83 protein-coding genes, 2 tRNA genes, 1 other RNA gene and 5 pseudogenes (1 of these 91 cut by a window edge) are annotated in these 99528 nt (G+C 58.4%); 33 read left to right on the forward strand and 58 right to left on the reverse strand.

Translation table 11 applies throughout. The features are described from left to right. The 11 genes from infB to rlmE form a co-directional block, all read right to left on the reverse strand. A protein-coding gene (gene infB, locus L6D63_RS14820; protein ID WP_131671427.1) for a translation initiation factor IF-2 crosses the window boundary here: on the reverse strand, nucleotides 1-666 show its 5' end (the start). The gene continues 1854 nt to the left of window position 1, outside the view; the window shows 666 of its 2520 coding nt (coding positions 1-666); its start codon is at nucleotides 664-666; the stop codon falls past the left edge of the window. A gap of 27 nt (nucleotides 667-693) precedes the next feature. Further along, on the reverse strand, nucleotides 694-2175 hold the full coding sequence (nusA, locus tag L6D63_RS14825; RefSeq protein WP_003221546.1) for a transcription termination factor NusA: 1482 nt from the start codon (nucleotides 2173-2175) through the stop codon (nucleotides 694-696). A 47-nt stretch (nucleotides 2176-2222) separates the two neighbouring features. Continuing rightward, nucleotides 2223-2681, reverse strand: a complete 459-nt coding sequence (rimP, locus tag L6D63_RS14830) for a ribosome maturation factor RimP (RefSeq protein WP_007973115.1) — start codon at nucleotides 2679-2681, stop codon at nucleotides 2223-2225. A 138-nt stretch (nucleotides 2682-2819) separates the two neighbouring features. Beyond that, a tRNA-Met gene (locus L6D63_RS14835) sits at nucleotides 2820-2896 on the reverse strand. Nucleotides 2897-2993: 97 nt separating this feature from the next. Continuing rightward, a tRNA-Leu gene (locus tag L6D63_RS14840) sits at nucleotides 2994-3079 on the reverse strand. Between the two features lie 22 nt (nucleotides 3080-3101). Next, nucleotides 3102-3488 (reverse strand): preprotein translocase subunit SecG, encoded by a 387-nt coding sequence (gene secG, locus L6D63_RS14845; protein ID WP_027610782.1) that lies wholly within the window; start codon nucleotides 3486-3488, stop codon nucleotides 3102-3104. Between the two features lie 4 nt (nucleotides 3489-3492). Further along, nucleotides 3493-4248, reverse strand: a complete 756-nt coding sequence (gene tpiA, locus L6D63_RS14850; protein WP_236170345.1) for a triose-phosphate isomerase — start codon at nucleotides 4246-4248, stop codon at nucleotides 3493-3495. Nucleotides 4249-4313: 65 nt separating this feature from the next. After that, nucleotides 4314-5651: a phosphoglucosamine mutase gene (gene glmM, locus L6D63_RS14855; RefSeq protein ID WP_121183654.1), complete on the reverse strand. Its 1338-nt coding sequence runs from the start codon at nucleotides 5649-5651 to the stop codon at nucleotides 4314-4316. A gap of 16 nt (nucleotides 5652-5667) precedes the next feature. After that, nucleotides 5668-6519 (reverse strand): dihydropteroate synthase, encoded by an 852-nt coding sequence (gene folP / locus L6D63_RS14860; RefSeq protein WP_131671426.1) that lies wholly within the window; start codon nucleotides 6517-6519, stop codon nucleotides 5668-5670. 8 nt (nucleotides 6520-6527) lie between these two features. Continuing rightward, nucleotides 6528-8435, reverse strand: a complete 1908-nt coding sequence (gene ftsH, locus L6D63_RS14865) for an ATP-dependent zinc metalloprotease FtsH (protein ID WP_027610779.1) — start codon at nucleotides 8433-8435, stop codon at nucleotides 6528-6530. Nucleotides 8436-8637: 202 nt separating this feature from the next. Then, nucleotides 8638-9267, reverse strand: coding sequence for a 23S rRNA (uridine(2552)-2'-O)-methyltransferase RlmE (gene rlmE, locus L6D63_RS14870; RefSeq protein WP_003221536.1), 630 nt, complete (start codon nucleotides 9265-9267; stop codon nucleotides 8638-8640). A gap of 101 nt (nucleotides 9268-9368) precedes the next feature. On the opposite strand from rlmE, the gene L6D63_RS14875 reads away from it, so the two are divergent. Continuing rightward, nucleotides 9369-9677 (forward strand): YhbY family RNA-binding protein, encoded by a 309-nt coding sequence (locus L6D63_RS14875; protein ID WP_003221534.1) that lies wholly within the window; start codon nucleotides 9369-9371, stop codon nucleotides 9675-9677. Nucleotides 9678-9686: 9 nt separating this feature from the next. Here the strand turns inward: L6D63_RS14875 and L6D63_RS14880 are convergent, their stop codons facing one another. From L6D63_RS14880 to grpE, 8 genes are all read right to left on the reverse strand, one after another. Further along, complete coding sequence (locus L6D63_RS14880) at nucleotides 9687-10091, reverse strand: MFS transporter (protein WP_131671425.1); 405 nt, start codon at nucleotides 10089-10091, stop codon at nucleotides 9687-9689. A 28-nt stretch (nucleotides 10092-10119) separates the two neighbouring features. Further along, a complete protein-coding gene (gene greA, locus L6D63_RS14885; RefSeq protein WP_041066788.1) occupies nucleotides 10120-10596 on the reverse strand; it encodes a transcription elongation factor GreA in 477 nt (158 codons plus the stop codon). Continuing rightward, the gene (gene carB / locus L6D63_RS14890) at nucleotides 10593-13814 is read right to left on the reverse strand and encodes a carbamoyl-phosphate synthase large subunit (protein ID WP_131671424.1); all 3222 of its coding nucleotides are present in this window, start codon (nucleotides 13812-13814) and stop codon (nucleotides 10593-10595) included. The genes greA and carB overlap by 4 nt, the downstream gene beginning before the upstream one ends. A 126-nt stretch (nucleotides 13815-13940) precedes the next feature. After that, complete coding sequence (gene carA / locus L6D63_RS14895) at nucleotides 13941-15077, reverse strand: glutamine-hydrolyzing carbamoyl-phosphate synthase small subunit (RefSeq protein ID WP_047291163.1); 1137 nt, start codon at nucleotides 15075-15077, stop codon at nucleotides 13941-13943. 257 nt (nucleotides 15078-15334) lie between these two features. Next, nucleotides 15335-16141 carry a 4-hydroxy-tetrahydrodipicolinate reductase gene (gene dapB / locus L6D63_RS14900; protein ID WP_003221523.1) on the reverse strand — a complete coding sequence of 269 codons (807 nt, stop codon included), beginning with the start codon at nucleotides 16139-16141 and terminating at the stop codon, nucleotides 15335-15337. 9 nt (nucleotides 16142-16150) lie between these two features. Next, nucleotides 16151-17275: a molecular chaperone DnaJ gene (gene dnaJ, locus L6D63_RS14905; protein ID WP_003221522.1), complete on the reverse strand. Its 1125-nt coding sequence runs from the start codon at nucleotides 17273-17275 to the stop codon at nucleotides 16151-16153. 296 nt (nucleotides 17276-17571) lie between these two features. Continuing rightward, the gene (gene dnaK, locus L6D63_RS14910) at nucleotides 17572-19488 is read right to left on the reverse strand and encodes a molecular chaperone DnaK (RefSeq protein WP_003221521.1); all 1917 of its coding nucleotides are present in this window, start codon (nucleotides 19486-19488) and stop codon (nucleotides 17572-17574) included. 102 nt (nucleotides 19489-19590) lie between these two features. Next, entirely contained in the window at nucleotides 19591-20157 is a 567-nt protein-coding gene (grpE, locus tag L6D63_RS14915) for a nucleotide exchange factor GrpE (RefSeq protein WP_007961425.1), read from the reverse strand. Between the two features lie 240 nt (nucleotides 20158-20397). Here grpE and recN point away from each other — a divergent pair, with 240 nt between their 5' ends. Continuing rightward, entirely contained in the window at nucleotides 20398-22071 is a 1674-nt protein-coding gene (recN, locus tag L6D63_RS14920; protein ID WP_047291160.1) for a DNA repair protein RecN, read from the forward strand. Nucleotides 22072-22146: 75 nt separating this feature from the next. Here the strand turns inward: recN and fur are convergent, their stop codons facing one another. Beyond that, nucleotides 22147-22551 carry a ferric iron uptake transcriptional regulator gene (gene fur, locus L6D63_RS14925; RefSeq protein WP_003221515.1) on the reverse strand — a complete coding sequence of 135 codons (405 nt, stop codon included), beginning with the start codon at nucleotides 22549-22551 and terminating at the stop codon, nucleotides 22147-22149. A 97-nt stretch (nucleotides 22552-22648) separates the two neighbouring features. Here fur and L6D63_RS14930 point away from each other — a divergent pair, with 97 nt between their 5' ends. After that, nucleotides 22649-23176, forward strand: coding sequence for an outer membrane protein assembly factor BamE (locus L6D63_RS14930; RefSeq protein ID WP_027610774.1), 528 nt, complete (start codon nucleotides 22649-22651; stop codon nucleotides 23174-23176). Nucleotides 23177-23237: 61 nt separating this feature from the next. On the opposite strand, the gene L6D63_RS14935 is transcribed toward L6D63_RS14930, so the two are convergent. The 3 genes from L6D63_RS14935 to L6D63_RS14945 are packed head-to-tail and all read right to left on the reverse strand — an operon-like array spanning nucleotide 23238 to nucleotide 25390. After that, on the reverse strand, nucleotides 23238-23552 hold the full coding sequence (locus tag L6D63_RS14935) for an RnfH family protein (RefSeq protein WP_047291158.1): 315 nt from the start codon (nucleotides 23550-23552) through the stop codon (nucleotides 23238-23240). Next, nucleotides 23545-23979, reverse strand: coding sequence for a type II toxin-antitoxin system RatA family toxin (locus L6D63_RS14940; protein ID WP_003221509.1), 435 nt, complete (start codon nucleotides 23977-23979; stop codon nucleotides 23545-23547). The genes L6D63_RS14935 and L6D63_RS14940 overlap by 8 nt, the downstream gene beginning before the upstream one ends. Before the next feature lie 7 nt (nucleotides 23980-23986). Beyond that, entirely contained in the window at nucleotides 23987-25390 is a 1404-nt protein-coding gene (locus L6D63_RS14945) for a sodium-dependent transporter (RefSeq protein WP_047291154.1), read from the reverse strand. Between the two features lie 119 nt (nucleotides 25391-25509). On the opposite strand from L6D63_RS14945, the gene smpB reads away from it, so the two are divergent. After that, nucleotides 25510-25992 (forward strand): SsrA-binding protein SmpB, encoded by a 483-nt coding sequence (gene smpB, locus L6D63_RS14950; RefSeq protein ID WP_003221505.1) that lies wholly within the window; start codon nucleotides 25510-25512, stop codon nucleotides 25990-25992. A 102-nt stretch (nucleotides 25993-26094) separates the two neighbouring features. On the opposite strand, the gene L6D63_RS14955 is transcribed toward smpB, so the two are convergent. Beyond that, nucleotides 26095-26862: an FCD domain-containing protein gene (locus L6D63_RS14955; RefSeq protein ID WP_041066759.1), complete on the reverse strand. Its 768-nt coding sequence runs from the start codon at nucleotides 26860-26862 to the stop codon at nucleotides 26095-26097. Nucleotides 26863-27123: 261 nt separating this feature from the next. Here L6D63_RS14955 and L6D63_RS14960 point away from each other — a divergent pair, with 261 nt between their 5' ends. From L6D63_RS14960 to ssrA, 8 genes are all read left to right on the forward strand, one after another. After that, entirely contained in the window at nucleotides 27124-28818 is a 1695-nt protein-coding gene (locus L6D63_RS14960; protein ID WP_131671423.1) for a lactate permease LctP family transporter, read from the forward strand. 150 nt (nucleotides 28819-28968) lie between these two features. Then, complete coding sequence (locus L6D63_RS14965; RefSeq protein ID WP_047291147.1) at nucleotides 28969-29793, forward strand: (Fe-S)-binding protein; 825 nt, start codon at nucleotides 28969-28971, stop codon at nucleotides 29791-29793. After that, a complete protein-coding gene (locus L6D63_RS14970; RefSeq protein WP_095667570.1) occupies nucleotides 29790-31244 on the forward strand; it encodes a LutB/LldF family L-lactate oxidation iron-sulfur protein in 1455 nt (484 codons plus the stop codon). Before L6D63_RS14965 ends, L6D63_RS14970 begins: the two co-directional genes overlap by 4 nt. Beyond that, nucleotides 31244-31915 (forward strand): LutC/YkgG family protein, encoded by a 672-nt coding sequence (locus tag L6D63_RS14975; protein WP_131671422.1) that lies wholly within the window; start codon nucleotides 31244-31246, stop codon nucleotides 31913-31915. Before L6D63_RS14970 ends, L6D63_RS14975 begins: the two co-directional genes overlap by 1 nt. Continuing rightward, nucleotides 31912-34722, forward strand: a complete 2811-nt coding sequence (locus tag L6D63_RS14980; protein WP_131671421.1) for an FAD-binding and (Fe-S)-binding domain-containing protein — start codon at nucleotides 31912-31914, stop codon at nucleotides 34720-34722. Before L6D63_RS14975 ends, L6D63_RS14980 begins: the two co-directional genes overlap by 4 nt. Nucleotides 34723-34854: 132 nt before the next feature. After that, nucleotides 34855-35136, forward strand: a complete 282-nt coding sequence (locus L6D63_RS14985) for a hypothetical protein (RefSeq protein WP_027610766.1) — start codon at nucleotides 34855-34857, stop codon at nucleotides 35134-35136. Between the two features lie 197 nt (nucleotides 35137-35333). Next, the gene (locus tag L6D63_RS14990; protein WP_027610765.1) at nucleotides 35334-35609 is read left to right on the forward strand and encodes a hypothetical protein; all 276 of its coding nucleotides are present in this window, start codon (nucleotides 35334-35336) and stop codon (nucleotides 35607-35609) included. Between the two features lie 96 nt (nucleotides 35610-35705). Further along, nucleotides 35706-36095: a transfer-messenger RNA gene (gene ssrA / locus L6D63_RS14995) on the forward strand. A 177-nt stretch (nucleotides 36096-36272) separates the two neighbouring features. Here ssrA and L6D63_RS15000 read toward each other — a convergent pair. Beyond that, the gene (locus L6D63_RS15000) at nucleotides 36273-36902 is read right to left on the reverse strand and encodes a hypothetical protein (protein WP_131671420.1); all 630 of its coding nucleotides are present in this window, start codon (nucleotides 36900-36902) and stop codon (nucleotides 36273-36275) included. Nucleotides 36903-36983: 81 nt separating this feature from the next. Further along, nucleotides 36984-38024 carry a DMT family transporter gene (locus L6D63_RS15005; protein WP_131671419.1) on the reverse strand — a complete coding sequence of 347 codons (1041 nt, stop codon included), beginning with the start codon at nucleotides 38022-38024 and terminating at the stop codon, nucleotides 36984-36986. A gap of 205 nt (nucleotides 38025-38229) precedes the next feature. Here L6D63_RS15005 and L6D63_RS15010 point away from each other — a divergent pair, with 205 nt between their 5' ends. From L6D63_RS15010 to L6D63_RS15025, 4 genes are all read left to right on the forward strand, one after another. Further along, the gene (locus L6D63_RS15010; protein WP_131671418.1) at nucleotides 38230-39153 is read left to right on the forward strand and encodes a PliI family lysozyme inhibitor of I-type lysozyme; all 924 of its coding nucleotides are present in this window, start codon (nucleotides 38230-38232) and stop codon (nucleotides 39151-39153) included. An 84-nt stretch (nucleotides 39154-39237) separates the two neighbouring features. Next, entirely contained in the window at nucleotides 39238-40644 is a 1407-nt protein-coding gene (locus L6D63_RS15015; RefSeq protein WP_131671417.1) for a DUF2252 domain-containing protein, read from the forward strand. Nucleotides 40645-40864: 220 nt separating this feature from the next. Next, nucleotides 40865-41452: a ribosomal protein S5-alanine N-acetyltransferase gene (rimJ, locus tag L6D63_RS15020; protein ID WP_131671416.1), complete on the forward strand. Its 588-nt coding sequence runs from the start codon at nucleotides 40865-40867 to the stop codon at nucleotides 41450-41452. A gap of 30 nt (nucleotides 41453-41482) precedes the next feature. Beyond that, entirely contained in the window at nucleotides 41483-42961 is a 1479-nt protein-coding gene (locus tag L6D63_RS15025) for an ArnT family glycosyltransferase (protein WP_131671415.1), read from the forward strand. Nucleotides 42962-43038: 77 nt separating this feature from the next. Here the strand turns inward: L6D63_RS15025 and pmrG are convergent, their stop codons facing one another. Beyond that, entirely contained in the window at nucleotides 43039-43710 is a 672-nt protein-coding gene (gene pmrG / locus L6D63_RS15030; RefSeq protein ID WP_131671414.1) for a lipopolysaccharide core heptose(II)-phosphate phosphatase PmrG, read from the reverse strand. A gap of 288 nt (nucleotides 43711-43998) precedes the next feature. Here pmrG and L6D63_RS28815 point away from each other — a divergent pair. Both L6D63_RS28815 and L6D63_RS28820 read left to right on the forward strand, forming a co-directional pair. After that, nucleotides 43999-44979: pseudogene (locus L6D63_RS28815) on the forward strand (methyl-accepting chemotaxis protein); the annotation flags it as partial. Nucleotides 44980-45288: 309 nt separating this feature from the next. Continuing rightward, a pseudogene (locus L6D63_RS28820) lies at nucleotides 45289-45885 on the forward strand (methyl-accepting chemotaxis protein); the annotation flags it as partial. A gap of 158 nt (nucleotides 45886-46043) precedes the next feature. Here L6D63_RS28820 and L6D63_RS15040 read toward each other — a convergent pair. The 8 genes from L6D63_RS15040 to L6D63_RS15075 form a co-directional block, all read right to left on the reverse strand. Continuing rightward, nucleotides 46044-46463 (reverse strand): type II toxin-antitoxin system VapC family toxin, encoded by a 420-nt coding sequence (locus L6D63_RS15040; protein ID WP_131671412.1) that lies wholly within the window; start codon nucleotides 46461-46463, stop codon nucleotides 46044-46046. After that, nucleotides 46460-46705, reverse strand: coding sequence for a FitA-like ribbon-helix-helix domain-containing protein (locus L6D63_RS15045; RefSeq protein ID WP_027614126.1), 246 nt, complete (start codon nucleotides 46703-46705; stop codon nucleotides 46460-46462). Before L6D63_RS15045 ends, L6D63_RS15040 begins: the two co-directional genes overlap by 4 nt. Nucleotides 46706-47108: 403 nt before the next feature. Continuing rightward, nucleotides 47109-48482, reverse strand: coding sequence for a DUF1329 domain-containing protein (locus L6D63_RS15050; RefSeq protein WP_131671411.1), 1374 nt, complete (start codon nucleotides 48480-48482; stop codon nucleotides 47109-47111). Between the two features lie 148 nt (nucleotides 48483-48630). Beyond that, complete coding sequence (locus L6D63_RS15055) at nucleotides 48631-50589, reverse strand: DUF1302 domain-containing protein (RefSeq protein ID WP_131671410.1); 1959 nt, start codon at nucleotides 50587-50589, stop codon at nucleotides 48631-48633. Between the two features lie 43 nt (nucleotides 50590-50632). Continuing rightward, nucleotides 50633-51922, reverse strand: a complete 1290-nt coding sequence (locus L6D63_RS15060; protein ID WP_131671409.1) for a phospholipase C/P1 nuclease family protein — start codon at nucleotides 51920-51922, stop codon at nucleotides 50633-50635. A 229-nt stretch (nucleotides 51923-52151) separates the two neighbouring features. After that, complete coding sequence (locus tag L6D63_RS15065) at nucleotides 52152-53720, reverse strand: FGGY-family carbohydrate kinase (RefSeq protein WP_131671408.1); 1569 nt, start codon at nucleotides 53718-53720, stop codon at nucleotides 52152-52154. 20 nt (nucleotides 53721-53740) lie between these two features. Beyond that, nucleotides 53741-55336 carry a glycerol-3-phosphate dehydrogenase/oxidase gene (locus L6D63_RS15070; RefSeq protein ID WP_131671407.1) on the reverse strand — a complete coding sequence of 532 codons (1596 nt, stop codon included), beginning with the start codon at nucleotides 55334-55336 and terminating at the stop codon, nucleotides 53741-53743. Between the two features lie 5 nt (nucleotides 55337-55341). Then, nucleotides 55342-56937, reverse strand: a complete 1596-nt coding sequence (locus L6D63_RS15075; protein ID WP_131671406.1) for an FAD-binding oxidoreductase — start codon at nucleotides 56935-56937, stop codon at nucleotides 55342-55344. A 211-nt stretch (nucleotides 56938-57148) separates the two neighbouring features. Here L6D63_RS15075 and gliR point away from each other — a divergent pair, with 211 nt between their 5' ends. Then, nucleotides 57149-58165: an AraC family transcriptional regulator GliR gene (gene gliR, locus L6D63_RS15080; RefSeq protein WP_131671405.1), complete on the forward strand. Its 1017-nt coding sequence runs from the start codon at nucleotides 57149-57151 to the stop codon at nucleotides 58163-58165. A gap of 156 nt (nucleotides 58166-58321) precedes the next feature. On the opposite strand, the gene L6D63_RS15085 is transcribed toward gliR, so the two are convergent. From L6D63_RS15085 to mdaB, 7 genes are all read right to left on the reverse strand, one after another. Beyond that, nucleotides 58322-58690, reverse strand: coding sequence for a glyoxalase superfamily protein (locus L6D63_RS15085; RefSeq protein WP_131671404.1), 369 nt, complete (start codon nucleotides 58688-58690; stop codon nucleotides 58322-58324). A 151-nt stretch (nucleotides 58691-58841) separates the two neighbouring features. Then, nucleotides 58842-60299, reverse strand: a complete 1458-nt coding sequence (locus tag L6D63_RS15090; RefSeq protein ID WP_131671403.1) for an N-acyl-D-amino-acid deacylase family protein — start codon at nucleotides 60297-60299, stop codon at nucleotides 58842-58844. Nucleotide 60300: 1 nt separating this feature from the next. Further along, nucleotides 60301-61161 (reverse strand): MurR/RpiR family transcriptional regulator, encoded by an 861-nt coding sequence (locus tag L6D63_RS15095; protein ID WP_047291119.1) that lies wholly within the window; start codon nucleotides 61159-61161, stop codon nucleotides 60301-60303. Nucleotides 61162-61176: 15 nt separating this feature from the next. Next, entirely contained in the window at nucleotides 61177-62526 is a 1350-nt protein-coding gene (locus L6D63_RS15100) for a GntP family permease (protein ID WP_047291229.1), read from the reverse strand. Between the two features lie 314 nt (nucleotides 62527-62840). Beyond that, on the reverse strand, nucleotides 62841-63734 hold the full coding sequence (locus tag L6D63_RS15105) for an NAD-dependent epimerase/dehydratase family protein (protein ID WP_131671402.1): 894 nt from the start codon (nucleotides 63732-63734) through the stop codon (nucleotides 62841-62843). Nucleotides 63735-63837: 103 nt separating this feature from the next. Beyond that, nucleotides 63838-64749, reverse strand: a complete 912-nt coding sequence (locus L6D63_RS15110) for a LysR family transcriptional regulator (protein WP_086793667.1) — start codon at nucleotides 64747-64749, stop codon at nucleotides 63838-63840. Nucleotides 64750-64938: 189 nt separating this feature from the next. After that, nucleotides 64939-65529 carry an NADPH:quinone oxidoreductase MdaB gene (mdaB, locus tag L6D63_RS15115; RefSeq protein ID WP_131671401.1) on the reverse strand — a complete coding sequence of 197 codons (591 nt, stop codon included), beginning with the start codon at nucleotides 65527-65529 and terminating at the stop codon, nucleotides 64939-64941. A gap of 182 nt (nucleotides 65530-65711) precedes the next feature. Here mdaB and L6D63_RS15120 point away from each other — a divergent pair, with 182 nt between their 5' ends. Beyond that, nucleotides 65712-66026: a putative quinol monooxygenase gene (locus tag L6D63_RS15120; RefSeq protein WP_047291115.1), complete on the forward strand. Its 315-nt coding sequence runs from the start codon at nucleotides 65712-65714 to the stop codon at nucleotides 66024-66026. Here L6D63_RS15120 and L6D63_RS15125 read toward each other — a convergent pair. Beyond that, the gene (locus tag L6D63_RS15125) at nucleotides 66016-66780 is read right to left on the reverse strand and encodes a sulfite exporter TauE/SafE family protein (RefSeq protein WP_131671400.1); all 765 of its coding nucleotides are present in this window, start codon (nucleotides 66778-66780) and stop codon (nucleotides 66016-66018) included. The genes L6D63_RS15120 and L6D63_RS15125 overlap by 11 nt on opposite strands. Nucleotides 66781-67013: 233 nt before the next feature. On the opposite strand from L6D63_RS15125, the gene L6D63_RS15130 reads away from it, so the two are divergent. From L6D63_RS15130 to L6D63_RS15160, 7 genes and pseudogenes are all read left to right on the forward strand, one after another. After that, nucleotides 67014-67952: a LysR family transcriptional regulator gene (locus L6D63_RS15130; RefSeq protein WP_131671399.1), complete on the forward strand. Its 939-nt coding sequence runs from the start codon at nucleotides 67014-67016 to the stop codon at nucleotides 67950-67952. A gap of 34 nt (nucleotides 67953-67986) precedes the next feature. Beyond that, a pseudogene (locus L6D63_RS15135) lies at nucleotides 67987-68172 on the forward strand (cupin domain-containing protein); the annotation flags it as partial. Between the two features lie 188 nt (nucleotides 68173-68360). Then, entirely contained in the window at nucleotides 68361-69497 is a 1137-nt protein-coding gene (locus L6D63_RS15140) for a tyrosine-type recombinase/integrase (protein ID WP_131671398.1), read from the forward strand. Next, nucleotides 69494-71101, forward strand: coding sequence for a hypothetical protein (locus L6D63_RS15145; protein WP_131671397.1), 1608 nt, complete (start codon nucleotides 69494-69496; stop codon nucleotides 71099-71101). The genes L6D63_RS15140 and L6D63_RS15145 overlap by 4 nt, the downstream gene beginning before the upstream one ends. Then, nucleotides 71101-72939: a site-specific integrase gene (locus L6D63_RS15150; RefSeq protein ID WP_131671396.1), complete on the forward strand. Its 1839-nt coding sequence runs from the start codon at nucleotides 71101-71103 to the stop codon at nucleotides 72937-72939. Before L6D63_RS15145 ends, L6D63_RS15150 begins: the two co-directional genes overlap by 1 nt. 1 nt (nucleotide 72940) lies before the next feature. Then, the gene (locus L6D63_RS15155; protein ID WP_236170346.1) at nucleotides 72941-73348 is read left to right on the forward strand and encodes a TetR family transcriptional regulator; all 408 of its coding nucleotides are present in this window, start codon (nucleotides 72941-72943) and stop codon (nucleotides 73346-73348) included. Between the two features lie 81 nt (nucleotides 73349-73429). Then, a pseudogene (locus tag L6D63_RS15160) lies at nucleotides 73430-73594 on the forward strand (cupin domain-containing protein); the annotation flags it as partial. A gap of 247 nt (nucleotides 73595-73841) precedes the next feature. Here the strand turns inward: L6D63_RS15160 and mmsB are convergent. Together mmsB and L6D63_RS15170 are read right to left on the reverse strand one after the other, a co-directional pair. Beyond that, the gene (mmsB, locus tag L6D63_RS15165) at nucleotides 73842-74729 is read right to left on the reverse strand and encodes a 3-hydroxyisobutyrate dehydrogenase (protein ID WP_041066652.1); all 888 of its coding nucleotides are present in this window, start codon (nucleotides 74727-74729) and stop codon (nucleotides 73842-73844) included. A gap of 9 nt (nucleotides 74730-74738) precedes the next feature. Continuing rightward, nucleotides 74739-76265, reverse strand: coding sequence for a CoA-acylating methylmalonate-semialdehyde dehydrogenase (locus tag L6D63_RS15170; RefSeq protein ID WP_131671395.1), 1527 nt, complete (start codon nucleotides 76263-76265; stop codon nucleotides 74739-74741). A 150-nt stretch (nucleotides 76266-76415) separates the two neighbouring features. Here L6D63_RS15170 and L6D63_RS15175 point away from each other — a divergent pair, with 150 nt between their 5' ends. From L6D63_RS15175 to L6D63_RS15185, 3 genes are all read left to right on the forward strand, one after another. After that, complete coding sequence (locus L6D63_RS15175; RefSeq protein ID WP_047291110.1) at nucleotides 76416-77363, forward strand: LysR family transcriptional regulator; 948 nt, start codon at nucleotides 76416-76418, stop codon at nucleotides 77361-77363. A 372-nt stretch (nucleotides 77364-77735) separates the two neighbouring features. Next, on the forward strand, nucleotides 77736-78932 hold the full coding sequence (locus L6D63_RS15180; RefSeq protein ID WP_131671394.1) for an S-type pyocin domain-containing protein: 1197 nt from the start codon (nucleotides 77736-77738) through the stop codon (nucleotides 78930-78932). 10 nt (nucleotides 78933-78942) lie between these two features. Next, complete coding sequence (locus L6D63_RS15185; RefSeq protein WP_131671393.1) at nucleotides 78943-79299, forward strand: DUF6572 domain-containing protein; 357 nt, start codon at nucleotides 78943-78945, stop codon at nucleotides 79297-79299. Nucleotides 79300-79711: 412 nt separating this feature from the next. Here the strand turns inward: L6D63_RS15185 and L6D63_RS15190 are convergent, their stop codons facing one another. The 5 genes from L6D63_RS15190 to L6D63_RS15210 all read right to left on the reverse strand — a co-directional run bounded on the left by L6D63_RS15190 (nucleotide 79712) and on the right by L6D63_RS15210 (nucleotide 83442). After that, nucleotides 79712-80338, reverse strand: coding sequence for a recombinase family protein (locus tag L6D63_RS15190; protein WP_131671392.1), 627 nt, complete (start codon nucleotides 80336-80338; stop codon nucleotides 79712-79714). Nucleotides 80339-80517: 179 nt separating this feature from the next. After that, nucleotides 80518-80742, reverse strand: a complete 225-nt coding sequence (locus tag L6D63_RS15195) for a hypothetical protein (RefSeq protein WP_131671391.1) — start codon at nucleotides 80740-80742, stop codon at nucleotides 80518-80520. After that, a complete protein-coding gene (locus tag L6D63_RS15200; RefSeq protein WP_236170347.1) occupies nucleotides 80735-81568 on the reverse strand; it encodes an HNH endonuclease in 834 nt (277 codons plus the stop codon). Before L6D63_RS15200 ends, L6D63_RS15195 begins: the two co-directional genes overlap by 8 nt. A gap of 229 nt (nucleotides 81569-81797) precedes the next feature. Next, a complete protein-coding gene (locus tag L6D63_RS15205; RefSeq protein WP_236170348.1) occupies nucleotides 81798-82949 on the reverse strand; it encodes a DNA cytosine methyltransferase in 1152 nt (383 codons plus the stop codon). A 235-nt stretch (nucleotides 82950-83184) separates the two neighbouring features. Beyond that, entirely contained in the window at nucleotides 83185-83442 is a 258-nt protein-coding gene (locus L6D63_RS15210; RefSeq protein ID WP_131671389.1) for a helix-turn-helix domain-containing protein, read from the reverse strand. A 104-nt stretch (nucleotides 83443-83546) separates the two neighbouring features. On the opposite strand from L6D63_RS15210, the gene L6D63_RS15215 reads away from it, so the two are divergent. Further along, complete coding sequence (locus tag L6D63_RS15215) at nucleotides 83547-83867, forward strand: hypothetical protein (protein ID WP_131671504.1); 321 nt, start codon at nucleotides 83547-83549, stop codon at nucleotides 83865-83867. A 56-nt stretch (nucleotides 83868-83923) separates the two neighbouring features. Continuing rightward, the gene (locus L6D63_RS15220; RefSeq protein WP_115148474.1) at nucleotides 83924-84232 is read left to right on the forward strand and encodes a hypothetical protein; all 309 of its coding nucleotides are present in this window, start codon (nucleotides 83924-83926) and stop codon (nucleotides 84230-84232) included. Nucleotides 84233-84729: 497 nt separating this feature from the next. Here the strand turns inward: L6D63_RS15220 and L6D63_RS15225 are convergent, their stop codons facing one another. Both L6D63_RS15225 and L6D63_RS15230 read right to left on the reverse strand, forming a co-directional pair. Then, on the reverse strand, nucleotides 84730-85695 hold the full coding sequence (locus L6D63_RS15225; RefSeq protein ID WP_131671386.1) for a hypothetical protein: 966 nt from the start codon (nucleotides 85693-85695) through the stop codon (nucleotides 84730-84732). Nucleotides 85696-86085: 390 nt separating this feature from the next. After that, nucleotides 86086-87435 carry a tyrosine-type recombinase/integrase gene (locus L6D63_RS15230; RefSeq protein WP_236170349.1) on the reverse strand — a complete coding sequence of 450 codons (1350 nt, stop codon included), beginning with the start codon at nucleotides 87433-87435 and terminating at the stop codon, nucleotides 86086-86088. A gap of 43 nt (nucleotides 87436-87478) precedes the next feature. On the opposite strand from L6D63_RS15230, the pseudogene L6D63_RS15235 reads away from it, so the two are divergent. Next, a pseudogene (locus tag L6D63_RS15235) lies at nucleotides 87479-87616 on the forward strand (LysR family transcriptional regulator); the annotation flags it as partial. On the opposite strand, the gene yfiB reads toward L6D63_RS15235, so the two are convergent. From yfiB to recC, 6 genes are all read right to left on the reverse strand, one after another. Further along, nucleotides 87613-88107, reverse strand: coding sequence for an outer membrane lipoprotein YfiB (yfiB, locus tag L6D63_RS15240; RefSeq protein WP_047291109.1), 495 nt, complete (start codon nucleotides 88105-88107; stop codon nucleotides 87613-87615). The pseudogene L6D63_RS15235 and the gene yfiB sit on opposite strands and share 4 nt — an antisense overlap. Nucleotides 88108-88112: 5 nt before the next feature. Next, nucleotides 88113-89381 (reverse strand): diguanylate cyclase DgcN/YfiN, encoded by a 1269-nt coding sequence (gene dgcN / locus L6D63_RS15245; RefSeq protein ID WP_047291108.1) that lies wholly within the window; start codon nucleotides 89379-89381, stop codon nucleotides 88113-88115. Further along, complete coding sequence (yfiR, locus tag L6D63_RS15250; protein WP_047291107.1) at nucleotides 89378-89953, reverse strand: regulatory sequestration protein YfiR; 576 nt, start codon at nucleotides 89951-89953, stop codon at nucleotides 89378-89380. Before yfiR ends, dgcN begins: the two co-directional genes overlap by 4 nt. Nucleotides 89954-90073: 120 nt before the next feature. Beyond that, the gene (recD, locus tag L6D63_RS15255; protein WP_131671385.1) at nucleotides 90074-92173 is read right to left on the reverse strand and encodes an exodeoxyribonuclease V subunit alpha; all 2100 of its coding nucleotides are present in this window, start codon (nucleotides 92171-92173) and stop codon (nucleotides 90074-90076) included. After that, a complete protein-coding gene (gene recB / locus L6D63_RS15260) occupies nucleotides 92170-95859 on the reverse strand; it encodes an exodeoxyribonuclease V subunit beta (RefSeq protein WP_047291105.1) in 3690 nt (1229 codons plus the stop codon). The genes recD and recB overlap by 4 nt, the downstream gene beginning before the upstream one ends. After that, a complete protein-coding gene (recC, locus tag L6D63_RS15265; RefSeq protein ID WP_131671384.1) occupies nucleotides 95856-99308 on the reverse strand; it encodes an exodeoxyribonuclease V subunit gamma in 3453 nt (1150 codons plus the stop codon). Before recC ends, recB begins: the two co-directional genes overlap by 4 nt. Between the last annotated feature and the right edge of the window lie 220 nt (nucleotides 99309-99528).

The raw sequence follows: 99528 nt of genomic DNA on the forward strand, positions 1-99528 counted from the left end.
GCGTGGCGCCACACGTGGCGCCGGCGCTTTTTCTTTGACCGATGCGCGATGCGGAGCGTTTTTGCGCTCGCCGTCGCCGCCGCCACGACGATTGTTATCGTCGGCACGTGGTTTGTCCGGACGGCGCTGTTCGTCACGCTTGCGCGTGTCGGCAGCTGGCGCAGCAGCGACAACCGGTGCGGCTTCGCGCACAGGTTCAGCGACTGGCGCAGGTGCTGCAACAGCTTCGGCAGGAGCGCTCGGCGCAGTAGCAGGCTGGCGACGCGCTTCTTCTTCAGCGCGCTGCTTGGCTTCTTCTTCAGCCTTCTGACGGGCAGCATTTTCTACTGCGCGACGCTCTTCCAGTTCACGCTGGCGCTCGGCTTCGATTTCTTCCGGGCTACGCTGTACGAAAACCTTCTTCTTGCGAACTTCTACGCTGATGCTCTTGCTACCAGCCACACGCAGGGTGCTGGTGGTTTTACGCTGCAGCGTGATTTTGCGTGGTTCTTCCACTTTCGCCTTGTGGCTGCTTTTCAAGTGAGTCAGCAGGGATTGCTTCTCACTGTCAGTCACATGTTCTTCGGCGGCGGTGTGCGGCAGACCTGCCTCACGCATCTGCTGCAACAGGCGCTCTACCGGTGTTTTGACCTCATCGGCCAGTTGTTTCACCGTGACTTGCGTCATGCACTTCTCTCCTCAGGCCGCGCCTAATTACTCGAACCAGTGGGCTCGGGCGGCCATGATCAACTTGCCGGCACGATCATCGTCAATGCCGTCGATGTCGAGCAGGTCGTCAATAGACTGCTCGGCCAGGTCTTCGCGGGTAATTACGCCGCGCACCGCCAGTTCCATCGCCAAATCCTTGTCCATACCCTCAAGCGAGAGCAGGTCTTCGGCCGGATGGGCGTCTGCCAGCTTTTCCTCAGTAGCGATGGCTTTGGTCAACAAACGATCCTTGGCACGAGCGCGAAGCTCGTTGACGATGTCTTCGTCAAAGCCGTCGATGTTGAGCATTTCTTCCAACGGTACGTAGGCAATCTCTTCCAGGCTGGTGAAGCCTTCATCTACCAGCACCTGAGCCAGCTCTTCGTCGACTTCCAGCTCGTCGATGAAGTTGCGCAGGATGTCGCCGGTTTCTGCTTGTTGCTTAGCCTGGATGTCCGATTCGGTCATCACGTTCAGGGTCCAGCCTGTCAACTGGCTCGCCAGACGCACGTTCTGACCACCACGACCGATGGCCTGAGCCAGATTGTCTGCGCCAACGGCGATGTCCATGGCATGAGCATCTTCGTCAACAATAATGGCCGCCACTTCTGCCGGCGACATCGCATTGATCACGAACTGCGCCGGGTTATCGTCCCACAGGACGATATCGACACGCTCGCCACCCAACTCGCCCGACACGGCCTGGACGCGCGAACCGCGCATACCGATGCACGCGCCCTGCGGGTCGATGCGTTTGTCCTTGGAACGGACAGCGATCTTGGCACGCGAACCCGGATCACGGGACGCCGCCATGACCTCGATCAGGCCTTCAGCAATTTCCGGCACTTCGATGCGGAACAACTCGATCAGCATTTCCGGCGCGGTACGCGACAGGATCAACTGCGGGCCGCGGTTCTCGGTGCGGATTTCCTTGAGCAGTGCACGCAGGCGCACACCGACACGGAAGGTTTCGCGAGAAATGATGTCTTCACGAGCCAGCAACGCTTCGGCGTTGTTGCCCAGATCGACGATCACGTTGTCGCGGGTGACTTTCTTCACGGTGCCGGAGATGATTTCTCCCAGGCGCTCGCGATAGGCGTCGACCACTTGAGCGCGCTCGGCTTCACGGACTTTCTGCACGATGACCTGTTTGGCGGTCTGTGCAGCAATGCGGCCGAACTCGATGGATTCGATCTTTTCTTCGACGACGTCGCCGACCTTGGCGCCCGGATGCGTTTCGGCAACCTTGCTTGGCCAGGTTTCGATCGCAGGATCGTCGAGATCATTCTCTTCGACGACCGTCCAGCGACGGAAAGTCTCGTAGGAACCGGTGTGGCGGTTAATTTCCACACGCAGGTCAACTTCGTCTTCAAAACGCTTTTTGGTAGCAGTGGCCAGAGCCAGCTCCAGCGCTTCAAAAATCACGCTTGCCGGTACACCCTTTTCATTGGATACCGACTCAACAACCAGCAGTACTTCTTTGCTCATCGTACGCCTCGCCTTTCGCAAGCCATTGGATCCGCGGGATCCGCGTCTCAGTCAAAACTGGGAATAATGTTGGCCTTGTCGATCATATCGATCGGCAACAGGAACTCATGGTCTTCTACCTGCACCACGACGTCCTGTTCTTCTACACCGCGCAGAAGGCCCTGAAAGTTGCGTCGACCTTCAAAAGGCGAGCGCAGCTTGATCTTCACTTGTTCACCGGCAAATTTTGCAAACTGCTCAAGAGTGAACAGTGGGCGTTCCATGCCAGGCGAGGAAACTTCGAGGGTGTACTCAACGGAGATCGGATCTTCAACATCCAGGACACCGCTGATCTGACGGCTGACAATGGCGCAATCGTCCACCAGCACGCCACCCTCTTTATCGATATAAACACGCAACATCGAGTGACGACCCTGAGCCGAAAACTCGATACCCCAGCATTCATAGCCTAGGGCCACGACCACCGGGGCCAACAAGGCCTGCAACTCTTCTAGCTTGCTCGACACCTGAACCCCCTCGTGCATGTAAATGCATGCGCTGCAAAATAAAAAAATGGGCGAAACGCCCATCCTTGAAACGCCGTCGAACAGCGGCGCAGAAAGTGTCCAGCTAACAAAAAGCCCCTGAAAAGGGGCTCCTTAAACTGGTTGCGGGGGCCGGATTTGAACCGACGACCTTCGGGTTATGAGCCCGACGAGCTACCAGACTGCTCCACCCCGCGACAAAGCTGGGGCGGAAGTATACGACCGATCCCTTATAGGGTCAATGTAACCTTCCACCTGCAAGAAAGCCCGCAACAGCGGGCTCTCCTGACTAATTGGTACCGAGAAGGGGACTCGAACCCCTACACCCTATGGGCACAACCACCTCAAGGTTGCGTGTCTACCAATTCCACCACCTCGGCAAAACTACGTTTGAAACCCTTCTTACTTCTGCTCTTGAGCTGGAGGTACGTCAGTCGCTGGAGTAGCCGACTTTTGCTCTTGAAGCACCGGGACATCATCAGAAGCCGGTTGTTGTTGCTTTGGTACTTCCAACACTGCTGGATCTGGCAAACCTGCTTGAGTCAGCTGATGAGCCTTCTCTTTAGCAAAGTAACCTAACCCCAAGCTGGTTATGAAGAAACCGGCGGCAAGTATAGCAGTAAACTTACTAAGAAAGGTAGAGGAACCTTGGCTTCCGAACACAGTATTTGAAGCACCTGCTCCGAAAGACGCGCCAGCGTCCGCACCTTTACCCTGCTGCAGCAAAACCAGAGCAACTACGCCCAATGCACCCAGCAGATGAAAAACGACTACGACTGTTTCCAGCATTTTTTCAGTTTCCCGCGGCGCGACAAATCGCACCGAACTCATCTGCATTCAGGGAAGCTCCACCAATGAGCCCCCCATCGATATCCGGCATGCCGAACAGTTCGACCGCATTGGCCGCCTTCACGCTGCCGCCGTATAGAAGCCGCACACCTCGCGCGACTTCAGAATTCTCTGCCGCCAACTGCTCGCGAATGGCTTTATGCACATCCTGAGCCTGTTGCGGCGTTGCAGTCAGTCCGGTACCAATGGCCCAGACAGGCTCGTAAGCAATGACTGCCTTGGCAAAGGCACCAACACCCAGCTCCTCGATGATGCTGCCCAGCTGACGCCCGACAACCTCAAGAGTTTTTCCGGCTTCGCGCTGCTCGAGGGTCTCCCCTACACACAACACCGGAATCAAGCCACATGCCTGTGCCGCTGCGACCTTGCGATTCAGCATCCCGTCTCGCTCGCCCATTATCTGGCGGCGTTCGGAGTGCCCGACAAGCACCAGGGAACAACCTGCATCCACCAACTGACTCGGCGCAATTTCACCGGTCAATGCACCTTGCATGGATTCCACCGCAGAATTCTGCGCACCGACCGAAATCGATTTGCCTTTCAAGCCATCAATCACTTGATTGATATGCAAGCAAGGCGGGAATACCGCGACATCAACACCGCTTGGCAAGGCCAGATGACGAAGGCCGTTGATCAGCTCAGCGACGCTGGCGCGGGTACCGTGCATCTTCCAGTTACCAGCTACCATAGGGCGACGCATGCTGTACCTCGTCGGTCAAAGTGGGCGCAGATGTTACCCAACACAATCATGGCTGGCAAGCCGAATCAGGCAGAAACTTCAGTTACCAGTTTTGCCAGTTCTTCGGCGTAGCTGCGAACCTGAGTTTCATCCTCGCCTTCGACCATCACACGCACCAATGGCTCTGTGCCGGACTTGCGTAGAAGCACGCGACCACGACCCGCCATTGCCTGGGTTACACGCGCACTGGCCTCCTTGACCGCCGGGTGCTCGAGCGGACTTTCGCCACCACCGAAACGCACATTGATCAGTACCTGAGGGCACTTGCGCAACGCCTGACGCGTTTGGGCAAGGCCTTCATTGCGGGTTTTCAGTGCCATCAGCACCTGCAACGCAGCAATGATTGCATCACCGGTGGTGGTGTGATTGAAGCAGACGATATGCCCAGAGTTCTCACCACCTACCAGCCAGTTGCGCTCCAGTAGTTCGGCGATCACATAACGGTCACCGACATTGGCACGAATGAATGGAATCGAGAGTTCTGCCAGAGCGAGCTCCAGACCGAGGTTACTCATCAGCGTGCCGACTACGCCGCCCTGCAATTTGCCACGCCCGTGCAGATCACGCGCGATGATGAACAGCAACTCGTCACCATCAACGATGGCGCCAGTGTGATCCACCATCAGCACCCGATCACCGTCACCGTCAAAGGCGATGCCCAGATCAGCGTGCTCGGCGAGAACAGCGGCTTGCAGCGGCCCCATATGAGTCGAACCGCAATTATCGTTAATGTTCAGACCATTGGGCTGAGCCGACAGCACGACCACTTCGGCGCCCAACTCACGAAAGACACTCGGAGCAACTTTGTAGGTCGCTCCGTGTGCGCAGTCGATCACGATTTTCAAACCGGAAAAGCTGGTACCGGTAGGCACGCTGCTTTTACAGAATTCGATGTAGCGACCCGAAGCGTCGTTGATACGCGACACCTTGCCAATCTTGCTCGACTCAACCACGGTCATCGGGGTATCGAGCAATTCTTCGATCATCAGCTCCAACTCGTCAGGCAGCTTGGTGCCTTTACCCGAGAAGAACTTGATGCCGTTATCGTCATGCGGGTTATGTGAAGCACTGATCACGATCCCGGCTTCGGCTTGAAACGTGCGCGACAGATAGGCAATGGCGGGCGTCGGCATCGGGCCGAGCAGCATCACATCGGCGCCCGCCGACGTCAGACCTGCCTCAAGCGCCGATTCGAACATGTAGCCGGAGATTCGCGTGTCCTTGCCAACCAGCACCTTGCACGCGCCCATCTTGCGAAAGGCCATACCGGCCGCCCAGCCGAGCTTGAGCATGAAATCCGGAGTTATCGGATATTCACCGACACGACCACGAATACCGTCAGTTCCAAAGTATTTCTTGCTCATAAGTGCTCCATCATTCTTATTCGGCTGATTCCACGGCCGCGAGCATACGCACCACGTCTACCGTTTCCGCCACATCATGGACGCGCAATATACGCGCTCCTTTAACCGAAGCGAGTGCTGCGAGAGCCAGACCACCATACAGGCGCTCACCCACGGGGCGGTTCAATGCGTGGCCGATCATGCTTTTGCGTGAGACACCGACCAATAGCGGACGCCCCAGCGCATGCAGGGCTTCCATATGCTTGAACAAGCTTAGATTGTGCTGCAGGGTTTTCGCGAAACCGAAACCAGGATCAAGAATGATCCGCTCTGCCGGAATGCCTGCCGCCGCACATTGAGCCATGCGCTCTGCCAGAAACTCACCGACTTCCCGGGTAACGTCCTGATAGCGCGGATTGTCCTGCATGTCACCCGGCTCGCCGAGCATATGCATCAGACAGACCGGCAACCCGGTCGCGGCTGCGGCATCCAGCGCACCATCGCGGCGCAACGAGCGCACATCATTGATCAACCCGGCACCCAGGCGCGCTGTTTCACGCATCACCGCAGGTGTCGAAGTATCGACCGAGATGACCACATCCAGCTCGCGATTGATCAGCTCCACAATCGGAGCTACGCGTTCCAATTCCTCGAGCGGTGAAACCGCGCGCGCACCAGGCCGGGTCGACTCACCGCCGACATCGATCAGCGTCGCCCCAGCAGCCACCATGGCTGCGGCGTGACGCAAGGCCACGTCGAGCTGGTTGTACCGGCCACCATCGGAGAAGGAATCGGGAGTGATATTGAGAATGCCCATGACATGCGTCCGGGCCAAATCAAGAACCCGGTTGCCGCAAGGCAACCGGGTCAGGGACTGTGCAGAAGTCATTTCAAACCTTAAACATCAGCAGCCGGACCGCCGATCGGTGTTTCCGGACGCTCATCCTGAATCACCGGAGGCGGAGGCGTACCCGTGCCACCTGTCCAGTCACGCGGCTCACGTGGCGTACGACCCGCCATGATGTCGTCGATCTGCTCGGCATCAATGGTTTCGTACTTCATCAGCGCATCAGCCATGGCATCCAGCTTGTCACGGTTGTCCGTGAGGATCTGCTTGGCCGTGCCGTAACACTGGTCGATGATGCTGCGCACTTCGGAGTCGATAAGTTTGGCTGTCTCACCGGAGAAGCTGGCATTCTGACCACCACCACCGCGACCGAGGAACACTTCGCCCTCTTCTTCGGCGTACATCAGAGGACCGAGTTTTTCCGACAGGCCCCACTTGGTCACCATGTTCCGCGCAATCTGACTGGCACGCATGATGTCGTTGGAAGCGCCGGTGGTCACACCATCGAAACCAAGGGTCATCTCTTCGGCGATACGGCCACCGTACAGCGAGCAGATCTGGCTGATCAGCGCACGCTTGGACAGACTGTAACGATCCTCTTCAGGCAGGAACATGGTCACGCCCAGCGCACGGCCACGCGGAATGATCGAAACCTTGTAGACCGGATCATGCTCAGGCACAACGCGCCCAACGATCGCATGGCCCGCTTCGTGATAAGCAGTGTTCTGTTTCTCTTTCTCGGACATGACCATGGATTTGCGCTCGGCGCCCATCATGATCTTGTCTTTGGCCAATTCGAACTCTTTCATTTCAACGATGCGCTTTCCGCTACGTGCCGCGAACAGCGACGCTTCGTTGACCAGGTTGGCCAGATCGGCACCGGAAAAGCCTGGGGTACCACGGGCGATAACGGCTGGAGCCACGTCATCACCCATTGGCACTTTCCGCATGTGAACCTTGAGAATCTGCTCGCGACCGCGGATATCCGGCAAACCTACAACGACCTGACGGTCGAAACGGCCCGGACGCAGCAGCGCAGGGTCAAGTACGTCAGGACGGTTGGTGGCAGCGATCACAATGATGCCGTCATTCATTTCGAAGCCGTCCATCTCTACCAGCAACTGGTTGAGGGTCTGCTCACGCTCGTCGTGACCGCCGCCCATGCCGGCGCCACGGTGGCGACCGACGGCGTCGATTTCGTCAATGAAGATGATGCACGGCGCGTGCTTCTTGGCCTGCTCGAACATGTCGCGAACGCGGCTTGCACCAACACCCACAAACATTTCAACAAAGTCGGAACCGGAGATGGTGAAGAACGGCACTTTCGCTTCGCCGGCAATCGCCTTGGCCAGCAAGGTTTTACCGGTACCCGGAGGGCCGACCATCAATACGCCGCGAGGAATACGACCGCCGAGGCGCTGGAACTTGCCCGGATCACGCAGGAACTCAACCAGCTCACCAACTTCTTCCTTAGCTTCGTCGCAACCAGCAACGTCAGCCAGCGTGGTCTTCACCTGGTCTTCGGAGAGCAGGCGTGCCTTGCTCTTGCCAAAGCTCATCGGTCCGCCCTTGCCGCCGGCACCGCCCTGCATCTGGCGCATGAAGAACATGAACACCGCGATGATCACCAGGATCGGGAAGCTGGCCACCAGAAGTTGAGTCCAGATGCTTTGCTGCTCAGGCTGCTTGCCTTCAACCACAACGTGATTGTCGACCAGGTCGCCGATCAGGCCGTTGTCCTGGATCGCCGGACGAATGGTCTTGAAGCTGTCGCCATCGTTGCGCTTGCCGGTAATCACATAGCCGTCAACGGCTACGCGCTCGACCTTGCCATCCTTGACCTGCTGGATGAAGTCGGAATAGTTGAGGGTCTGCGGCTCGTTAGGGCTGGAGAAGTTGTTCATCACCGTCACGAGGACTGCCGCGATGATCAACCACAGGATCAGATTCTTTGCCATATCGTTCAATTAACTACCCTCTGAAGCAAGCTCCGCTAATGGCGCGCGCTTCGCATGATATTCACCGGCCTAACTTACTACATTACCTACAACTCTTGCAGGCGCCGTCTGTAACCCTTTGTGAAACACTTTCTACACAATATTCGCTTATGCACGCGGGGCAAAATACGAAAAACCTATCGCCCCGGCAAAAAACCTCGTTTTACTCATTACCGCCACGGTAACCCCAAGCCAGCATGTATTGCTCGCGGGAGCTGCCACGGGAGGAGTCCGGCTTGATCATCTGGATCTTGTCGAACTTCTTCCGAGCATCCTTCAGGTAGACATCAAAACCTTCGCCCTGAAAAATCTTGATCACAAAATTACCACCCGGCTTGAGTATCCGCTCCGCCAGATCAAGCGCCAGCTCGCAAAGGAACATGGCTTTTGGCATGTCCACTTCAGGCGTACCACTCATATTGGGGGCCATATCGGAAATCACAAGGTCCACCTGTGAATTACCCACGGCTTCAAGGATTCGCGCGAGCACTTCGTCCTCGGTGAAATCACCCTGAATAAAGGTCACGTCAGGGATACTGTCCATCTCCAGGATGTCCGAAGCGATCAGTCGCCCCTGACCACCGATCAGCCGGCTGGTGACCTGCGACCAGCCGCCGGGCGCCGCACCCAGGTCGACAACGCTCATGCCGGAACGGATCAGCTTGTATTTCTCCTGGATCTCCAGAAGCTTGTAACTCGCACGCGAGCGGTAGCCATCCTTCTGCGCCTGCTTCACATAAGGATCGTTGACATGTCGTTTCAGCCAACCAAGGCTTGTCTTGGAACGCGCCATTGGGCACCTCGATAATAAGGGTCGTGATTAATTGGGCGGATCCACGAACCCTCGGGTAAAATGGCCGCCATTTTACAGAATCCAGACGAAAGGGTCAGATTATGCCGCTCACTCCAGAGCAGAAGAAACAGTACAAATCCATTGGTCACCACCTGAAACCGGTTTTGACGGTGGCGGACAACGGTCTGACTGAAGGTGTATTAGCCGAACTTGAACGCGCCTTGGCGGATCACGAGCTGATCAAGATCAAGCTCAACATCCTCGACCGCGAGTCGCGCCTGGCGCACATTGCAGAGCTGTGCAAGGTCGGCAAGGCTGATCTGGTACAGGTCATCGGCAAGATGGCGCTGGTTTATCGCAAGAACTTCAGCGTCAACAAGCAGCTGTCGAACGTTCATCGCTTCAAGTGATGGCAAGGGTCAAGGGTGTGCTTCGCGCACCCTGCCACTCCATCCCGGTAGCGGCTGCAACACCAGCACCAGTCCAGAGAAGCCCAACAGCAGAAAACTGAATGCCTGCCAGCGCTGCGCTTGCGGCCAGCCGACATGCACGGCGACAAACATCGCACACGCATACAGTGCCATCAACAACACCTGCCCGCGAAAATCCCGCCACAGACTGGCAAGGCCCTCGACCCGTACCAGCACCAAAGCCTGAAAAATCACGCAGGCCGCGGCAAAAATCACCAGCGACACTTCGAACGCATCGGCAATCTCATCGATCAGCAACGGTGCCAGACCAATCTTGCCCAGCACCGGTCGCAAACCGAGATGAATCAGCCAGAAGCCGCCGACCCACAACGTCTGGGTCAGCTGCCAAAGCATGGTGCCCGCACGTAGCGGGCGCCTGCCTTCAGATGTGACGGACTTCGACAATCTCGTACTCGATAACACCACTCGGCGTTTTCACGGCAACCACGTCACCCTCTTCCTTGCCGATCAAGGCACGGGCCAAGGGCGAGCCGACCGAAATCTTGCCGAGTTTGAAGTCAGCCTCATCCTCACCCACGATGTGGTAAGCGACGCTTTCATCCGTCTCGACGTTGGCGATTTCGACAGTGGTACCGAAGATCACTTTGCCGGTGTGCGGAATGGTCGTGACATCGATGATGACCTGATTCTGGATCCGGCCTTCGATATCACGGATCCGCGCCTCGACCATGCCCTGCTGTTCGCGGGCGGCATGGTATTCGGCGTTTTCCTTCAGATCACCCAGCTCGCGAGCCGTACCGATGTCCTGGCTGAGCTTCGGACGAACGACCTTGGTCAGGTGAGCGTGTTCTTCTTCCAGGGCTTTTGCGCCCTGGACGGTCATTGGGTACTTGATCATGCCTTCAATCCTGCGTGTAGATCCTGCAAGCGGCGTACGGTCTTCTCGGGACCGAACTTCAGCGCTTCACAGATAGCCTCGCCCGCAGCAATGGTGGTGGTGCAGTAGATCTTGTGCTGCAGGGCATTACGACGAATGGAGTAGGAATCAGCGATCGACTGACGGCCTTCGGTGGTGTTGATGATCAGGGTGACTTCGTCATTCTTGATCATGTCGACCACGTGCGGACGACCCTCGGTCACCTTGTTCACGCGGCGCACTTTCAGGCCTGCGGCTTCGATCAGCTTGGCAGTACCGGCAGTGGCGACCACTTCGAAGCCCAAGTTGATCAGATCACGGGCCACGCCTGCAACCAGCGGCTTGTCATCGTCACGCACGCTGATGAACGCGGTACCGCCGGTCGGAAGCACTTCGCTCGCGCCCATCTGGGCCTTGGCGAAGGCTTCACCGAAGGTGTCGCCGACGCCCATCACTTCACCGGTGGACTTCATCTCCGGGCCGAGGATCGGGTCAACGCCAGGGAATTTGGCGAACGGGAACACCGCCTCTTTCACGCTGTAGAAGTTCGGGATGATTTCCTTGGTGAAGCCGATTTCCTTCAGGGTCTTACCGGCCATGACGCGGGCAGCGATCATTGCCAGGGAAACACCGATGCACTTGGACACGAACGGCACGGTACGCGAAGCACGCGGGTTGACTTCAATGACGTAGATGTCTTCGCCCTGCAGGGCCAGTTGCACGTTCATCAGGCCGACAACGCCCAGCTCCAGGGCCATTTTCTTGACCTGTTCGCGCATCTCGTCCTGGATGTGCGCCGGCAGCGAGTACGGCGGCAGCGAGCACGCGGAGTCACCGGAGTGAACGCCCGCCTGTTCGATGTGCTGCATGATCGCGCCGATCACCACGTCTTTGCCGTCGCAGACCGCATCCACGTCCATCTCGATGGCGCAGTTGAGGAAGTGGTCGAGCAGCACCGGGCTGTCGTTGGACACCTGCACCGCATCACGCAGGTAGCGCTTGAGTTCGTCTTCCTTGTAGACGATTTCCATCGCGCGGCCGCCCAGTACGTAGGACGGACGCACCACCAGCGGATAACCGATTTTCGCGGCAGCGCGCACGGCTTCGTCTTCGCTGCGCACGGTGGCGTTTGGCGGCTGACGCAGGTTCAGGCGCTCAACCATTTGCTGGAAGCGCTCACGGTCTTCGGCGCGGTCGATGGCGTCAGGGCTGGTACCGATGATCGGCACGCCAGCGGCTTCGAGGGCACGCGCCAGTTTCAGCGGAGTCTGGCCGCCGTACTGGACGATCACGCCTTTCGGCTTCTCGACGCGGCAGATTTCCAGTACGTCTTCCAGGGTTACCGGCTCGAAGTACAGACGGTCGGACGTGTCGTAGTCGGTGGAAACGGTTTCCGGGTTGCAGTTGACCATGATTGTTTCGTAGCCGTCTTCGCGCAGTGCGAGGGCGGCGTGTACGCAGCAATAGTCGAACTCGATGCCCTGGCCGATACGGTTCGGACCACCACCCAGAATCATGATCTTGTCGCGACCGGACGGCGCGGCTTCGCACTCTTCCTCGTACGTCGAGTAGAGGTACGCGGTGTCGGTGGCGAACTCGGCGGCACAGGTGTCAACGCGCTTGTAGACCGGGAACACTTCCAGCTTTTGACGGTGCGTACGCAGGTTTTTCTCGGTCACACCCAGCAGTTTGGCCAGACGCTGATCAGAGAAGCCTTTGCGCTTGAGCTTGAACATCAGGTCGCGGTCGATAGCGGACAGACCGAGGGTCTTGACCTTCTCTTCTTCCTTGATCAGATCTTCGATCTGCACCAGGAACCACGGGTCGATCATGTTCATGCCGAAAATGTCTTCGACGGTTATGCCGGCACGGAATGCGTCCGCCACGTACCAGATGCGCTCGGCGCCCGGCACGGTCAGCTCGCGCTTGAGGATGCTCATGCTTTCCGGGTTGCTCAGGTCGAGCTTCTCGTCCAGCCCGCAAACGCCCACTTCCAGACCGCGCAAGGCTTTCTGCAGGGATTCCTGGAAGGTGCGGCCGATGGCCATGACTTCACCGACCGACTTCATTTGCGTGGTCAGGCGCGCGTCAGCCTTGGCGAATTTCTCGAAGGCGAAACGTGGCAGCTTGGTCACAACGTAGTCGATCGACGGCTCGAAGGACGCCGGGGTCTTGCCGCCGGTGATGTCGTTGGACAGTTCGTCGAGGGTGTAGCCCACAGCCAGTTTGGCCGCGACTTTGGCAATCGGGAAACCGGTGGCTTTCGAAGCCAGTGCCGAGGAACGCGATACGCGCGGGTTCATCTCGATCACGACCATGCGGCCAGTGTCCGGGCAGATACCGAATTGCACGTTGGAGCCGCCGGTCTCGACGCCGATCTCGCGCAGTACCGCCAGCGAGGCGTTACGCAGGATCTGGTATTCCTTGTCGGTCAGGGTCTGTGCCGGAGCAACGGTGATCGAGTCACCGGTATGCACGCCCATCGGGTCGAAGTTTTCGATCGAGCAGACGATGATGCAGTTGTCCTTTTTGTCGCGGACAACTTCCATTTCATATTCTTTCCAGCCGATCAGCGATTCGTCGATCAGCAGCTCTTTGGTCGGCGACAGGTCCAGACCGCGGGCGCAGATTTCTTCGAACTCTTCACGGTTGTAGGCAATACCGCCGCCGGTGCCACCCATGGTGAAGGACGGACGGATGATGCACGGGAAACCCAGACGCTCGAGAACGGCGTTGGCTTCTTCCATGCTGTGGGCGATACCGGAACGCGGGCATTCCAGGCCGATGGATTTCATGGCCTTGTCGAAACGCGAACGGTCTTCAGCCTTGTCGATGGTGTCGGCGTTGGCACCGATCATTTCCACGCCGAACTTTTCCAGAACGCCTTCGCGCTCCAGATCCAGGGCGCAGTTCAGTGCAGTCTGGCCACCCATGGTTGGCAGCACCGCGTCCGGGCGTTCTTTTTCGATGATCTTGGCCACGGTCTGCCACTTGATCGGCTCGATGTACGTGGCGTCAGCCATGTCCGGGTCGGTCATGATGGTGGCCGGGTTGGAGTTCACCAGGATGACGCGGTAACCCTCTTCGCGCAGGGCTTTGCAGGCCTGGGCGCCGGAGTAGTCGAATTCGCAGGCCTGACCGATAACGATCGGGCCAGCGCCGAGAATCAGGATGCTTTTAATGTCTGTACGTTTTGGCATGGGTTTGTCACTCAAATCCGCAGGTCAGTCGGCAAGCCGTCTTGATCGATTTCTGAAGCCCTGAGGGGCGCCACCGGTGTCGGGGCCGCCCTCGAGGGCTTCTCGCTACAGTCTCAAGGCGAACGCTTAGCGTCGCTTGGCCATCTCGTTGATGAAGCGGTCGAACAGGGGCGCCACATCGTTCGGGCCCGGGCTCGCTTCAGGGTGGCCCTGGAAGCTGAACGCGCTCTTGTCGGTGCGCTCGATGCCTTGCAGGGTGCCATCGAACAGCGATTTGTGGATCGCACGCACGTTGGCCGGCAGGGTCGCTTCGTCAACCGCGAAACCGTGGTTCTGGCTGGTGATCATCACGACGCCAGTGTCCAGATCCTGTACCGGGTGGTTGGCACCGTGGTGGCCATGGCCCATTTTCAGGGTCTTGGCGCCGGAGGCCAGAGCCAGCAGCTGGTGACCAAGGCAGATACCGAAGACCGGAATTTCGGTTTCCAGCACTTCCTTGATCGCCTTGATCGCGTAGTCGCAAGGCTCCGGGTCACCAGGGCCGTTGGACAGGAACACGCCGTCCGGCTTGAGCGCCAGCACGTCGGCTGCCGGGGTTTGCGCCGGCACCACGGTCACGCGGCAGCCGCGCTCGACCAGCATGCGCAGGATGTTCAGCTTGACGCCGTAGTCGTAGGCAACCACGTGGTATGGCAGCTCGGACGCTTCGAGGGTCGCGTGACTGTCGGTCTTCAGATCCCAGACAGTGGAGCGCCATTCGTACTTTTCCTTGGTGCTGACGACTTTCGCCAGATCCATGCCCTTCAGGCCCGGGAAGCCTTGCGCGGCGGCAATTGCAGCTTCTTCGGAGATGTTGTCGCCGGCCATGATGCAGCCGTTCTGTGCGCCTTTTTCACGCAGGATGCGGGTCAGGCGGCGGGTGTCGATACCGGCGATTGCTACAACGTTGTTGGCTTTCAGGTAATCGGACAGGGACATCGTGTTACGCCAGTTGCTCGCTACCAGCGGCAGGTCACGGATGACCAGGCCAGCGGACCATACTCGGTCGGACTCGGCATCTTCCGGCGTGGTGCCGGTGTTGCCGATGTGCGGGTAAGTCAGGGTAACGATCTGTTGGGCGTAGGAAGGATCGGTAAGGATTTCCTGATAGCCGGTCATTGCGGTGTTGAACACCACCTCACCAACGGTTTGACCGTCGGCTCCAATGGCTTCGCCGCGAAAAATGCTGCCATCAGCAAGGGCGAGTATGGCTGGCTTAGTCAAGAAGACCTCCCGTAAATAACGCATGAAAGGGCAATCGCAGGTTGTAAAAAAGCGGAGTGACGTATGGACACGTCACCCCGCTTCTTCACTGAATTATTCTGCGCGCTTTTAGTGGACACACTAAAGCTGTAGCTTACAGAAAAAGGCTTTTTTGGTCCACCGCTAAAGAGCCTAAAAGGCCGGAGAATGCGACAGGGCGTCGCGCGGTGGAGAAAAACCAGCGCAAACCGGGCGTTTGCGCTGGGTAAAACATTCAATCAATGCAGGTCGAGCACGTCCTGCATGTCATACAGACCCGGCTCGCGGCCATCCAGCCACAACGCCGCACGCACCGCGCCCTTGGCGAAGGTCATGCGACTGGAAGCCTTGTGCGTGATCTCCAGGCGCTCGCCTTCGCAGGCAAACAGCACGGTGTGATCACCGACCACATCACCACCGCGAACGGTGGCGAAACCAATGGTTTCCCGCTCGCGCGCCCCGGTGTGACCTTCACGACCATAGACCGCAACTTTCTGCAGATCACGATCCAGCGCATCGGCAATCACTTCACCCATGCGCAGCGCCGTGCCCGAAGGCGCGTCAATCTTGTGCCGGTGATGCGCTTCGATGATCTCGATGTCGGCATCGTCGCCCAGCACCCGGGCAGTCATTTCGAGCAGCTTCAGCGACAGGTTGACCCCGACACTGAAGTTGGCCGCAAACACGATCGGAATATCCTTGCCCGCCTCGGCCAGCAGTTGCTTCTGCGCAGCGTCGAGCCCGGTGGTGCCGATGACCATGGCCTTGCCAGCCTTGCGACAGAACGCGAGGTTTTTCAACATCACTTCCGGCAGGGTGAAGTCGATCAGCACATCGAACTCTTCAGCCACCGATTCGAGGTTGCCGGACAACGGCACACCGATACGACCCAGCGAAGCCAGCTCACCGGCGTCCACTCCGATCAGCGTACTGCCGGGACGAACGATCGCCGCAGTCAGGCCGGTCAATGGCGCGCGCTGTTGCACGGCTTCGACCAGAATCTTGCCCATGCGCCCGGCGGCGCCCATCACAGCTATACGTCGCATGCCGACTCCTTACAGATCGCCGAAGAAGCGCTTCACACCATCGAACCAACCAGTGGTTTTCGGCGAGTGGCTGTTATCGTCCGCCAGCGAGCTGCGGAATTCTTCGAGCAGTTCGCGCTGACGACGATTCAGATTGACCGGGGTCTCGACCGCTACGCGGCACATCAAGTCGCCCGCACCACCGCCACGCACCGGCGCCACGCCTTTGCCGCGTACACGGAACTGCTTGCCGGTCTGGGTGCCTTCGGGGATTTTCAATTTGACGCGACCGTCGAGGGTCGGGATTTCCAGCTCGCCGCCGAGCGCCGCATCAACAAAGCTGATCGGCACTTCGCAGAACAGGTGCTTGCCATCGCGCTGGAAGATGTCGTGCTCGCGCACGTTGATCACCACGTACAGGTCGCCGGTCGGGCCGCCCTGGGTGCCCGCCTCGCCCTCGCCGGACAGACGAATGCGGTCGCCGGTATCAACACCAGCCGGCACTTTGACCGACAGGGTCTTGTATTCTTCGACGCGACCGTCGCCGTGGCAGGAATCGCACGGATCGGAAATGATCTTGCCCTGGCCATGGCAGCGCGGGCAGGTCTGCTGCACCGAGAAGAAGCCCTGCTGCATGCGCACCTGACCGATGCCGCCGCAGGTCGGGCAGGTCGATGGCGACGAGCCTTTCTTCGCGCCGGAACCGTCGCACGGCTTGCAGTTGACCAGTGTCGGAACGCGGATATTCACGGTGGTACCGCGTACCGCTTCTTCCAGATTCAGCTCCAGGGTGTAGCGCAAATCGCTGCCGCGCTGGGCGCCGCCACGGGAACCGCCGCGACCGCCACCGAAGAAGTCACTGAAGACATCGCCAAAGATGTCAGAGAAATTCTGCCCGCCGAAACCGGCACCACCGCCACCCATGCTTGGGTCGACGCCAGCATGACCGTACTGGTCGTAGGCCGCGCGCTTGCTCGAATCGGACAATACTTCGTAGGCTTCGTTGGCCTCTTTGAACAGTTCTTCCGACGCTTTGTCATCGGGATTACGGTCCGGGTGGTGCTTCATCGCCAGGCGACGATAGGCCTTTTTCAGGTCTGCATCGCTTGAACCACGCTCGACACCCAATACTTCGTAATAGTCACGCTTTGCCATAAGTCTTTGCACTCTTGAGGACGTTCGGCAAACCCCTCCTGAGGATGGCCAAACTCGTTGAGCCCCAATACAGGCCCGGACCCAACTCACGTCAATTCAACGATCCTGGTCTTTGTTTCTTGTGGTACTTGCGGCACGAAAAGCAGGAGCATTCCCGGCCATACCAACAGCATGCAAGGCTTGTCGCATGCTGTAAAAATTCACGTATTCCAGATACGCCAACGCGGGAGCAAGCTCCCGCGCGGCGACATCCTACCAGTCACCGCCGCAAGGCAGTCAACCGGCCGACCAACAACTTACTTGTGGTCTTTGACTTCTTCGAACTCGGCATCGACAACATCGTCAGCCTTTTCAGCTTTCTCGTCGTGCGGCGCCGCGCCTTCAGCAGGCTGAGCCTGTTCGGCGTACATCTTCTGGGCAACCGGAGCCGAGACTTTCGACAGCTCTTCGATCTTCGCTTCGATGGCAGCCTTGTCGTCGCCTTTCACAGCGGCTTCCAGTGCAACCACGGCAGCTTCAATCGCGGTCTTCTCTTCGGCGCTGACCTTGTCGCCCGCTTCGGTGACCATTTTGCGAGTCGAGTGAACCAGTGCGTCACCCTTGTTACGGGATTCAGCCAGCTCCGCGAACTTGCGGTCTTCCTCGGCGTTCAGCTCGGCGTCGCGAACCATCTTCTGAATTTCTTCATCCGACAGACCGGAGTTGGCCTTGATGGTGATCTTCTGCTCTTTACCGGTCGCCTTGTCTTTCGCGCCAACGTGCAGGATGCCGTTTGCGTCGATGTCGAAGGTCACTTCGATCTGCGGCACGCCACGTGGAGCAGGTGGAATGTCGGCCAGGTCGAACTTGCCCAGCGACTTGTTCTGCGCAGCTTGCTTACGCTCGCCTTGCAGGACGTGAATGGTCACGGCGCCCTGGTTGTCGTCGGCAGTCGAGAACACTTGCGATTTCTTGGTAGGAATCGTGGTGTTTTTCTCGATCAGCGCGGTCATCACGCCACCCATGGTTTCGATACCCAGGGTCAGCGGGCTGACGTCGAGCAGCAGAACGTCTTTCACGTCACCGGCCAGAACGGCGCCCTGGATCGCAGCACCCATGGCAACCGCTTCGTCCGGGTTCACGTCTTTACGTGCTTCTTTACCGAAGAAATCGGTCACCAGCTTCTGTACCAGCGGCATACGGGTCTGACCGCCGACCAGAATCACGTCATTGATCGCGCCAACGTCGATACCGGCGTCTTTCATGGCGATGCGGCAAGGTTCGATGGTGCGCTGAACCAGGTCTTCAACCAGTGCTTCGAGCTTGGCACGCGAAATCTTCACGTTCAGGTGCTTAGGACCGGTGGCGTCTGCAGTGATGTACGGCAGGTTGACGTCGGTCGACTGCGCGGACGACAGCTCGATCTTGGCTTTCTCAGCGGCTTCTTTCAGGCGCTGCATGGCCAGCGGGTCACCTTTGAGGTTCATGCCGCTTTCTTTCTTGAATTCGTCAACGAGGTAGTCGATCAGACGAATGTCAAAGTCTTCACCGCCGAGGAAGGTGTCACCGTTGGTGGCCAACACTTCGAACTGGTGCTCGCCGTCAACCTCAGCGATCTCAATCACCGACACGTCGAAAGTACCGCCACCCAGGTCGTAAACGATCACGGTGTGATCGCCCTTGGCCTTGTCCATACCGTAAGCCAGAGCCGCTGCGGTTGGTTCGTTGATGATACGTTTAACGTCCAGACCGGCGATGCGGCCGGCGTCTTTGGTCGCCTGACGCTGGCTGTCGTTGAAGTAGGCCGGAACGGTGATCACCGCTTCAGTCACAGGCTCGCCGAGGTAATCTTCGGCAGTCTTCTTCATCTTCTTCAGGATTTCAGCCGAGATTTGTGGCGGCGCCATTTTCTGGCCGTTCACTTCAACCCAGGCGTCGCCGTTGTCAGCCTTGGCGATTTTGTACGGGACCATCTTGATGTCTTTCTGTACGACTTCTTCGTCGAACTTGCGACCGATCAGACGCTTCACCGCGTACAGGGTGTTGTGCGGGTTGGTCACTGCCTGACGCTTGGCCGACTGACCAACGAGGATTTCACCATCGTTGGCGTAAGCGATGATCGACGGCGTGGTGCGCGCGCCTTCGGCGTTTTCGATAACTTTGGCTACGCCGTTTTCCAGCACGGAGACGCAGGAGTTGGTAGTCCCCAGGTCGATACCGATAATTTTGCCCATGTTCACTCTCCCGAAACTTTGGATTTTGTTGCCGCAGCAGTGGTGGCTAACTGCGGTAATACTTAAACGCTTGACTTCTAAATGGGGGCCTTGCGGCTAATTTCAAGCCTTCTCGTCAATCGAAGGCGAAATTGGCGCCGGCGCCTTGCTGACCACAACCATGGCCGGACGCAACAGGCGACCGTTGAGCTGGTAGCCCTTCTGGAACACCTTCAGAACGCTGTTCGGTTCAACGTCGGCGCTCTCCTGCATGGCCATCGCCTGATGGTGAACGGCGTTGAACGGTTCGCCATGCGGATCGATCGCTTCAAGCTGATAACGCTTGAGGGTGTCGTGGAACATTTTCAGGGTCAGCTCGATGCCTTCGCGCATCGGACGGATACTTTCGTCGTCCGGGCTCGACAATTCGAGACCGCGCTCCAGGCTGTCAACGATCGGCAGCAAGTCACCGGCGAATTTTTCCAGCGCAAACTTGTGCGCCTTCTCGACATCCTGCTCGGCACGGCGGCGGACGTTCTGCAGATCGGCAGCTACGCGCAGAGACTGATCCTGCGCGGCGGCCAACTGCTCTTCGAGCACTTGTACACGGGTCGCCAGGTCGTCACCCGAAGTTTCGGGCGCCTGATTGGCTTCTGGATTTTGCGTATCTACTGTCTGTTCGTCAGCCATAGAATTCTCCTTTCAATTACGTCCGCGAGCTGTACTCGCGCTTCTGCCCCGATATATGGGGCCGCAAAATCAGGCTTCAAGGGCCTGCAATGATTAACCCTACAAAAAAGTGCTGCATTGTCATTCCTGCTCGGACTAAGCATTTGATCGGATCAAGCAAATCGAGCTAAGCGAGGGCATTGTCAGGCCGAAACAAAACACTGTATAAATAACCAGACCTAAAGCCTGGGAGCGGCCTTTATGCTGGTGCACCTGTCCGTACACAACTACGCCATCGTTGAACATCTCGATCTCGAACTTGATCGCGGGATGAGCGTGATCACAGGGGAAACCGGCGCCGGCAAGTCAATCATGCTCGACGCCCTGGGCCTGACCCTTGGCGACCGCGCCGACAGCGGCGTGGTTCGCCCGGGCGCCGACAAGGCCGACATTCTGGCCACCTTCGACCTGGTCGACATTCCCGAAGCCCATGCCTGGCTGGCCGAGCGCGACCTCGAAAACGACGGCCCCTGCATCCTGCGCCGGGTGATCACCGCCGAAGGCCGTTCGCGCGGCTATATCAATGGCACACCCTGCCCGCTCGGTGATCTCAAGGCTCTCGGCGAACTGCTGATCGATATCCACAGCCAGCACGAACACCAGTCCCTGCTGAAAACCGACACTCACCGGCGCCTGCTCGACGAATACGCCGGCGCTACCGATCTGGCCCGCCAGGTGCAACTCGCCGCGCAGCGCTGGCGCCAGACCCGCCAGGAACTGGAGCGCCTCTCCAACTCGGGTGACGAGCAACGCGCGCGTCACCAATTGCTCAGCTACCAGCTCGAAGAGCTGGAGAACCTCGGCCTCGGCGAAAATGAACTCGAACAGCTGGAGCAGGAACACAAGAATCTGACCAACGCCGAAACCCTGCTTGGCATTTGCCGACAAGTGGTCGAGCAGTGCAGCGAAAGCGATTCCGGCAATGTGCTGAATGCGCTGACAGCCAGCCTCAACCGCCTGTCGAGCGTGAACAACTCGGTTGGCGCACTGGGCGAAGCCAGCAGCCTGCTGACCAGCGCGCAGATCCAGGTTGAAGAAGCCGTCGGCGAGCTCAATCGCTTCCTCGACAACTTCGATGCCGATCCGGCGCGCCTGCAGTATCTGGAAGAACGCCTCGACGCGATTTACACCCTGGCGCGCAAGCACCGGATCCAGCCAAACGAAGTCGCCGAGATGCAGCAGAAATTGCTCGATGAAATCGAGACATTGAATGCCAACGACGAATCCATCGAACGCCTGGGTGATGAACTGGCCTCTTATGCCCGCCATTATCAAGAGAAGGCCCGGGAACTGAGCGACTTGCGCCATCAGGCCGCCAGCAGCCTCGCCAGCGCCGTGGAGCAAGAGATCCAGCGTTTGGGCATGCCGGGCGGACGCTTCACCATCGAGCTGCGCGCCAATACCAGCGACGAACTACAGCCTAACGGCCTGGAACAAGTCGAACTGCTGGTCAGCGCCAACCCCGGCCAGCCGCTCAAGGCGCTGGCCAAAGTAGCCTCCGGTGGCGAGCTGTCGCGAATCAGCCTGGCGATTCAAGTGATCACTGCGCAGACCTCACGAGTGCCAACCCTGGTATTCGACGAAGTGGACGTGGGTATCGGCGGGCCGACAGCGGAAATCGTCGGTCAGTTGTTGCGGCGTCTTGGCGATCGCGGCCAAGTGCTGACCGTGACGCATTTGCCGCAAGTGGCGGCGCAGGGTCATCAGCATTTATTTGTGCACAAGGTTCGCGGTGAACAGGCTACCCACACCGCCGTGTCCAAACTGAGCAAGAACGACCGCATAGAGGAAGTAGCGCGGATGCTGGGCGGCATCGACTTGACCAAAGAGTCCTTGGCTCACGCGAAAAAAATGGTGGTCACGGCAAAAGTTTAAGAACGGCAGAAAGCACGAAGGCGACCCTTGAGTCGCCTTCGTTCGTTTCGCGAACCTGAAATTCGCGCGACATGCTTACTTTTTCTTGCGTACGTACAGCACCAGATTGTGATCTACCAGATCAACACCGTGCTCCTCGGCAATTGCCTTCTGGAGCTTTTCGATTTCCGGACTGACGAATTCGACGACTTCACCGGTTTCCACGTTGACCATATGGTCGTGGTGGCCACCGTCGGCCAATTCGAATACCGCGTGGCCACCGTCGAAGTTGTGACGGACCACGAGGCCAGCAGCTTCGAACTGGGTCAGAACACGGTAAACCGTGGCCAGACCGACGTCCTCGCCCGCTTCCATCAACGCCTTGTAGACGTCTTCGGCACTCATGTGACGCTGCTCGGTAGAGTCGAGCATTTGCAGGATCTTGACCCGTGGCAGGGTCACTTTGAGGCCGGCTTTGCGTAGTTCGCTATTTTCAACCATGGTCAGCTTTCTCGCGATGCTGCTTCGCAGCTTCTCTTAATGCGGGTATGATCGGCGTTTACGTTGTCCCAGCCAAGATAGTGGAAGTCGCCCACCGATGCAAAACACCAAGCTCTTGCTAACCAGTTTCACCTTTGTGGGACTGCTCGCACTCGCCGGTTGTTCATTCCCCGGGGTTTACAAAATCGACATCCAGCAGGGCAATGTCGTCACGCAGGACATGATAGACCAGTTACGCCCGGGAATGACCCGTCGGCAAGTACGGTTTATCATGGGTAACCCTCTGCTGACCGACACGTTCCATGCCGATCGCTGGGATTATCTGTACAGCCTGCAACCTGGTGGCGGTGAACGCCAGCAGGAGCGCGTGAGTGTCAACTTCAACTCCAACGACCAGCTTGTCAGCCTGTCCGGTGACTTCATGCCGGGCGTAAGCCGTGACGAGGCCATTCTCGGAAAGGACAGTGGCACCAGCGTGACCGCCCCTGCTGAAAACGCCGAGAAGCCGAAGCCGGAACAACCCGCCAAACCAGGCTCCTTGCTGGATTCGATCCAGAAGGACGTGGACGGTGTTGAAACCGTTCCGGTTCCGACGCCTGAGCCGCTGGACACCTCCCCGCAGTAATGCGCGAGGCAATAAAAAACCCGGAATTTCCGGGTTTTTTATTGCCTGCGATCTGGCCAGGCTACTGATTTCGCGCTTTGGCCTCGGCAGCCTTGGCCGCCCGCAGGCGTCGCACCTCTTTCGGGTCCGCCAGCAACGGCCGGTAGATCTCGATGCGCTCCCCCGCCTGAATCAAGCGAGCCCGTGGATCAGCCACCACCTTGCCGAAGATCCCCAGCGGACAATCACTCAGATCCAGCTCCGGGAATTCATCGCCAATACCTGACTTGAGCACCGCCTCTCGCACTGTCGTCCCTTCCGGGACGCTCAAAGTGCGCAGAAGCTGACGATCCACGGCGGCATACACCACTTCAATCTCGATCACCGGATCAACCATGCATCTGCTTGGCACGCTGGCAGAACGCATCCACCAACGTATTCGCCGCCTGATTGAACAGCGGGCCCAGTGTGGCGCGCACCAGCGGGCCGGCGTAGTCAAAAGACAGGTCAAGACTGATCTTGCAGGCTTTCTCGTTCAATGCCTTGAAGACCCAGACGCCATGCAGCTGGTTGAACGGGCCTTCTTCCAGATTCATCTCGATCGATTGCCCCGGCACCAACGTATTGCGCGTGACGAAGTGCTGACTGAGACCGCCCTTGGCCACGCCAACGCTGGCGCGCATGTGCTCGGGCGAGCTTTCCAGCACTTCGGCGGACGAACACCATGGCAAGAATTCCGGGTAACGCGCGACGTCGTTGACCAGGTCGTAGAGGAATTGCGCCGGGTATGGCAGCAACGCCGAACGTTGAATATGTGTCGTCATGTAAGCGTTACTTCCAGAGCTGAGCGGCAAACACTACAAGAATGCCGATAGGCGCCACGTAGCGCATCAAGAACAAGGACAGGGCAAACAGCGCCGGGTTACGAATCGACAACTCCTCCCGCACCGCATCACGCCCCATCACCCAACCGGCAAACAGCACGAAGCACAGGCCACCGAGCGGCAACATGATCCGCGAGGTGAAGAAATCGATCACGCCGAAGAAGTCCAGACCGCCCGCCGCACCCCATTGGTAGAGATGGAACAGCCCGCCTTCGTTCACGAAAAATTTGGCTTCCTTCCAGATATTGAAAGAGAAAACCGTACCCAGACCGACGAACCAGCAGATGAACGCCAGCCAGAAAGTCACCCAGCCACGGCTGATTTTCGTGCGTTCAACCAGATAGGCCACCATCGGTTCAAGCAAGGAAATCGCCGAGCTCCAGGCGGCAATCGCCACCAGCACAAAGAACACCACGCCCATCAACTGGCCGAAAACCACGTTACCGAAGGCAAATGGCAGACTGACAAACATCAGGCCTGGGCCTTCGCTAGGGTTCAAACCGCCAGCAAACACAATCGGAAACAATGCCAGACCGGCCACCAGCGATACAAAGGTATCCAGCAGCGCCACACCGACCACGGTGCCAGAGAGCGAGGCTTCCTTGGTCATGTAAGCGCCGTAGATCATGATCGAGCCGACGCCCACGCTCAGGGAAAAGAACGCGTGGCCCATGGCGGGCAGCAAGCCGTCGAGGACTTTTTCCGGATGGAAGTCGAACATGAAATGCACGCCTTCCATGAAATGCCCGGTAGTCATGCTGTAACCCAGCAATACCAACACCATCACGAACAGCAGTGGCATCATGATCCGCAGGCTGCGCTCCAGCCCGGCAACCACGCCTTTGGCGATCACCACGGCCGACAACAGCATGAAAACTGTGTGCCAAAGTGTCAGACGCCAGGGATCGGAGATCACATTGCCGAAATAAGCGCCGACCTGCTCCGCCGTAGCACCCTGGAAGTCGCCGCGCCCCATGTCGATGATGTAATCCAGCGACCAGCCGCCGACCACACTATAGAAAGACAGGATCAGCAGCGCCGTGATCATCCCGGCAAACGCGCCCCACGACCACTTGCCAGAATGCCCGGCCTCCCGCGCCAACACCTTCAAAGCGTTCGCCGGACTCTGCCGTGCGCGACGGCCGATCAGGGTTTCCGCCAGCATGACCGGGATCCCGATCAATGCGATGCAGGCCAGAAACATCAGCACGAAGGCGCCGCCGCCGTAGACCCCGACCATGTAGGGGAATTTCCAGATGCTGCCCAGTCCCACGGCCGAACCGGTCGCGGCGAATATGAAAACCCAGCGGCTAGCCCAACTGCCGTGGACAGAAACCTTGTCTGTCGACATTGAATATCACGCCCAAGCGTTAGAAAAAGAGGCCGCATTGTCCGGGATTCACTCAACCTGCTCAAGCACGCAGCATCACCGTAGCCGAGGATCATTTATCTCCATATAATGCCGCCCCTATGGCTAAACAGAAGAAACACCCAACAGGGACCATCGCGCAGAACAAAAAGGCGCGACACGATTACTTCATCGAACATCGTTTCGAGGCTGGTCTGGTCCTGGCCGGCTGGGAAGTAAAAAGTCTGCGGGCAAGCAAGCTGCAACTGGTCGACAGTTACGTGCTGCTCAAGGACGGCGAAGCCTGGCTTCTCGGCAGTCACATCACGCCGTTGATGACCGCCAGCACCCACGTCATCGCCGATCCGACCCGCACCCGCAAACTGCTGCTCAATAAGCGCGAGCTGGAAAAACTCGCCGCTGCCGTGCAACAGAAAGGCTACGCCTGCGTGTGCCTGTCCTTCTACTGGAGCAAGCACATGGTCAAGTGCGAGATTGCTCTGGGCAAGGGCAAGAAGGAATACGACAAGCGTGACACCGAGCGCGAACGCGACGCCGGTCGAGAGCTGCAGCGCGCCGTGCGCAACAAGGGCAAGGAAGAATAATTTCTTCTGCCTGAAAGATCGCAGCCTTCGGCAGCTCCTACAGGGAAAGACACATTCCTGTGTAGGAGCTGCCGAAGGCTGCGATCTTTTTGCTTCTAAAAGCTACATTCCCTTGCGCCGCTCCGCCCGAGCCATGCGCTGAACTTCCTGCCGCACCTCTTCCAGCACTTCCTGCACATACAGAATGTGCCGACTGGAAACCTCCCGCGCCTGCTCCGCACGCCCTTCGATAATCGCCAGATACAGCTCCCGGTGCTGAGAGATCAGCATGTCGCGGGTTTCCGTGCGCTGTTTGTACATGCCGCCGATGTTGGTCACCACGTTGCGCTTGAGCAAATCGAAAAGCCCGCGAATGGTGTGCAGCAGCACCGCGTTGTGACTGGCTTCGGCAATCGCCAAATGAAACTTCGCGTCCGCCGCGCCCTCTTCCACCCGGCTCACTTCGTCATGCCGCGTGTAGCAATCCTGCAGCTCGTTGAACGCTGCGGTCAGGCGCTCACGATCCACATCCGTGGCGCGCAATGCTGCGTAATAGGCACACGATGCCTCCAGAGTGTGCCGAAACTCCAGCAAATCGCGCTGTGCTTCGGGGTTGCTCTCCAGCAGCAATAGCAGGGGGTCGCTGAAGGTCGATCCGAGGGTTTCCACCACGTAATTGCCGCCGCCCTGGCGACTGACCAGCAAGCCCTTGGCCGCCAGTTTCTGAATCGCTTCGCGCAACGACGGACGCGATACACCGAACTGCTCGGCCAAGGTGCGCTCAGCCGGAAGCCGCTCGCCGGACTTCAGCGTGCCCTCAAGGATCATCCCCTCGAGGCGCTCGACAATATCGTCAGACAAACGGCGCTGACGAATCTGATCAAACCCCATAACTCATTTCTCCACGATCCCGACCGCTCGCCGGGCTCTCTATTCTGGCCTATCGGCGCCCCGCCGACACCTGTCAGAGCACATTTGCCCGACCGGATCAGATGCCTTCTGCACCGCTTATTCGACAAAAGTTTCAGGGCGACAAATTGACACACCGATATCAAGGCTTTTACCCTAGCCAACAGCGATTGTAAATTGGTATTACCAATTAACCAAAAACGCTGACAGTGCCTGACCAACAACAATTAGGGGCCACCCCATATGCAAACCTGGCAACAGCTCTATACCCCGCTCGGCAGTCTCGGTGTCTCCGCACTCGCGGCCGTCATCCCCATCGTTTTCTTCTTTCTGGCTCTGGCGGTGTTCCGCCTCAAGGGTCATGTGGCCGGCAGCATCACGCTCGCCCTGTCGATTGCCGTGGCGATTTTCGCCTTTCACATGCCGGTCGACATGGCTTTCGCCGCTGCCGGATACGGCTTTGCCTATGGTCTGTGGCCGATTGCCTGGATCATCGTCGCGGCGGTGTTCCTCTACAAACTGACGGTCAAGAGTGGTCAGTTCGAGGTCATTCGTAGTTCGGTACTGTCGATCACCGACGACCAGCGTTTGCAGGTGCTGCTGATCGGTTTCTGCTTCGGTGCGTTTCTGGAAGGTGCCGCCGGCTTCGGCGCGCCAGTGGCCATTACCGCCGCGCTGCTGGTCGGCCTCGGGTTCAATCCGCTGTACGCCGCCGGCCTGTGCCTGATTGCCAACACCGCGCCGGTGGCCTTCGGCGCCCTTGGGATTCCGATCATCGTGGCCGGCCAGGTCACTGGCATCGACGCGTTCAAGATCGGCGCCATGACCGGCCGCCAGCTACCACTGCTGTCGCTGTTCGTACCGTTCTGGCTGGTGTTCATGATGGACGGCCTGCGTGGTGTGCGTGAAACCTGGCCGGCAGCGCTGGTTGCAGGCCTGAGCTTCGCCGTGACCCAGTACTTCACTTCGAACTTCATCGGCCCGGAGCTGCCGGACATCACCTCGGCCCTGGCCAGCCTGATTTCCCTGACCCTGTTCCTCAAAGTCTGGCAGCCAAAACGCGCCGCCGGTCAGCATATCGCCGGCGCCGTGTCGGCCTCGGTGGTAACCGCCAGCGCTGGCGGTTTCGGCCAGAAACGCAGCACCGTGGCATCGCCTTACAGCCTCTGGGAAATTTTCATTGCCTGGTCGCCATTCCTGGTCCTCACCGTGCTGGTAACCATCTGGACCCTAAAGCCGTTCAAGGCCATGTTTGCCGCCGGCGGTTCGATGTACGCCTGGGTGTTCAACTTTGCCATCCCGCACCTGGATCAGCTGGTGATCAAGACCGCGCCGATCGTGGCCACACCGACTGCGATTCCGGCGGTGTTCAAACTCGACCCGATTTCCGCGACCGGTACCGCGATTTTCTTCTCGGCGCTGATCTCGATGCTGGTATTGAAGATCAACTTCAAAACTGGTCTGACCACTTTGAAAGAGACCTTCTACGAACTGCGCTGGCCGATTCTGTCGATCGGCATGGTGCTGGCCTTCGCCTTCGTCACCAACTACTCGGGGATGTCTTCGACCATGGCGCTGGTCCTGGCCGCGACCGGCGCAGCCTTCCCGTTCTTCTCGCCGTTCCTCGGCTGGCTGGGCGTGTTCCTCACCGGTTCCGATACTTCGTCCAACGCGCTGTTCAGTTCGCTGCAGGCGACCACCGCACACCAGATCGGCGTCAACGACACCTTGCTGGTAGCGGCCAATACTAGCGGCGGCGTGACCGGCAAGATGATCTCGCCACAATCGATCGCCGTGGCCTGCGCCGCGACCGGGCTGGTGGGCAAGGAATCGGATCTGTTCCGCTTCACCCTCAAGCACAGCCTATTCTTTGCCACGATTGTCGGCCTGATTACGCTGGCCCAGGCCTACTGGTTCACCGGCATGCTGGTGCACTGATCCTATAAACAAAACGGAAATAACCGACGCCGGTTCGTGATTCCGGCGTTAGCAACTCACCACCCGGTCTGTAAGGCTGCTGAAAGCAAGGCGCTTTATATTCAGCAGCCGCCACAGACGGATAACCGGGCCCACCCGGAGACACGCCTGATGAGCGAGCTTTTTTACAACGCTGTGCCCAACGCCACGCGCGTCGCACCGCCACTGCCTGAACCTCGGCAATACCCCAGCGAGAAACCGTCGCGGGTCTACCTGTTCGGCACGTGCGTGGTCGACCTGTTCTACCCCGAAGCAGGGATGGACGCGATCCATTTGCTGGAGCGCGAAGGCATCCGCGTCGAGTACCCGCAAGGGCAGAGCTGCTGCGGGCAACCGGCCTACACCTCGGGTTACACCGAGCAGGCGCGGACGGTCGCGCGCGCGCAACTGGCGTTGTTTGCCGGGGATTATCCGGTGGTGGTGCCGTCGGGTTCCTGCGCGGGCATGCTGCGCGAGCATTACGCGGACTTGTTCAAGGACGAGCCGCAAACGTTGAAACAGGTACAGGCCCTCGCGGCCCGCACCTATGAACTGGCCGAGTTCCTGCTGTTCGTCTGCAAGGTGCAGCTCAAGGACAGCGGCGAACCGGTCAAAGTGGCGCTGCACACTTCGTGTTCGGCACGTCGCGAAATGAATACCCACCTGCACGGCCGCGAGCTGTTGGCGCAGTTGAGCAACGTGGAACGGGTCAACCACGATCACGAAAGCGAATGCTGTGGCTTCGGTGGGACATTCAGCGTCCGTATGCCAGACATTTCCGGCGCAATGGTGGCTGACAAGACCAAAGCGTTGAAGGATTCCGGCGCACACAAAGTGTTGAGCGCCGACTGTGGCTGTTTGATGAACATCAACGGCGCATTGGAGAAACAAAAAGAAGCGCTGCGCGGGCAACATCTCGCCAGCTTTCTGTGGCAACGAACCGGAGGTGCGCAATGAGCACCTCGACGATTATTCCTACGGTTGCCGTAGAAGAAGACTTCCGCACCCGGGCGCACAACGCCTTGGGTGATCAGCAGTTACGGAACAACTTCCGTACTGCCATGGATTCACTGATGACCAAGCGGGCCGCGGCGTTCAGCGATGCCCATGAAAGAGAACACTTGCGTGCCCTGGGCAACTCGATCAGGGCGCGTGCGCTCTCCAAGTTGCCCGACCTGCTCGAGCAACTGGAACAGAACCTGACCCGCAACGGTGTGACAGTGCACTGGGCGGAAACGGTGGACGAGGCCAATGGCATCGTCCTTTCGATCATCCGCGCTCACGAGGCGCGGCAAGTGATCAAGGGCAAATCGATGGTCAGCGAAGAGATGGAGATGAACCATTTCCTCGAGGCTCAAGGTGTTGAATGCCTGGAGTCCGACATGGGGGAATACATCGTCCAGCTCGACCACGAGAAGCCTTCACACATCATTATGCCGGCGATCCACAAGAATGCCGGTCAGGTCGCGTCCTTGTTCCACGACAAACTTGGCGTGGAGTACACCAAGGACGTTGACCAACTCATTCAGATCGGTCGCAGAGTCCTGCGGCAGAAATTCTTCGAAGCGGACATCGGCGTTTCCGGCGTCAACTTCGCCGTAGCCGAAACCGGCACTCTGCTGCTGGTGGAAAACGAAGGCAACGGGCGCATGACCACCACCGTGCCGCCGGTGCACATCGCCGTCACCGGCATCGAAAAGGTCGTGGAAAACCTGCGCGACGTGGTGCCGCTGTTGTCGCTGCTGACCCGCTCGGCGCTGGGCATTCCGATCACCACTTACGTCAACATGATCTCCGGCCCGCGCAAGGAACATGAACTCGATGGCCCGCAGGAAGTGCATCTGGTGCTGCTCGACAACGGTCGCAGCCAGGCCTTTGCCGACAGCGAACTGCGCCAGACCCTGAACTGCATCCGCTGTGGCGCGTGCATGAACCATTGCCCGGTTTACACCCGCGTCGGTGGTCACACCTACGGCGAGGTTTATCCGGGACCGATCGGCAAAATCATCACCCCGCACATGGTCGGTCTGGCGAAAGTCCCGGACCACCCGAGCGCTTCGTCGTTGTGCGGTGCCTGCGGTGAAGTGTGCCCGGTGAAAATTCCGATCCCGGCAATTCTGCGCCGATTGCGCGAAGAAAACGTCAAAGCCCCGGACGCTCCACACCAAGTGATGCGCGGCCAGGGCAGCAAGTATTCGCGCAAGGAACGCTTCATCTGGAACGCCTGGGCGAAACTCAACAGCTCGCCGACGCTGTATCGGTTGTTCGGGTTCTTCGCCACGCGCCTGCGTGCCCTGACCCCGAGCAATGTCGGCCCGTGGACGCAAAACCACAGCGCACCCAAACCCGCCGCCCGCTCACTGCACGACATGGCCCGCGAGCATCTGGCCAAACAGGGAGACCGCTGATGAGCGCCAAGCAAAATATCCTCGCCAAGCTGCGGAAAAGTCTGACCGGCACCACACCGATTACCGACGACTTCGACGTCGATCTGGTGACCCAGCCTTATACCTACAGCGCCGAGCAACGCATCCCGCAGCTGCGCAAACTGATGGAAGCTGTACACACCGAAATCCATCTGACTACCGGCGCAGACTGGCCGGCGCTGCTCGCGCAATTACTGCGTGACCGTCAACTGCCAAGCCTGTTGATCGCACCGACGACGCCTCACGGGCAGCGCATCTCACAACACTGGGCGAACAATCCTGATCTGCCGACGCTGAAGTCCTACAACCGCCCGATGGAAGAGTGGAAAGCCGAGCTGTTCAACGACACCCCGGCCAGCCTGACCGGCACCCTCGGCGCCATCGCCGCCACCGGCAGCCTGATCCTCTGGCCAACCCGTGAAGAGCCGCGATTGATGAGCCTGGTGCCGCCGGTGCATTTCGCCCTGCTCAAGGCCAGCGAAATCCGCGACAACTTCTATCAGGTGCAACAGGAATTCGAGTGGGCCCAAGGCATGCCGACCAATGCGCTGCTGGTGTCCGGCCCGTCGAAAACTGCCGACATCGAACAAGTGTTGGCCTACGGCGCCCATGGCCCGAAAGACCTGGTGGTACTGATCCTGGAGGACCAATGACGCTTCCGGTGAATTTCCTGCGTGATGCGCAGCAACTGATTCCAGCGGAGCGCCGCTTCGACGATCCGCTGTCGACCTTGGCCTTCGGCACCGACGCCAGTTTTTATCGGCTGATTCCCAAACTGGTGATCCGCGTCGAGTCCGAAGATGAAGTGGTAGCGCTGCTGAAACTGGCCCAGCGCGATCAAGTCCCGGTGACCTTCCGCGCCGCCGGCACCAGTTTGTCCGGGCAGGCGATCAGCGATTCGGTGCTGATTGTGCTGGGGGATAACTGGAACGCTCGCGAAATTCGCGATCAGGGCCTGCAAATCCGCCTGCAGCCTGGCGTGATCGGCGCACAAGCGAACGCGTGGCTGGCACCGTTCGGGCGCAAGATCGGCCCGGATCCGGCATCGATCAACGCCTGCAAAATCGGCGGCATCGTCGCCAACAACGCCAGCGGCATGTGCTGCGGCACCGCGCAAAATACCTATCACACTCTCGCCGGAATTCGTCTGGTACTGGCCGACGGCAGCCGTCTCGACACCGAAGACGCTGCCAGTGTCGCCGCGTTTCGCGAAAGCCACGGCGAACTGCTGGAGCGCCTGGCGACGTTGGGCCGTGAGACCCGGGCCAATGCCGAACTGGCGGCGAGAATCCGCCACAAATACCGTCTGAAAAATACCACCGGCCTGTCGCTCAACGCCCTGGTGGATTTCGACGAGCCTGTGGATATCTTGAGCCACCTGCTGGTCGGCTCCGAAGGCACGCTCGGCTTCATCAGTGCGGTGACCTACGACACGGTGATCGACCACCCGCACAAGGCCTCGGCACTGATTGTGTTCCCGGATGTGGAAACCTGCTGCAACGCGGTCACCGTGCTGAAAAGCCAACCAGTGTCTGCCGTAGAGCTGCTTGATCGGCGCAGTCTGCGTTCGGTGCAGGACAAACCGGGCATGCCGGATTTCGTACAGCATCTGTCGAACAATGCCTGCGCGCTGCTGATCGAATCCCGCGCCGCTTCCTCCACGTTGCTGCAGGAACAACTGGCGCAGATCATGGCTTCGCTGACCCGTTTCCCAGTGGAAAAGCAGGTCGATTTCACCGAAGATCCGGCCGAGAACGCCAAGCTTTGGGCCATCCGCAAGGACACCTTTCCCGCCGTCGGTGCCGTGCGTAAAACCGGCACCACGGTGATCATCGAAGACGTGACCTTCCCGGTCGAGCAACTGGCGATCGGCGTCAACCGCCTGATCGAGCTGTTCGACAAACATGCCTACGACGAAGCGATCCTTTTCGGACACGCGCTGGAGGGCAATCTGCATTTCGTCTTCACCCAAGGCTTCAACAGCCCGGAAGAAGTCGCACGCTATCAAGCCTTCATGGACGACGTGGCGCAACTGGTGGCGGTGGAGTTCGGCGGTTCGCTGAAGGCTGAACACGGCACCGGGCGCAATATGGCGCCGTTCGTTGAGCTGGAATGGGGCAGCGATGCCTATCAGTTGATGTGGCAGCTCAAACGCCTGCTCGACCCCAACGGCATCCTCAACCCGGACGTGGTGCTCAGCGAAGATCCGCAGATCCACCTCAAGCACCTGAAACCGCTGCCGGCAGCTGACGAGATTGTCGATAAATGCATCGAATGCGGCTTCTGCGAACCAGTCTGCCCATCGAAGGGCCTGACCCTCAGCCCGCGCCAGCGCATCGTCATCTGGCGTGACATTCAGGCGAAAAAACGCGCCGGCGTTGACACCACCGAGCTGGAAAAGGCCTACGAGTACCAAGGCATCGAGACCTGCGCCGCGACCGGTTTGTGCGCTCAGCGTTGCCCTGTGGGCATCAATACCGGCGAACTGGTGAAAAAGCTTCGCGGCCGACACGCGACGCATCAGAAAACCGCTGACTGGATCGAAGGAAATTTCGCCAAGACCCTGCAAGGTGCACGTTTCACTTTGCACGTGGCAAATGGCGCACGGATGCTGCTGGGCGCACCGCGTCTGGCGAAGCTGTCGGCAACCCTGACGCGCTTGTCCAAGGGCCAGGTGCCGCTGTGGACCAACGCGATGCCGCAACCGGAAAAAGCCATTCGCTTCAGCCCGAGCGTCTCCGACGAACGCCCGCGCGTGGTGTATCTGGCGGCCTGCGTATCGCGGGTGATGGGCCCGGCGGCGGGTGACAAGGAGCAGATGTCGCTGTACGACAAAACCCGTGGCCTACTGGAAAAGGCCGGTTACCAAGTGGTGATCCCGGACAATCAGGACAACCTCTGCTGCGGTCAGCCGTTTGCCTCCAAAGGCTACGCCGAGCAAGCCGAACACAAACGCCAGGAACTGATTAGCGCCCTCCTCCATGCCAGTCGTGGCGGGCTCGATCCGATCTACTGCGACACCAGCCCGTGCACCTTGCGCTTGGTGCAGGACGTGGGAAATGTTCGCCTGGATCTGTACGACCCGGTGCGCTTCATTCGTACGCACCTTCTCGATCGACTGGAGTTCACCCCGCAAGAGGCACCGATTGCGGTTCATGTGACCTGCAGCACCCAGCATCTGGGCGAGAGCCAGGCGTTGATCGATCTGGCGCGCAAATGCAGCAAAAACGCGGTGATTCCGGAAGGCATTCATTGCTGCGGGTTTGCCGGTGACAAGGGCTTCACCACGCCGGAGCTGAACAGCCACTCGCTACGCACACTCAAGGACGCGGTGCAACATTGCAACGAGGGGATTTCCACCAGCCGCACCTGTGAGATCGGCCTGACGCAGCACGGCGGCATCGACTATCACGGACTGGTCTATCTGGTGGATCGGGTCACTCGAGCGAAGGCCTGCTAAAAGAAAGTTAGAACCCTTGAGCGAGGCGGTAGTCCACAGAACAAGCCCCGAACACGCGGGGCTTTTCCTCCTTTCGCTGGCCTGCTCTGACGGTCAGTGAGAGTCTGGATTCCTCAGTGCAAGGAGATACTCATGAAGCATTCTGTACTGTTTGGTCTGTTCGTTACTGCCTCGATGATGGCTTCTACTTCGTTCGCCGATGGCAAACCTGCCGACTTGTGCGAGGCGAATCTGCAAAAGATCGAAAGCGCCAAGACGCAATATCAGACGTCGCCGGATCTGAATTCGCGCGTCTCGGCAAGCGTCAGCAAAGCCCAGGCCCTCAAGGCTCAGGGCAGGATCGACGACTGCCTGGCGGAAACCCAGCAAACCCTTCTAGTAATCCAGAACTCGACGGGGGATACCAAGAAATAAACCTTGGGACGACGAGCCTTCAGGTGGCGTGATGCAGCGCGATTCGGGTTGATGGGCCACGATGTAAAAAAAACCGAATTCCTGCGTGCGGCCGCGGTCGATTGTACAGGCCCACTACCAAACACGGCCTGTTACGACCTCGGCATCGCCGCCAGACCGTCCGGCAGCACCGAGACCAACCGTTCAAGGAGATACCCATGAAGCATTCTGCAATTGCTGGATTGTTCATCGCTGGTGCCCTGCTGACGTCGCCGGTGTTTGCGGCAGACAAAGACCTTTGTGCCGGGAATCTTCAAACCATCAAAGACTTCGTTACCAGTCAGCCGTCAATTCCCGAAACGTCCATGAACAACGTCAAGGAAGCGCAGAAAAAAGCTGAAGACGCGCAGGCGGCCGGCAATGACAAGGATTGCGTTGAGGTCACCTCTTCCTTGATAACCAAAATGCAAATCCGCAATCCAACTCGCAATTGATATGCCACGAGGCCAACCTTCGGGTTGGCCTCGCCGGCCGTTTGGCGTACACTGCGCAGGCTTGTTGCCTCACCTGATGTACGAGGCAATGAGTTCGGGGCCGATTAGGATTCGACGCCGGTGACGAAACTTTAGGTGCATGCCGACTTGGTAACAGAAGTCGTAAATCCACTGTTGCAACTTCTTATAGTTGCCAATGACGACCAATACGGTGCTGCTCTCGCTGCTTAATTGCAGCTGACATGCACTCCTGGTGCCTTCGGGCCCAGCAATCATCAGGGGATGTCTGTAAACCCGAAATGATTGTCATATAGAACAGAATCGCCGTGCAGTACGTTGTGGACGAAGCGGCTAAAACTTACACAACTCGCCCAAAGCACCCTGCCCGTCGGGTCGCTGAGGGTTAACTTAATAGACACGGCTACGCATGTAGTACCGACAGCGGAGCACTGGCGGACGGGGGTTCAAATCCCCCCGGCTCCACCAACTCTCGACGACAAAGCCCGCCTTGTGCGGGCTTTGTCGCATTTGCACATCAGCCAAACCGGGCACACAAACCCACAGCCTGCAAGCGATCGAGCTCGATAACCCTGGCAATGCTCTGCCTACTCATAAAAAAGGACGACACGATGTCGTCCTTTTTCGTACCCGCATTCATCAAAATCAATGAACCGCGCTGAGCAGATCCGGGCGGCTGGATTTGAGCATAGCCTCATTGACCTTGCCTTGAATCGAGCAGGTAAACATCCCCTTGCTGCCAGTCGTCAGCTCTTGCGGAGCAGGCTCGATCAGAAACACGCGCTCGGCACTGTCGACAACCAGCTTACCCGCCGTTGCGGATGGGTCTTCCGGCTGCCAGTTGGATTTGCCGTGGGACCAGATTTCCGCGCGGGCGTAGAGTCCCTGCGACATGTCCATACGCGGCCCGCCCGCTTTTTCCAACTGGGTGTGGAGTTCATTCGGTGTCTGCTTGGCGTAGAACCCCCAACTGATGATGCGAGTGTCCATCAGGTCTGTATCTTCGGCGTAGAAGCCGGTCAACGACATGCCGTCAATTTCGACCGGCTTGGCGAACATCCACCGCTGCCCCATATCGCTCTTGGTGCCGCCGGACAATTTGATCTGGCCATTTTCGACAGTGCTCGGCACCAGATCCTTGAACAAGGGTGATTGCACGACTGCCAGGGAGTGATCGTCACAAGCGGCAAACGACGCCACCGGCGAAGGTGCAGCGGCAACGCTGAAAGAAGAAAAAAGGGCCGCAATGGGCAACAACAGGAAAATTGGTTTCATGGAATGACTCAAATGGAAGACTGAAAAAATCGACAGAGACGATATCACAATGACATCAATCGACAGACTTCAGAGTTTCAATCAATGCCCATGCCGATGATGCACATCCGGAAAATGCGCATGACTGTGCCGCATCGGCGTATGCACATGCGGATGGCTATGCGGCTCCACCCCATCCCACTCAAACCCATGCGTATGTTGATGATGCTCATCGTGTGTATGCCGATGATCATGCTCAAGCCGTTCGTGCTGATGCTCATGAACATGGTTTTCCATCAGATGAATCCATACCCCCACGGCCATTAACGCTGCTGCGAGCAGGAACATCAGCGATATCGATTCGCCCAGCAGCAGAATCGAGATGCCCGCGCCGAGAAACGGTGCGGTGGAAAAGTAGGCGCCGGTGCGTGCGCTGCCGAGGCCGCGCAGGGCGAGGACGAACATGACCAGGCTGACGCCGTAGCCGAGAAAGCCGACCAGCATGATCGGCAACAACGAGGTGGCGGCGGGTAGTTGGCTGCCGATGAACAGGGCCAGTGTGCAGTTGACCAGACCGGCCACGAGGCCTTTGCTGCCGGCGATGAACAGTGCGTCCGAGGCCGAGACTTTACGGGTCAGGTTGTTGTCGATGGCCCAGCAACAGCAGGCGAAAGCCACGGCCAGCGGCCCGGTCCAGTCTTGCGCCGAGACGGCCTCTTGCGGCCAGGACAGCACGACGCCACCGGCGACGATGGCGAGCATGCCGATTACGATTCGTCGGTCGGCGTTTTCCTTGAACACCACCCACGCCAGTAGCGCCGTGAGCACGGATTCGAGGTTGAGCATCAGTGACGCGCTCGCGCCGGACGTTCGGGTCAAACCGAACATCAGCGCCACTGGCGCCAACACGCCGCCGAAGCCAATGGCGCCGAGCAGCCATGGCCATTCACCAGTGCCGAGCCCGGAAGGTTTCCAGCCACGATCGCGGGCAAAACGCAGGACGGTCAAGCCCAGACCACTGCCGAGATAGAGCAACCCGGCGAGCAGAATCGGCGAAATCTGTACCCCCAGCAGTTTGGCAAGAGGCGTACTGGCGCCAAACAGCGCTGCCGCAATCAATGCGTAGAGAACGCTCATATTCATGCCGGGATCACTCGCTGGGGCCGATGGAATACCAGCCAGCATCATGGCAAAACTCAGGTGAGAATTATGTGAACAACTGATTCGTGTCAGGGAACACGGCCTCTGGGACGTGCTCAAATCCAGCAACATTTAATCCGCGCAATCTCTGGGCGGTCGCTCGATGCAGCTTCTATGCTGCGAACATCGAGATGCAATGGAGTTGAAGATGAAGAGCTGGATCGCCGTAGCGCTGGCCGCGCTGATTTCCTTGTCCGTCCATGCGGCCGACGCCCCCACTGTGCGCGTCGAACCGATAGCGTTCACAACCGCTGCCGACAGCGTCCAGCGCAAACAGTCGATCACGGGTGACCAGACGGCGGAGTACCGGTTCAACGCCAAGGCCGGCCAGATGCTGACCGTCGACTTCAAGCCCTCCAACACCTCCGCTTACTTCAACATCGCTGCCAAGGGGGCCGATTACGCGCTGTTCAATGGCTCGATCATGGGCAATCACTTCCTCGGCACATTGCCCAGCGATGGCGAGTACACGGTTCAGGTCTACCTAATGCGCAACGCCGCACGGCGTAATGAAGTGGCCAACTACGATTTGTCGCTGAGGCTGGTCAATGGCGATGCCATCAGCCGTCAGCCACCATTCGATCAGACGCTGGAATTGCAGGGCATTGCCTTTCATGTCAGCACTGAACAGGTCGATGGCAAACTCACTTTGCACATCGCTCCCAAGGGGCTGGAGATCGACAATACGGTCATCATTCAGGCCCTTAGCGGTGAGGTGGTGCGCGCCGAAGTCGCCGATCTCAATAACGACGGTTCCCCTGAACTCTATGTGTTCACCCGCTCGCCCGGACGCGGCATGCCGGGCGAACTGATCGCCTATTCGGCCAACAACAAGAAATCCCTGAGCGAAATCTACTTGCCTCCGGTCAGTGACAACCCGAAAACCGCCGAGGGTTATCAGGGCGAGGACTCGTTTGCCGTGGTGGAAAACAGGCTGGTGCAACGCTTCCCGGTGTATGACAGCGCCGACGCGGGTGCGGGGCGTACGGGGAAGATGCGTCAGGTTCAATACAAGTTGGTGGCGGGTGAAGCCGGGTGGATTTTGCGCGAGGACAAGGTCACGGAATTCTGAAATGACCGGGTTCGTTACGGCCGGCGGATAAACCCCTGAACCACTTCTACACTCACACCGCCCCCACTGCCACGACGAGCCCCCATGACCACCCTCCAAGACCGCATGAAGCAAGGCAAGGACGCCCGCAAGCAATGCTCGCGCAGCACCCACGCCACCACCGGAAAAATGAGCCGCGATCCGATTCCGCTGATCAAAGCGTCGAGTCAGGGCCGCGTCGCTTCGCTGGTGGAGTTGCGTTACGGACGAATGCTGGTGTCGCCCTTCACGTTCTTCCGTGGCAACGCGCTGCTGCAGGCCCATGATCTGTCGAGCACCGAGAACATGGGGCTGGTCGGGCCGATCTGCGGGGATGCGCATTTGATGAACTTCGGCGGGTTCGCCACGCCGGAGCGCAATTTGCTGTTCAGCGTGAATGATTTCGACGAGGCGCATCCTGGGCCCTGGGAATGGGACGTAAAGCGGCTGGCGGCAAGTTTTGTGGTGGCGGCGCGGGATTTGCGCCATGGCGAGTCGGTTGAGGAAGAGGTGTGTCGGCAGATGGTCGGTGCCTATCAGGCGACAATGCTGGAGTGTGCCGAACAGAGTGCGCTGGAAACCTGGTACGAATCGATCAAGTACGAAGACCTGCTCGATCAGGCACGCAAGAGTGCGTTGGAGCATGTGCAGCGTGCCGTCGATAAAGCCGAACGGCGCACCCATGCCGAGTTGCTGCCGAAAATCAGTGAGCGCGACGCCAACGGGCGACTGGTCATTCGTGACGACCTGCCGGAAATTTTCCACCTGCACAAGAACACTACGCTGCTCGACGCCGACGATGATTGGTTGCGGCTGGCAGACTGGCGACCGTTGTTCGATACGTTCATGCGTGACTATCGCACCACGCTGCAGGCTGACCGGCGAGAATTGCTCTCGCGGTTTCACGTACAGGATCTGGCGTTCAAAGTGGTGGGTGTCGGCAGTGTGGGCACCCGATGTCTGGTGGCGCTGCTGACCGACGATCAGGAATTTCCGTTGTTTCTGCAGTTCAAGGAGGCGCGGCGCTCGGTGCTCGCCGACTATGTGAAGGCCAAGTCCCGCACGCGTCATGAAGGCCAACGGGTGGTCGAAGGACAGCGCCTGATGCAGTCGGCCAGCGATCTGTTTCTCGGCTGGACCACCGGCCCCCACGGTCGGCATTTTTATGTGCGGCAATTGCGCGACATGAAGATCTCCGCCGAACTGGAAAACTTCGACGCCGAAACCTTCGCCGCCTATGCCCGGGTCTGCGGTCGCGCACTGGCGCGCGCCCACGCCAAAGCCTCGGGCAATGCGGCGGTCATCAGCGGCTATATCGGCAAGGGCGATGCCTTGGCGGACGCCCTGTTCAAATACGCCCGCAGTTACACCGCGCAGAACGAACGTGACTTCGAACGTTTTCAGCAGGCTTGCCGCAAGGGCCGGCTGCGGGCACGTTCGGAAGCCGATTTCGCCGCGGATCACTTGCCTTGACGCGCTGCAGAGCGCTCGCTATCGAGATGAATTTTTCTTCACTGCCCCCGTTCGATCAACACGGTACAGTCCGCTCGCTCATTCAAGAAACTACGGTTCGCCCGCGCTCTCCCGCGGGCTTTTTTTTGCCTGGCGTTTGCTGCGGAAACGATCCGCGCGGTTTGTTTTTTCCCGCCCCATGATCAATCCTGTCCCTCGACCCTGACCACCGGAGCGCACGATGCCGCTGCTGACCTTGCCCTGCCAACGCCTGACGCTCGCCATCCTCGCCCCGGAACAAGCCGAACTGGAAAGTGACTTCTACGCACGCAACCAGCGCCATCTCGCCCCGTGGTCGCCGATTCGCACCACCGAGTACTTTTCCACCGAGCAGATTCGCCGACGCCTTGAGGTTCAGGCCAGTGCCTACGAGGCCGGGCTGGCGATGCATTTCGCCCTGCTGACGCAGGACGGCCAGCAGATGATCGGCGCATGCAACTTCAGCGGGATCATTCGCGGTGCGTTTCAGGCCTGTTATCTGGGTTATCACATTGACCACGCGCATCAGGGTCAGGGCCTGATGCAGGAAGGCCTGGAGGCCGGCATCGGCTACATGTTCGACACGCAGAACCTGCACCGGATCATGGCCAACTACATACCCGGCAACGAGCGCAGTGCGCGCTTGCTGGAGCGTCTGGGTTTCGAGCGCGAGGGCTACGCCAAGGCCTACCTGAACATCGCCGGGCGCTGGCAGGACCATGTGCTGACGGCGCTGGTCAATCCGGTGTTCGAGGCACCGGAAAAGCGTTGGTCACGACAACTGGCGTGAGTTTCACAATTTGTTAAGCATTGGCGAAGTATGCTCAAGGCTCCTGCCCTTTCCGGTTGCCTGAAATCCATGCCGCGTGCCGCCACTTCGCTGTTTCTACTCGCCGCCCTGCTGTTTTTTTTCGCTTTGGGTAACCACCAGTTGCAAGGCTCCACCGAGGCCCGGGTCGCCGGGATCGCCATGGAGATGCACCTGGACGATGACTGGGTGACGCCGCGCCTGTTCGGCGAACCGTTTCTGGAAAAACCACCGCTGAGCCTGTGGCTGGACGCCGGCGCCATGCGCGTGTTTGGCGTTTCGCCGTGGGCGGTGCGGCTGGCGTCGGCGGTAGCCGGTTTGTTCAGCGTGATGCTGCTGTACGGCATGCTGCGCCGCTTCGGACGGCCGAAAGCGCTCGCCTGGACGGCGGGGATATTGCTGGCGACCATGGCCAGTTACTGGAGCAACGTGCGTGGGGTCGGCGAGGATGCGCTGCTGGCGCTCGGCGTGACCACCGCGTTGCTGGCGTTCTTTCAGGCGCAACGCGCACCGAACGCGGCTAACTCGCTGCTGTTTATCGTCGGCATCGCCATCGCCACGCTGAGCAAGGGCGTGCTGGGACTGGCGATGCCCGGCGTGGTGATTTTCGCCTACCTGCTGGCGGATAACCTGATCGACAGACGCCTGAAGCCCGGCGCGTGGCTGCGTCCCGGCCTGCTCACCGCGGTGGGCCTGATTCCGCTGCTGATCTGGCTCGTCGTGCTTTACCAGCGCGGTGGCTCACACGCCGTCGCTGAAGTGCTGCTGACCAATAGCGTCGGTCGCTTCAGCGGCTCGTTCGTCGAGGCCGGGCATTACGAGCCGTTCTATTACTATCTGGCCAAACTGCCGGAAGCGTTCCTGCCGTGGAACATTCTGGTGTATCTGGGCCTGTGGCATTTCCGCAAGGAGCTGAAGGCCAACCGTTACTTGCTGTTTTTCAGCCTGTGGATCGTCGCGCAGTTCATCATGCTGACCCTCGCTTCCAGCAAACGCACGGTGTACCTGATGTCGATGACCCCGGCGGCGGCGGTGATTGCCGCCGAGTATGCGCGCATACTCTTCGAGCGCTTGCAGGCCCGCGAAACCGCCGACCGTTTCATCGGAAAAGTCGCCCGTCATCGTCAGGCAATTGCCGCAGGACTGCTCACAGTGGTGATCGCCAGCTACCTCGGCGCCGCGCAGTGGGCACTGCCCAACGCCGACAAGGAGCTGTCGTTCCTGCCGTTGACCGAACACATTCAGAGCTTGCAGGCCAACGGTCAGCAGGTCGCGCTGTTCCAAGCCAACGAGCGGGTCGGCGGCGCCAGCGTGTTCTACACCCAACGTGTGCTCAAGGGACTGGACACCGACGCGCAACTGCATGACTTCCTCAGTGCCTCGCCCTCGAACGTCGCGGTGATCTCGGCGGACAGCGAACCCGTCGCACCACTCAAAGTGCTGAAGACCATGATGGTCGGGCGCCAGGCGTACTACTTCGTCGGCTACTGACGCCCTTCGCGCCAGCCAATAAAAAACCCGCCGTCACTGGCGGGTTTTGTTTGGGCCGACGCTTTGCCCTCCTCAGTTCATCGAGTGCTCACTGAATGCCAGTCGGAGGCTTCGATGAAGCCAAGCACGCGCGGGGCCGCTTTGTTCGCAGCGGAAACAAACAGCGAGGAGCCATAGCCCGGGTCCGAAACCGGCGAATTCAGATCCTTTTCCAGCTCCGCCACGCACTCGCTGTGGGTCACCAGAATCAGATTGCGTCCCGGGAGCTTGTGCGCCAGCGCTTCCTGCAGGATGTGGCCCTTGCAGCTGATCAGCCAGTCTTCGCCGGTGGCCGCGCGATTGAACATGTAACCGGCGGTCTGCACCGTGCGCAGCATCGGGCTGTTGTAGATATCGGCATTATTCAGGCCCAAATGCTCGAACTGTGCGCCGACACCGACCGCGACACTGCGCGAGCGGTCGGTGATGCCGTCGTCACCACTCAGGCACGGCGCCGGCGAGTGATCGCAGCGCTCGACGTGACGCACCAGCACAATCATCTCGCCCTTGGCCCACCCGGCCGCCAGCGCGCGGGCGCCGGACACATTGCCGTGGGCCAGGTCAGGCACCGCCGCCGGGGCGAGCAGCCACAGGGTCAGCGGAATCACCAATAACAAGGCGCCGAGCACGACCCAGGTATTGCGATAGCGGGCCAATCCGCTCAGGGAAATCGAGCGTTTGACGCCGAACAGACTCAGTCTCAATTCCACATCGGGCCGCCTCGTCGGCATCCATCACAGTCAATACGATGCGGCGAGGGTAGAGAAGCGGGCGTAAGTGGCGAGTGAAACGCATGTGAAAAAAGTCTTGAAACGCCCTTGTTACAAATTCCGTCGGACAAAATCCTTTCAGCTCTCGTGTTTGCGGCCGATACAGACCTGCTAACCCCCTTGCTGGCTCAAAAAAACAACAATCTTCCAGCCTGACCGACGATCAAGTAGCTCTACGTTCCTGGAGGAATTGTGATGAATAGCTGGTTCGGCAACATCAGCGTGAACATGAAATTGGGTCTGGGCTTCGGCCTGGTCCTGGCCCTGACCTGCGTACTGGCCCTGACTGGCTGGACCAGCCTCGGCGGTCTGATCGACCGCAGCAACTGGATGAGCGACATCACCCAGCTCAATGCCGGCCTGACCAAGCTGCGCGTGGTGCGCCTGCAATACATGCTGACCAACGGCGACGAAACCGCCGCGCAGAATGTGCAAACCACCCTCGAAAGCTTTGCCGCGCAACAACAGGCGCTGATCAACAAGTTCAAGAGCCCGGAAAACGTCAAACTGCTGAAAGAGCAGGCCGCGACCATCGCCGAATATCAGACTTCGCTGAACAAGATGCGCAACGCCTACCGCACCGGCAACAGCGCCCGCGACGTAATGGGCACCAACGCCGACACCGCTTACAACCTGATCGAAGCGATCAGCAAGCGCGTGCAGCAAATGGACATGAGCGAGCAGCGCTTCGAGCAGTTCCAGGCCATCACCCAGGCCAAGGAGGCGTTCATCCTCGCGCGCTATGAAGTGCGCGGTTACACCGCCACCACCAACGCCGAAACCGAGCAGAAAGCCGTCGGTCAACTGGACGCGGCGATTGCCAGCCTCAAGCAACTGAACGTGCATTTCGCCGCGACCCAGCAAGACGCTCTGCGTCAGCTGGAAACCGCCCTGACCAACTACCGCAGCGCGTTGCAGGCCTACAAGAACGCCAACAGCGAAGCGGTGCAGGCGCGTAAGGAGATGACCGATCAAGGTGCGGCCATCGTCACCACCAGCGAGCAGCTGTACCAGATCCAGCTCGACCGTCGCGACATCGAAAGCGCCCAGGCCCGTACGCTCCAGCTGATCAGCACCCTGCTGGCGCTGCTGGTCGGCGTGATTGCTGCGGTGATCATCACCCGTCAGATCACCCGTCCGCTGCAAGACACCCTGGCCGTGGTCGAGCGCATTGCCAGCGGCGACCTGACCCAGAACGTCACCGTCACCCGCCGCGACGAACTCGGCGTGCTGCAACAAGGCATCGCGCGTATGGGCGTAACCCTGCGCGACCTGATCAGCGGGATCCGCGACGGCGTCACCCAGATCGCCAGCGCCGCCGAAGAACTTTCGGCCGTGACCGAGCAGACCAGCGCCGGCGTGAACAGCCAGAAGGTCGAGACCGATCAGGTGGCCACCGCCATGCACGAGATGACCGCCACCGTGCAGGAAGTCGCGCGCAACGCCGAAGAAGCCTCGCAAGCCGCTGCCGCCGCTGACGGCGAAGCCCGTGAAGGCGACAAGGTGGTGAATGAAGCCATCGCCCAGATCGAGCGTCTGGCCAGCGAAGTGGTGCGTTCCACTGAAGCCATGAGCGTGCTGCAACAGGAAAGCGACAAGATCGGCAGCGTCATGGACGTGATCAAGGCCGTGGCCGAGCAGACCAACCTGCTCGCGCTCAACGCAGCGATTGAAGCCGCGCGTGCCGGTGAAGCAGGCCGTGGGTTTGCCGTGGTCGCCGACGAAGTCCGTGGCCTGGCGCAACGCACGCAGAAATCCACCGAAGAAATCGAAGGCCTGGTCGCCGGTCTGCAGAACGGCACCCAGCAAGTGGCTGCCGTGATGAACAACAGCCGCGCCCTGACCGACAGCAGCGTGGCCCTGACCCGCAAGGCTGGCGACTCCCTGGAAAACATCACCCGCACGGTGTCGAACATCCAGTCGATGAACCAGCAGATCGCCGCCGCGGCCGAACAGCAAAGCGCCGTGGCCGAAGAAATCAGCCGCAGCATCATCAACGTGCGCGACGTGTCGGAACAGACCGCCGCGGCCAGCGATGAAACCGCAGCGTCCAGCGTTGAACTGGCACGCCTGGGCGGTCAGTTGCAGCAAATGGTCAGCCACTTCCGCGTCTGATCTTCAGTCAGCGCCAAAGGGTAAATCCAATCGCGGGCAAGCCCGCTCCCACAGGAAACGAGTCGAACACGGAATATGTGAGCGACCGAAAAACCTGTGGGAGCGGGCTTGCCCGCGATTGCGTCAGTCCAGTCAGCCCATACTCACTGCTCCAACGCTCACACCTCCCACGGATTCATCACTTCCACTCCCGAGAACCGAAAGTCCTTCACGTTACGGGTGGCGATTGCCGCGCCATGAGCCCGGCAAATTGCGGCTATCTGCGCATCAGCCATCGACACCGCCCGCCCCTTTGCTTCGCAATCTGCGACGAGTGACGCGTACTCGACAGCGGCATGCGCATCGAACGGCAAAATGCGTCCGGCGAAATCCTCTTCGAACATTGCCATCGCATTGGCTTGAAGATTCTGTTTGCGCTTGCCTGAGGGAAGTCGGGCGATGCCGTGGAGTATCTCAGCCACCGTTATCGCACTGATGGCCAGATCCATGGCGGGCTGCGCATCAACCCAGGCCAGCACTCTGGCTTCAGGTTCGATACGCATGAACTCTGAAAGCACGTTGGTATCGAGCACTATCATTCAGAAAAATCCACCCCGGTGGCTTTCTCTGAGCGCTCTGGCAGATCAAGTTCTGCTCCGCCGAGAGCACTGAATCTGTTGCGTATCCGGCTTCCAAGTCCGCCGGCACGATCCACCGTTGCCAAGGCTCGACCGAGAATCAGGCGCGCCTCTTCTTCCATGGAGTGTCCGTTGTGTGCAGCGGTGATACGCAACTGTTCCTTGAGCTTCTCGTCAAGGTTCCGAATGGTGATGCTGGCCATGACGCCTCCTGCAATCAATGAAATCATTGATTGCAGGCTAGCACATCCGTTCTGGCTCACACCGGGCAATCTTCCGAACGGCCATTCTCATTGCAGCAAATGGTCAGCCATATCCGCGTCTGACCTTCAGTCAGCGCCAAAGCGTAAATCCAATCGCGGGCAAGCCCGCTCCCACAGGAAACGAGTCGAACACAAAATATGTGAACGATCGAAAAACCTGTGGGAGCGGGCTTGCCCGCGATGGCGTCCGCCCAGTCAACCCAATGTCAAAGACAACCCGCCTTGTGTAGGAGCTGCCGCAGGCTGCGATCTGTTGATCTTGGTTTTTTACAATCAAAGTCAAAAGATCGCAGCCTGCGGCAGCTCCTACAGGAATTGCGTTCGATCTGCAGTCCGGTACCCCTTAGCGCGTCCCGCGTTGGCGCAACGCCGACGGCATGAAATACGCGTCTTCCGGCACCGGTTGCGAGAAGTCGACGGTGGAGGCTTCTTCGTTGTCGAGGTTCTGCACGTAGTAACGCCGGGCCTGCAGGTCGTGGAACACGTCCAGTGCGCTCCAGGTGGTCGGCAGGTCGTAGAAATTTTTCAGGTAGGCCATCGACACCCGCCACAACTCCCCTCGCCCATCGTATTGATCGACCAGCGCCGCGCCCCAACTGTCCTCGTCGAGGAACAGCACGCGTTTAGAATAGACATGTCGGGCGCCCGGTTTCAGGTTGCCCTCGACCACCCACACACGGTGCAGCTCATAGCGGGTGAATTGCGGATTGAGGTGGCCCGGGGTCAGCAGTTGCGCGTACTTCACGTCGGGGCTGCCGACCTTGTAGTTGTTGTAGGGGATGTAGATCTCCTGCTTGCCCTTGAGTTTCCAGTCGTAACGGTCCGGCGCGCCGTTGAACAGGTCAGTGTCGTCGGCAGTGCGCAGGCCATCGGATGAGGCGATCGGCGTGTCATACGCCAGGTTCGGCGCGCGGCGCACCCGGCGTTGCCCGGCGTCGTAGACCCAGGCCTGACGCGGATCCTTGAGCTGATCGAGCATCTCGTGCACCAGCGCCGCGCCACCGGCCAACCGCGCCGGGCTTTTCACAAAAGCGAGGTAGTAGAACAGGATGTTTTTCAGGTCGGCGTACTGCCCGCCCGGACGATAAAAATTGAACAGCGCTTCTTGCTGTGAGGTGACCAGGGCAAAGCTGCCGTTGCGCTGCACCGGGGCTTCGGACGCACGACGCACCACGTAAATCCCGCGATAACGGGTGATGTGGTTCCACAGCACTTCGACGCCATCCTTGGGCACCGGGAACGGCACACCGCCGTAGGCATCGGCGAATCCGCTGCCGCCCTCCAGCAGCTTGGCTGAGGTCGCATTCTTCAACGTGTTGTCATACAGCCATTGCGGCGCCGAACCGGAACGGCGCGATGGATAGACCGGCATCTGGAACGTGTCGGGATAGCTGTTGAACAACGCAATCTGACCGGGACTGAGGTGGGCCTTGTACTGCTCCAGATTGGCCTTGGTGATGGTGAACAGTGGCTTGTCTGCAGCGTAGGGATCCGGGTGATGCTGGCCCGGTTTGTACCCGGCCGGCGCCTGGGTGATGCCGCCGGTCCAGGCCGGAATGCTGCCGGCAGCGTTGCCGGCACGCTCGGCGCCCATGGGCGTGAGGGTGGTTTTCAGTTGTTCGGCTTGTTGTGGGGTGATGGCGGCGAAGGTGCTGCCGACGCTCAGGCCCAGAACCAGCGCCAGCGTTGTCTTCGTCAATCTTGAAATATGAAACATGTTCTTCTCCAGAATGCGTGCCCTGTGGGAGCTGGCTTGCCAGCGATAGCGGTGGGTCAGCCACCATTGATGTCGAATGTGCTGCCGTCATCGCGGGCAAGCCCGCTCCCACAGGGGGATGAGTTGTCCCGGGATCTGCGTCTGAAACTCACAAGAAATACTTGAGGTTGAACCCGACGTTGTCGCGGTCGCGAATCCCGTTGTTCTGTCCGCCGCCCCAGAAGTTGGTGTATTGCACCTCGGCTTCGAGCTTGTTCTGGTAGTTGGCCTTGATCCCCAATGTGTAAGCCTTGCGCCCGTCGATGGTGTTGCCGGCCTGATAGCTGTTGCCCTTGAAGTCATCCTTGTAGACGACGTACGGCGAGACGTTGACCCCGGCGTACACATCGTTCCAGGTGCCGTTGAACATCACCGTGTAGCTGTAGGAGTTGCGATTGACCTGATCATCTCGATCACCGCCGGACACATAAGAGGTGTTGCCGGTACCGGCGTAATAGCGCGTGCTGCCGTCGTAGGCGGTGTATTGCAGGCTGCTGCCGCGCAAGTGTTCGGAGGCCAGTTCGAAGATGCCGAACATCGAGTCGAACGACAGCGTCGGGCCGAAGTTGTAGATGCTGCCCAGCGAGGTGTTGAACGCTTCCACGCGCTCGGCGTTGTTGATCTCGCTGTCGAGGGTGACCATCTGCCCGCCGACGTTGACCGGCTTGCCGGTCACCGCCACAGCGGCACCGTTGGCCAGGTCGCCGATCAAGTCGTTAGTCGCAGCAATGCCGATCGGCAGGTTCGGTCGATAGGCGATCTCGCCGAACACCGAAGCCTGGCCCAAAGTGGTGTTGAAGCTGAAACCGTACATGCGGATGTCTTCGGCATAACGCCGATGCGCCTGAATGTTGCCCATCACATCGGCCGTCGCCAGACCGTTGGCCAGCGCCCCGGCCTGACTGCCGGCGACGGTGGAGAGCATGTTGGTCAGGGCATTCATGTCGATGCCCTTGTAGCCATCCAAATCTGCGGCGATGGTCGGCTCCTTGGCGTGGTAGTTGACCAGGTACAGGCCGAACTCGGTGCTGTTAAGCGTCTCGGCGATGTAGCGGAAGGCGACGCCGAACTGGCCGTCGTTGCGTGCGTTGTAGTCCTTGCCGATCGACGCCACTTTCAGCGTATTGCCGTAGGCCGGTGTCACGCCGTTGGCGTACAGGCCGGTGCTTTTCAGCGCCGGGCCGAGCAACGGGTTGTTGCCCAATGCGCTGTACAGCCCGATAACGTTGCCGAACCCCGGCACCGGGGTATCAAGCGCGGTGCCGCTGAAGTTGTTGTAACCGGTGTTGCCGCCATCGGCGAACAGGTCGGTCTGTGAGTAGAACGTGCCCACCGGGTCGATGCGGGTTTCCTTCCAGTTGGTCTGGTAGAAGCTCTCCAGGGTCAACGAATCGGTCAGGCCGATGTTGAAGCTCACGGCCTCCACCGGCATCAGCACCTCCTTGACCTCGGCGCCGGGCAAGCGGTACTTGGCGGCGTCCACCGGGTTGGTGGTGTTGACGCCGCCGCGATAGAAAATCCCCTCGCCCCAGTTGAACACCTGACGCCCGACCCGCGCGGTCACCGGCATCTGCGCCACGTCCCAGTTGCCGTAGACATAGGCGTCAAGCATCTCGATCCGGCTGCCGGCGATGTCGCGGGTCTGGCTGGTGAAACGGTCGTCCTGCGGATAGCTCTGACTCGGTTGCGCCGGATTGTTGTTGCGGTAGTAATCGTTGCGTTTGTCCATCAACTGGGTGTCGTAGAACGCCGTGCCGCGCAGGAACATCCCGTAGTTGTGGTAGTTGGCCTCCAGCTCCGAAGTGATCTTGTACACCTCGGAAACCAGCCCGGTATCGAAGTTGCGATTGCCGTCGTTGGTGTTGACGTCGTCGTTGTTCTTGTCGCGGCCCTGCACCCGCCACAAACGGCCATAGGACAGGGTCGTGTCGATCGATCCGGTGACTTGATTGTCCAGCACGCTGAACTCGGCCGCCTGCAGCGCATCCACCGCACAGAGTTGCAGCAGCCCCGCCAGGCCGACACCGGGAAGTGCCACGCCGGTGAAGCGCAATCGAGTGTTGATCATGGGTTCCTCCTTGTTCTTATTGTTTTTTGCGTGGCCGCGATGGCTACGGTGCCAGCCCCGCACGGACATAAATCCGGCTGTGCGCGCCGAAATGGCCGAGCAGTTTGAACAGCTGCTGATTGAGTGCCGGATGCTCGAACGTCTGGCGCTGCAGTTGATTGCCACTGCTGAAATCACTGGTCACCGGGGCCGTCTCCAGCCATTGACCGATGGCTTCATCGAACGCCGCCGAGTCCTCGACCGACTCGGCGCTGACCACGTCGCGCAGGTAGTCCACCGAGTACGGCGGATACTGTTGGTCTTGAGCCACATCGGCGTAGGCCGCGAGCATCGGATGCGCCTGACCGGCGCGCAGCACGCGGCGCAACCAGGTCGATTGATACTTCTCGACTTCCATATGGCGGGTGGCGACCCGTTCGATCGAGGCTTTTTTATCGTCGGCGAAACCGGCCAGCGCCTTGCCTTCCAGCAACAACAGACTCGGCAGTTCGACCCCGGGCAACGGCTTGGCGTGATACGGCTGGGTCAGGTCCTGCACGTGGTGCACGCCCCAACCGAGAAACCGATAGCCCCAGTAAGCATGGCCAGTGGCGAACGCCAGACGCGCCAGGCCCAGGTACTGATAGGCGCGCCAGTCCGGCCAACTGCGCTGAAGAAATCCGGCAGCGGCATACACCACCGCGCTTTCATGGAAGAAACCCATGTGGAACGGCGCCTGCGAGCTGTACTGGAAACGATCATCACCAAACGGCTGCGGGCCGAAGCCGTACCGCGCGCCGACCTCGCCGGGGTTGTCGCTGAACAGGTTGATGTCGTGACCGTAATCCGGCTCGTCGGCGGCGCTTGCCAGCACGGCCAGCGGCGCGACGTTCTCGCCATCCGCCACGCGAATGAAGCGCTGGCGATTCCACGGTGACAGCGTCTGCTCGACCATCACCTGATCGGCCGACAGGTGTTCACGCTCGGGCAGGTCTTGACCCGGCAACGGCTGAATGACCATCGCCAGATGAATGCGCGGATTGAGCCGCAGCGCGGTGAGAAAATCGTGGCGCAGATGGTCGCTCGGTACGGCGGGCAGCTTTAGATTGTCGGGGCGCGGCGGGTACTGGGTGAAGTGTTCACGGGCGAAGCTTTCCTGTTGCTCCAGCAGCGCGACCACGGCTGGATACTGCTCGGCGAGAAAACGCTCCAGCGGCTCGACCTCGACCGCTGGCGCATCGCGCAGCGTCGACAGTGCCTGCAACGCCAGATAGCTGCCGACCGTGTGGTTCGACCAGCCCCACGCCGTCGGGGCCGTGGCACAAAGCAGCAACAGGAGAAAGGTCAGCTTCATTGCTTTTAATTCTTGTTGGAGGTGCTGTGGGGGTTGAGCCTAACAACCGCCCCCGGCGCTGACACTGTCCGATCTCACCAGAAAAAGTCTCCGATAGCGCCATTTCAGGCTCACCGTCCATCCGTGTAGGAGCTGCCGAAGGCTGCGATCTTTTGACTTTGATTCTTTAAAAACAAGATCAAAAGATCGCAGCCTTCGGCAGCTCCTACAGGGGATTTCCAGTGTCTGGTTACGCGGGGTAACCGGTGATTTTACGGATGCTCTGATACAGCGGTTTGAGCTGGCGATACATGCGCAGGTACACCTCTTTGTACAACCGTTCGTAAACCTGCTGCGCCTCGGGCTGCGGGGTGAATACCGTCCCGACGCGGGTCATTGCCGCTATCGCCGCCGGGTAATCCGCATACAAGCCCAACCCCACCGCACAACAGATCGCCGCGCCCAGCCCCGACGCTTCATACACATGCGGACGCTCCGCCGGCAGACCAAAAATATTCGCCGTCAGCTGCATCGCCGCATCACTCTGTGAACCGCCACCGGCCACCCGCAGACGCTTGATAGACACCTTCGAACGCCTCTCGATGTTCTCCAGGCCCTGGCGCAACGCATACGCCAGCCCTTCCAGAATCGCCCGGTAAATGTGCGCGCGGGTGTGCACGTCGCCGAAGCCGATCATCGCGCCCTTGGCCTCGACGCCCGGCTCACGAATCCCCGGCGACCAGTACGGTTGCAGCATCAGCCCCATCGATCCCGGCGGCACCGCGTTGACCAGCGCATCAAACAGTTGCTCGGGTTCGATGCCCTGTTCTTGCGCCTGCTGCATTTCGCGCAGACCGAACTCGTTCTTGAACCAGCTGACCATCCAGTAACCGCGATAAATCATCACCTCGCAGTTGTACTGATCGGGCACCGCCGAGGGGTACGGCGGAATCAGCGGGACGATTTCCAGATAGCGTGAGCGGGTGCTGGTGATGGTCGCGGTGGTGCCGTAGGACAGGCACACGGTGCTCGCATCGACCACGCCTGAACCGACCACTTCGCAGGCCTTGTCAGCGCCGGCAGCAATCAGCGGCAAACCTTCGGGAATGCCGGTATGGCGAGCGGCTTCGGCGGTGATATAGCCGAGGGTTTCGCCAGGTTTGTGCAAGGTCGGCAATTGCTCCGGGCGCACCGCCAGCGCCTGCCATTTCCAGTCGCTGGGTGCGGCCCATTTCAGGCGTTTGAAGTCGAACGGCAGGTAACCGACGCAGCAACCCACCGAGTCGACAAAGCGCCCACACAGGCGATGGGTGAGAAAGCCCGAGAGCAGCAAAAACTTGTCGGTCGCCGCCCAGATTTCCGGTTGATGCCGGGCGATCCAATTGGCCTCGGCCTGCGCGCGAAAGTAATCCACGGTGGCCTGTGCGCCGACCAGTTTGAACAGCCAGCCCCACGGCCCCTTGATCCCGCCCTCGACTTCGCTCTGGCGCTGATCGAGCCACAGAATCGCCGGGCGCAGCGGTTTGCCTTCGGCATCGACATTGATCACTGTGCCGCGCTGAGTGGTCAGCGACACCCCGGCAATCTGCGAGCGATCAATCCCGGTTTGCGCCCACAGTTGCTGGCAAGCCTCGCCGAGTTTCGCCCAGTAATATTGCGGGTCCTGCTCGGCCCAGCCCGGTTGCGTCGAGTAGTACGCCTGCAATTCGACCTTGCCTTTACCGAGCAGATTGCCCTGCAAATCGAAGAGCAATGCGCGCACGCTCTGGGTGCCGTTGTCGATCGCCAGCAGGTAGCGCTTGTTCGAGTGGTTATGCATGGCGCTCTCTTCAAGGGGCCTCAAGGCGTGGCATCCGGCAGGCCGTGGTGACGTTGCCACAACGCCCGGTAACGCTGCAGTTCTTGCTGCCAGCGTGCATCGTCCCAGCCCAGTCTTGGCTGGCAGAGTTGGCGGATGGCAGCGAAATGTTCTTCGCCACCGCGCGCCAGAAACAAGCCCAGCCGGGTGCGGCGCAACAACAGATCATCGAGGTGCAGCACCATTTCCGCCTCACAGGCGAAGGCCAACTCGGCCCACAAGGTGTCGGTATTACCGACCGTTTCATGACCCAACTCGGCGATCAGTTGCGCCAGTCGTGGCAGATCACGGCCGTGCCTGCCGGCCAGGCGTCGCCACTGCTGCGGGCTGAGTCCGGGAATGGTCAGTGGCGGTAAGGCTGCGAAAACCGGCGCGCCGTCATCTTCGAAAGCGCGGCCAAGCATGTCGGCACAGGCCTTGAGCACTTCGATGGCTTGCGGACGAAACGTTGTCAGTTTGCCGCCGGCTAACGTGACGCAACCCGGCTCCTGCCACAACACATGTTCACGGGTTTCATTCGACGGCTTGCCTTGCTGTTGACCCGCCGCGCTGCCCACCACCGGACGCACGCCGGACCAGGTCGACAACACATCGCTCGCCGTCACTTCGGCACCTGGAAATTGTTGCGTGCAAGCCGCCAGCAGGTAGTCGAGTTCTTCAGCGCTGATGCTCGCGCTCTGATCCAGACTTTCGCGATGATCGAGGTCGGTGGTGCCAACCACCGTCGCCCCTTCCCAAGGAAAAACGAACACCGGCCGACAGTCACGCGCATGCAAAAAAGTGAAGGCCTGCGCCACCGGCAAACGCCAGCCCGGCAGCAGCAGATGACTGCCGCGCAATGGCCGCAGTTGTCGCGGAGACTCGGGCAAACGCAGGCGCTCCGCCCACGCCCCGGTCGCCACCGCCAGCACGCGGCAACGCAATTGCCGCGACCCGCCCGCTTCACAGTCCTCGATCTGCACCCCACACACCCGGCCGTCCTCGCGCAGCAAATGTTCGACGCGCACCCCGTTGAGCACCACTGCGCCATCGGCCCGCGCTTCACTCAACACGCGCATCACCAGCCGTGCGTCATCGGTCAGCGCATCGACAAAACAGGTGCCACCGAGCAGCCGGGTTTCCTTCACCCCCGGCGCGAGAAACCGCAGTTGCTGCGCGTCGTAAAAACGATGGCTGCGTCGCCCGGCCAACGCGTCGTACACCGACAACAAACCACCGAGCACACGCGGCCCGGGAAAGCCGCCGCGATAGTGCGGCATCAGGAAACTCATCGGCTCCACCAGCCCCGGCGCTTCGTCGAGCAGGCGCTGGCGCTCGCGCACCGAATCGCGGGTCAGGCGCCACTGGCCCTTGGCGATATAACGCAAACCGCCGTGAACCATTTTCGACGACCGGCTGGAGGTGCCCCAGGCGAAATCCCGCTGTTCCAGCAGCAGACAACGCCAACCGCGCCGCGCCGCTTCGCGCAGAATACCGGCACCGCTGATGCCGCCGCCGATGACGATCAGGTCCCAGCTTGCGTCGGCCAATGTCGGCAAGGTTTGCTGGCGCCACGCGGCGTTCCAGTCCGGGTGCATGATCGTCACTCCTGCATCAGCGTGCCGGGGTTGAGGCGCCCGGCCGGATCGAAGTGCCTGCTCAGCGCCTGCAAAGTGTCCATCGCCAGCGCGCCTTTTTCGCGCGGCAGATACGGCGCGTGATCCTTGCCGACCCCATGCTGGTGGCTGATGGTGCCGTGGTTGTCGACGATGGTCTGGCTGGCCGCGTGCTTGAGTGCCTGCCAGCGCGCCAGCGTTGCCGGATAATCCGCCGCCGGGCGAAACACGTAAGTGGTGTAGATGCTCGAACCTTCGCCGTAGACATGGGAGAGATGGGTGAACACATGCACCCGTTCGCCCTCTGCCGCCAAGGCGTCGCGCAGGCTGTTTTCGATCAGGTTGAGCAGATTGTCGACGTTGCTCCAGTCGGTGGCGGTTTCCAGGGTGTCGACCACGTAACCGGCGTTCCACAGGTTCTCGCGCAGGTAAGGGAAACGGAAGCGGTTCTGCGCCCACTTTTTGCCAAGCAACGTACCGGTGAAGACGCCGCCGAAGGCTTTCAGATGCTGGCGCGCCTGGCTCAGCGACAGCGCGTTTTGCCGACGATTGCCGGTCACGCCGAAGGTCAGCAGGCACTTGCCTTCACCGGCGCCGCGCAGGTTCAGATACTTTTCCAGCCAGGCGATCTGCTGCGGATGCCCGGCCAGCGCCAGTTGGGTTTCGGTCTCCACCGCGTTCGACAGGCGCAGCATCGACAACGGCACTCGCGCCTGGGCCAATTGGCGGATTGCCTGCAGTGCCTTGCTCCAACTGGGCAAGAACACCCCGTAAAAACGCTCATCGGCCGGCAGCGGACTGACCCGCACTTTGACCTCGGAAATGATCCCGAAACGGCCCTCGCAACCGAGCACCACTTCGCGCAGATCAGGCCCCGCCGCCGAAGCTGGGAACGTCGGAATTTCCAAGGGCCCGGCGAAAGTTTCCAGGGTGCCGCCAGCGAACAATTGCTCGATACGCCCGTAGCGCAACGACTGCTGACCACTGGAGCGACTGGCGACCCAACCGCCCAGCGTCGACAACTCCCACGACTGCGGGAAATGCCCCAGCGTATAACCACGAGCGCGCAGCTGACTTTCCACCTGCGGACCACTGGCACCGGGGCCAAACGTCGCCAGTTGGCTCTGCTCGTCGAGGTCGATCAGGCGATTCATCCGCGCCAGCGACACCGTCACCACCGGCCGCGTCGAATCCGGCGGGTTGATGTGCCCGGCCACCGACGTGCCGCCGCCGTAGGGAATCAGGCACAGGTCCTGTTGATGCGCGAGCGCCAGCAATTGGCGGATCTGCCCGGCGGTCTCCGGAAACGCCACCGCGTCCGGATAGTTGCCCAGCGCGCCTTCGCGCAGCGCCAGCCAGTCCGGCAGGCTCTGGCCCCGGGCATGCAGCAGACGGTCATGGGCATCAACGCTGTACAAGGCGTGCGCCGCCAGCCGCGAGACCGGCACCCGCGCCAATGCTGCCTCCAGCGTGGCATCGGGCAGCGCGCGCCCGGCCCCCAACCGTTCATGGAGAAAACTCGCGCCCTGGGCCGGCAGTTCGACCACCGTGGTTGCATCTCCCCAGCCGTTCCAGCGTCGCATGCGTGTGTCCTTCTTATGCAGTCTGATCAGTGATATTGCAGGCCTCCATACTAGTCAGCGGCCAAAAAGTCTCACGGTCGCATCCGGCCAGTTCGAGTAGCCAATTGAGTCAAACGTCGCGCAAGTGTCAGCCATTTACTTTAGTCGGGGTTTCAAATTACCTTTCAGGCATTCATTCGCTCATGCAGGCCTTGATCAAGGGATTCGGATCATGCAATCGCTCGGCTTCACCTCGGTTCCGCCGCTGCTCAAATACGTGCGCCATGCCGAGCAACTGGGCATGGCCATCGAGCCGGCGTTGGCCGCTGCCGGTTTGCAGGCGCAGCAACTGAGCGACAACAGCCTGCGCCTGCCGGGCGAAACCCATGAGCGCCTGCTCGATTATTTCTGCGAGCACTCGGGCGATCCGCTGTTTGGTCTCAACGCCGCGAACTTCGTCCTGCCCAATTCCTGGAGCGTGCTCGGTTACATCACCATGAACTGCGCGACCCTGGGCGATGCGATGAGCCGGATCATGCCGTTCGAAAAACTGGTGGGCGACATGGGCGTCAGCCGCGCCGAAGTGCAGGACGGTCACGTGCACCTGATCTGGACGTGCCGCTACGAGCGCCCGCGCATCCGTCGGCATCTGGTGGAAAACGTCCTTGGCTCGTGGCTGCAATACGCGCGCTGGATCGCCGACACACAGATGTCGCCCGCCGCCGTGTGGCTGGAACATCCGTGCCCGCCAGACGCCAGCCAGGCGCAGTACGAAGCGTTTTTCGATTGCCCGGTGCTGTTCGAGCAAGCGTATTCGGCGCTGATCGTGCCGTTGGCGTATCTGCAATTACCGCTGCGCCAGGCCGATGCGCAATTGCTGCGTACGCTGGAAGAACACGCGATGGGCTTGATGGCGACGCTGGAGGATGCATCGCTGGAGCAGCGGGTCAAAAGCATCCTGCGCCAGCTGCTCAAGGAAGGCTTGCCGCGCAAGGAACAGGTGGCCGAGCAGCTCGCGGTGTCGGTGCGCACGTTACAGCGGCAGTTGCATCAGGCGGGGACGTCGTATCAGCAGATTCTGGATGACTTGCGTCAGGAACTGGCCGAGCATTATTTGCTCAACAGCACGTTGCCGATTCAGGACATTGCGCAGTATCTGGGGTTTACCGAGCCGCGGTCGTTTCACCGAACCTTCAAGAGCCGGCGCGGGATGCCGCCGGGGGAGTTTCGGCAGATGCATCGGGGGTGATTGTTCTGGCCTCATCGCTGGCAAGCCAGCTCCCACAGGTTTCTTGGTGAAGCACAAATTTTGTGTACGACGCGATCACTGTGGGAGCTGGCTTGCCAGCGATGGCGTCAGTGGCCACCTGAATGGTTTGGCAGCGCTTTTTTTGTATGGCTCGACTCAGACACTGATCGCGTTGGTGAACACCAACCGATTACCAAACGGATCGACAATGGTCATGTCCTGACTGCCCCACGGCATCGCCTGAATCTGTGGGTGCGAGAACTTGTAATCCTTGGCCTGCAACTGCTGCTGAAACGCCTCCAGCTCGTCGGTCTCGATGCGCAACGCCGAACCCGGCGTCGCGTCGCCATGATGCTCGGACAGGTGCAGCACGCATTCGCCACGGGACACCTGCAGATACAAAGGGAAGTTCGCTTCGAAACGGTGCTGCCAGTCGATCGTGAAGCCGAGGAAGTCGACGTAAAACTCCAACGCCTTGGCTTCATCGAAGATCCGCAGGATCGGGGTGGTTTTGCCGAAGCTCATGGGGTGCTCCCTGACTGGTTGGCCCAAGCGTTTAGCGGGGCTGGATGTCAGCAATTCGGCTTGGCTTCGACATTCTTTAATCTCAGAGTGCCACTATGAGACACAGTTCAAAAGATCGCAGCCTTCGGCAGCGCCTACAGGGGCTCGGCAATCAATGAAACCCTTCGTGCAAATCCCCCTGCCGCGCCAGAAACCGCCCTTCCCGGCGACCATTCGCCTGCCCGTCGCGATAGCTCAACACGCCATTGACCCACACCCCCTCAATCCCCTGCGCCGCCCGTTGCGGATCAGTGAAATCCGCCACATCGCGCACCGTCGCAGGATCGAACAACACCAGATCCGCCCAATAGCCTTCACGAATCTCGCCGCGCCCTTTCAAGCCAAACCGCGCCGCCGACAGACCGGTCATCTTGTGCACGGCGGTATGCAGCGGAAACAGCCCGACATCACGACTGAAATGGCCGAGTACTCGTGGGAAAGCGCCCCACAGGCGTGGGTGCGGGAATGGGTCTTCCGGCAGTCCGTCAGAGCCGACCATCGACAGTGGATGCGCGAGGATTTTTCGTACATCCGCCTCGTCCATGCCGTAGTACACCGCGCCCGCCGGTTGCAGGCGTTTGGCGGCGTCGAGCAGTGGCACGTTCCATTCGGCGGCGATGTCGATCAGGTCGCGACCGCTGACTTCGGGGTGCGGCGTCGACCAGGTGATGGTGATGCGATGGGCATCGGTGACTTGCTTCAGATCCAGCGTCGAAGAGCTCGCCGCGTAGGGATAGCAATCGCAGCCCACATGCTGGGTTTTCGCCGCTGCCTCCAGCGATGCGAGCAACTGCGGACTGCGCCCCCAGTTGCCGACACCGGCGCATTTGAGGTGGGAAATGATCACCGGGGACTGCGAGTGACGGCCGATGCTGAACGCTTCGTCCATCGCCTCCAGCACCGGCTCGAATTCACTGCGCAGATGGGTGGTGTACACCGCGCCGAACGCGGTCAGCTCTTCGGTCAGTTGCTTCACTTCATCGGTGGAAGCGTTGAAGGCGCTGGCGTAGGCCAGACCTGTGGATAAACCGAGTGCGCCGGCCTCAAGGCTTTCACGCAATTGCTCGCGCATGGCGGCGATTTCGTCTGGCGTGGCGGTGCGCAACAAATCGTCGAGGTGATTGCTGCGCAGCGCGGTATGACCGACCAGTGCGGCGACGTTCAGCGTGGTGTTCGCCGCTTCGACGGCGGCGCGGTAATCGCTGAAACGTGGATAGACGAATGCGGCGGCTGTGCCGAGGAGGTTCATCGGGTCCGGCGGATTGCCTTGCAAACTGACCGGCGACGCACTGATCCCACAGTTGCCGACAATCACCGTGGTCACGCCCTGGCTGAGCTTTGGCAGCATCTCGGGCTGACGGATGACCACCGTGTCGTCGTGGGTGTGCACGTCGATGAAACCCGGGGCGAGCACGCGGCCGGCGGCGTCGATGTCTTCCGTGGCGCGGGCATCGTGCAAGTCACCGATGCGCTCGATACGCCCGTTGAGAATCGCCACATCGGCGCGGTAGCCGGGCGTGTTGCTGCCATCGATGACGGTGGCGTTGCGGATCAGCGTGTCGTACTGCATGTCAGTCTCCCAGCGGCAGGTGATCGTCGCCGCCACGGTATTCGTCGAGGGCGAGTTTGATCCGCCGCAGACGCTCTTGATTGTCTTCAGGATTGGCCAGCGCCAGCTCGGTCGCAAGCACATCGATGGCCAGCAACATGCCGTAGCGCGCTGCCGTCGGTTTGTAGATGAACGAAGTTTCCGCGCCTTGCAGCGGCAGAACGATGTCGGCCAGTTCGGCCAGCGGCGAATCGGCGCGGGTGATGGCCAGAATGCGTGCGCCGTAGTTGCGCGCCAGTTCGACGGTTTCCAACAGCTCCGGAGTGATACCGGTCAGCGAGCAGACGATCAGCACGTGCTCGGCGTTCAGGCTGGCGGCGGTGACGCGCATCATCACCGCGTCGTGGCACACTGCAATCGGGTAGCCGAGGCGCACCAGGCGTACCTGCAATTCATCGCTGCACAGGGTCGAGCAACCGCCCATGCCGAACGCATGAATCATCCGCGCCTGGCCGAGCATTTTCACCGCGTCGGCGAAGCGTGATTCGTCGAATCCGGCCAGATGCTGGCGCAGCGTGGTTTCGATATCGCCGACAATCTGCCCGTAGAACGCCGACTGTTCAGGGGTACCCGCCGGGTCGAGAAAACGGCTGCCAACGCCGCTGGCCTGGGCCAGTTGCAGGCGCAGATCGCGCAGGTCGCGGCAGCCCACCGTGCGGGCAAAACGTGACAACGTGGCGGTACTGACTTCGGCCCGTTGTGCGAGATCTTCGAGGCTGGCGCTCGCGGCAAAACCGACGTCGTCGAGCATCAGCCGGGCGATGCGGCCTTCGCCGGCGCTGAAGGAATCCTGACGAGCGCGGATCTGATAAAGGATGTCCATGGCGGCGGGCTCCGGTTACAGCAGGTAAGAAAGGCCGACGGTCAAAGCGAAAGCGACCAGCGAGATCAGGGTCTCAAGCACGGTCCAGGTCTTGAACGTCTGCGCGACCGTCATGTTGAAGTATTCCTTGATCAACCAGAAGCCGCCGTCGTTGACGTGGGAAAAGATCACCGAGCCGGCGCCGGTCGCCAGCACCAGCAATTCCGGGTGTGGATAACCCAGACCAATGGCCACCGGCGCGACCACGCCGGATGCGGTGGTCATCGCCACGGTGGCCGAGCCGGTGGCCACCCGCATCAACGCGGCAAACAGCCAGCCCATGATCAGCGGCGACAGGTGAAATTCGTGGGCCAGCCCGACAATCTGATCGGTGACCCCGGCGTCCACCAGAATCCGGTTCAGACCACCGCCGGCGCCGACCAGCAAAGTGATACTGGCGGTCGGTGCCAGGCACTCGTTGGTGAATTTGAGGATCGATTCACGGTTGAAACCCTGAGCGATGCCCAACGTCCAGAAACTCAGCAAGGTCGCCAGCAACAGTGCGATCACTGAGTTGCCGATGAATAACAGGAACTGGTTGAAACCGCTGCCCGGCGTGGAGATCAGGTTGGCCCAGCCACCGATCAGCATCAGCACCACCGGCAATAGAATGGTCGCCATGGTGATGCCGAACCCCGGCAGTTTGTCGCGCGGCTCGCGGTCGAGAAATTGTTTTTCCAGCGGGTTATCCGCCGGCAGTTGAATGCGCGGCACGATGAATTTGGCGTACAGCGGGCCGGCGATGATTGCGGTGGGAATACCGATGGCAATCGCATACAGCAAGGTCTGCCCGACCGAGGCCTGATAAGCCTGCACCGCGAGCATCGCCGCCGGGTGCGGCGGCACCAGCGCATGCACCACCGACAGGCCGGCAACCATCGGCAGGCCGACCATCAGAATCGACACACCCACCCGCCGCGCCACGGTGAAGGCGATGGGTACCAGCAACACAAAGCCGACTTCGAAGAACAGCGGCAGGCCGACCAGAAACGCGATGCAAACCATCGCCCAGTGCGCGTTCTTTTCGCCGAATTTCTCGATCAAGGTGCGAGCCATCTGCTCCGCACCGCCGGACTCGGCCATCATCTTGCCGAGCATCGTCCCCAGCGCCACCACCAGCGCAATATGCCCCAGCGTCTTGCCCACCCCGGCCTCATACGCCCCCACCACGCCCGACGGCGGCATGCCCGCCACCAGCGCCAGACCGATGGAAATCAGCGTGATGACGATGAACGGATTGAGCCGGTAACGGGCGATCAGCACGATCAAGGCGATGATGGCGACGGCGGCATACATCAGCAGCCAATAGCCGAAGGAAGGTGTCATGCGGTACTCCTCGAAAGGGTCACGTTCGAATGGGTTGTGAAACTCATAAATCATTTCGAGATCGAGTTTTCAAACGCCATGAAAGTAATTTTCGTGGAGAGGTAAGGCGTGTCGCTGTTGGATATGTCTTGTCGCAATTAATGAAAATCGCGGGGCGGGATTTACATGGTTCCCAGGCAAACACAAAAACTTGTGGGAGCTGGCTTGCCAGCGATGGCGGCTGCACATTCAACACATTTGCTGACGGGTGCACCGCTATCGCTGGCAAGCCAGCTCCCACAGGTTCGGTGGTGCCGGGATGGCTGGAGTACGACTCACACCATCTCGTTACGAATCCACTCCACCACCGACGTACGCTTTGGCGCCCAGCCCAGCTGTTCGCGGGCGTGTTTGCCGCGTACGCGGCTGTTGGAGCCGAGGCCGTAGTTGGCCATTTCGTAGCCCCATTCGGCTTCGGCGTCTTGCAGTGGCCAGTCTTGTGGCTGGCCCAGATTCAGCGCTTCAGCCATGGCAGTGGTCATGTCGATGAACGAGGCTTCACCGCTTTCGACGAAGTAGAAAGTGCCAGGCACATTCCGGGTCAGCGCCAGCAGGTAGAGGTCGACGACGTCTTCGATGTGCACATTGGACCAAATGTTCTGGCCAGTACCAACATGCCGCACCACACCGCTTTTACGTGCTTGTTTGAGCAAACGCGGCAACTGCACGCTGTCGCGCTTGACGCCCAGGCTGTGGCCGTAGATCAGGGTGTTGCAGATCACTGCCGAATTCACGCCGTCCTGTGCGGCGGCGAGGATCAGCTTGTCGATCGCCACGCGCGCCGCCTTGTCGACGGTGGGCTCCGGCAGATTGTCTTCGTAGTAGATGACGTCGCTGGATTTGCCGCCCGAGGCATCGCCGACGATGCTCGAACCGCTGGTGTGCAGGAACACTTTGTTCGAACCGCGCAGGGCATCGAGCAAGGCTTCGACCGCGCCGCGATGGTCACTGCTGGCGGCATTGATCACCGCATCGGCGGCGCGGGCCTGATCGGCCAGCAATGTACTGTCTTCGAGGGTGCCGATCACCGGGGTGATGCCCAATGCCTTGAGCTCATCCGCCTGTTCGGCGCTGCGCACCAGGCCGGTGACATTATGCCCGGCCTGGACCAGACCGGTGGCGATGGAACCGCCGATAAAACCGGCGGCGCCGGTGATGAATACGTTCATGGAGAAACTCCCTGCGTGAATAAGTGATGCAGCGAGTATCGACCGGTCACCCCGATGGAAAAACCCGCCCTCGCCCAATTCACTGTTGCGCAGGGGTCACGAATCAGCCTTTGAAATCAGCACTGGCGTACGCCGCGAGTTTGCTCTGGATGAAGTCGAGGAAGCACTGGATGCGCAGCGCCAGTTGCGAGTTCCGGTAGTACACCGCGTTGATCGGCTGGCGATAACCGCTGTTGAACTCCGCCAGCAACACCTTGAGGCGCCCGGCGCGAATGTCGTCGATGGTCATGAAGTGCGACAGGCAGGCAATGCCCTGCCCCTCCAGCGCGAGATGGCGCACGGTCTCACCGCTGGAGGCGCTGATGGCCGGAGTGATCGGCCAACGGTCACCGTGCACGTAACGCAGCGGCCACTGATTGAGGCCTTCGTTGTGGGTGAAACCGAGCAGGGCGTGATCACTCAAGTCCGCCACCTGCTGCGGCGCGCCGTGCTGCTCCAGATACGCCGGACTGGCGACGATCAGCAGCGGACTGCAACCGAGCGAGCGCGCATGCAACGTGGAGTCGGCCAGAGTGCCGATGCGGATGGCGACATCGGTGCTTTGTTCCAGCAGGTCAATGATCAGGTCATTGCTGTTGAGTTCGAGCTGAATGTCCGGGTACAGGCCACGGAATTCGTCGATGTAGGGCACGATGGCGTGCAGCATGAACGGCGACGCAGCGTTGATCCGCAGACGCCCGGACGGGGTTTGCTGGCGCGAGGACAGACGCTCTTCGAGCGCATCCATCTGATCGAGAATCAGCTTGGCCTGCTCGAAGAAATACTTGCCCTCCTCGGTCAGGTCCATGCGCCGCGTGGTGCGGTTGATCAGCGTGGTGTCGAGCTTGGCTTCGAGCCGCGACAACGTGCGGCTGACCGCCGACGGCGTCTGCCCGACCTGTTCGGCGGCGGCGGAAATCGAACCGCACTCGATCACGCAGACGAAAATCTGCAACTCATCGGATCTGGCTTTCACGGGTGTCCCTTATTGGTCATCGCACAAAATCCATTGTGGAGAGAGAACACCCCTGTGGCGAGGGGATTTATCCCCGATGGACTGCGCAGCAGGCCCCCGCTTTTTGAGATCAAGATCGGGGGCCGCTGCGCGACCCATCGGGGATAAATCCCCTCACCACAGTTAAAACCCTCACCACATGAACTCACCTCAAGCCTTGAGACCAAACACCTCAGTCAGATGCTGCTCATACCGCACCACATCATTTTCGATGTTCGGCCGCTTCATCACGTCCACACAGAGAAACGTCGGCAATCCGGTCATGCCCAAAAACTCGTTGGCCTTGTGGAACGGGAAATACACCGCGTCGACACCTTTGGCTTCGAAGAAATCGCTCGGGTCGTCGAACGCCTGCTGCGGTGCATTCCAGGTCAGCGACAGCATGTATTGCTTGCCTTGAATCAGGCCGCCGCTGCCGTACTTCTGCGACGCATCGGAACGGGTCCGGCCATCGCTGGCATAAAGGCTGCCATGACCTTCGGTGAAGACTTCGTCGAGGTACTTTTTCACGGTCCACGGCGCGCCCATCCACCAGCCCGGCATCTGATAAATGATCACGTCGGCCCAGAGGAATTTCGCCACTTCTTCAGCGACGTCGTACCCCTCGTCGATGAACGTGGTTTTGACATCCAGACCACCACGATCCAGCACGCTCAGTGCAGTTTCGTGCAGGGTGGCGTTGTAACGACCGTCGGAGTGAGCGAATTTCTTGCCGCCATTGAGCAATAACACTTTTTTCATCAGAACGCCTCGCGCAGCCATTGGGCTGGAGAAAGATGGGAAAACGAATGGCGGCAGGTTAACCATCCATCTCGCGCGGAATAAGCCGCGTCGGCGCAAAATACATTTGATCAAAAAGCACGAATGGAATGCAGATTGTTGCAATAGCATTGGCAGCCATCTGCATTTGAGGAGTTGTTCTGATGAGTGAACGCCACGGTTTCATCCTGCACGCCAAGACCCGCCCGGAGAAAGCCGAGGCCTTCGAAGCGCTGTTTCGCGCCTATGTCGAACCGAGCCGCGCCGAGCCGGGCTGCATCGAGTACCACATGCTGCGCGACCAGGAAGACCCGACGCTGTTCATCTTCTACGAGATCTGGGAAAGCCAGGCGCATCTGGATGTGCACTCAAACCTGCCGCACATGCGCGAGTTTTTCGACAACCGCATGACGTACCTGGAGCGCGATTTCGATATCCGGCGGATCGACATGCTTAGCGCCTCGTCGGCTAGCCGCTGATCAGCAAATGGGTGCCAAGCGCGCCCAGTCCGATAAAGAACACGCGCCTGAACAGCACGGCGCTGATGCGCTGCCGCAGCCATTGGCCGAACCCCATGCCCAGCATCGCGGGAATCAGCACCAGCAGCGACGCACTTAATTCGCCACTGCCCAGTGCGCCGCGCCAGAGCAGGCCGCCGGCCAGCGCCAGGGTCGAGACGGTGAACGACAGGCCCAGCGCCTGCACCAGTTCATCACGCTGCAAACCCAGCGCCTGCAGGTACGGCACCGCCGGTATCACGAACACGCCGGTGGCCGAAGTGATGACTCCGGTGATCAGCCCGCACAGCGGGCCGAGCCACGGCTCATGCCGGGGATTGACCTGCAGGGTCGGCAGCAGCAACCCGCTCAACGCATACAGCAACAACGCCGCGCCCAAGCCGCGCACCACCCAATGCCCGCCCGCCATGCCGATCGACAACGTGCCGACGGCGGTCCCGAGGAAGATCATCAGCAGCAGCGGCCACAGGCGTTTGATCAGTCCTTTCAGATGCCCGCCAAAGGCCAGTTGCCAAACGTTGGTCAGCGTCGCCGGAATGATCAGCAACGCGGCTGCCTGTGATGGGGCCATAGCCAGACCCAGCAGCCCCATCGCGACAGTGGGCAAGCCGAGACCGATTACCCCTTTGACCAGACCGGCCATGATGAAGGTGGCGATGACCAGCAGCGATAAGGCCAAGCCGAGGTTTTGATAGAAGTCTGCGAGTGCGTTCATGGCGCTACTGTGCGCCTTGGCGGGTGTGCTGAAAATCTGCCATATACTGGGGCTGCCTCTTTCAATACAAGAGGCTGAAGACTTGATTGAGACTTCTGGCCTTATCGCTGGCAAGCCAGCTCCCACAGGTTTCAGTGTGGATTACAGATTTTGTGCACAACACACATCCTGTGGGAGCTGGCTTGCCAGCGATAGGGCCCGCCCAGAAACCACGAAGACCAGAGGCTGCCCCCATGCACTTCGACCTCACCGACCTGCGCCTCTACCTGCACATCCTCGACAGCGGCAACATCACCGCCGGCGCCGCCCGCAGTCATCTGTCGCTGGCCGCCGCCAGTGCGCGCATCCGGGCCATGGAGGCTTCACTCGGCACCGAGTTCCTGCAGCGCGGGCGCCGTGGCGTGAGCCCGACGCCGGCCGGCAAGGCGCTGGCGCAACATGCGCGCGTCCTCCTGCAACAGTCCGAACGCATGCAGCAGGATCTGGCCGATTACGCCCAAGGCGTCAAAGGCCAGGTACGGTTGCTGTGCAACACCACCGCGATCACTGAATACCTGCCGGAAGTGCTGGCGGACTTTTTGTGCGAGCATCCCAACCTCGACATCGACCTGCAGGAATTGCCCAGCGCGCGCATCACTCATGCCTTGCGCCAGGGCGCGGCGGACCTCGGGATTGTGTCCGACGCCGTAGACACCAGCGACCTGCAGACCCTGCCATTTCGTGCCGATCCGCTGGTGCTGATCCTCCCCCTCGACCACCCATTGTCTGACGCTGCCGAAGTCCGTTTCAGCGACGCCCTGCAGCATGACTTTGTCGGACTGCGCGCCGACAGCGCGCTGGCGGTGTATCTGGAAGAACAAGCGCTGCACAGCGGCTCGCGGATGCAGATCCGCATCCGCGCCGACGGATTCGACGGGGTGCTACGCATGGTCGCCCGAGGTGTCGGGCTGGCAATTGTGCCGCTGGCCGCTGTCGAGCGAAGCGCATTGCGTTCATTCAAATGGGTTGCGCTCAATGAGGCGTGGGCACGCCGCACGCTCATGTTGTGCGCCCGAGACTTCGCTACGTTGCCGAATTACGCCCGCGCGTTGTTACACGCGCTCACTGATCCGCGCGTTTCTGAGCAGTTCGATGTCGAGCACAGACAACTGAACGGCGAGCAGGCGCTATAGGGTTCGACTTCAAATCCCTCTGCCCGGAGTTCCCATGACCGCGACCGCCCCCATCACCGTTCTGCGCGACACCCACCCGCTGCCGGTACTCGATGCCTGCAAATGGGAAAAACTCGAAGGTGACCCGCACACTGTCAACCTCAACGCCTACACCAGCGAAGACGGCAGCAAGATCATGGGCACCTGGATCTGCACCCCGGGCAAGTGGCGGGTCGACTACGTGAAGTGATTAGTAGACCTAACACTGTTATATCAAAATTGACCCATCTCTGATTCATACCTATAGTCGCGGCCATCCTGTCCTGCGGCGTCCAACGTGAACATCCCAGAACTTATCCGTCCCTTCCATAACGTTTACCAGACGCAACCCACTCGGACGCCTGTGCTCATCATTGGAATTCGCTGTTGATGAACCTTTTTTTCTCGACTGAAAGTTTCATTATCATGGGAAGGCCCTATCCCAACTTCCCCCTGATACTCAGCGATTCTATGGTCATTCTCGAAGAGCCGTTCGAGTTTTTGATTAACGAATGCATTAAGCGAGGGCGCGTAAAAAGCGAGGGATCCTGGGCTGTTTATGGGTCAGCAATCTACGATTTTCTAGCGTTCTGCAATACAAACAATCTCGACTGGAAGGAAAATACAGATAGAGACAATACTATACTCTCCGTATACAGAGACTGGAGCATCACGGATTGCGGACTCGCAACTAGCACAGTGAACGCGCGCTTGCGCATCGTGATTAAATTCTACAAATTCGCATTGCGAAAAGGCTGGATACGCTCTCTTCCTTATCAAATTGAGGACGTAAGAGTTACGACACCAAAAAGTTTTCTAGCGCATACGGACACTAGCGGCGGATGGAAGCCCACTGTAGATATCCTGTTGCGGAGCACTAAAACTAGGATAAACGTACTTACTCACACTCAAGTTTCAGAACTACTTAATTCCATCACAAACATCGAACACAAACTTATAACGAGATTAGCTCTCGCCACTGGCCTTCGCAAGCAAGAACTGCTGACTTTCCCGACCAAGTACGTTAAAAACCCAGCAACTTATGAAAGCTCTCAATTCCATGTTCGCGTTGACCTTAAACCCGAGGACATGACTCTGAAGGGTGGCAAGCCTAGAGGAATAGACATACCTATATCTCTGATAAAAGACTTATGGAGGTATATTCAGCTTGAGCGCGGCTCTAGGGCTTCGCTAAGCAAAACCCCTCAATCTATTCTATTCCTTAACTCCACAGGGATGCCGTGGAGTAGCAACGGGCGAGGCTTAAACAAGATTTATAATGACCTAGGCTTACCATTCCTGGTCCGCCCCCATATTTTGCGCCATACATATGCAACACACTCTCTATACCTACTACGTAAACTTAAATGCAGGTTCGATCCACTAATGTACATCAGGGATAGGATGGGGCATTCTAGTTTGAGTACCACTGAAAAATATCTACACGTCCTAGACATACTCGAAAGCGATGTGATGGATGATTACCAAAACGAACTCGACGAGTTGTGCCGAGGTATCACCCAGTGAAGAGGAAGAACTATAAGATCAATGACCCAAGCCTGCTCTCGGCGCTGAGTGATGAAAACAAGGAAGCGAACGGAACTGCAATCCCGAAGCAGACTTTTATAGAGTTCCCTCCAAGCACTACTACTTTGCGCTTTTTTGACTTCGGCCAATTCTACGGAAAAGGCTTCGATGATATCGTTATAAGTTGTCAATCGACCATTAGCATGCTTTTGCGAAAATCGATTAACAGCAACCAATCAAAACTAACGATCGGCACCATTGCCTCGTATTGCGTAGCTGGCTTAAGCAATCTATTTAAATTCTGTGAGATATGGATCGCAGCCACAAAAAGCACCGAGCTTAAAATAACCGACCTAGACAAATCGTTTATCCAAAACTACATGCAACATCTCGCAGCAACCTCCAGCTATGTAACCCAGCGAACATACTACCTCAAAACCAAATCCGTACTTGTAGCAATCAAGCACTTCGACTTGAAAAGTATTTTCCCGAAGACCCCTTACCCAAATATAAATAAACGGTACAAGGGCGAAAAAGCATACACAACCACAGAAAGAAGAAAAATAGCGCAGGCCCTATCAACCGAAATTCACCGTATCAAAAATGACTTTCTGCCTCTATCTGCTTACGATCTTAGCCTGTGTTTACTATGGATTTCGACTTGCACAGGCCTGAACGCTCAACCGCTATATGAACTACGAGTTGACGCGCTACAACCGCATCCATTTCACCCTAATAAACGGCTGCTAATTACATTTAAACGCCGAGGTAAAAATACTCAAATCACCTCGCTAGCTGGCAGCTCTAAGATTGAAAATGTTTGTGAGATTGCGCCACGTGTTGACTCTATTTTCACCATGATCGAGCAAAGGAATCAGATCCTCAGAATGAAAAGCGATTTCCCTGATTCGCTTTTTATCTTCCAACAGAGCAATAGGATTGACCCTAAGCCGGCGCGACTCAAGGCAGATATCGTTCTAGCCGCTGGAAAGCAGCTGGTGGAACAGTATCAACTCAACGATGACAGCCAGCAACGCCTAACAGTTAATATATCTAGATTGAGGAAAACCTTCTCCAACAGAATATTTGAGCTTGCGGGTAACGATCCTGTGGTGGCCGCAGCCCTCGCTGGGCACTCCGTAAAGGTTAGTGATGATCACTATCTCGCCCCACCTGTTGATGCAGAAAAAAACCATGCTTTCATGGGTGAGGTTAGGAACCGCGAGTTACTAGCGACAGCCACGGAGCGGACGTCAGTTGCCAGCTGCAAGGACATCCGGAATGGTCACAGAGCGCCAAAAAATGGCGCGATTTGCCTAGAAGTATTTGCGTGTTTCAAATGCGAGAGCTTTGTCGTCACAGTAGATGACCTGCACAAGTTATTTAGCTTTTACAACCACGTCGTATCCCTTAGATCTGAACTTGGCTCTAAACGCTGGAGTCGTGAATACGCACACATCCTAAAAATTATCGATAGGGACATCTCTCCCAAGTTTGACATGGCGCATGTAAAGAAGGGAAAAGAAATGGCAGCCATAAACCCACACACTCTTTGGCGATCATCTTCCGCAAACGCCAATTTCAATTTATCGGACGAAGCTTGATGAATAGCGCGGACGTCCTTTCAACGGATATTGATACCAGACAAGCTCTGGTAACTAATAATTTCTCTAAGGCTATTTTTTCTTACGTAACCACGCCGGCTGGAAAACTCGTTGTGCTCAGTCGCTTCACTGATGACGTTTGGATAATTCCTGACTCTCGATTCACGGCGAGCGCTAAGAGATCAACTAAGCGCTTAAATTTCAAAATCATACCGCCTAAATTTGTTCACATTTTGAAAGTGTGCATCCTAAAATACTCGATATCTGGTTTGTTTGGTCACCCCCCCAGAGGGAACACCATCCGAAACCTATTTGTAGGTGCCTATACGTTTCTGCGATATATCAGTGAACATGCTGACTGCTTAGAAACAATCAATCCCATTTTGTTCTCCAATTACGCGCTGGTATCAAAAAGCGCAAAGGGGCGTAAAGGAGAATTTCTTTCTCCTCACGCCCTCAACGTCAGGTTTAGTAGCGTGGAGACTCTTCATTCGCTAAGTGAGAACACTTTTGATCCGATGCCACACCCGTGGCCCGAGTCCTCAGCTGCAACCCTAGCTGGGATAAATGGTACAGACTGGTATCTCAAAGGCAAAACACCAATTATCCCCGACGCAGTCTTGGCCAGGTTGTTCCAATCATCAGTCACTCGCCTAGAACGGGCAGAGTATCTGATCAATCTTAGGAATGAGTGCTCTAGGATCGTTTCCGCGCTATCTTCCCATAAAAATAATGCGCGATATACAACTCCATATTTAAGAAGTCAAGCTTACGACGGCGATCGCCGTGATATAACGATAGAACTAACGCAAACTCTTTCAGCTTGCATGATAGTAATTCTTACGACTAGTGGCGTAAGGAGCCACGAGCTCCTGTCGATCAAAGAGGATTGCTGCTATACAACTGAGGACGCTGATGGAAATACCATATATTGGATGCGCGGTCGTTCAGAAAAGACTTATGAAGGCGATACTGAGTGGGTTGTTACAGAAATCACTCACAAAGCGATATCTGTTGCTGCTCAAATCACGGAGAATCTAAGAGCTGAGTTGCGACTCAAAATATCTGCACTTCTCATTGCGAACCCAGATTGCCACGACGCGGCGCAATTGGCCTTACATAAGGATTCCATATTTCTCGGTAAACACAATGCGACTCATGAAATCACCACCGTATCAGGAGAGCATCTTTCCTACTTGCTGACAACTTACTGCAAGAAGATTGGACTCAAATGGAAACTGGCCTCTCATCAATTCCGAAGAACTTTTGCTGTCTATGTAGTGCGGAGTACTCATGGTGACCTTCGTTACCTTAAAAAACACTTCAAGCATTGGAGCCTAGACATGACAGCTCTCTATGCCGCGCATGAACAAAAAGACGCTGAACTCTTACATGAGCTAATGCTGGCCTACAGCGAAGCGAAAGAAAGTATCGTTGCACATATGCTTGATGAGTCTACGCCGCTCAGCGGAGGCCTAGCAGAAGGCATCAAAAAATTCAGAACTGCTAAAATTAAAACATATAAAAACAGAGCAGAGATGGTGAGAATAGTTTCTGATTTCGTTCACATTCGAGCAACCTCAGTGGCTTGGTGTACAAACGATTTAGGCAACTGTACTGGTGGAACGGGCCTAGAAACGACGCGCTGTGGGGGTTGTGTAAATTCAATAATTGATGACACCAAGCTACCAATTTGGCGTGACATTTACGATCAGCAGAGAGAGTTACTTAAGTTGGATGACATCGGAGAATCCGGATTAGAGCGCGTCCGAAGAGATGTGGCTAGATGCGCGAAGGTTTTGAAGGATCTTGGCGTACCCGTGGAGTTGGATTACTGAAATGGACAAGAATCTGTCAAAGGGAGAGCAAACAAGAAAGGCTATACGCCTTGCCATCATCTCGATTACAAACGGCCGTCCGAAGGTTGTGGCTAAAGATCGAAAAATCTCTATTAAAGCTGTTGCCGAAGAAGCAGGGGTAAGTAATGCGACTATTCACAATAACTACCCTGATCTCGCGGAGCAGATCCGATTGCTGTCAAACAATCATGTTCGCCAGCAACGAGACGATACCAAGCAAGCCCTTAGCAAGCAGCGCCAAACGACGTCCGTCCTTCGTGCCGAGATCAAGGCTCTACGTGCACAACTGTCCGAGATAGCTTCAGTGAATGCTGCTTTGATGTTTCAGAATGCGGAGATGTCGTCGAGACTCGCTAGCACCAACGTCGTAGATTTGAAAAAAATCTAAAAAAATCGCGACTCTGTTACAAATCGCTAGCCCGCAGCCTGCAAGGGTTTCATTAAGATAACAGTGTTATAGGGTCTACCAAAAAAATGGGAGTACTGCCACTTCCAGGAAGGCTATTGCATCATCACCCCGGACGGCATGGCGCCGATTCACCTGCGTGCCGGCGACATCTTCGTGGTTGAACCGGGGATGAAAGGCACTTGGGAAGTGGTCGAGACCGTACGCAAATATTTCGTTTTCGCCTGATGCAAAAAAGCCGGGAAACCACCCGACGTGATTTCCCGGCAACACCTACTGCATTCTGGCTGACGCCATGGTTGTGGCGTCTGTGAGATTTGTGGCGAGGGGATTTATCCCCGATGGGCGCAAAGCGCCCCCCCGCATTGTGTCAGTTGAAACGCAGGCTCAGTGGTTGCGACTGCTACACAGTCGATCGGGGATAAATCCCCTCACCACAAAGTCTGCGTTGCCACAAAAAGTATTGATGTCCAAGTTACTGCGGCTTGCGATAGCTGTTGATGATCGCCGAGAAGTCCTTGCCACCTTCCCCGCGCTGGCTCATCGCCTGATACAACTGCTGCGCCACCGCGCCGAGTACCACCGGTTGATGCGCTTGGCGCGCCGCTTCGGTGGCCAGCCCCAGATCCTTGAGCATCAGTTCGGCACCAAACCCGCCGGTGTAACCACGCGAGGCCGGTGCCGTTTCGACGATGCCTGGCCACGGGTTGTACATTTCCGAACTCCAGCAACGCCCGGTGGAGCTGTTGATAATTCCGGCCAGCACCGAGGTGTCGATCCCCAGTGCATCGCCCAGCGCCATGGCTTCGCTGACGCCGACCATCGAAATCGCCAGCAGCAAGTTGTTACAGATCTTGGCGATTTGCCCGGTGCCGACTTCACCGCAATGCACAATGTTGCGGCCCATCTGCGCCAGCACCGGCTGCAGGGTGGCAAACAGTTCCGGAGTGGCGCCGACCATGAAGGTCAGCGTGCCTGCGGTCGCGCCGCCAGTGCCGCCGGAGACCGGTGCATCGGCCATGGCCACGCCCTGTTTGGCGGCAGCGGCGGCCACATCGCGGGCGGTCTGTGGATCGATGGTGCTGCAATCCACCGCCGGCACCCCTTTGCCGATACCGGCCAGCACACCGTCCTCACCGAGCCAGACGCTACGCACATGCACCGCCGCCGGCAGCATGGTGATCACCAGTTCGGCATCTTGCGCCGCTTCACGGGCCGAGGCGCGGATGGTGCCGCCCAGTTGCTCCAGCTCCGCCAGCACAGTCTTGTTCAGGTCCACCAGGTTCAGCGAATGGCCGGCCTTGATCAGGTTGCGCGCCATCGGCGCGCCCATGTTGCCCAGACCGATAAATGCGATTTTCATGGCCAGTCCTCAGCGCAGGTTGATGGTGGTGTTCACGCCGTCGTTGACGCTGTCGTCATCGAACCAGCGCGCCGTGACCGTTTTGGTCTGGGTGTAGAACTGCACCACTTGTTTGCCATACGGGCCGAGGTCGCCCAGTTTCGAACCGCGCGAGCCGGTGAAGCTGAAGAACGGCACCGGCACCGGAATCGGGATGTTGATGCCGACCTGGCCGATGTCGATTTCACTCTGGAATTTACGCGCCGCCGCACCGCTCTGGGTGAACAGGCCCGTGCCGTTGCCGAATGGGTTGGCGTTGACCAGCGCAATGGCCTGATCAAGGGTGTCGACTTCCAGCACCACCAGCACCGGGCCGAAGATTTCCTGGGTGTAGATCTGCATGTCGGTGGTCACGCCCGAGAACAGGGTCGGACCGACGAAGTTGCCTTGCTCGTAGCCCGGCACCTTGATGTCGCGACCATCAAGTTCCAGCTTGGCGCCTTCCTTGATGCCGCTTTCGATCAGATCGAGAATTCGCGCCTTGGCTTTCTTCGAGATCACCGGGCCGACATCGGTGCCCGGCTCGCTGCCGGCGTTGACCTTGAGTTTCTGCGCCAGCGCTTTCAGGTCCGGCAGCCATTGTTTCGCCGCACCGACCAGCACCACCACCGAGGTGGCCATGCAACGCTGACCGGCCGCACCGAAACCGGCGCCGACCAGCGCATTCAGCGCCTGCTCGCGATTGGCGTCCGGCAGCACCACGGCGTGGTTCTTCGCGCCCATCATCGATTGCACGCGTTTGCCGTGCTTGCCGGCCAAGTCGTAGACGTGAGTGCCGACTGCGGTCGAACCAACGAACGATACGGCTTTGATGTCCTTGTGGGTGCACAGGCCATCAACCACATCCTTGCCACCGTGCACCACGTTGAGCACGCCCGCCGGAACGCCGGCCTCGATCGCCAGTTCCACCAGGAGCATGGTCGACAGCGGATCCTGCTCCGAAGGTTTCAAGACGAAGGTGTTGCCGCAGGCGATGGCCATCGGGAACATCCACAGCGGAATCATCGCCGGGAAGTTGAACGGGGTGATGCCGGCGCACACGCCGATCGGCTGGCGCAGGGTGTAGGTATCGACGCCGCCCGCCACGTTTTCGGCGAACTCGCCCATTTGCAGAGTGCCGATGGAACAGGCGTGTTCGACCACTTCCAGGCCACGGAAAATATCGCCCTCGGCGTCGGCAATGGTCTTGCCCTGCTCGGCGCTCAGCACTACGGCAATGCGCTTGGAGTGCTCGCGGATCAGCGCCTGCAGCTTGAGCATGATGCGCATCCGCGCGCCGATCGGGGTCAGTTTCCAGGTCTGGAAGGCGCGGTGTGCGGCACGGATGGCGGCATCGACTTCAGCAGCGGTGGCGAACGGTACTTTGGCCAGCACTTGCTGGGTCGCCGGGTTGACGATGTCGTGCCACTCGGTGGTCTGCGATTCGACCCACTCGCCGTCGATCAGCAGCTTGACCTTCTGGACCGTGGTTTCGTTAGGCGTAAGCGATGCGTTCATGCTGGTCTCCGAAACTTGTTTTTATCGTAGGAGCCAAGGCGAAAGGGTTCGCCTTGAGATGAGGCGTGTGTCACGAATTGGTTGTCGGACTGTTTTTGGAGTATAGATGTGCAAACTTCTAATAAGAACGCACATATAAGCCCGTCCATCATGCAAAAAAACATCACCTCCCTGGGGTCGCTGAACTGGGACGACCTGAAGTTTTTCCTCGAAGTCGCCCGCACCCGCAAAGCCAGCACCGCAGCCAAACGCCTCGCCGTCGACTACACCACAGTGTCGCGGCGCATCAGTTCGCTGGAAGCGGCATTGGGTACGCTGCTGTTCGAAAAATCGCGCACCAGCGGGTTTGTGCTGACTACCGAAGGCCAGCGTCTGCTGGGCTACGCCGAGTCGATTGAAAGCACATTGCACATGGCCTGCGAGCAGGTCTCCGGCTCCGGTGTGGCACTGTCGGGCCATGTGCGCATGGGCTGCACCGAAGGTTTCGGCAGCTTTTTCATCACGCCGCAGCTGAGCCATTTCGTCGACGCCTACCCGGCAATCTCGGTGGACATCCTGCCGCTGCCGCACTTCATCAGCCTGTCCAAACGCGAAGCCGATATCGTTATCGCGCTGGAGCGCCCGGAGCATGGCCCGTACGTGTGCTGCAAACTCTGCGACTACCGCTTGCAGCTGTACGCGACCCAGGACTACCTCGACCAGCACCCACCGATTTGCCGCCCGGCCGATTTGGGCAAGCATCAATTCATCAGTTATGTGGATGACCTGGCGTTCAGCTCGGAGTTGCTGTACCTGGCGAACGTGCTGCCTGGCGCCAGCGCGAACCTGCGCAGCACCAGCGTGATCGCGCAGTTCGTCGCAGCGCAACAAGGGCGCTCACTGGCCATTCTGCCGTGCTTCCTCGCGGCGCAGGATCCGCGCCTGCTGCCGGTGCTGCCCGAAGAAATCGACATCACCCGGCAGTTCTGGATGTACTGCCGGGAAGATCTGAGGAAGTTAAAGCGGATCACCCTTCTGTGGGACTACATCCGTGAGGTGACCGAGCGCAATCAGGGTTTGCTAATGGGGCAGACTCGCGAGATGCAGTTCGCTGACTGATGATCTTCAAGGAATCAGGTGGCCGCATCGTAGCGAGGTCAGCAGGCCTTTTTCAACCGTTTTGTAACAGAGGTTGGTACACGACTTGTAACTTTGAAAGCGCATCGAAGCCTATATCTTGATTGTTCGAATTTAACGCTGTCATGGCAGCTGCATTGTCGAAGATTGCGATGAAAGCGCTACGGCAAACTGCCACCATTCAAAGTCCGTCCCCAACCATTTATCCTCCGCACCTCCAGCAATTGACATGGAACACAGGGAATTTTCAGTACGGCTTTTGGGATTTGTCCTACAGCCATTGCATGAGCTTCCCGCTAACGTCGATGCTGCCCAGCTACAGGCTGGAACTCCCCAAGGACGAAAGGAAGCGGCATGTCTGGCTATGTACCCAACCCGCCAAAGGGCTACCGCTACAGCGGTGTTGAGCCTGTCGATATCCATGCCCAGCGTTGGGCGGAATACAAAGACCTATCACCAAAACCAGAAGACAAGCCCGACACAATGGGCTGTGTGTTTGCCAAGAGCTGCAACCTCCCTGATGGTGTGATCGACCACAAGAACCAATCCGGGTTTGTGCCTGTTGAGAAACTGGCCGACTACGGACTGTGGGCTGTGCTTGGAACCGGGGCAGCGATTACCGCCCAAGGCACCCCACTCCAACTGGTGGGCGGGTCTGCAACTGGCAGTGCAATTGCTCAACGTCTTGGCGGGTCGCTATCACTGGGCCTGCTGAAAGGATCAGGTGTTGTTGCTGCTGGCTTTGTAACAGGTACGGTTGGGATGCTGATCCCGAACACCAGCATTTCACCGGACAGCGCCTTCTACAAGAACGATCAATACGCAACGCTTGAAACTGGCCGCACCCGTGTACGCGTCAACGTGAAGACTTTGCCGGATGGCTCCGTTAACGCCTACGGCTTCTACACGGGCGGTAAAACGGATTGGGAGAATGTCCCTGTCATCAAGGGCGATAAAGTCGGTGAGACATATGTTGCTGACATCGGCAACGGGATTGGGCTCACTTGGACGCCAGCGGCAAACCCTGATGGCGTACTGGGCATTCCTGCACTGGAAGGTGCTCCGCAATTACCACCAGTGTGGGTTTATCCCCCGACCGCACAAACTGACACGGTGTTGGCGAACCCTGCACATCCACCTGAATTCCAAGATGCAATTATCTGGTTCCCTGACTCGGGCATTGAGCCAATCTATATAGTGCTCAGTACACAGCTGCAAAAGAACAAGCAGAGAGGCAAAGAGTACGAAGACGAATCCTTCGAGGAGTACAGCAAAACCAGACCCGAGGCAGCCCGCGAGGTTACAATTAAAGCCGACAACGGAGTTAAAACCCGAGTTGATATCATTGGGCGAGACGCTGACGGTGAAATCTCATGTGTCGAATGCAAATCATCCGATACAGCGCCATTGACCAAGAATCAGAAATCGGCCTTTCCTGAAATTGAGAAAACGGGTGGTACGGTTGTAGGTAAAGGAAAACCCGGCTTCCCCGGAGGCACCAGAATTCCACCTACCAGAATTGACATCATTCGACCCGACCCAACCCTCTGAGGGAGCAGACATGTCCATCACCGAAACAAAAGTAGTCGATATTATTGCGGTGCCCGAGTGGGAGCCTGAAAACGTAATTTTGGTAATCACTGACCACCTTGAGTGGGGTGATAAAGCGCAACAAGGCGAACACCTGCTACTGCTTCAAGAAAAGATCAACAGCTACGTTGCTTTCATTGAGAGCGGAGAGCTGCTGGAAAGCTACCCGCCAGCTAAAGACAAGCTACCAATCATCCGAGTTAACGGTTTGTATGAGCTGCCAGCACAAGGCGAAACCTTTGTAGACCGAGTCACTGACCTGCTGAAAGGTGCAGGTATCGGCTTTGAGTTCGTGCTGAAAGAAAGCGAGAAAATTCGCAACATGTGACTATCCGATCTGATCATCTGGCCAGACGAATACTTCGATGAAGCAGAATATCCACAGCGACTATCCCCAGAGCAGGTGATAGAAATCGCGTTGAAAGACAAAGACGTAGTGCTGTAACCAAGACCCGCCCACACCAAAGGACTGTCATCCTGCACGTGTTGAAACTGAAGGCATGGGCGGGCAGCGGATTCTACATCACTCGATCCAACCAGTGCCTGGCCCCCGCCAAAATTTCCGGTGCACTTCGATACCTGTTTGGTTTTCGAGCTTGGAAAATAATTCTGGTGGTTTTATCTGAGGTGCTAAGCATCGAACAGCGGGCTTGCCCAGAAGAGTCCAAGCGGAACCACAAATAAGGTGGGGCACTTGGCCCCGGATAGCTTGATCAGAAGTATCTGTGAAGCAACCAGCGTCACGCCGCCTTCGTTTCTTTTTTGATCCTGTACACCGTGGCGACACCACACTCAGCCAACTTGGCAATTTCATCGGCAGACATGGTTGGATGCTTCCGCATTAGCGACTGTACCTCAGCCCATTTGGCAGTGTTCCTTCCTTTGCCTGATGGCTTCCATTCAGGCTCAGCAGCTTTCTTGTTTTCCAGACCTTGCTTGATGCGTTCCACGCGCTTCTCTTGATCCAGTCGTGCCATGGTTGCCATGAGGTCGATCAGCATGTTGTTGATCACGTCCATGATTTGACCGGTGATCCCCTTCGCTTCAACCAGCATGTGACTGGTTGGCAGGTCAGCCACAACCAGACGCAACCCCTTCGCCCTGATAGTGGCCTTGAGAGTGTCCCAGTCAGCTTGTGAGAGGCGACTCAGACGATCAACAGACTCAACCAATAGCACGTCTCCACTCTCGGCAGTATCGAGCAAGGCGAGCAGCTCAGGACGGTTGAGCTTTGTCCCACTGATGTTCTCCGCATACACGCCAACGATGTTCAAACTCTTCTCGACGGCGAACAACTCCAAGGCAGCTTTTGCACGGTTGGCGTCTTGGTCTTTAGTCGATGCTCGGAGGTACAGATGGGCGTTCATGGCTGACTATCCTTTGGAGTCTTGATCTGATAGAGCAATGATAAACTATCATAAACCTATTATGAAGACATTACTGATAGTTTATTTTCGCCACTGCGGAGCGTCCGCCGCACTACCGGATAGGTCTACTCGTTTGATAGTCGGTAATGCGTCTCGACTGGAAAGGGGGCATTCCGGGATCAGGATTGCCGTATTTGAATGATCGCGTCAGTAACGGCTAGAGCGCTCGACTCGAGCGCCTGCAATACAGCCACAGCCAATGCCTTGTCAACGACAACTGTGCCTGCTTGACTGGCAATCCATCCAGCGAGCTCTTCAATCGACGCAGCGATGCCATGTTGGCTATACAACATCAACGTCAATGAGTCAGCCATGGCTACGGCTAGGTTAAGCTGGTCACTCAAACTTTTCTCTTTTATGCACCTTGTGATGGCATACGGTGCATAGGGTGATTAGGTTATCTACGGAGTTCTGTCCACCTTTTGCGTGATGAACAACATGATGGAGTTCAAGGTGCCTCGGGTCAGAAGCGTTCCACATTGAATGATTCCACGGGCAGTGCCGACAAGTGTAGTGGTCTCTAATCAGTACCTTCCCCCTAACATCATCGGGAATTTTCCGGTCATGAGGTGGCGTCTGGTTCATGTCCTCAAGAACATAAGTACCAATCGGCAAATCTGGACGGCCTGTCGTCCTTGTCGCAATAGACCACCCTTCTTCTGTTCTCAGCTCCCGTACTCTGCGTGCCCATTCGGTTGAGCCATCGGCCACATATCGAAGCTCCTCGCCTGTAACAGCTCGCCCCACATTTACTTGCAGGAACTCCAGCAGCTTCTCTTTCACCGCAAGTTTCTTTTTTCGAATCGTGTTCGCGCTGTTCCAACGGAATGCTGCATCTCGATCTTGCTTCTCATCAAGCAATACGTAGTCATCAACCATCAATGAATCGACACCCAGCATGGCCAAGTCAAGGTCTCCGACTTTAACCATTTCCTCAGCCGTCACTCCCGTGACAATACTCCAGCCTTGCTCGACGCGAAGCTCACGGACACGCCTTGCCCATTCTCCAATACCTGCAACCACCATCAACTCATCGCCCTTTATGACCTTACGCGGATAAGTGACGAGATAAAGGATGATGCGATCCCTCGCGGAGGCAGCACTTGATTTCGGAATTAGAGAGCTGCCCAAATCTCTGAGGGCATGAAAGGTTGGCACCAGTGAGATCACTCGGGCTCGTAGGTCTCCATGGCTCAATTCATGCCCGAAGTTCTTTATCAGCTCCAACAACCGAAGTCGCAAGCTTTCTGGATCATCACGCAGTTTCCCCGACCGCCTTGCCACCCCATCACCCCCCATGAAAAACGAGCCGCCAGATGCACACTGGACGCCTTGAGCACTATTAGAACGTCATTCGATTTCGGCAGTAGACAGAAGCCAACCCCAACTGCCATGCCTCCTACGCGGCCTTGCTTTCCAACTTTACATTCAAGACCTTGTATACGACCTTCGCGATGGCACCAGCGAGAAGTGGTGGGACAGCGTTCCCTATCTGCCGTGCAATTTCGATTTTCGTCCCCTGAAAAGGAAAATCATCCGGAAACCCCATAATCCTTGCCGCTTCGCGGTGAGTTATCGGACGATGCTTTTCTGGATGCAAGTAGCGACCTTTCTCTGGTTTGAAAAACTCAGTTCTGATGGTCACACTCGGTCTATCCCACCAAAGCCTTCCAAACAGATCAGTTCCACCGGACGTCTTCCGAATCCAACATGCAGGAGTAATCTCTGGTGCATTTCGCTGTAAATCGAAACGGTTGCCGCCAGGAGGCACAGCCTTGTATCGAGCAAGACTTTTCTCTGTTGGAGTACGACCGAAATGCAAATTCAAAGGAGGAGCACAATCTCGAATTTGAATGCCTTCGGGCTCTGGTAAGTCTGCTATCACATCTTTGACCGTTCTCCATGGAGGGAGAAGTCGGTCATCTGGATTCTTGCAATGTGTCTTAACCGGCAACTCTGGTGTTTCGATCAGGTCCTTTTTCCACCCGATGATAATCAGTCGTTTTCGAGTTTGTGCCACACCATAATCTGCAGTGTTCACGACCTCAAAGATCATCTCAAAGCCCATAGACATTGCCCGAGATTGAATATCTAGGAACTCGCTTGAGCGAAGTAGCTCCGGGACGTTTTCCATAACAAACATTTTGGCGCCACACAGCTCCACAACGTCCATATATGGCTCCCACAACGCTCGACGGCCATCTCCAGTCCTGTTCTTGTTGAGAAGGCTAAAGCCTTGGCAAGGCGGGCCACCAATGACGATATCCGCAGCGGGGATGTCAGGATTCGTTTGTAGCCAATCCTCTATATTGCCCACCACACCCGGAGCAGCATATGCCTGCTCGTGCGTTCTCATTGCAGCCGCATCATTGTCGACCGACAAAACACACTCGAACCCACCACAAAATCTCTCATCAGTGAAGCCGAGCGTCATGCCGCCAGCACCGGAAAAAAGGTCGATTACACGAAATTTGCTTGGTGTCATATTGATATGCATAGCTGATATTTTTTCATCGCCGGAGTATAGAGCAGGCGTCTTGAGCAAAACCATCAAGACCAACCCAATCGAAGCAGAAGGTGAAAGAAATCTTCATAGCCCTCTCTCCTCGTGGAGAATTTTCTGGAGCCGCACCCGTCAACGCGTCGCAAGCTGTATGTATAGACAGTACAGTTCACGTCAGAAGCGAGTCAACCTGTAAGGCAGCGCAGGGTATGCGAATCCGCAACGGATCGCCTGCCTCTCCGACCAGTGAAGCGTCTTTTTCAGTGGAAATAGCAATCCTCGTTCAACTCAGGCTGCCATCAACCAGCGTTTTTTCAAATTCTACTATCAGTTCTTGCAGGCAAATCCCCAAGACTTCGCACAGGTCGCGAAGCTGCACGATGTCCAATCTACGAGTACCGCTCTCAACGTCACTCATGAACGACTGTGGACGCCCCAGAGCCTTTGAACACTGCACTTGAGTCAGACCAGCCGCCTTCCTGTGTTTCTTCAGTAGTGTCAGCAGGACTGCGTGTTCGGGTTTGTAGATCGTCTTAGGCATGGCTGGACAACTGCGAGATGAGCAGTCTCCAACCTATATCTGGTTTTCAGATATCTGAATTTGGGATATTGTTTCCTCTACCTGCCATACCAAAGGAACGCTTGATGAACACCATTACTCGCTTGCTGTGCCTGCTGCCAATGATCGCGTCTGCTGCCGCTATGGCCGACACCTACCCAAAGCGAACACTGGCTGCTGGTTCAATGGTTTGCTTCAAAGCCGGGGACTGGACAAAGCTGGTAGAGGCGTCGCTTGATCAGGATGAAGATGAGGCGGAACGCCTGATCGGATCGGGGAAGTGCCGAACGATTTCAACTGCTACCAAGGTCAATTTTATCGAAGGGCCTAAGAATGGTGACAAGTCTGCCCTGATACAGCTTCCCAGCGGTAAAACCGCCATGACAGCGAATGGTTGGCTGCGTTGATTCATTATCCAATGAGCCATTGGGCACACCAACCTCAGACCGAGTAAGGGCAGGATATGAACGAAAAACTGTTTGTTCTCACCACCCAGAAGAAGAAAACCAATCACATCCTGCACATCATCATGACCGTTCTAACCGGAGGTCTATGGTTGATAGTGTGGGGCATCACCATGCGGAGCAATGACGCACACAACAAGAAGCTGGACAAACAAATCAATCAGATCGTGCACTACAAGACGCAAGGCTTGAGTGATACCGACACCTACAAACAAATACAGAATGATCAATTGAACTCTGATGTGTTTCAAGGTCGAGTGATCTTTGTGATTCTGGTGGTGATATTTCTGTACTTCTACCTTCGATAGTTGTTGCACAAGTACAGCGGAGCTTTGAGCAGATACCTTCCCAGCTCCGCTGAAGTGTGTTCGCACCAAAGTATTTGCACCGAAAACGTCAGTTTTCAAGTGTACTCAGCTCCGGCGTGGCCGCCGACATTCCTCCGAATGTACTTCAGTAACAAACAAAAATTACACAAATCCAGCTCTTCGCTTGTGATTTTGATCTTTGCTCTTGTCTGTTGGTGCACAAGTGAATACGGACGTATTCGGTAGTACTTCATCAGCAACGCTGAAGTTATCAAACCCACCTCCGGTGGAGCAGAGCAGAGCAAGAGCAAAAGCGTGGATGTGTGTTGAAACATTATGATTATCTGGTGCACTGATCCCGAATCGGGACGATACGACTTTTGTTTATCGAACCGGTTATCCCACTCAGACGTTACCGTCTGGGAAATATCGTGGGGGGCATCCACCCGCCCACCCACTGTATATATATGGTGGGCGTGAGTGGGTGATTCTTTCTGTCAGTATCCTGCTGCTGAAATGGCGAGCTCAACTTCTGGATAATGATCAGGGTGCAACCAACCTTGTCCTTCGCAGTAATCCAAGAACGCATCATTCCCTTTTGGCTCAGGGTGATGGAGCTTGACCACTGAAACGCTCACACCGGGGGCATCTGGAGTGCCTGCGAGCTGGTTGATCTGATCCAAGGTGCGCTCCTGTAGCCGTGCAACAGGCTCCTTAGAAAGCCCTTTGACTGCCAGCTTGAGGATGTACTGACGCGCTGCAAACTTTTGCTTTCTCCTGGCAAGTGCATGATCAACTCCTTCTTCGACATGCTGTATTCCAGATACCTTCATGAACTCATCTACAGCCTCTTGAATGGCATCTTGTAGATTCGAAGCGCATTGCGTGATTACCGTACTCGACTTGACTGGTTCGTCTGTATCGATCCAATCCATAACGAAAATGGCCGACAGTCCTTCTGCTGCCGCACGTTCACGAATCCGTTCTCTCACTCGTTTGAGTTGGTCGGCGGTGCATCGCCCTTTGTACTTACCTTTTTCAGCATCCCATTCAACACCGTAGCATTCGTTCATCACGGATCGAAACTGGTAATCCTTGATTCCAGTGCGACGAATCGCTATCGGATAACACCGGGCAACTGCACGCTCGAAGGGGGATGTTGGGAGCTTCTCGACTACAGGCACGCCCTTAATGGCTTGACGGACGTAATGCTCAGTTTCACCTGTTGCTTCAATAATCTTTCGCCGAGACACACCAGCTATATGGAGCGCGATAACTTTCTCTTTACGAGGATCAGGAACGACTGGCGCCGTGGAGGGGGCATCATCATTTGCGGCGTGGGCGGTGGAAACCAAATTTAAAACGAAGGGGTGCGACATGGATTGTTCTCCTGTGGTTAGTTCATTGCGATAGGCAAATCCTTCGGCGTAGTCGCCGGGTTGGGTTTGGTTAATGACGGCCACAAAAAAGCCCCAATCTAAAACACTGTTGTAAAAGTGTTCGAGTGAGGCTCTTCGAGGTGTCGGTCTGTCATTCGAGACAGGTGAAGGATATTACACAACCCGCCATCCCCTGTCAATCTAAAAAGTTGACGCGGCGTGAACTAGTTGATCTAGGAGATGGGTCTTGCACTATCGGTCTCAATCGATTTCTCGCCCATTGGTGTGCAAATCTTTGATGAAACCGATTTCCGAAGCGCAATACGCCCTTTGCTTGGTTCGGGGGCTCGTTAAGGCCCCGTAAACACTGGATCAAACTGACATGGGGATTGAAGCGTGGTGAAAGTAGGTTGCGTTTTTAACGAGTTTTGGAGGGTTTTGACGGGGTTTTCGAGGCCGCCAGTACGGTCACTGCTACCCGCCAACGAACAACTCCTTAAGCATCTCCGCGATAGTTTCAACGGGTACACCGGAACCGTAGACGTCAAAAGTTATCGTGCCCGAGGCATGCCCCATCACGGCCTGTGCGTAAGCCGTAGGAACTCCTTTGGCCTGCATCAAGGACGCCAGCGAATGCCGGATGGAATGAAACACCAAGCCGGGTGCAAAGGATTCTCCGAGGGCAGCAGGGATCGCCTGTCGGTTCGCCCAATCACCTGCTGTCTTGTAACCAATCTGAGCCAACGACTCCGACCCACTGAGCTTGCACGCCTCGAGGTACCGCAAGAATGCTGCGAGGTCGAAACCATAAGCGCCTTCAGTCAGTGGAACCAGACGCTCACTGCGCTTGTTCTTGATTGACTTCCCTTCGCCTGCTTCGTTGATGTGAATGGCTGTAATACCTGATGCAAGAGTTTGAACATCGCTGACCGTCAACTGTGAGATTTCATTCAGACGCCCGCCCGTGATAGCCCCAAGGCTCAACAGCCAACGCTTCCATGAGGTCTCTGGCAGCGTATTGGAATAGGCCACCAGCCTACCTACCTGATCCTGTGAGAACGCCTTACGACTCGACTCAAGGCCCTTTGTGAGCTTGAGTTTCTTGTCGTAGGACTTGGGTATGTGGCCATTTTCAACCGACCATGCAAGGACAGCCGATAGCTTCACGATCAGCTTATTGACGGTCGAAGACATGCGGCCAACTGAAAGGCGATCACGCAGCGCCACGAGGTCAGCCCGTGAGTGAGTCCGCATGTCCAACCCGCCAAGAGCCGCAGAGATGGTCCCGTGGCAAATCTTGGTTTCCTTCAGGGTCGATTCCTTCTGGTTCTTCCCACGGTCAGCCAAGTAGAGGCCCGAGAGAGTCTCGAAGGTCATAGGTGACGCCAATACTGATAGAGACACCGGGACGTCCGCAACTGACTTCATGGATCGCGTAGAGCCGCCCACAGAGCCTGAGTGGCTGTCATGCAACCCACCCCACACCTGCGTTACGCTGTCATCACGCCCTGCCTCAAACAGCTCCACCGAGACAACACGGAAATGTTCTTTCAGCTTGCTCCAAGGGGCGTCTGGGTTCTCCAAATGAAACGCCCTGACGAAGCCCGCAAGGTGCTCTGATGCGTCCAATGCGTCCCGTCTGTTGCTGGTCTTGAGGGAAACAGAAGCGAAGTCAGTGGTGCTACCAGTGGCCCTGAGACGCATGTAGTAAATCCCGTTACGCCTGAAGTGATACGGCTTGGCGAGCCTTGTCGTCGGTTTCTCGGGAAAAGCGAGGTTTGTACCATTGTTTGTAACAACAGATTGAGCTGCAAGGATGCTCATAGCGGTTAGCCCCTGTATTCATTGGGTTAACCTGAGCTCCTTGAAGTTCTGGATGTACTGCCGGGAAGATCTGAGGAAGTTAAAGCGGATCACCCTTCTGTGGGACTACATCCGTGAGGTGACCGAGCGCAATCAGGGTTTGCTAATGGGGCAGACTCGCGAGATGCAGTTCGCCGATTAATCGGCGCTGACCACAATCGACACCCGACGATTCTCGGTGCGTCCGGCCGCAGTACTGTTGGACGCCACCGGCTCGCTGCTGCCCAGTCCGCGCAATTGAATGTTCTCTTCCTTCATGCCGACGGTGGTCAGCACTTTGGCCACACTCTTGGCCCGGCGCAGCGACAATTGCTGGTTATAGGTCTCTTTGCCCGAGGCGTCGGTATGACCATCGACCCGTACGCGTTCAATACCGACCCCCACCAGGGCCTTGCCGATGCGTTCGACGATTTCGGTGCTTTGGGCGTTCAGGCTTTCGATATCGCTGCCAAACAGCACTTTGCCTGACAGGCCAAACTCCCAGCCTTCGTCGGTTGCCTCGAAGCCTTGTTGTTTGAGGACGGCGATCTGCGCCGGGGTCAGGCCTTTTTGTGGTGCGGTCTGGCAGCCGGTCAGCGCCAGTACGGCGATCATCAGCAAGGCGGAAAACAATCGAGCGGGAAGAATGAACACGGGAATCAGCTCCTGGTTTGCAGATTGACAACCGGGCTCTCCGACCCGGCAGTGAATTGAGCACCACGCGACAGGCGTTTGGCCTGGTACATCGCCGCGTCGGCGGCGTTGAGCAAGGCACCTGGCGTGGCACCATGATCAGGGAAAACCGCAATGCCGATACTGAGCGACGTCACCACACTGGTATCGCCCGGCAGCGCGATGGGCATGTCCATGCTGTCGAGAATCTTGTCGGCAATGCGCTCGGCGTCTTCGACCTTGTGCAGCGGCGCAAGCAGCACGGCAAACTCATCGCCGCCAAGCCGCGCCACCAGATCCTCTTCACGCAGCTGCGCGCGGATCCGATTGGCGACCGCCACCAGCACGGCATCGCCGGCAGCATGACCGAAGTTGTCGTTGATACCTTTGAAACGGTCACTGTCGAGAAACAGCACCGCTACCCGCTCGTTGAGTTTGCCGGCATTACGCAGGGCACGAATCAATCGGCCCTCGAAAAACGCCCGGTTCGGCAAGCCGGTGAGGCTGTCGTGGCTGGCCTGGTGGGCGAGGGTTTCGTTCTCGCTCTGCAGGTGGGTTTGCCAGGATTCGAGTTCGTCGAGCAACGCATTGAAGTCGTTGCCCAGATTATCCAGTTCGGCAATCTGCGCCGGCGGTACCCGCCGATCCAGCGCGCGCTCGCTGCGCGCGGCGTGGGCCACCGCGGCGAGGCTACGCAGTGGTCCGGTAATACCGCGTAATTGTCGACGCGCGAGATAGAGCGCGACCCAGGCACTGATGGCGGTACACAGGATGATCCCTGCCAGACCGCTCAGCAAAAAGCGCATGAGACTGCCGCCATGACCGACCAGCAGAATGTGACCGATTTCGCGCTCCTGATGCACAATCGGCAGCCTGACCGGCTTTTCCAGAACGGTACGCGTGATCTGCATTTCCAGTTCGGTAAACAGGCCGTTCTCGGGCCGCTGCCAACGCGCCAGCACCTGACCTTGCGCATCGAACACCTGCACGTCCGCCACCTCTTCGGTGGACGCAATCAAGGCCAGCGCTTCAGTCGCGGCCGCCTTGTCGTTGAACACTACCGCCGCTTCCACGGTGTAGCTGATCGAGCGCGCAATGAGCTGCAAGTTGTGATCGGCGTACACCCGCAGCGCGAGAACGCCCAGCAGGGTCAGCGATACGCTGGCCATCGTCACGGCTACCAGCGCCACAATCAAATGGCCACGGCCAATGACCGATCCCAGCGTCGGGCGGCTTCCAGAACGGAACAGTTTCATGGCGCCGCCGGTTTGCGACGCGACAATTGCAGTACGCTCGGGTGGATGCGTACACCGCTGCGCGCGACAGAGTCGAGGTTGACCTCGAAGGACACCTGTTCATCGCCGACGCGCAGGCAGAACAGGCTGCCGACCGTACACTGATCGCCTCCTTCGCTGATGCTCAACACCGGGTGACCGATCAATGAAGCAAACAGCCGACTGCGCTCATCCGCCGTGAGTTTGCCGATGTACACCGCATCGCATTCGCTGACGATCGCCGGGTTGTCGGCCAGCAGTCGGCGTACGACGACCGGCCGACCAGTGGCCTGCGTGGTGCCTTTGACCAGATCGTCGGTGTATTCGGTAGGGCCGACGATGCACAGGCGCAATTGCGCAGGTTCAACCGGCCAGCGTGCATAGCTGAGAATGCCGAGCACGACCTGCGTCACCGCTTGGGCGCGTTGCTCGGCCATGCCCGCTGGCGTTTGTGGCTGCGCGATGGCAGCGCCCGCCAGCAAACAGAGCAGACCGACAAGCAATGCGTGCTTGCAGCGAACCACGCGCTCTGTCGCCCAGACAGCCACCTTCATGCAGGGATTCTCTTGGATCGTACCGAAATGATGCCGCAACGATAGCACAGCGAAGTAACACCAGCGAGACAGTGTCTTCTGACCGGCCGGTCAGTAATCGGTACCAGACATCAGGTTATTTCATTCCAGAGCCTCTGCGCCTTCCTCCAGTTCCAGCATCAATCCGCTCAGGCGCTTGACCTTGCGCTGCACGGCCTCTTCGAACACTCCGGACCGGGGCTCGATCAAGGTGAACCAGTGCTTGGCCCGTGTGATTCCGGTGTAGATCAATTCTTTGGTCAGCACCGGATTCAAGGCGTCAGGCAGGATCAGCGCGGTGTGGGCGAACTCCGAGCCTTGAGATTTGTGCACGGTCATGGCGTACACCGTTTCAACGTCGTTGAGCCGACTCGGCAGCACGAACCGTACCCCGCCCTGCCCGTCGTTTCGTGGGAAGGCCACGCGCAGTACCGGTCTGCCAGCTTCGGGGCCCTCGCGTTCGGGCAACTTGAGGGCGATGCCGATATCGCCGTTCATCAGTCCCAGACCATAATCGTTGCGGGTCATCAGCACCGGCCGGCCTTCGTACCATTGTTGGTCATGCTCGATCAGGCGTGCCTTGAGCAGGGTTTCGGTGATCCGCAGATTCAGCCCTTCAACGCCCCAAGGTCCCTTGCGCACGGCACACAACAACTGGAAGGTGTCAAACGCCTGCAGCACCGCCCGCGCCCAGTTGATCCAGTCTGGATGTTCCAGCGGTCTGCCTGCTGGCGGGCGTTGTTCGCGCAGGATGTTCAGATAGTGGCGATAACCCTGTGGACCGTCGCCATGACCGTCGAGCAACAGGCGCTCCAGCTTGTGATCGTGTTCTCCCTTGAGCGGCAGTGAAAACACATCGTCGTAGTGACCGGCCGCCAGCAACTGGCGCGCCTCATCCGGCAACTGCTGATTGACCCGCCGCGCCAGTTGACCAATGCCGCTACCTTCACCGAAACGCCGGGAATGACGCAGCATCACCAGTTGTTGGGCCAGCGGATGAGAGCCATCGAGGTCTACGTGCAGGTCACTGCCGTGCAATGACTCTCCGCTGACCGACTCCAGCCACTGCCGGGTGTGCGGGTTATACCAGCCTGCCTCGGCATCACGGCAAAGATCGCCAAGTACCGCTCCGGCCTCCACCGAAGCGAGTTGATCCTTGTCGCCGAGCAACACCAGACGCGCATGCGTCGGCAATGCATCGAGCAGGTTCGCCATCATTTCCAGGTCGATCATGGAAGCTTCATCGACCACCAGCACATCCAGCGGCAAGCGGTTGCCAGCATGGTGACGGAAGTGTCGGGTGCCGGGACGGCTGCCCAGCAAACGATGGACTGTCGTGACGTCGCAAGGGATCTTCTCGCGCACGTCTTCGGTGACCGTCAGCGATTGCACTTGCTGGCTGATGGATTCGGTCAACCGCGCAGCGGCCTTGCCGGTGGGCGCCGCCAGACGAATACGCAACGGTTGACCGGCCTCGACCGCCGGCGCCTGGAGCAGCGCGAGCAAACGCACCACGGTCGTGGTTTTACCGGTCCCCGGGCCGCCGGTGATGATGCTGAACGCACCGCGAGTGGCAAGGGCACAGGCGAGTTTCTGCCAGTCGATCACGGCCCCCGGTGTTGCAGGGCCGAACAACTCATCGAGGCGCTGAGGCAAGTCATCCGGCGGCGTTTCAGGCTGAGCCAGACGTGTCCGTAACGCTGCATCGATACGCCGCTCGTAAGCCCAGTAGCGCCGCAGATACAGGCGCTTGCCGGACAGCACCAACGGCCGCTGCTGCGCCGGGTCGCGGGTGTCCGCTGTCAGTGCAACCAGCGCACTGCTCGCCAGCGCCTTGCACCAATGGGCGCCATCCAGCGTTTCAAGCAACTGCGACGGCAGCAGCCATACATCACTCTGTACATCGCCTTCGGGAGGCAGGGAGAGGGCGAAATCCGGGGCCTTGAGGGTTTCGAACACATCAAGGCAAACATGCCCGTGACCCAGTTGATGGCTGGTCAGTGCGGCTGCGAGCAACACCAGAGGATCGGACTCAGGCGCAAGTTCGTGCAGGAAACCGACAAAGGCTTTGTCCAGCGAGCGAAGCCAGCCTCGTTCGACCCAGCGCTCAAGCAAGATCAGCAGATCCGAAGCTCTGGTCAGTGGCGTCAGGCTCGACGGGTTGTCGATAGCCGATGACAGATCGGCGAAGGTACGCTTCATAACAGGACTCCCTGTTCCCATGCGGGTTCGGCCTTGGCTTCCGGCTTACCCTGGAACAGGCGATCCAGGCGTTCGATCAAGTCCCGTGGCGGCCGCGCAAAGTACACGCCACTACTGTCTGCCCGGGTTCCCCGCAGGAATACATACAACGCACCACCGACATGCCGGTCGTAATCGTAGTCGGGCAGACGCGCCTTCAATTGCCGATGCAAGGCCAGCAGATACAGCACGTACTGCAGGTCGTAACGGTTGTCCAGGATCGAACGCTCCATGGCTTGCTCGGTATAGGCCGTATCGTCGACACCCAACCAGTTGGATTTGTAGTCGGCGACGTAGTAACGGCCCGCGTGCTCGAAGGTCAGGTCGATAAAGCCCTTGAACATGCCGTTGAGCTGTACTGGCTCGGCGGCAACTCGCGCCACACCGTTGTGGGTGTACTGGCGTACCCAATCATCGAGTTTGAGGACATCAACCTTGTGACTGGCAAACCAGAACTCCATTTCAACCCGGTACTGCTTCAGTTGCTCGAGCACGACCGGAGGCTGTCCGCCACCTGCTGGCAGCGGGGACTTGAGCAAGTGCTGCAGCCAGTCACTCAAGGTGACAATCCAACCCTGCCAGCCGCGCAGATTGCAGCGCCGGCCAATTGCGTCCTTGATTGACTCACCGGAAACGGCAAAACCTTCATCGCCAGCCCACTCCAGCAAACCATGGAGGAAGGTTCCCGGGTTCGGGCCGCGAGGAAAACGATGAATATCGGCGCCACCAACCACGAGCTCTCGCGGCGCATCCGGGTCAAGGCGCTCATCGTCAAACAGCTTTTGCGCTTGCGGACTGTCCGGCGCCTCATCGCTGCCGACACTCAACACGTCACTGATGCGCAACGCACTGTAGGAGGCAATCCACCAGTTTTCGCTGGCCTTGCGCTTTGGCACCAATGTGGCGCTGAGGATCGCTTCATTGCGCTCGGGCTGGTAGATCTCCTGCGTCGCTTGAGGCAACTCACTCAGACTGATAGCCGCGCAGTTCTGTTGCAGATCCTGCAGCCAACGACTCAGACCGGTTGACTCATCCAGCCTTGCGCCGCCACCCAGCAGATAGCCAAGCGCCGAAAGATGAAGCACTGAACTGCTGTTATTACCGCGCTTGAGGTCCGTGACACCCAGCCAGCATGCATGTTGCGCGCGAGTCAGCGCGACGTAGAGCAGACGCAGGTCCTCGGCCAGACGCTCGTCATCCGCCAGGGCGACCAATTCGGCGGTAGGCTTCAGTGTCACCTGGGCTTTGCCGGAGGCATCGTGGTAATGCAGCGGCAGGCGACTGCCATCCACCGGTTTTGCCGAACAGATGAAAGGCAGGAACACCAACGGATACTCAAGTCCCTTCGACTTGTGGATGGTCACCACCTTGACCAGTTGCTCGTCGCTCTCCAGACGTAATATCTGTTCTTCACCGGCCTGACCGGACAGTGCCAGCAACTCGGCCAGATGACGAATCAGCGCTTGCTCGCCATCGAGTTCCGCCGCGGCCTGCTGCATCAGTTCCGACAGGTGCAGAAGGTTGGTCAGCACTCGCTCGCCGTCACTGCGAGCGATCAGGGTCTGCGGTAAATCGAAGTCGTGCAGCAAGCGTCGCAACATCGGCAGCACACCTTGCTTGCGCCACAGTTCGCGATAACCCCGAAACTGCATGACTCGGGCTTCCCAGATCAACTCATCTTGATTCAAGCGCTCAAGTTCAGCCAGCGGCAGATTGAGGGTGATGCAGGCCAGCGCGGCCTTCAGTGAGCGCTCGACATCCGGCTCGGCGCAGGCCTTGAGCCAGGACAGCAGGTCGTGCGCTTCCTGGGCGGCGAACACCGAGTCCTTGTCCGACAGATAAACGCTGCGCACGCCACGGGCCGCGAGTTCTGTGCGTACGGCTTGGGCCTCTTTGCCGTCACGTACCAGAATCGCGATATCGGAGGGCCGCAAACCGCGGAAGGCTTCTGCGTCCCGGACAAATCCCGCCGCGCCGGCTTGCCCGCCGTTGAGCAATGCGGTGATTTCGCTGGCACAGGCCGCCGCCAACTGCTGGCGATAGACCGCCCCTGACAGCGGCTGGTCCGTCGACAGGTGCCAGACATTCAGTGCCGCGACATCCTCGCCGGCGACCTGCAGCCGCTCTTTGCGTCCTTGCGAATCAACGGGCTGGAACGGCACCGGGTTTTCCCCGGTTTTTTCCCGGAATAAAAACGCGCCGCGTCCCTGCTCACGGGACTCGGCGCGTTCGAATACATGATTGACCGCATTGACCATGCCATGGCTGGAACGGAAGTTGGTGCCCAGTGTATGCAGGCGGCCAGTGGTGGCCTGACGCGCACGCAGGTAGGTATAGATATCGGCGCCACGGAACGCGTAGATCGCCTGCTTGGGGTCGCCGATCAGGAACAGGCCGGTGTCCGGACTGTTATCTTCGATGCGATAGATGCTTTCGAAGATCCGGTATTGCACCGGATCGGTGTCCTGAAACTCATCGATCAATGCCACCGGAAACTGCTCGCGGATCACCGCCGCAAGGCGCTCGCCGCTGTCGGATTGCAACGCCGCATCGAGCCGCAACAGCATGTCATCAAAACCCATTTCCGCGCGACGACGCTTCTCTTCTTCAAAACGCGCGCCCACCCATCTCGCCGCGTGCTGCAAGACAGCGGCATCCGGGGTGGGCAGCGCGTCGAGGCTCGACTTGAGCCCCGGCATCGCGTCGAGCCCCGGATGACTCGGCGCCTGCCCCTTCCAGGCTTCAGCCATCCCGTCAGGGGTCAGTCGGGTGAAACCAGTGCCGATGTCCAGTTGCTCCATGGACTCGTCTTGCGCCCAGGCCTTGAGTTTCTCGAACCAGGGCTCGAAGTAACGCGCCTGCATCTTGCGTCCGTCAACGGCTTTGCTCGCGACGCCCTCGTGACAGATCACCAGCAGCTCATCCGCCCACTGACGCCATGGCATTTTCAGCTCGAGCAACGCGGCACGTCGCTCCCGCAGACACTCGTCGATCAGCTCTGCGGGAGCCTTTCCGTCGCCACTTTCATGCTCACTGCCAAACAGACCGCGCACCCTTGGCAACAATGCGGCCGGCCCGCCCCAGTGGGTACGAACCCAGTTCAGCGCATCGCCCTGCATCGGATAACAAAACAGTCGCCAGTAATCGCGCAGCACTTCGCCGAGCAGGTCGCTGTGATCGGTCTCCAGGGATTGCGTAAACAGGCTGCCGCTGTCGAATGCATGTTCGCGCAACATGCGCTGGCACCAACTGTGGATGGTGGAGACGGCCGCTTCGTCCATCCATTGCGCGGCGATGTCCAGACGATTGGCGCATCCGGGCCACTGCGCCGGGTCAAATTGCTCACGCAATTCGGCAATCAGGGCATCCGGCGCAGGGGTTTCTTCACGGAAAAACCGCGCGGCCTCGGCCAGCCGCGTACGGATTCGTTCACGCAGTTCCTTGGTAGCGGCATCAGTGAACGTCACCACAAGAATCTGCGGGGGCAGCAGCTCACGGCCGAAGCCGCTCGCTTCGCCGCCGTGCCCAAGGATCAGCCGCAGATAAAGCGCCGAGATAGTAAAAGTCTTGCCGGTGCCGGCACTGGCCTCGATAAGTTGACTGCCGTGCAGCGGGAAGGCCAGTGCCAAAGGTGTCCTGGTACTCATGCGCGCGCCCCTTCGCTGCTCAGTGAGCGCCAAGGCGCTTCATACAGAGGGCGATACAACGCGTCGCACCAACCGGAGAATGTTTCGTCCGCCAGCAATGCATCAAAGTCTGCAAATTGGCGGAACAACGCGGGGGTCTCTCGGCGCTCGCCTTCACTGGTCTGGCCGTCACCTTCGTAGGCCTTGCGGGCAGCTGCCTCGGCTTTGAGCGGATCAGTCTGCGCAAGCCAGGCGAAGGCTGTCTTGACCGCGATCGGCAGCGGCTGGCGCATGCCGGCCTGCCAGGCGAGCAGAAGATCGCCAAGGAAACGAGTGGCACGATCCTTCTCCATCGGCTCGAGCAACAGCGTATCGTCACTCGCCACCAACGCCGTGCTCAGCATGAGTCCGCTGGCGCAGGCCACCAGGTGGTTGACCCAGGGCTTGATCAAGCGATGCCATTTCCGACTTTTGATCGAACCGATGCTGTTGGGAATGGCAGTGACGGACAGCGCGCCACCGTCAGCACGCTGATGCAAACCCGCGAGCCAGCCTTCAATACGCACACCCTGCAACTCGAGATTGACCGGGAGTGCGCTGATCAACGGTGTCGGCCATAACGTCAGAAGTTGTTGGTAACGCTGCAGCAGGTCCGGTAACGGCTCGATCAACTCTCGTTGCAGGCATTCGCCGAAACCGGCAATGGGCAGCAACCCGCTGTTTTGCAAACGGCGCGCCTGATCTTCGAGTGCATGAACGACATTATCGGGCTGCCGGAGCGCGGCTTCGAGCAGGCTCTCGCTGAGTGTGTAACGTTGCAATGCGTCCAGCACGAACGGTTCTTCGTCAGCCAGGGGCGCCTCGGCGGCCTCAAAGTACACTTTGAGTCGCTGCGTGAAAAAGTGCCGGACCGGATTGCGCAGGAAATCCTGCAGTAGGGCCAGACTCAGCGGCTCCTCCTGAACATAAGGCGCGAGTAGCTCCGCTTCGTGTTGTGGCTCATGCACCTGGTGCAAAACCTGCCATTCACGGGCATAACTGAATAGTTGGTCGCCTTCATGGAAATAGCGCGAGCTGAACGGTTGCAGGGGATGCTCCTCGGTCATGGCGTGCAACAATTCCTGGTGCTCATCGAGCGACCGCCAGCCACTGGCAAGGTGATCGCGCAACTGGCCGATCAGCACGGAAGCAGGCCGTTCACTATTGTCTCGAATACTGCGTCCGACCCAACTGATGTACAGCTGATTTCGCGCAGACAGCAGCGCCTCGAGCAACAGATAGCGATCATCCTCACGTCGGGAACGGTCACCAGGCCGGTAATCGCTGCCCATGAGGTCAAAATCAAGTGGAGGTTGCGCCCGGGGATAATCGCCATCGTTCATCCCCAGCAAACAGACGAGCTTGAACGGGATCGCCCGCATGGGCATCAGTGTGCAAAAATTTACTGCGCCGGCCAGAAAGCGCTGGGACAGACGCCCCTGATCCAGACCCGCGAGCCAGGCCTCCCGAACTACTGTCAGCGGCAACTCATCTACCAACCCCACCGATTCGCAGGTCTGCAGCCAGGTCTCGCGCAGCTCCTCAAGCTGCGTGAGCAGATAATCGTCGTGCTCGTTACTGGCCTTGAAGAATAGTTGCATCAGAATCTGCAGCCGCAGGCCCCACGCCTTGGGCTGAGCAGCCTCATTGAGCTCGTGATGGGCCAGCTCCAATGCATCAAGCAGGGCAACCAGCGGCCCGATCAACGCAGCATCCAGACCGCCGATTTCATCGTAAGGCTCGATACCTGCGCAGGCGTTGGAGCTGCCTACGGCGTATCCAAGCAACATCCGTCGCAGGCCGAAATGCCAGCTGTTTTGCTCAAGCTCATCTGGCAAGCCCAGTCCGGCACGTTGTTCAGCGTTCATTCCCCAGCGCACCCCTGCGCCTTCGATCCAGCGATGCAGCGTAGGTAAGTCGCGTTCCTGAACGCCAAAGCGGGCGCGCAATGCAGGAACGTCGAGCAGGTCGAGGATCTCGCTTACCGGGAAACGACTGTCCGGCAGTTTGAGCAGGTGCTCGACGGCAATCAGCAACGGATCGCGACCGCGCTGGCCCTGGTCGGCCAAGGTAAATGGAATAAAGCGAGGATCATGCCGATCCAGTTGCCCGAACACCGCCCGAATATGGGGCGCATAGCTATCGATGTCCGGCACCATCACGATTACATCGCGCGGGCGTAGATGGGGATTGGCACTGAAGCGGGCGAGTAACTGGTCGTGAAGGATTTCCACCTCACGCTGAGCACTGTGGGCTATATGAAAGCGGATCGACTCATCCTGCGTCAGGTCGACGGCAGGCCAGTGCTCACGCGTTTCATTGAGCGGCCGCAATTCGAGGATGTCGTCCTGAAGTTGATTGAGCAGGTTCTGTGGCTGCGCCTCGCTGAACAGGTCGATGCGCCCGTCACGGAATGTCGCGCGATAGCTATTGGGGTCATCGTAGCTGTCCAGCAAGTTGATGTAGTCGCGCCCCTGTTTGCCCCAGGCTGCGAGCAACGGATGCGCGTGTTGGTGCAGCGCTTCCGGATCGAGTACAACCGGCATGCCGGTCTTGCGGCTTTGCCGCTTGTATTGATGGCGCAGCAGATCCTTGTCGGCAACGATATCGGCCCAGTGGTGTCGGCAAGGGTTGTGCACACACAGCAGCACCTGACTGAAACGCGCAAGTCCGGCCAATGCTTCGAGCACCTGGGCCGGCAACGAAGATATGCCAAACACGATCACCCGCGAGGGTAGCCCCGCAGGTGCGTTTTCAAGGGCATTTATGCGCCCGACAAAGCGCTGATGAACACCTGCTCGGCTCTGCGCCATACCCTGCTCACCGACATCTTCCAGCAGAGCACGCCACAATTCAGCCTGCCAGCAACTGACCGGGGGCAGTGGCTTCACTTCACCTCGAACATTGCGCAACTGGTGCCGGCCTTCGGCCCAGTCCTCGAGCCAATCAGCCCGATACACTTGGTACTGGTCAAACAGATCTGCCAGGCGCTCTGACAGCTGGTAGCGCTTGCGTAAATCCGTGTCGTGCGTGAGGAACCGTTGCAGCGGCTCAAAATGGGGGCGATCAATAACCTGCGGCAGCAAGCGCATCAGTCGCCAGGTCAATGGGGCTTTGTCGAGCAGGGACTTGGCGGGAATTTCGTCTCGGCCCAACACCATACGGTAAAGCTGCCACATGAAACTGCCAGGCAATTGCACATCTATGGCCGCAGCTATTCCGCATCCCCCGAGGTCGTCGTCCTCAGGGTCTTCCGCCAAAGCCAGTTTGAGCCATTGGGCGATACCGTTGCTCTGCACCAGAGCGATTTCGTTCTCCAAGGGTGCCAATGGATAGCGCCGCATGACACTAACCACCAGGCTGCGCAGTTCGTCCAGGCTATTGCTCTGGACCACCATGAATGCAGCATTGAGGGACTGGGCGTCCGGCATAAAAACTTCCTTGGAAAAGTACAAAGCCAGGGCAGAACCTTAGCATTGTCGGCAGGCTGTGACAGCCGGAAGGGCATACCGCGCGCTGTAGGAACTTTCCTGCGGGCAAAACAAAACCCCAACTGCTTTCGCAATTGGGGTTTCGGAATTTAATCTTGACGATGACCTACTCTCACATGGGGAAACCCCACACTACCATCGGCGATGCATCGTTTCACTT

Source organism: Pseudomonas parakoreensis, from assembly GCF_021602155.1.
Taxonomy (GTDB): domain Bacteria; phylum Pseudomonadota; class Gammaproteobacteria; order Pseudomonadales; family Pseudomonadaceae; genus Aquipseudomonas; species Aquipseudomonas parakoreensis.

What these genes read in the sequence shown, in the direction of transcription:
- nusA (WP_003221546.1), bottom strand. Translation starts at nt 2,175, where the DNA reads ATGAGCAAAGAAGTACTGCTGGTTGTTGAGTCGGTATCCAATGAAAAG.
- secG (WP_027610782.1), bottom strand. Translation starts at nt 3,488, where the DNA reads ATGCTGGAAACAGTCGTAGTCGTTTTTCATCTGCTGGGTGCATTGGGC.
- tpiA (WP_236170345.1), bottom strand. Translation starts at nt 4,248, where the DNA reads ATGCGTCGCCCTATGGTAGCTGGTAACTGGAAGATGCACGGTACCCGC.
- glmM (WP_121183654.1), bottom strand. Translation starts at nt 5,651, where the DNA reads ATGAGCAAGAAATACTTTGGAACTGACGGTATTCGTGGTCGTGTCGGT.
- folP (WP_131671426.1), bottom strand. Translation starts at nt 6,519, where the DNA reads ATGACTTCTGCACAGTCCCTGACCCGGTTGCCTTGCGGCAACCGGGTT.
- ftsH (WP_027610779.1), bottom strand. Translation starts at nt 8,435, where the DNA reads ATGGCAAAGAATCTGATCCTGTGGTTGATCATCGCGGCAGTCCTCGTG.
- rlmE (WP_003221536.1), bottom strand. Translation starts at nt 9,267, where the DNA reads ATGGCGCGTTCCAAGACAAGCCTTGGTTGGCTGAAACGACATGTCAAC.
- L6D63_RS14875 (WP_003221534.1), top strand. Translation starts at nt 9,369, where the DNA reads ATGCCGCTCACTCCAGAGCAGAAGAAACAGTACAAATCCATTGGTCAC.
- L6D63_RS14880 (WP_131671425.1), bottom strand. Translation starts at nt 10,091, where the DNA reads ATGCTTTGGCAGCTGACCCAGACGTTGTGGGTCGGCGGCTTCTGGCTG.
- greA (WP_041066788.1), bottom strand. Translation starts at nt 10,596, where the DNA reads ATGATCAAGTACCCAATGACCGTCCAGGGCGCAAAAGCCCTGGAAGAA.
- carB (WP_131671424.1), bottom strand. Translation starts at nt 13,814, where the DNA reads ATGCCAAAACGTACAGACATTAAAAGCATCCTGATTCTCGGCGCTGGC.
- dapB (WP_003221523.1), bottom strand. Translation starts at nt 16,141, where the DNA reads ATGCGACGTATAGCTGTGATGGGCGCCGCCGGGCGCATGGGCAAGATT.
- dnaJ (WP_003221522.1), bottom strand. Translation starts at nt 17,275, where the DNA reads ATGGCAAAGCGTGACTATTACGAAGTATTGGGTGTCGAGCGTGGTTCA.
- dnaK (WP_003221521.1), bottom strand. Translation starts at nt 19,488, where the DNA reads ATGGGCAAAATTATCGGTATCGACCTGGGGACTACCAACTCCTGCGTC.
- grpE (WP_007961425.1), bottom strand. Translation starts at nt 20,157, where the DNA reads ATGGCTGACGAACAGACAGTAGATACGCAAAATCCAGAAGCCAATCAG.
- recN (WP_047291160.1), top strand. Translation starts at nt 20,398, where the DNA reads ATGCTGGTGCACCTGTCCGTACACAACTACGCCATCGTTGAACATCTC.
- fur (WP_003221515.1), bottom strand. Translation starts at nt 22,551, where the DNA reads ATGGTTGAAAATAGCGAACTACGCAAAGCCGGCCTCAAAGTGACCCTG.
- L6D63_RS14930 (WP_027610774.1), top strand. Translation starts at nt 22,649, where the DNA reads ATGCAAAACACCAAGCTCTTGCTAACCAGTTTCACCTTTGTGGGACTG.
- L6D63_RS14935 (WP_047291158.1), bottom strand. Translation starts at nt 23,552, where the DNA reads ATGGTTGATCCGGTGATCGAGATTGAAGTGGTGTATGCCGCCGTGGAT.
- L6D63_RS14940 (WP_003221509.1), bottom strand. Translation starts at nt 23,979, where the DNA reads ATGACGACACATATTCAACGTTCGGCGTTGCTGCCATACCCGGCGCAA.
- L6D63_RS14945 (WP_047291154.1), bottom strand. Translation starts at nt 25,390, where the DNA reads ATGTCGACAGACAAGGTTTCTGTCCACGGCAGTTGGGCTAGCCGCTGG.
- smpB (WP_003221505.1), top strand. Translation starts at nt 25,510, where the DNA reads ATGGCTAAACAGAAGAAACACCCAACAGGGACCATCGCGCAGAACAAA.
- L6D63_RS14955 (WP_041066759.1), bottom strand. Translation starts at nt 26,862, where the DNA reads ATGGGGTTTGATCAGATTCGTCAGCGCCGTTTGTCTGACGATATTGTC.
- L6D63_RS14960 (WP_131671423.1), top strand. Translation starts at nt 27,124, where the DNA reads ATGCAAACCTGGCAACAGCTCTATACCCCGCTCGGCAGTCTCGGTGTC.
- L6D63_RS14965 (WP_047291147.1), top strand. Translation starts at nt 28,969, where the DNA reads ATGAGCGAGCTTTTTTACAACGCTGTGCCCAACGCCACGCGCGTCGCA.
- L6D63_RS14970 (WP_095667570.1), top strand. Translation starts at nt 29,790, where the DNA reads ATGAGCACCTCGACGATTATTCCTACGGTTGCCGTAGAAGAAGACTTC.
- L6D63_RS14975 (WP_131671422.1), top strand. Translation starts at nt 31,244, where the DNA reads ATGAGCGCCAAGCAAAATATCCTCGCCAAGCTGCGGAAAAGTCTGACC.
- L6D63_RS14980 (WP_131671421.1), top strand. Translation starts at nt 31,912, where the DNA reads ATGACGCTTCCGGTGAATTTCCTGCGTGATGCGCAGCAACTGATTCCA.
- L6D63_RS14985 (WP_027610766.1), top strand. Translation starts at nt 34,855, where the DNA reads ATGAAGCATTCTGTACTGTTTGGTCTGTTCGTTACTGCCTCGATGATG.
- L6D63_RS14990 (WP_027610765.1), top strand. Translation starts at nt 35,334, where the DNA reads ATGAAGCATTCTGCAATTGCTGGATTGTTCATCGCTGGTGCCCTGCTG.
- L6D63_RS15000 (WP_131671420.1), bottom strand. Translation starts at nt 36,902, where the DNA reads ATGAAACCAATTTTCCTGTTGTTGCCCATTGCGGCCCTTTTTTCTTCT.
- L6D63_RS15005 (WP_131671419.1), bottom strand. Translation starts at nt 38,024, where the DNA reads ATGAATATGAGCGTTCTCTACGCATTGATTGCGGCAGCGCTGTTTGGC.
- L6D63_RS15010 (WP_131671418.1), top strand. Translation starts at nt 38,230, where the DNA reads ATGAAGAGCTGGATCGCCGTAGCGCTGGCCGCGCTGATTTCCTTGTCC.
- L6D63_RS15015 (WP_131671417.1), top strand. Translation starts at nt 39,238, where the DNA reads ATGACCACCCTCCAAGACCGCATGAAGCAAGGCAAGGACGCCCGCAAG.
- rimJ (WP_131671416.1), top strand. Translation starts at nt 40,865, where the DNA reads ATGCCGCTGCTGACCTTGCCCTGCCAACGCCTGACGCTCGCCATCCTC.
- L6D63_RS15025 (WP_131671415.1), top strand. Translation starts at nt 41,483, where the DNA reads ATGCTCAAGGCTCCTGCCCTTTCCGGTTGCCTGAAATCCATGCCGCGT.
- L6D63_RS15040 (WP_131671412.1), bottom strand. Translation starts at nt 46,463, where the DNA reads ATGATAGTGCTCGATACCAACGTGCTTTCAGAGTTCATGCGTATCGAA.
- L6D63_RS15045 (WP_027614126.1), bottom strand. Translation starts at nt 46,705, where the DNA reads ATGGCCAGCATCACCATTCGGAACCTTGACGAGAAGCTCAAGGAACAG.
- L6D63_RS15050 (WP_131671411.1), bottom strand. Translation starts at nt 48,482, where the DNA reads ATGTTTCATATTTCAAGATTGACGAAGACAACGCTGGCGCTGGTTCTG.
- L6D63_RS15055 (WP_131671410.1), bottom strand. Translation starts at nt 50,589, where the DNA reads ATGATCAACACTCGATTGCGCTTCACCGGCGTGGCACTTCCCGGTGTC.
- L6D63_RS15060 (WP_131671409.1), bottom strand. Translation starts at nt 51,922, where the DNA reads ATGAAGCTGACCTTTCTCCTGTTGCTGCTTTGTGCCACGGCCCCGACG.
- L6D63_RS15065 (WP_131671408.1), bottom strand. Translation starts at nt 53,720, where the DNA reads ATGCATAACCACTCGAACAAGCGCTACCTGCTGGCGATCGACAACGGC.
- L6D63_RS15070 (WP_131671407.1), bottom strand. Translation starts at nt 55,336, where the DNA reads ATGCACCCGGACTGGAACGCCGCGTGGCGCCAGCAAACCTTGCCGACA.
- L6D63_RS15075 (WP_131671406.1), bottom strand. Translation starts at nt 56,937, where the DNA reads ATGCGACGCTGGAACGGCTGGGGAGATGCAACCACGGTGGTCGAACTG.
- gliR (WP_131671405.1), top strand. Translation starts at nt 57,149, where the DNA reads ATGCAATCGCTCGGCTTCACCTCGGTTCCGCCGCTGCTCAAATACGTG.
- L6D63_RS15085 (WP_131671404.1), bottom strand. Translation starts at nt 58,690, where the DNA reads ATGAGCTTCGGCAAAACCACCCCGATCCTGCGGATCTTCGATGAAGCC.
- L6D63_RS15090 (WP_131671403.1), bottom strand. Translation starts at nt 60,299, where the DNA reads ATGCAGTACGACACGCTGATCCGCAACGCCACCGTCATCGATGGCAGC.
- L6D63_RS15095 (WP_047291119.1), bottom strand. Translation starts at nt 61,161, where the DNA reads ATGGACATCCTTTATCAGATCCGCGCTCGTCAGGATTCCTTCAGCGCC.
- L6D63_RS15100 (WP_047291229.1), bottom strand. Translation starts at nt 62,526, where the DNA reads ATGACACCTTCCTTCGGCTATTGGCTGCTGATGTATGCCGCCGTCGCC.
- L6D63_RS15105 (WP_131671402.1), bottom strand. Translation starts at nt 63,734, where the DNA reads ATGAACGTATTCATCACCGGCGCCGCCGGTTTTATCGGCGGTTCCATC.
- mdaB (WP_131671401.1), bottom strand. Translation starts at nt 65,529, where the DNA reads ATGAAAAAAGTGTTATTGCTCAATGGCGGCAAGAAATTCGCTCACTCC.
- L6D63_RS15120 (WP_047291115.1), top strand. Translation starts at nt 65,712, where the DNA reads ATGAGTGAACGCCACGGTTTCATCCTGCACGCCAAGACCCGCCCGGAG.
- L6D63_RS15125 (WP_131671400.1), bottom strand. Translation starts at nt 66,780, where the DNA reads ATGAACGCACTCGCAGACTTCTATCAAAACCTCGGCTTGGCCTTATCG.
- L6D63_RS15130 (WP_131671399.1), top strand. Translation starts at nt 67,014, where the DNA reads ATGCACTTCGACCTCACCGACCTGCGCCTCTACCTGCACATCCTCGAC.
- L6D63_RS15140 (WP_131671398.1), top strand. Translation starts at nt 68,361, where the DNA reads ATGAACCTTTTTTTCTCGACTGAAAGTTTCATTATCATGGGAAGGCCC.
- L6D63_RS15150 (WP_131671396.1), top strand. Translation starts at nt 71,101, where the DNA reads ATGAATAGCGCGGACGTCCTTTCAACGGATATTGATACCAGACAAGCT.
- L6D63_RS15155 (WP_236170346.1), top strand. Translation starts at nt 72,941, where the DNA reads ATGGACAAGAATCTGTCAAAGGGAGAGCAAACAAGAAAGGCTATACGC.
- mmsB (WP_041066652.1), bottom strand. Translation starts at nt 74,729, where the DNA reads ATGAAAATCGCATTTATCGGTCTGGGCAACATGGGCGCGCCGATGGCG.
- L6D63_RS15170 (WP_131671395.1), bottom strand. Translation starts at nt 76,265, where the DNA reads ATGAACGCATCGCTTACGCCTAACGAAACCACGGTCCAGAAGGTCAAG.
- L6D63_RS15175 (WP_047291110.1), top strand. Translation starts at nt 76,416, where the DNA reads ATGCAAAAAAACATCACCTCCCTGGGGTCGCTGAACTGGGACGACCTG.
- L6D63_RS15180 (WP_131671394.1), top strand. Translation starts at nt 77,736, where the DNA reads ATGTCTGGCTATGTACCCAACCCGCCAAAGGGCTACCGCTACAGCGGT.
- L6D63_RS15185 (WP_131671393.1), top strand. Translation starts at nt 78,943, where the DNA reads ATGTCCATCACCGAAACAAAAGTAGTCGATATTATTGCGGTGCCCGAG.
- L6D63_RS15190 (WP_131671392.1), bottom strand. Translation starts at nt 80,338, where the DNA reads ATGAACGCCCATCTGTACCTCCGAGCATCGACTAAAGACCAAGACGCC.
- L6D63_RS15205 (WP_236170348.1), bottom strand. Translation starts at nt 82,949, where the DNA reads ATGGTTTTGCTCAAGACGCCTGCTCTATACTCCGGCGATGAAAAAATA.
- L6D63_RS15210 (WP_131671389.1), bottom strand. Translation starts at nt 83,442, where the DNA reads ATGCCTAAGACGATCTACAAACCCGAACACGCAGTCCTGCTGACACTA.
- L6D63_RS15215 (WP_131671504.1), top strand. Translation starts at nt 83,547, where the DNA reads ATGAACACCATTACTCGCTTGCTGTGCCTGCTGCCAATGATCGCGTCT.
- L6D63_RS15220 (WP_115148474.1), top strand. Translation starts at nt 83,924, where the DNA reads ATGAACGAAAAACTGTTTGTTCTCACCACCCAGAAGAAGAAAACCAAT.
- L6D63_RS15230 (WP_236170349.1), bottom strand. Translation starts at nt 87,435, where the DNA reads ATGAGCATCCTTGCAGCTCAATCTGTTGTTACAAACAATGGTACAAAC.
- dgcN (WP_047291108.1), bottom strand. Translation starts at nt 89,381, where the DNA reads ATGAAACTGTTCCGTTCTGGAAGCCGCCCGACGCTGGGATCGGTCATT.
- yfiR (WP_047291107.1), bottom strand. Translation starts at nt 89,953, where the DNA reads ATGAAGGTGGCTGTCTGGGCGACAGAGCGCGTGGTTCGCTGCAAGCAC.
- recD (WP_131671385.1), bottom strand. Translation starts at nt 92,173, where the DNA reads ATGAAGCGTACCTTCGCCGATCTGTCATCGGCTATCGACAACCCGTCG.
- recB (WP_047291105.1), bottom strand. Translation starts at nt 95,859, where the DNA reads ATGAGTACCAGGACACCTTTGGCACTGGCCTTCCCGCTGCACGGCAGT.
- recC (WP_131671384.1), bottom strand. Translation starts at nt 99,308, where the DNA reads ATGCCGGACGCCCAGTCCCTCAATGCTGCATTCATGGTGGTCCAGAGC.